Here is a 115343-nt window from a genome sequence, read left to right as displayed (position 1 = left end):
ATCAAGATGGCAGGCCCAAGAGCAGCGCAGAGTTTGAAGCACTTCGCCTGGGGCAGGTAGAGCGGGTTTTCGCCTTCGATGTCACGGCAGGAAAGATCGTTGCCAACGGTGTAGCCGATGATTTCGCCGCGTGAGTTGATGCAGAGAGTGAGTTCCGGCTCGGGCACCATCCATTTCGAGTCGCTGCGCAGATGCATCGCCTGGCCTGGATGCGCAACACGCTGCGGAGTGGCTTTGAAGAAAATCTCAGGACGTTCGGCGGCATAAACGCGGTCGTAAAAACTGCCACCACCGGCGTCTTTCGATTCCTCCATGCGGGCGGTGCGGCTGCGGAAGTAGGTGACGCCTGCGGCCCAGACTTCCTGCGAGACGATGGGGGCCAGGATGCTCTCAGTGACCGGCGCAGCGACGGCGGGAGAAGAAGCCGCTATTTGAGAGAGGTAAGCAGCCAGTCCTGCGATTTCGAGGAGAGCATCCCAGTTGGTTTCCGGTACGGCGTGCCAAGTGCCTGCGTTTTCAATGAAGATGCCGGAAGCGGTGCGGTAAAGGAGCATGATGGCGGCCAGACTAGAGGGACTCGCGCCGCGTGCAACCAGCGTCACTTCTGAATCTTCAGCAGCACCTCATCCAGGCCATGAAGACAGCTCGCCCACTGGATTCCAGCAACGGCCACACAGTCTCGATAACTCTCCGCCGCGCGACCGCCGACGATCAATCCCATCGAGGGCGGCAGCAGGTCGCGCATGCGCCGCAGCTTTTCCTCAATGACCGGGCATTTTTCCGGATAAACCACGCTCAGCGCCACCGCCTTCGCATGACGGGCGATGGCGCAGGCGGAAATCTCCTCCACCGGCAAATTCGGCCCGAGATAGGTCACATGCCAGCCAAGATCCCGTGCCGAGGCCGCCACGATCAACGCGCCCAATTCATGCAACTCCCCCGCCGGAGTAGCGACGACGAGTTCCGGCGCATGCGCGGCAGTCTGGCTTCCAGGCACTGCCGTCAGCAGCAGTTCACGGATCACCGCCGTGGCGATGTGCTCGTGGCTGGGGCGCAGACTGCCATGCTGCCAACTGTCGCCAATCTGGATGATCAGCGGGCAAATCACTTGATGCAGCATCCCGCGCTGGCCGAGTTGCCGACGCGCTTGGAGCAGCACTCGGCGCAAGGTGTCGGAGTCATACTTCTTCGACGCGGCAATGGCGGCCTCCACGAAGTGCTCCGCCGTCTCGAAATTCGCCTCCGGGGCAGCGACCGCGCTTGCAGGTAGCTTTTTCACCAGTTCCTCCAGCTCCACAGTGCCAAGCCTTGCCACACCACCAATGCGGTGGCCGTTTTCCGTGAGCACGCGCAGCAGTTTCAACCGCTTGATGGCTTCTTCGCAGTACATGCGGCGATTCGTGCCGGTGCGGCTGGGACTGAGCGCGTTGTAGCGGCGCTCCCATATGCGGATCACGTGGGAGCTGAGGCCGCTGAGCTGGCTGGCGTGCTGAATGGGACAGGGCATCGGGAGGAGATGTCGAATGGCAGTTGCCATTTGAGGCTGGCACTGGAACGATTACGCATTGCCGCCGCCTCTGGCTACTGTCTTGTCACATTTTCCGCCACATGCTGAATTACATCTGGGCCTTCCTCCTTCTCACCGGCATGTGCGCCGCCGCGCTGCTGGGCAATGTCTCCGGTGACGGCGGCATCGTCGCATCCATTCTCTCCAAATCGAAAGCTGCGGTCATGGACATCGCGCTGCCGCTGGCCGGATTGATGATTTTCTGGCTCGGTGTCATGCGCGTCATGGAAAAAGCCGGGCTGCTGGAACTGGCCGCCCGCGCCCTTTCGCCCATCATGCGCCGCCTCTTTCCCGATGTTCCGCGCGATCATCCAGCAATGAGCGCCATGATCATGAATCTGGCCGCCAACATGCTTGGCCTCGGCAACAGCGCCACGCCACTTGGCCTCAAGGCCATGACGCACCTCCAGGAGCTCAATCCGTACAAGCACACTGCCAGCAACGCCATGGTGACCTTCCTCGCGATGAACACCGCCGCGTTCACGCTCGTGCCCATGACGGCCATCAACTACCTCAACGCCGCCGGGGTCAAAGGCGCTCATCAAATCATCGTTCCCACCATCCTCGCCACGGCTTGCACCGTCGTCACCGCCGTGGTCACAGCCAAACTTTACGGCAAGCTGCCCATGTTTGCCATTCAACCGGATGACAGCGTGGAATCAACGGCCGCAGCCGATCAAACCGCGCCCGTGTCCGAAAAGATCACGCCGAAACGCCGCTTCTGGCTCATCGCCCTGTTCGTCATCTTTGGTGCCTGTGCCGTGCTCGAATTCATGCCTGCCACCGCTCGTGAGAGCGTCTTGCATGCCACCGGACTCAGCCAAGTTGTCGAAAAGGCGAAGCAGAAGGCCGCACCCGCAGCCAAAGCCACGCCAAACTCGGCTGCCGCTGAAGCGCCGCAAATCGAACCCGCGTGGAAGCGCTTCATGAACGGCGGTTCCGGCCTCGCCATTCCCATCGTGCTCGTCATCACCCTCGGCGTCGGCATGGCGAAGGGCGTGAAAGTTTACGAGGAGTTCGTCGAAGGCGCGAAGGAGGGCTTTGCCGTCGCCACGCGCATCATGCCCTTCCTCGTGGCGATGCTGGCCGCGCTGGCCGTTTTCAACAGCTCCGGCATGCTCCTGCTGCTCGAATACATGCTGCGACCCGTGCTTGGCTTCATCGGCTTCCCAGTGGAACTGCTGCCGATGGCGCTGATGCGACCGCTGACCGGCTCCGGCTCGCTCGGCGTGCTCAATGACATCCTGCTGCGGCCTGAGAGCAGCGATCTGCTCAAATACACCGCCGCCATCATGTACGGTTCCACCGAGACCACGTTCTACGTCCTCGCCGTCTATTTCGGCAGCGTCGGCATCCGCCGCATCCGCCACGCCCTCGCAGCCGGACTCACCGCCGATGTCGTCGGCATGGGAATGGCTGTGATCATTGGTCGAATGCTTTTCTCATGAAATTCCTTCTCCCATGGCTGCTCGTCTGCGCCGTTCACGCCGCAGATCTCATCGAGCATGCAAAAGCACATCCCGATGGCAAAGCGGCGTTCAGCTTCGATGCCACCGCTTGGAGCGATGTCGAAGCCACCCGCCACCTGCCCATCGGCGTGTTCGACTCTGGCATCGGCGGACTCACGGTGCTCGAAGCACTGCTCACACTCGATGCCTTCCACAACGACACGCTGCAACCTGGAGCCGATGGCGCGGCCGATTTTGCGCAGGAACGTTTCATCTATTTCGGCGATCAGGCCAACATGCCCTACGGCAACTACTCCGCCGTCAACCGCACCGACTACCTGCGTGAATTGATCGTGAAGGACACGATTTTTCTCCTCGGCAAGCGATTCTGGCCTGCGAAGGGCAACGTCCCCTCATTCACCAAGCCGCCGGTCAAAGCCATCGTCATCGCCTGCAACACCGCCACCGCCTACGGCCTCGAAGGCATCCGCAAGGCCGTGGCCGCATGGAAAATTCCTGTGATCGTCGTCGGTGTCGTTGAAGCCGGAGCACGCGGTGTCCTCGAATCCAAAACTACCGGCGGCATCGGTGTCCTCGCCACAGTGGGCACCTGCGCCAGCGGCGTTTACCCGCGCACCATCACCCAAACCCTCGGCCTTGCTGGTCAAAGCGTCCCCGTCATCGCCCAGCAGGGCAGCGCCACACTCGCCGGAGCCATCGAAGGCGATGCGGCGTTTCCTGAATCCGTGTCAGCGTATGCGTTGAAGGAAGCTCGTGCCCTGATGGAGGCCTATCGCGATGCCAAACCGACCAAACCGCTGCAAACCATCGTCCTCGGCTGCACGCACTACCCGCTCGCCAAGGATGAGATCGACACCGCCTTCGATTCACTGCGCCAGGAGCCAGCGTTTCGCGATTTGATCGCCGAACAGCGCCTCTTCGTGAATCCCGCTGAAGCGACAGCCAAAGAGCTGTTCCGTGAGCTTGCCAAGGCAAAGCTGCGTTTGAAGCCCGGCGAACACTGCATCCTCGAACACGGCCAGTTCTACCTCTCCGTGCCCCGCGTCGATGAAGTCGGCATTCAACTCTCCGCTGACGGCAACTTGGACCGCGACTATAAGTATTCGCGGTCACCCGGCCAGTTCGACTACGAAGACACGAAGAACGTGCCTCTCTCTCCGGCCCTGATTCCGGCCAACAGCGCCAAGCTGGTGCGTGAACGCCTGCCCACAGTATGGCAAAGCCTAAGCCATTGAGGCAACGGCTCCATTCCTGCAGGCAGCCAATGGATGGCCTTCACACCATTGAACAACCAGACTCTGACAAAGAAAGTCGGCAAAATGGAGAGACTCATCGTGGATGGCTGAGATCCTTGCGTGTCTTGTGAAAAAGCTGATGCGTGATCCTCTCACGCCCTCAGTGGCACCACTTTGCGGTCCAGATCATGCACGGCATGGATGCGGCGCACGGTGCCGCTTCGCGAACGCATCAGGATGGAGTGCGTTTCGACGCGATGGCCGAACAAACGGCAACCGGGCAGCAGCGGGCTGTCGCTGATGCCGGTGGCGCAGAACAAGGCGCTCTCACCGACGATGAGTTCGTTCACCCGAAACACTTGATTCAATTCTGATGCGGAGACCTGGGTGGCAACTTCGGCCTTATGCGCGTCGTTGTGAAACCACATGCGCAATTGCATGTCGCCACCGAGGCATTTCAACGCCGCAGCGGCCAGAATGCCTTCGGGCGAGCCGCCCATACCAACGTAGAGGTCACAGGTCGGTTCCGGCATCGACGGGGCAACTGCGGCGGCGATGTCACCATCGGTAACCATGCGCAACGCAGCCCCGGTGCGGCGAACCTCATCGACAATCTCGTGATGACGGGGACGATCCATGGTGACCACGACGAGATCGCGTTCGCGTTTGCCCAATGCTTCGGCCACGAAGCTGATTACTTCTGTGAGCGGCATGTCGAGGAAGCAACGGTCCCCCCTGCCCTCCAGCGCTTTCTTCACCGCCGGACCATAAGCGATCTTATGGCTGTAGAAGCTGGGGAGACTTTTCATCGCGCACGGAGCACCATCGGGAATCTGCGCTGCTGCGATGACTGAAATGCTGTTGGGCAGCCCCTTGGCGATGTTGCTGGTACCATCAATGGGATCAAGGGCGATGTTGAATCGCGGCGTGCCATCACGCCATGTGCCAAGATGCTCGCCAACGAAGATGCCGGGCGCGTTGTCTTTGATGCCTTCACCGATGACGACTTCACCACGGATGTCGAGGATGTCGAACACGCCGTAGATCGCGCTGCATGCGGCACCGTCAGCGAGTTCCTTCTCGCCACGTCCCAGCCAATGAATGGCCTGCAAGGCCGCGTTTTCAGTGGCACGAACGAATTCAAATTCGAGAACGCGTTCGAGGTCGTGAGCACTGCGGAGAGGGGGAAGGCTGGTGGACATGGCTCATCAATGTTGAATGACGAATGGCGGAATGACGAATGAAAGAATCACGACTTCTGACATTTGGGGCAGTAGAAGGTGGAACGCTGGCCGAGGACGATGCGTTTGATCTTCGCGCCGCAGACGCGGCAGGGTTCGCCCTCGCGATCATAGACACGGAGGGTCTGGGCGAAGTAACCGGGCTCGCCACTCTCGTTCACAAAGTCGCGCAATGTCGTCCCGCCCATCTTGATCGAGGCTGCGAGCACATCGCGGATGGCTTTGACCAGCTTTTCAAGACGCGGACGCGTGACTTTGCCCGCAGGCTTGCGCGGATCGATGCCAGCCATGAACAAGGCCTCGCTGGCGTAGATGTTGCCAACACCAACGACGACGTGCGCGTCCATGATGACAAGCTTGATCGCGGCAGTTTTGCCTTGGCAGGCGGCATGGAGGTGCATGGCTGTGAATTCATCCCCCAACGGCTCGGGTCCGAGGTCTTTGAGCAGTGCATGCTGCATGGGATCGCCCTCAATCCACAGCGCGGCTCCGAAACGACGCGGATCATGCAAGCGGAGTTGCTTGCCGCTGTCCAGCGTGATCGCCAGGTGGTCGTGCTTCTTGAACGGCACGTCCGGTGAGAGCACCCGCAGATTGCCGGACATGCCGAGATGAATCATGAGCGTGCCTTTGGCGGTGCCAAAGAGCATGTATTTGGCCCGGCGGATACCCGAATCGATGCGGCAGCCTTCGAGTTCATGAATTGCGTCCGGCACCGGCCAGCGCAGGCGTTTGTCGCGGATGATCACCTCACGCACACGTTTGCCGATCACATGCGGCGAAACACCGCGCAGCGTGGTTTCGACCTCGGGAAGTTCTGGCATGGGCTATTGGCCTTCGAGTGCCTGTTCCACGGCCCGCCAAGCCAGCATGGCGCATTTCACGCGCTGTGGGAACTTTTGCACGCCTTCCAACAGAACCAATTCACCGAGGGCGTCTTCATCCTGCGGTATTCCATCCCCCATGACGACACGGCGGAAGTCCTCGCGCATGGCGGCGGCCTGCTCCTTGGACTTGCCTTTGATCTTCTGCGTCATCATGGAGGCGCTGGCCTGGCTGATGGCGCAGCCCTGGCCGGTGAACTTGAGGTCGTCGATGTTCTGGCCGTCGTCGGACAGGCGGAGCCAGACGTCGATCTCGTCGCCGCAGGAGGGGTTGTCACCATGCGCATGCAGGCAGGGAGGCGGGATTTCGCCGTGATTACGCGGATTGCGCGAGTGATCGAGGATCACCTGCTGGTAGAGATCGCGGAGGTCGTCGGAGAGAGGCATCAGGTGAAGAATTTGCGCGCGGCGAGCAGTACTTCGACGAGCCGGTTGATTTCTTCGATCGTGTTGTAGAAATAGAAACTGGCGCGGGTAGTGCCGGGCACTTTGAAACGCTTCATCAGCGGCTGCGTGCAGTGATGACCGCCACGCATGGCGACGCCGTGGCTGTTGGCAAACTCGACAAGGTCATGTGGATGAGCGCAGTCGAGATGGAAGGCGACGAGTGCCCCGCGATGGCCGGACTGCGGCCCCAGGATGCGAATACCTGGCACCTCACGCATCTGCTGCACGGCATAATTGGAGAGGTTGTGGTCGTGGCGCTGGATGTTTTCGAGGCCGATCGCCTGGAGGTAGTCGATGGCGGCGGCGAGTCCGATCACCCCGGCGATGTCAGGTGTACCGGCCTCAAAACGATGCGGTGGCGGTTTGTAGGTGCTGGCTTCGAGCGAGACGGAGAGGATCATCTCACCGCCGCCATGCCAGGGCGGCATGGTTTCGAGCCGTTCCATGCGGCCATAGAGCACGCCAATCCCGGTGGGCCCGCACATCTTGTGGCCGGAGAAGACAAAGAAATCGCAGCCGAGATCACGCACGTCGATGGGCATGTGCCCGGCGCTTTGCGCGCCATCGAGCAGCGTGACCGCACCAACCGCCTTCGCTTTGGCACAGAGTTCACGGGCGGGGTTGATGGTGCCGAGCGAGTTCGAGATGTGAACGAAGGCGAAGAGTTTCACCTGCTCGTTGAGCAATGCCTCAATGGCGGCCGAGTCGAGCGTGCCGTCGTCGAGCACGGGGATGTGCTTCAGCGTCGCGCCAGTGCGCTGGGCGAGAAGCTGCCAGGGCACAAGATTGCTGTGATGTTCCATGCCTGTGACGAGAATGACATCGCCCGGACGGAGGTTTTGCGTGCCCCAGGTGTTGGCGACGAGGTTGATGCCTTCTGTCGTGCCCCGGGTGAAAATGATCTCGTCATCCGTCGCAGCCCCGATGAAGCGGGCCACCTTTTTCCGCGCCGTTTCAAAGGCGTCGGTGGCACGGACACTCAGTTCATGCAGCGCCCGATGGACGTTGGCGTTGTCCCGTTCGTAGTAGTGCGACAGCGTCTGAATGACCGCACGCGGCTTCTGGCTGCTGGCCGCACTGTCCAGATAGACCAGCGGATGCCCATGAACCTGCTGGTCAAGAATGGGGAAATCAGAGCGGATGCGATGCCAGTCCATGATTTCGGACCTCGGCAACTAGCGTGCCGCCATGCTCTGACGCGGCGATCCGGCGGCAGGAAGGTGACCAGCGTAGATGCCACGATTTTCGACCTGACGGGCACGATCCTGAATGGACGCCGGTTTGCCATTGGCAGGAAGCTCGTTTTCCGCCAGATAACCCAACAGTGCGGTCGCAGTCTGATCCATCATCCTCACCGGATAGCTGTTCATCAAGCCATTAAGAGTTCCACAACTGGTCAGGCAAACGGGAAGCAGCACAAGTGTGGCGAGTCGAAAATATTTCATTAGCAGCGTGTTTATCATGCCGGTTTGAATCTGTAAACAACAAGATGCTCAGCGTTTGAAAGCCAGCCCGGAGTTGGTGCTGCGATCTGCCGGCAGGATTCCATGCATCCCCCTGTCTTCCACCTGCCGTCCTCGCATCTCCATTGATTTGCCACCACCCGCCTCCTTGCTCTCCTCTACCAGCATCAGCAGAGGGGCCAGCCGTAACGCCGTGTTGATGAGACTACAACTGCTCAGCAGCAGGCAGGCGGCGATGGCAAAAATCAGACGAATTAAAGACATTCATCGTGTTTAACACAGTCGCCCCAAAGAGTAAACAGTTTTGCTACCGCAGGTCACGCAGGACAAAGAGGGAACTTGCAGATTCGGGGGCAAACATTCAGCCTGCGCCTCCGTATTGCCCTGCTCTCTCCCAAAACCATGAAGAAACTGCTCTGCTTCCTCCTTGCCGCCGCCTCACTGCACGCGCAGCTCGAACTCAAAAAGGGCGACAGCATCGCCATCCTCGGCAACGCGTTGCCGGACCGCTCGCAGCACTTCGGCTGGCTGGAAACACTGCTCACACAGGCGAATGCCGACAAAGACCTCACCTTCCGCAATCTTGCGTTCTCCGGGGACGAAGTGCAGACCTGGCACCGCATCGACAACTTCGGCACGCGCGACGAATGGCTCGCCAAGGTGAAGGCAGACGTGATTTTCGCCTTCTACGGCTACAACGAGTCCTTCAAGGGCTACGAGGGCATTGAGGAGTTTAAGAAGAACCTCGCCAAGTTCATCGACGACGCCAAGGCGCAGAACTACAGCGGCAAAGGAGCGCCGCGCATCGTGCTATTCTCACCCATCGCGCTGCAAAAGCTCGCGAACCCGAGCCTGCCGAAGGTCGAGGACACGAACACCAATCTGCAAAACTACACCGCCGCCATGCTCGACGTGGCGAAGGCCCAAGGAGTGGCTGTGGTCGATCTGTATCAGCCCACGGCGAAGGGATTGCCGGAGGGCAGCACGCTGGATGGTCTCTATGTGACCACCACGGGCGACAAAGCGATCGCCGAGGCTGCTTTCAAAGCCCTGACGGGCAAAGACGCGCCGCAGGTGAATGAAAAGCTGCGCCAGGCCATCGTGGCGAAGAACTGGGAGTGGCATCAACGCTACCGCACCGTGGACGGCTACAATGTCTATGGCGGTCGCAGCGGCCTCGCCTACACGGCTGGCGTCGGCGGCTTCAAGCAGAACGAGCGCACTCCTGAGAAGCCCTACATCTCCAATTATCAAACCATGATGCAGGAGATGGCGCAGCGCGATGTGAAGACCGCGAACCGCGACAAACGTGTCCACGCCATTGCCAAAGGCGGCGATATTGAGGTGAAGGACGACAATCTGCCGCCCGTCGAGTCCGTGCCGACGAACATGCCGAATCCGAAAGAGGGCAAGGAGTTCAACAAAGTGCCGATGACCGGCATGACCTTCACGCCTGAGGGCTTGGTCGCGTTTCCCGACGCGAAGGAGTACCTGAAGCACATCCAGCCTGAGAAGGGCCTCAAACTCACGCTCTTTGCCGATGAGAAGATGTTTCCCGAGCTGGTGAATCCTGTGCAGATGGCCTGGGACACGAAAGGCCGCCTGTGGGTGGCCGCGTGGCTGAACTACCCCGAGCGCACGCCGACGAGCAAGAAAGGTGACAGCCTCCTCATCTTCGAGGACACGAACGGCGACGGCACGGCGGACAAGATGACCGAGTTCGTCGATGATCTGAACTGCCCCACCGGCTTCAACTTCTACAAAGACGGCGTCATCGTCATGCAGTCGCCCAACCTCGTCTATATCGAGGACACAGATGGCGATGGCAAAGGCGACAAGCGCACGATCCTGCTCATGGGCCTCTGTGCCGCCGATTCGCATCATGAAACCAACGCGCTGAGCTACGACTGCGGCGGCGCGCTTTATCCGAGCGACGGCGTCTTCCACCGCACGCAGGTCGAGACGCTCTACGGCCCGGTGCGCAACACCAACGGCTGCATCTACCGCTTTGACCTCAACCGCCGCAGCCTGGAGCGCTTCACCACCGACGCCACGGTGAATCCGCATGGCAAAATCTGGGATCGCTGGGGCAACGCCTACTTCACCGATGCCACGGGCAATGTGAACACGTTTGCGGAAGCCTCCTCGTGCTACTTGCCGCGTGAAGGCGGCGGCAGCGCGAAGCTGAAGGAGTTCTGGAAGCGTCCAGCGCGCCCCAGCCCTGGGAACAACATCATCTCCAGCCGCCATTTCCCCGAAGACTGGCAGAACAACTTCCTCAACACCAACGTCATCAGCTACCAGGGCATCTGGCGTGTGCCGCTTGAGCAGGATGGCGCGGGCATGAAGGGTGAGATCAGCAACGAGCTCGTCAAAGCCGATCCCGCCGTGTATCCGACCTTCCGCCCCAGCGCCGTCAGCGTCGGCCCGGATGGCGCGTTGTATTTCTGCGATTGGGCCAATGCCATCATCGGCCACATGCAGCACCACCTGCGCGACCCAAACCGCGACCACGGCCACGGTCGTATCTACAAGCTCACCTATGAAGGACGCGAACTGCTGAAGCCCGCCAAAATCCAGGGCGAGAGCATCGAGTCCCTCCTCGAAAACCTCAAAGCCTGGGAAGACAACGTGCGCATGCGCTCGAAAATCGAACTCGCGAAGCACGATCCCGCCAAAGTCGCCGCCGCAGCCAAAGCGTGGGCTGCGAAGCTCAACAAGAGCGACAAGGAATTCGAACATCATCGCCTGGAGGCGCTGTGGACGCACCAGTGGGTCGATGTCGTCGATGTGGACCTCTTGAAGCAAGTTCTCGCCTCATCCGAGCCCCGTGCCCGCGCTGCTGCAACTCGTGTTCTCTGCTACTGGCGTGATCGCGTGCCAGGAGCGCTCGATCTGCTCAAAGTCGCCGTCAACGACGCCGACATGCGCGTGCGCATGCACGCCGTCCGCGCTCTCAGTTTCTACCAGCCAACGCCCGATGCGGAGAAGGCTCTCGAAATCGCCTACGACGTGCTCAAGCAGCCCACGGACGATTACATCGACCACGTCTTCAGCGAATGCCGCAAAGGCCTGCAATCAGTGGTGAAGTCCAAAGTCCTGCCCAAAGACCCCGCCGCGCTGGCCGAGTTCATCGCCAAGACCACCGATGCCGATCTCAAAGGCTTGCCCGATGTCGAGCCCGTGCTCATCGAGAAGCTCACACGCCCAAAAATCACCGCCGACATCCGCGTGAAAGCGCTGGAGGAAATGGTGAAGCTCAGCGGCAGCGAACGTCCGCTCGTCATTCACAACATGCTCAAGCTCATCGACGCCCGCGAAGGCGCTGGCAGCACCGCCGAGGAGCTGGCGAAGCTCGTTTACACCGACAATCCCGGCGTCGTCACCCGTTACGCCATTCAACTCAAAGCCCTCGCCAAGGATGCCAAAACCGCGCCCGTGAAGCGCTCCACCTTTGCTATGCTCATCTTCGCCGCTCGCAGTCCCGACACTATCTGGGCTGAAAACGTCAGCGACGGTGGCCAGCTCAATTACTTGGTCGAATCCATCGCCCTCATTCCCGCCAACGAGGCAGCGCTGCGCGCCAAATTTCAGCCGCACCTTGCCGCGCTGCTCGCCGATGGCAAAATCAACGGCGGACGCCTCCGTGCTGTGCTCACCGCTTTGCCTTTGACCGGTGCTGACAATGCCTCTGCGAACTTCAAACTCGTCGCCCAACACCTCATCGACGGCAAAGAGCGCAACACCGCCGCCAAGGCCTTGATGAAGTTCCCCAAAACCAGTTGGGATGCCACGCTCGCCAAACCCATCACCGACTCCGTCCTCGCCTACGGCAAGACCGTCAAGCCACAGGACCGCAGCAAGCCCGAGTACGTTGAAGTCATCGCCGCCGCCAAAGAAATGGCCGCGTTGCAAAGCGAGGCCGGAAAAGCCATCCTCGCCGAGCTGAAAACCATCAGCGTCGATGTCTTCATTGTTCACACCGTGCACGAGCAGCTCCGCTTCGACACCACGCGCATCGAAGTCCAGGCTGGCAAGAACTTCGAGATCATCTTTGAAAACGACGACGTCATGCCGCACAACCTCGTCATCGTCCCGCCCGGCAAGCACATGGACATCGGCATGGCCGCCATGACCATGACTCCCGACAAACTCGACAAGCAAGGCCGCGCCTTCCTTCCCACCACCTTCGAAAAAGAAATCCTCGCCGCCACCAAGCTCCTCGAACCCGGCCAGAAAGAAACCATCAAGCTGAAGGCTCCTTCACAGCCCGGTGAATACGAGTTCGTCTGCACCTTCCCCGGCCACGCCGTGCTGATGTGGGGGACGTTGAGTGTGGCCAAATAGACCGAGTCTTTTTTAACAATCACAGGCAGGTTGGCTTCATCGTCAGACTGTTTTGTTTCCATTAAAACTGACGTTACCCGTCGGTCCTACCCAGCATAAGACACGGCTTTACTCGTCCCACCAGCCCATGAATAATCGCGGCATGAATGCTGACAGCCACGAGTTCTCCACCACCGCTGAATCCATCACGATCACGGAGATTCCGCCTTCGATTTTCATTTCGGAGGCCGTGTTCCTGTCGGTGGCGTTCGTGCTGGCAGTGGTCTTGTTTGTTCGTTCTCGATCGATGGCAAATGGCATTCTCATTGCTTCGATCTGCTGCATCATGCTGGACCAAGTGCCATATGCGCTGGGCGAAATTCCGTTGTTTCAATCCTCGCATGCGTACTTCTCGTTCGTTTCCGTCCTGCAGAACTGGGCTGGTCGTTTCAAATGCATCGGGGCGTTTCTCCTGATGGTCTATCTGGCCTTCAAGCTGCTTGCCGTTAAGAACGCCCGAACTTAGCCCGCTCGGTCTTGCGAATGAACGTGTCTGCCTCGGGAATGCCGGGGACTTTCATCGCAGCACCGTCCCAGGCGATGCTCTTCTGCAATCGCAACGCCACGATGCCTGCGAGGCCGATCTCGGTGAGGTGACCGCCGAGATCGAAGTCGGCAAAGACCTTCGGGCCGCCGTGAATGGCGTCGATCCATTCGTCGAGATGGCCTTTCACGCGCGGAAGAGACTGCGGAACGGTTTTTGCGGCGGCGTGATTGCCTTCGCCCACAAACTTCGCGTCCTCGTTGAGCTTGATGTAGCAGTCGCTGTTCCACAGTCCGCTCTGGAGCTGGCCTTTGTCGCCGACGAGCAGACAACCTGTGCGCGGCAGTGTGCCGAAGGTGCTGTGCAATGCCGAGGTGACGTCCTCGGGCGGCAAATGGCCGCCAGTGTAGAAATGCAGGCGAACCGGGGCGCGGTCGCCACGTTTGGGAAAGTGATAGGTCACGGTGCAGGCGGCGGCGAAGCTCTCCTTGCCGAGTCCTTCGCCACGAATGTCGATCTTGTCCGGGTAATCGAGATTCAGCGCACGCACGGGCATGTTGAAGCCGTGGCAGCAGAAGTCGCCGAGTGAGCCGCTGCCGAAATCATACCAGCCGCGCCATTTCGCCGGATGGTAGATGCCGGCCTTGTAGGGACGCTCCGGCGCTGTGCCAAGCCAGAAGTCCCAATCGAGGCCCGCCGGCACCGGATCGCTCTCTTTGGGCAGCTCCTCGCCACTGGGCCAACTGTGCGTGGGATGCCACACATGAATGTCGGAGATCGTGCCGAAAAATCCGGCAGCGATGAGCTCCATGCTGCGACGCAGGTTCGGTGAGGCGCTGCCTTGATTACCGGTCTGCGTGATGACCTTGGCTCCGCGTGCCATTTCCCGCAACTCGCGTGCCTCGGCGATGGTGTGGGTGAGCGGTTTCTCGCAATAGACATGCTTCCCTGCCTGCATGGCCGCGCGGCAGATCGGCGCATGCCAGTGATCCGGTGTGGCGATCACGACGGCATCGAGCGAGGTCTCCTTGGCGAAGAGTTCTCGGTAATCACGATACACAGCGGCCTTTGCGACGCCTTCGCCGTGTTTCTTCTGCGAGTTGGCGATCTGCGCGGCATCGACATCGCACAACGCACCGACGTGGTGGCCGAGTTGAATGATTTTGCCCACGTGACCCTGAATCTGCCCGCCCATGCCGATGAAGCCGACATTCAGTTTCTTCGCCGCCTGCCCGCGCAGCAGGCCAGAGGGCAAAATGAGCATGGAACCGGCGGTTTGGAGGAAGGTGCGGCGGGAGGATGTCATGACGGGCAATGCCAGACGAAACGCACCCTGCCACCGAGATTGTTCAGGAGACGCAGTCTGCGCAGCAGTCTCGCAGACACCGATGTGAAACGAAAAAAGCGGCGCAAAGCGTAACGAATGCCGTATTTGAAAGCATTGAGTGTGGTCGGCATTGTGGCCAAAACCACCAACCTATTGATCCTGCGCACCATGTCCTCTTTCCTTCAATTCGATCATACCGGCAATCCGGCGAACGTCCTTCAACTCAAGGAACGCGTGCTTGCACCACCCGAAGGCCACGAAGTCCGCGTGCGCATGCGCTATGCTCCCGTCAATCCGGCGGACCTGAATTTCATCGAGGGCACCTACGGCCGGGCCGCGCATCCGCCCTGCATTCCCGGTCATGAAGGGTGTGGTGAGGTCGAGGAGGTCGGCAGCGCTGTGGTCTCGCTGGCGAAAGGCGATGTGGTCATCCCGCTGCTCGGCACGGGCTGCTGGACGCAGCATCTCACCGCCCCGGAGCATCACTTCGCCAAACTGCCGCCGCAGATCGATGCCGTGCAGGCCAGCATGCTGCGCGTCAACCCTGTCACCGCTTGGGCGCTGCTCAATCACCACATTCGTCTCGCCAAAGGCTCCTGGGTGGCGCAAAACGCCGCCAACTCCGGCGTGGGCCGCGCCTTGATCCAGCTCGCCCATCACTTCGGGCTGCGGACGATCAATTTCGTCCGTCGCGCCGAACTGGTCGATGAATTGAAGACCCTCGGGGCCGACGCGGTGGTGCTTGATACCGCCGAAGGTGTGGCCGAGGCCAAAAAGATCGTCGGCAGCGAACCTGTGCAGCTTGCCGCGAACGCCGTTGGTGGCGACAGCGCCATTCACCTCATGGATCTGCTCAGTTCGGAAGGAATCATGGTGACTTACGGAGCGATGAGCCGCCGCAGCCTCAAGGTGCCGAACAAATTCCTCATCTTCAAAAATCTCCAGCTTCACGGACTGTGGATCACGAAATGGCTCGAAAAAGCCAGCACGCCCGAACTTTACGAAGTGCTCGATCCTCTCACGGCTCTCATCGAAAAGGGCGAACTTGTCACAGCCATCGATCAAATCGTGCCGTTGGCCGATTTCAAGCAGGCCATCCTCCGTGCGCAGGAGGGCTCTCGTCACGGCAAAGTCATTCTCGATCTCGCCTGAACTGATGCGCGTCCTCCTCACGAATGACGACGGCATCACCGCGCCTGGTTTGCAGGCTTTGGAAGAAGCGGTGAAACAGCTTGGCTGGCAGCCGGTCATCGTGGCACCCGCTCACGAGCAAAGCCAGTGCGGCCACCGTGTCACCACGCATCAACACCTCAAAGTGGAACCGCGCGGCGACCAGCGCTTCGCCGTCCACGGCACACCGGCAGACTGCGTGCGGCTGGCGCTGTTCGCTCTTGATGTGAAGCCGGACCTCGTGATCTCCGGCATCAACGCCGGTGGCAACATGGGCCAGGACATCGTCATCTCCGGCACCGTCGCCGCGGCACGCGAGGCTGCGTATCATGGCATTCGTTCGTTTGCACTGTCGCACTACATGATTCGCGAACTCGCCGTCGATTGGCGGCGCACCTCGGCCTGGGTCGCGGACATTTTGCGTGAAACACATCTCCAGGATCATCCGCTCAATTCTTTTTGGAACATCAATCTGCCGCATCTGGCTCCCGGCCAGCATGCTCTCCCTCCCCGCATCGCGTGCCAGCCCGCTCATTCGCCTTTGAACGTCTCCTACACCCAGAACGAGCATGGCTACGCTTACAGCGCCTCCTATGCCTCACGCCCCCGCGATCCCGGCTCGGATGTGGATGTCTGTTTCGGCGGCAACGTCGCCGTTTCGCTGCTGCACGTATAACTGAACGCACGGGTGGTTTTGCTGCCTAAAACGCGCCCGCCTTGACATCCGGGCGGAAAGCATGCCCTAAGTAGCCCCCTTTTTCCGACCAATCCCTGTTCATACGCACATGCCCAAAGCCCTGATTATTGCCGAAAAGCCCAGTGTTGCCGCCGATCTCGCCCGAGCACTCGCCAAAGCCCCCGGCATGAAACCCTTCGCCAAAGAAAAGGACTGGTACGAGAACGAAACGCACGTCATCTCATCCGCCGTCGGCCATCTGCTGGAACTCGGCATGCCCACGGTCGATGGCAAAAAAGTCGGCTGGGGCTTCACCAGCCTGCCGATCATGCCGGAGAAGTTTGAGCTGAACCCCATCGAACAGAGCGCAGACCGCTACAAGCTCCTCGCCAAACTGATGAAGCGCAAGGATGTCGATTCTCTCATCAATGCCTGCGATGCTGGCCGCGAGGGAGAACTGATTTTCCGTTACATCGTCGATGCCACCGGCACCAAGAAGCCCATCAAGCGCCTCTGGATGCAATCCATGACGCAGGGAGCCATCCTGGACGCCTATAAGAAGCTGCGCACCGACGAAGAGATGCAGCCGCTGGCCGACGCGGCCAAGTGCCGCAGCGAGAGCGACTGGCTTGTCGGCATCAACGGCACCCGCGCTCTGACCGCGCTGAATTCACGCCACGGCGGCTTCCGCCTCACACCCGTGGGCCGCGTGCAAACGCCAACCCTTTCCATCATGGCCGGTCGCGAGCGCGAGATCGCCGCCTTCGTGCCGCGCACCTATTTTGAAGCCATCGCGCTGTTTGAAGTGCCTGCGGGTCGTTACCAAGGCCGCTGGATCGACGAATCATTCAAAAAGGACGAGAACGACGAGCACAAGAAACAGGAGCGTCTTTGGAATCAAGGCACGGCACAGGCCATCGCAGATCGTTGCAACGGCAAGCCGGGTGTCATTGAGCAAGTGACCAAACCCGCGCGTCAAGCACCGCCGCTGCTCTATGACCTTACCAGCCTTCAACGTGAGGCCAGCAACCGCTTTGGTTTCTCCGCGCGCCGCACGCTCCAGATCGCGCAGGCGCTGTATGAGAAGTTCAAGGTGCTCACCTATCCGCGTACTGACTCCCGCCACCTGCCGGAGGATTATATCCCGACGGTGACGGAGACAATGCAGACCTTTGCCAGCCACGACAGCCGCAAGCACGACGCGTTGCCGCACGAACTCGGCACGCACGCTGCCACCGTCATCGACAACAAATGGGTGCGCCCCAACAAGCGCATCTTCGACACCACCAAAGTCAGCGATCACTTCGCCATCATCCCCACCGGCCAGATCCCGCCCAAGGAACTGCCGGAGGCCGAGCAGAAGCTCTTCGACATGGTCGCACGCCGCTTTGTGGCCGTGTTTTTCCCTGCTGCCGAGTTCGAAGTGACGACCCGCATCACTCGTGTGGACAAGGATGCCTTCAAGAGCGACGGCAAGGTGCTCAAGGAGCCCGGCTGGCTCGCTGTTTATGGCAAAAAGGCTGCCGAAGAGGCCGCGGAAGGCGGTGAGGACGCCGCCAAGCTCCTCGTGCAGGCCAATCCTGGTGACAAGGCCAGCGCGCTCAATGTCGAGGTCAACGAGCATCAAACCAAGCCGCCGCCACGCTTCACGGAAGCGACGCTGCTCTCCACCATGGAAGGCGCGGGCAAGTACGTCGAAGACGAAGAACTCGCCGAAGCCATGAGCGAGCGTGGCCTCGGCACGCCTGCGACGCGCGCCGCGATCATCGAAGGTTTGATCATGGACCGCTATGTCGAGCGCGTGCAGCGTGACTTCCACGTCACCGCCAAGGGTCTCGCCCTCATTGATCAAATCAGCGCCATCGGCATTGAGGCCCTCAGTTCGCCTGAAATGACCGGCCAGTGGGAGTACAAGCTGCGCCAGATGGAGCACCGTGAACTCGACCGTGACAGCTTCATGCGCGACATCCGTCGCGTCACCAGCCAGGTCGTCGAAAAAACCAAGGCCTATTCCAAGGCCGCCAAGGACAAGGTTTACCCTGAATTCAAGGCCACCTGCGGCGTCTGTGGCAGCACGGAAGGTTACAAGCAGACTGAGGAGTTTTACGGCTGCAAAAACCCCAAGTGCAAAGTTCGCGTTTTCAAGGCCGTCGCCAGCCGTCCGCTTAGCGAGGATGAAATCCGCACGCTGATCGAAAAACGTTTCATCGGTCCGCTGGAAGGCTTCCGCAGCAAGAAGGGCAAGGATTTCAGCGCCGCGCTGCAGATCAAGGACGACATGAAAGTTGCCTTCGTCTTTGGCGACGGCACCGATCCTGACAGCATCAACTGGGATGAATGCCCGGTCATCTGCGACTGCCCGGTCTGTGCCAAGAAGGGCCGCGCGGGTGAAAAAATCCACGAAACGGCGGATGGGTATCAGTGCAAAATCAACGCCACGGACTCCTCCAAGTGCAACGCCCGCCTGCCGAAGAAGCTCTGCCAGAAAGACATCACGCCAGAGAACGCCCGCGAATTTTTCGCTGATGGCAAGACCTCGCTGATCGCCGGCATGATCTCCAAACGTGGCCGCCCCTTCAGCACCTTCCTCGTCTGCACGCCGGGTGAGAAGCGCATCATGAGCTGGGAGTTCCCGCCGCGTGAGGCGAAGCCCAAGGCAGAAAAGAAGCCCAAGAAACCAGCGGGCGTCAGCGGACGGAGTTAAACCGGCTCCTGCTTCGATTTGAGCAGATGCGCATACTTCACCTTCCAGTCTTCTGGAAGACGTGAAGGCCTGCCTTCGGGCATCTGCACGAGGGCCAAGGACTGGCGGCAGGTGATGAGCAGAGCGTTGTCCTCAGCTCGACGCATTTCAAACGAGCACCAGAAACGCACTCGCTCGACGGTTTCGAGCTTGCCGTGGATGATCAATTCATCACCGAGCTTCGCTGGCTTCTTGTAGTCGATCTCCGTGCGCACCACGACGGGATACAAATGAGTCTGCGCCATTTCACGCAACTTCATGCCCATCAAGCCGGCAAGACGTGTGCGCGCGGTCTCGATCATGCGCAGGTAGGCAATGTTGTGGACGACGCCACCGCAGTCAGTGTCGAAAAACATCACTTCCTCGCGAGTTTCGATGGTCGGCGTGAGATGCATGTCAATTCAAGGCGGCGCGCACGGTGGCTTCATCAACACCGCGCAGTTTGAACACGCGAAGCACGGTGTCTTCGATGAGATTGTTCGGGCACGAGGCCCCGGCGGTGATGCCGACGGTCACAGGGCCGTCGCTGGCGAGTTTGGTGGAATAACTTTCCTTCTCCGCCTTGAGGTGGAGATCGAAATGCACGATCTGCTCCAGTGATTTGAGGCAGTCGGCGGTGCGGATGAAGAACGTGGGCAGTTGCTGCTCGCCGATTTCAACGAGGTGTGTAGTGTTGGAGCTGTTGTAGCCACCGACGACGAGCAAAACATCGAGCGGCTGGCGCAGCAGACCGAAGAGCGAGTCCTGCCGTTCCTGCGTGGCTCCGCAAATCGTGTCGAAGACCTGAAAATTGACGACTCCAGCCTCAGGGCCATGCCTGTCCAGCACAGCCTGCTTCAAACGCCGCTGAACCTCCTCGGTCTCCGATTTGAGCATCGTGGTCTGATTCGCCACACCGATGCGGGTGAGATGCAGATCAGGATCAAAGTCGTCCGAGTGAGCCCCGGCCGGAAAACGCTTCAAGAAAGCCTCACGATCACCACCGTGGCGGATGTAATCGCAGACGTAATCGACATCGGCCAGCGTGAGCACCACGAGATAATTGCCCATGCCATCATCACCCATCGCACGCGAGGAAGTGGCGCGGGTTTCCTCGTGGCTGGCCTTGCCGTGGATTATGGAGGTGAAGCCGGTCTTGGCATACTGCCTCACGCGCTTCCACACGCTCATCACATCGCCACAGGTCGTATCGACCACCATGCAACCTCGATCACCGATCAGCTTCATCAGCCGCGTTTCAGCACCGAAAGCGGGCACGATGACGACATCCTCGTTCGTCATGGTGGCGACCATCGCCTCATGTTCGCTGTTCGGGATGCTGACCACGCCCATTTCGGTGAGCTGGCGGTTCACCTCCTGATTGTGGATGATCTCTCCCAGCAGGAACACCCGTCGGTCGGCAAACACCTTCCGCGCCGCATAGGCGAGGTCGATGGCACGCTCCACGCCGTAGCAGAAACCGAAATCACGAGCGAGACGAATCGTGGTGTTGCCCACGGTCAGCATGCTGCCACGCGCCCGGATTTTTTCGACGATGTGGCTGCGGTAATGCGTCTCCACCTCCGCCTGCACACGCTCCATGACCTCCGGCGTGCGGACATTCACACGGCGGGCGGCTGGAGAGGGTGCTGGAGCAGACATTGATGAGAAAAAAACTGGCCGGCGAATCAATAGTACATTTTGCCCTTCGCGGCGTCTTCGAAGACCTTGTTACTCATCATGTAGGAATCGGGTGGGTCGGCCAGCGTGGAGTCATCCAGCACAGGAAGCGACTTGCCATGGGTGGCGTCTTCCGGGTGAGAGGTGGCGATGATGAGCGGCGTGCCACTTTTCACCATGCTGAAGATCTTCTGCGCGGATTTGATCGGCAGACGCACGCAGCCGTGGGTGCAGGGATAAGGCTTCACCCAGCCCCAGTGCATGCCGTAGGCGGACTTGAACTCCATCCAGAACGTCATCGGATAACCGGCGCCAGGGCTGCTGGCACGACGGCGGTTGGCCGTCTTGCTGTAAATCGAATACGTGCCGAGCGGCGTCGGGCTGCTGGCGGTACCGACTGAGCATGGCGTGGCAAGCAGCACTTCATTGCCTTCCATCACATACACGCGCTGGGCGCCGGTGCTGAGCTTCACCTTCACGGCCGAGGGGTTTTTCACCGGCTTCGTGGGTGGATCAAAATTGAGCGAGTAGTTGCCTTTTTTCACGACAGCACATTGGCTCAAGGCGAGGGCAAGCCCGGCGAAGGCGAGCGCCTTCAGGGAACGACGGCAGATGGGGAGGAGGATATTCATGCAGGTTGCGATGTAGCACACGATTCCCATGGCTCCACAGATTTTCTTTCCCCAACAAACCTCTTGTAGCTAGATCGAAACTTTGCCCCTGTCCCTGCGTTGTATCGCCCCACATGCCCGCCACCACCTTGATCGACGTTCTTGTCCGCACCGCCACCAGCGCCGGATGCGAGGAGCCCACCCGCCTGCGCCACGCCCTCGAACTCGCCGCAGACAAGCGCCAGCCACTCCTGGATGCCGTCGTGGACAGCAGCATGGTCGATGAAGATCGCTTTTTCGCCCAGCTTGCGACCGGATTGGGCATGCCCTTCTCCGAAAATGGCATCGCCGATGCCGCTGAAGGCCTTCACAGCCGTTTTCCGGCCAAGCTGGCCCTGCGCCACCGCATTTGCCCTTCAGAGGTCGCCAACGGTGAAGTCACCATTCTTACCTACAATCCCTTCGACCTCAGTGCCCGTCAGGCCGTCGGCCAGGAGCTGCGCAAACGCGTCCACTGGCAGATCGCGCCGCGTCATCGCATCCTCGAAGCGCTGCATCAGGGCTACGGCGTCGGTGCTGAAAATTTCGAAGAACTTCTCGAAGGACGTGAAAGCGGGGATGACCACGACGACCTCAAGCAGGAGGTCAACGTCCTCGATGAAGCAGACGAAGAGGCCACGGTGATGAACTTCGTGAACCAGGTTTTCCGCGAAGCGCTCAAGGAACGCGCCACCGACATCCACGTCGAGCCGCTGGAGCGCGACCTGCGCATCCGCTACCGCGTCGATGGCAAGCTGCTCGAAGTCCCCGTGCCACCGAACATGCGCCTGCTGCAATCCTCGCTCATCTCGCGCCTCAAAATCATGGCGAACCTCGACATCGCCGAACGCCGCATGCCGCAGGACGGCCGCATCAACCTCGAACTCGATGGCGAACCCATCGACGTGCGTGTGGCAACGATCCCGAGCGTCAACGGCGAATCCGTCGCGCTCCGTCTGCTCACGCGCAAAAAATTCGACATCATGTCCCTCGGCCTTGATCCCGCCACCGAGGCGACGATTCGCAAGCTGCTCGCCGCGCCGAACGGCATCATCCTCGTCACCGGCCCCACTGGTTCCGGCAAGTCGTCCACTCTTTATACCTTCCTCAAGGAACTCAACACCAAGGAGCGGCGCATCGTCACCATCGAGGATCCGGTCGAAAACAAGCTCGATGGCATCATCCAGATCGCCGTGAAGCCGGAGATCGACCTCACCTTCGCCGCTGGTCTGCGCAGCATCCTGCGTGGCGACCCGAACGTCATCATGGTCGGTGAAATGCGCGACCAGGAGACGGTCGAAATCGCCATCCGCGGTGCCTTGACCGGTCACTTGGTCTTCTCCACGCTGCACACCAACGATGCCGTCGGCGGCATCTCCCGTCTGCTCGACATGGGCATCGAGCCGTTCATGATTTCATCCTCTGTGCGTGCCTTCCAGGCCCAGCGCCTCGTCCGCACCCTGTGCAATCTCTGCAAGCAGCCCGCGCACCACGAAGACAGCCACCTGCGCACCATCGGCTTCCCGCTGGAGTGGAAAAACAAGCTCTTCAAACCCGTCGGCTGCCGTGCCTGCCGCAACACCGGCTTCACTGGCCGTCTCGCCATCATGGAGATCTGCCTCATGTCCGAAGCTTTGCAGGACAAGATCAACAATCGCGCCAACAGCATGGAACTCAAAGCCCAGGCTCTCAAAGACGGCATGGTCCCGATGCGCCAATACGGCTTCCGCAAGGCATCCGAAGGCGTCACCACGCTGGAGGAAGTCATGACCGTGACGGCTGCCAGTGAGTAAGATTGAAATCCACACTCGCTGAATTAACAGAGCGCCATGCCCGCATTTACCTACACAGCTCTCACTGCAACCGGACAAACAATCACCGGATCGGTTACGGTAGGATCCAGAGCTGAGGCGTTTCGGAATATCGAGGCACAGGCGCTGACGCCGGTGAAGGTCACGCAGGAGGAGAAATCCGAAACGGCGAAGGCGAAAGCGGACGCGGCGGAAGGTCCGGTGAAGTTGAAGCGGGCGCAGTTGATCTTGTTCACGGAAGAACTCGCCGATCTGCTCGATGGCGGCCTGCAAATTGATCAGGCGTTTCGCATCATGCAGGAGCGGCAGGAAGCCTCTGCCCTGCGGCGCATCTCGACCACGATGCGCAATGAACTGCGCGAAGGCTCGACTGTGGCGAAGGCTCTGAGAAAAGCATCGCCAAGCTTCGATGATCTTTACTGCAATCTCGCCGCCGCCGGTGAGGTCAGCGGCTCTCTGCCGAGCATTTTGCGTCGTCTCGCGACCAATCTGGCCGTCATGGCCGATCTTCAGGCCAAGGTGACCCAGGCGATGATCTACCCCGCCTTTCTCATCGGTGCCTGCGTGGTTCTCATGGTCGTGTTCATGACCTTCATGGTGCCGCAGATCATGGATTTGATGGGGAAAAACGGCCAGCAGCTTCCTGCGGCCACGCAGTTGCTCATCAGCTTCAATCATTTCTTCGGCCAGTGGTGGTGGGCCATTCTTGCTGCCATCACCGCCATCGTTCTGACCTTCCGTGGTTACATTTCCAGCCCCGCAGGCCGCCTGTGGTGGGACGCCACCAAACTCAAGCTCCCGCTGTTCGGAGCGATCATGTCCATGCGCTTCTACGCGCAGTTTGCGCACTCCTTGGGCAACCTGATCACCAATGGCGTGCCGCTGCTCAACAGCATCCGCCTCGTCTCGAAGATTTCCGCCAACGTCTTCATCCAATCGCTGCTCGCCAAAGTCACCAACCTCGTTTCCGAAGGTGCTCCGCTGTCTTCGGCCTTGCGCAAGGTCGGCAGTTTCCCGCTGTTGCTGGCCGACATGATCGGTGTGGGCGAGCAAACCGGCCAGCTTGGCAAGTCGATGGAGAAATGTGCCATCCGTTACGACAAGGAGCTCGACAAGCGTATCAAGCGCATGACGGCGATGATCACGCCCGTCATCCTCATCTTCATGGCCATCATGGTCGGCACCGTGGCCTACTCCATCGTCGCCGCCATCGCCCAAAGCGTCACCGGCATCCGAGGTCAGTGAAACCTTCGGCCAAAAAATCTGTTAATCCCTCTCAAATCCTGTTAAAAACCTCCCGCAGCCACCCCTTCCCCATCTCCATGAAAATCCGCCCATCGCACACCTCTCTCCGCGCCGGTTTCACCCTGATCGAAATCGTCATCACGCTCACGATCATTGCCATCCTGGCCTCCGGCTCGATTTACCTGCTCAAAGGCCAGATCGACTCCGCCAAGGACACCCGCGTGGACAGCGACATCCAAGCCATCGGTCTCGCCCTTCAATCCTACGAATCCCGCGCCCTGCGCATGCCCACGACCGAGCAAGGCCTCAAAGCCCTCGTCGAAAAACCCACCATGGAGCCAATTCCTGAAAACTACCGCGCTTTCATGGAAGAGATGCCCAAAGACCCATGGGGCGCCGAATACAAGTACCGCTTCCCCGCCCAGAAATCGAAGAAGCCCTATGACGTCTGGACCATGGGTGCCGACGGCCAGGACGGCACCGAGGACGACATGGGGAACTGGAAGAAGACCGCGACGAAGTAAATGAATGCCGAATGCCGAAGCACGAAGACCAGCCATGACGCGAGTGATACCCTCACCCTTCGTCATTCTGCCTTCATTGATTCGCTTCGCTCCCCTCTGGGCTCCCTTCGGTCGTCTGTCTCGCTTCGCTCGGCTCGTCGTTCCACCGGCTTCACTCTCGTTGAGATCGTCATCGCCCTGACCATCGTCGCCGTTCTCGCGGCGGCGACGGTACCCATGTTGAAAGGCTTCCGGGAGGAGCGTCTCGCACGCGAACCAGTCACCGCGCTGGTCAAACTGGCCCGTGAAGCACGCATGCGGGCGATGACGGAGAAGCGCCCCTACCAGGTGGCGTTTCATGGCGGCGGCTTCACAGCATCGCGCTACTTCAATCCGTATCTCCAGCTCGCGGAACTGCAGGAGTTCCTCGAAACCGGCGAGAACCCACCGGCGGAGCAGGAAACTTTCGACAAGAACGATCTCGACAGCGGCGGCAGCGTCACCAAAACGACCGAACTGCCTCTCGCCCCGCCCGCGCCGAAGTATGACGAGCACTGGACGGAGAAGTACGAGATGCCGGAAGACATGCAGTACTCGTTGCAGTTCTGGTATGACACCGAACCGCTCTTTCTCGAAGGCGATGCCGTTAAACTATGGGTGTTCCAGCCCAGCGGCATCTGCCAGCCGCTGAAGGTCCACATCGACCGTGAATCCGCCACGTTCGATGTCGAGTTCGGAGCCCTGACAGCAGACATCGTGAAAGAGAGCGTCGATCTACGATGAAAACATCAGCCCACAGACGCCGGAGCGGCTACATTCTGTTTGAATTGGTGATCGCGCTGACCATCTTCGCCATCGCTGCGCTGGGACTGGCAAGGGCTTTAAACCAAGCTGCTGAGACGGCGAACTTGCTCAAGCGCGACCAGATCATCCGCATCGGCATGCGCAATTTTTTGGAGGAAATCCGCCGCAAGCCGATCACCGAGATGAGCACCTCGCAGATGGACACCACGTATGGCGTCACCTACACGAGCAACACGGAGCCGGTGGCGCTGCGCACGACCCGTGGCGACACCCTGAGCGACATTTACAACCTCACCATCACGGCGACCTCGTCTTTCGATGGCGTGCCCGAGGAAGCCACACTGAACGTCTATGTGTACAAATCCGCGCAACAATAGACGGCGCTCTGCCTTCACTCTGATCGAGGTCGTGATCGGCATCACGATCTTGGCCATGATCACAACAACATTGTTCGCGCTTATCCGCGGCTCGGTGCAGACGGCGGCGGAGATCGAGCACGGCAAGAGGGAAAGCGATGCCGTGAACCGCTTCATCGAATTGAGCCGCAAGGCCTTCACCACGCTGCCGAGCACGGCCACGGTCACGCTGAAGATGGTGCAGAACACGGAGCCTATCATTCAAGAAATCACCATCGCTGGCGCACCTGATTGTTTTCCCTTCGGACTCAGTCCCATCAGCCTGAAGGACACCACGCTGCGCATCCGTCCTCATCCCGATGGCCTGGCCGATTCCAATGAGATGCCGCTGCATTACCTCAGCCTCTCACGCGAGGACGTCATTCCACAAACCGATGACCGCCAGACAGGCATCCGCGAAGCCACCACCGGGCTGTATGCACCCGATGAAGAAGGCCGCTACTGGATGCCGCTGCTGCCGGATGTCGTCTCGCTGAAATGGCGCTTCTACGTCGAGAAAGAGGAGACGTGGTATGAGGAATGGAGCAAATCGCAGTGGCCGGATTTGATCGAAGCGCAGCTTGTGCTGAAGGATCGTACCCTGCCCATCCGCATGGTTTACAGCGTTCCTGTTCTTACCATCACCGCAGGCAGAACTCCCGCGCCAAGCAGCAGTTCCAGCAGCAACTCCACCTCCAGCGCCACTCAAACAGGTGGCGGTGGTGGCGCTCCCACGGGTGGAGGAGGTGGCGGCGGCGGCGGTCCAGGAGGAGGCCGTGGTGGTGATGGCGGCGGACGCGGCGGACAAGGTGGCGGTGGTCCGCCTGGAGGAGGCGGTGGCACGCCCGGAGGTGGTGGCAACTCTAATGGTGGCGGCGGAGGAGGCGGCCCTCCACGATGAAAACGTTGATGCTTTCTCGCACCCGCGAATCGGGCTCGGCCCTCATGCTCATGATCTGGGCCATCCTGCTCATGTCCGTCACGGTCATGGGCGTCGTCGAATACATCACCTACAGCGCCGAAGAGTCGAAAATGGCCGCGTATCAATTCCGTGCGCTGCATCTGGCGGAAAGTGGCCTTGCCGTCGGCCTGCACCCGAACATACGGCGTGGTGATCTTGTGTTGAAACAGAAAATCGGCCCGGAGAGCGGTTTCGACGTGGTCATCAATTACGAAGGTGCCCGCCTCCCGATCAACTACGCCACCGACGAGCGCCTGCGCGAGGCAATCTACAATCTCTTCATCTACTGGCAGCTCAATGCCGAGGACGCCGGCATCGCCGCCGATTCGCTGGCCGACTGGGTGGATAATGACAGCAACCAGCGCGCAAACGGCGCTGAGGCGGAGTATTACAAGCAGCTCGGCACCTACGACGCGCCGCGCAACCAAGGCTTCTCCCGCGTGGACGAAATGCTGCTCGTGCGCGGCATGGATGCCGTGGACCGCCGCAAACCCGACTGGCGTGAGTACTTCAGCATCTACGGCGAAGGCCAGATCGACCTGCGCACGGTCTTCAAAGACGTGCTGCTGGCCGTCACCGGTGCCTCCGAGGGCGATGTGACACGCTTCATCTCCGAACGTGACGGGGCCGATGGCATCCCCGGCACCGAAGATGACCGCCGCATCCGCGACGAGGAGGCCTACCAGATTCTCGGACTCAGCGGCGACCGCCTCACCGCAATCAGCGGCATCGTCAATGACGACGACACCAGCCTGCGCCGCATCACCAGCATCGGCTGGGTGGGTGACAAACGCTCCAAAATCATCCTCGTCGTCCGCCGCAATCAGGAAACCGGAGCGGTGACATATCTGGGCAGGATGGAGGAATGACCGCGTTCGCGGAATGACTAATTCCCGAATGAGCGAATGACGAAAAACCATTCGCCATCACATTCGTCATTCGTCATTACTCATTCGTCATTTCCCTGCGCAACTTCCCCCGTCCCCCTACGTTGTAAATGTCCCGCCCAACGATGTCACTCACCGCCGCCACCCTGCTCCTCCCCGCCCCCGATGCCGCCTGGCGTGTGTGGAAACCACGTGCGAGTACCAGCGCTGAGGCAGTGGACAGTCCTTCACAGGCCTCGCATCTCTCCAAACCACTCGTCATCGGCTTGCCTGCCGCTGCCTGCCGCACGATCGGTCTGATCCTGCCGCAAACCGAAAGCGATCTGCTGGAGCAGATCATCGTCACCCAGCTCGAACGTCGTGGTTTCAAACTCGAACAGGACAAAGCGGGCAAAAACTACCGCTGGCACCTCCTCGGCAACCTCGGTGGACAGGCCGTCGTCAGCGTCGATGTCCTTGCCGAGCCTTTCCCCGAATCTCTCGCTGCCGCCCAGGCGAGCGATTACACCGCCGCGCTGCGCCTCGCCCAGCTTCCAGCCGGTCACATCGTCATCATTGAGGAGCAGGGCGATCTCGTTCTGGCCGCCAGCCATCAGGGCAAGCTCTACCACAGCCACATCTTCGCCCAAACGCCTGCTGCCGAAGACAATCTGGCCTTGGAGATCACGCTCGCGCGTCTCAGCATCGAGTCCGATCTCGGCATGGGCAGCATCACCGGTGTCGCACTCATCGGCGCGAGCTTTGAACGCGCGCTGACGACCCGGCTCAGCTCCGTGCTAGACATTCCCGTGCGAATCGTGGCCGATCTGCCGCCGAACACCGCGCTCGACACCCGCACCTGGGGTAGAATGCTTCCGTCGGACATCCGCAGCGCACAGACCGCCAGCGTGCGGCGCGGCAAACTCACACGTGCGCTCGTTCTCGGCGGCATGCTGTATCTTTCGCTCGCCTTCCTCGCCTTCGCCTACCTGCACTTCCAGGAAACCCGTGTCACCAAACTCGCGGAGGAAGTGGAGGCCACCAGCGAGCCTGCCGCCATCGTGCGCAAGGCCAACGAGCAATGGAAAGCCCTCGCACCCGCCATCGAGCCCAAGCGCTACCCGCTCTTCCTGCTGGCGGAGATCAACCGCATCATGCCCGGCAGCGGCATCGTGATCCGCGAATTCGAGGTCAAGGGCAACGAGATCGACATCAGAGGCGAGGCGCGCGATGCCCAGCTCGCCTTCCAGTTCATCGAAGACTTCAAGAAGAACCGCATCCTCAGCCGCTATGTGTGGACGAACCCGCGCCCCGAAGTCAAAGGCACCACCGCCTCCTTCCGCGCCCAAGGCAAGCTGCCTTGAGTTTGTTTCAGCTTTCCACTTTCCCATTTTTTCAGTCCATGGCCCTCGCCCTCACCCAACGTGAAAAAAAGCTCCTCGCTGCCTGCATCAGCGCGCTGGTGCTCATGGCCACGTTCATCATTCTCAAGCAGTTCCTCGACCGTCGCACCGCCGTGCTGGCGAAAATTGCCGCGCTGGAGAGTGAGAAGCGTGAAAACGAAGGCTACCTAGCCGACCGCGACTTTTGGGAAAAACGCTCTGTCTGGTTGACCCAGAACATGCCTGTGACCGAAAGCCTCGGCACCGCACAGGCCCAGCTCCTGGAGGAAATCCAGAACGTCGCGCTCGATTATCAGCTCCAGGTGCAGAAGCAGCAGCTCCTGCCCGATTCAGCCGATGCCAAGGCCAACGCCGCCGTGTATCGCGAAGTTGCTGTCGAAGTGCGCATTCGGGGGGATCAAACCACCGTGCTCGGCTGGCTTGCTTCGCTGCAATCGCCCGAAAAATTCCAAGCCATCAAGCAGCTCGAACTCGAGATCGACGCCAAAGCCAAGGAAAAGACCCCGCAGGTGCTCTGCAACCTCGTCCTCGCACGTTGGTTCAAACCTGAAAACGGACTCTAGCCATGAAAACGCTGCTTTGCCTTCTTTTACCCTGCCTCCTGGCCGTCAGCTCATTGACTGCCCAGTTACCAGCCGATGCGCCGCTGACCACGGCCGATTTGATTCCCCTGCCCTCCGACGAGTTTGATCCCACCCTTCCCGCAGCGCAGGTCACCCCCGATCCCGTTGCCAATGGCGATCCCGATCTGCCCCAGCCCTTCGATCCAGCCAGTCTCACCGCCATCGTCGAAAACTCGCCCTTCACCCGCATCGTCAGCATCTCCGATTCGCTCGTGCTCACCGGCATGGCCTATGTGGATGGCAAGCCTGTCGTCACCATCTTCGACAAGACCGCCAAACAGTCCATCGTCGTCTCAGACGAGCCAAATTTGAAGGGCTGGAAGCTCGTCGGTGCCAAGCCCTCGGAAAAAATCGATTACGCGCAGGCCCAGATCGCCATCGGCGGTGAAACCTTCAGCATCCGCCACAGCTCCCTCACCAAGGACGACATGCGCAAAGACAAAAGCGAACGCCGCGAGGGCGGCCCTGGTGGCCCGCCTCCGCCCGGAGGTGGGGACCGCTTCAGCCGTGGCAGTCGCGGCCCGAGTGAGGAGGACCGCAAAAGATACGAATCACTCTCCGAATCAGGCAAGGAAAAGCTCCGCAATGTGTTCCGGGAAAAGTTCAGCGATGAAAAATTCCGCAACGCGCCCGAGGAAGAACGTCGCAACATCATCAAAAGCGCCGTCGAAAAAATCGAGAAGGATGAAAAGGGCAAACGTTGATCCGCTCCTGCGCCTCCTCCTTCCGGCCCACCACGCTCCCAACCATCTTCATGCATCGCCGTCTCCCCGTTATCACCCTCTCGCTCGTTGCCGTCAGCACCATCGCCTTTGGTCAGACCCCCCCCACTCCGGCTCCCGCCACCCCCACAGCCCCGGCAGCACAGCCTGCTACTCCCGCTGCTGATGGCACCACTCCAGCCGCCCCGCCTCCCGGTACTGTTGCACCCGGCGCTCCAGGCACGGGTTTCGGCCCTGGCGGTGGGTTTCCTGGCGCAGGCCGTGGTGGCTTCGGCACCCGACGCGGCGGCTTCGGTGAAGGTGGCACTCCAGGGATGACCCAAGGCGAAGGCGAAACCTTCACCATCACCGGTGACCTGGTCATGATGCAGTTCGCCGCGAACCCGGTGGCCGACATCCTCGCCATCTACGAAAAGCTCACCGGCCTCACGCTCATCAAGGACACGAACATCTTCGAAGGTGCGCAGATCAGTCTCATCACACCGAAGCCGGTGGCCAAGGACGAGGCCATCAAGCTCATCGAGGCCTCGCTCCTCACCAACGGCTACGCCATCGTCACCGACCCAGGCGGCAAGAGTGCCAAAATCCTTCCTGCGCGCAATCAAAGTGCCAATGCCGTGCAGTTCTCACACGGCGTAAGGTTTTACACCAGCGCGAAGGACATCCCGGACAACGAAAGCATCGTGGCCTACTTCATGAAGCTGGACTTCCTCACGCCTGAGGACGCCGCCACCATGTTCTCCGGCCATGTCGGCCTCGGTGCTTATGGCCGCATCACCGCCGTCACCACGCCGCCCGGCCTGCTCATCACCGAAAGCGCCACCGTCGTGAAGCAGCTCATCAGCATCCGTGAGGCCATTGATGTGGGCGACACCGGCTCCTCCCTCGTCACCAAGTTCATTCCCATCACTTACGGCGATGCTGCCACCATCGCCCAGATCATCCAGGCCACGCTCACCGCCCAGGCCCAGGAAAAGGAAACCAAGGGCGTGAACACCATCCGCGGCAGTGCCGCCAGCGATGGACGTGAAAATCGCGGTGGCGACAACAACCAGCAGCAACAACAGCAGCGGCAGCAGACACCGACGCAACCCATCTTCATCAACGGCGTCCAGGTCAATCCCAACGCCCAGATGCCGCAGCCCAGCGCCCAGGTCGTCGCCGACACGCGTCTGAATCAAATCCTCGTCGTCTCCTCTCCCGGCGACTACACCTACATCGCCAGCCTGATCTCCGAATTCGACAAGCCGCTCGAAGTTGCTGAGCCCTACGAGCGTCGTCTCAAATACGCCGCCGCCCTCGACGTACTCAGTGCCGTCGCCGATCTCCTTCAGGAGGTCAGCACCGGCACCACCCAGCTCCCCGGCGGCGGCACCGTGCAGCAGCAGCAGCAGCGGGCGCTCGCCAGCAACAGCAGCCAGCTCCTCGGTGGCCGCACCACCACCGGCACCCGTGGCGGCACCGTCGGCAGCACCGCAGGGGCCGCCGCCTCCGACACCGCCACCACCGCCACCACCGGCATCGGCTCCCGTGCCGATGTCATCTCCGGCCCCACGGAAAATAACGCCCCTGTCTCCGTCCTCGTCGGCAAGACCCGCATCGTCGCCGACCCCATGTCGAACTCCATCCTCGTTATGGGCCGCAAGGAGGACATCGACAAGACCAACAGCCTTCTCGACAAGCTCGACCGCAAGCCCGCCCAGGTCTATCTCGCCACTGTCATCGGCCAGCTCACCCTCACCGACGGCATGATGTCCGGCATCGACTACATCTCCGGCCTCAGCCGGGCTGGAGACGGCACCAACTTCACCGCCGGTGGCTTCACCAACCGCACTGACACTCTCGGCGGGGCCAACGGCGTCGGCCGGGCCATCAACGACATCCGCAACAATTTCATCACCACGCCTTTCGGCCCCACGACCGGCCTCAATCTCTACGGTGCCATCGGCGACAGCCTCGAAGTCTTCGTCACCGCCCTCGAAACCAACAACAACTTCAAGATTCTCTCCAGGCCCTCCATCTTCGCCCTCAACAACAAAAAGGCCACCATCACCTCCGGCCGCCAGATCCCCGTCCCCTCCCAGCAGACCACCATTGCCAACAACAACGCCGCAGGCTCCACCACCACCACCATTGAATACCGCGATGTCGTGCTGAAGCTCGAGATCGTTCCTCTCATCAATGAGGATGGCGAAGTCACTCTCACCATCGCCCAGGTCAATGACACCGTCGTCGGCACCCAGCTCGTCGTGCCCAATGAAGTGCCCATCATCGGCACCGAGCAGCTTGTCACCACCGTCACCATCCCCGACCGCAACACCATCGTCCTCGGCGGCCTCATCTCCGAGGAAAACACCATCGACAAGCAAGGCCTGCCCATCCTCGGCAGAATCCCCGGCCTCGGCAAACTCTTCCGCACTGACACCAAGAACAAAGTCCGCAAGGAACTCGTCGTCTTCATCCAGCCCCAAGTCGTCGTCGACAACCACAGCGTGCGTCAGACCTCGCTCAATGAAGATTACCGCACCCAGATCGGTTCCGAGGCCGCCCAGCGCTTCCCGCAAGTCGCTCCCATTCCCGCCGCCGAACCTGTGGAGGTCGAGAAGAAGAAAAACTTCTTCCAGCGCCTCTTCAGCCGCGACAAGAAACCGTAGTGAGAGTGGGAGCAGGTCAAGCCGCCAACGGTCAAGGTGGTCAAGCGTCGTATCTTGACGATTCCTTGACCTCTTGACCTCTTGATCGTTCACTGCGCCGCTTGCACGCCACGCTCCACACCCTCCACCTCGTCGAACCCTTCCGCATCGCCCACGGCACCTCCGCCACGCGGCAGGTGCTCCGCGTCTCGGAAGGTGATCGCATCGCCGAGGCTCCCTTCGTTCCCTACTACGGCGAAGATCCGCAACAAACACTGGCCGTGTTGAATCAAGCCGTGCTGCCAGCGCAACTTCCGCGCACCGCCGCCCTCGCTCTCAATCTCCTCCGTCACGACATCGTCGGCCACGCCACAAGCCAGAACCTGGCTGCTTCGGCCAGACTCAAATTGGGACCACCCACCCGTCCCGCGCCTCCTGGCTGCCGCTCCTTCAGCATCCCCGACGATCTCGCCGTCTTCGCCGACAAAGTCAGCGCCATTGCCAAACAATTCCGCGTACTCAAACTCAAGCTCGGCTCCGGCGATCTCGGACTCGACATCGCCACCGTCTCCGTCGCACGCTACGCCGCGCCTGAGGCCGACTTGATTCTCGACGTCAACGGCGGCTGGGATCTCCACGAGGCCGCGCTCATGATTGAAAAGCTGGCCCACTACTCGCCCGTCCTCATCGAGCAGCCGATTCACCATCGCCATGGCATCGACGCCTGGGAAGAACTCCGCGCCAGTCTCCCCGGCAACCCGCCGCCCATCTTTGCCGACGAAAGCGTGCAAACCGCCGCCGATATTCCCGCACTCGCCGATTTCATCGATGGCGTGAACATCAAGCTGCTGAAATGCGGCAGCTTCGACGCCGCCATCGCCATGATCGAAACTGCACGTGCGCATAGCCTGCAAATCCTCCTCGGCTGCATGATCGAAACCAGCCTCGGCACCACCGCTGCGGCCCACCTCGCCCCCTGGGCCGACTGGATCGACCTCGACGGCCACTTCTACGTCGCCAATGACGACTTCACCGGCATCGAGTATGATGCGCACGGCACTCTCCTCATGCCGGACCGACCCGGCATCGGAGCCATCCCACGATGAACGCATCTCTTCTTCAAACCGTCGCAGAACGCCACCTTCCCGCCGCGTTCGACCTCCTGCGTCGCCTCGTTGCCATCAACAGCTTCACCGCAAATCCTGCGGGCGTCGATGCGGTCGCACAACTCACTGCCGAAGCCTTCGCTCCACTCGGCTTCGATGCCGAACTCGTCCCCTGCTCCATTCCCGGCACCGGCCACCATCTCTTCCTCACCCATCGCGGCGCTGGCGGTGATCCCATCGTGCTCGTCACGCATTCAGATACCGTGTTTCCCCCTGAGGAAGAACAGCGCAACGATTTCAAATGGGACAAGCGTCCCGATGAAGGCCGCATCTACGGGCCCGGCACCGTCGATATCAAAGGCGGCACCGCCTTGATCTGGCTGATGCTGCAGATCCTCCGTGACTGCGCGCCCGAGGTCTTCGAGAGTGCTCACTGGCTCATCGCCGCCAACGCCGCTGAGGAAGTCATCGGTGACGATTTCGCCCTCACCACCATGCGACGCTGCGGCGGCAGAGCGCGTGCCGTGCTCGTCTTTGAAAGCGGTCCGGTCGATGCCCAAGGCTGGCACATCGTCACCTCGCGCAAAGGCCGCAGCACCTGGCAGCTCACGGCGGAAGGCAAAGCCGCGCACGCCGGCAGCAAGCACCACGAAGGCATCAACGCCATCGACGCCATCGCCCGTGTGCTGCCCGACATCGCCGCACAGACCAGCGCCGCCGACGAACGCACCGTGAACCTCGGCATGATCCACGGCGGCACCGTCGTCAATCGCGTCCCGCATGAGGCCGTCACCGAATGGGAATGCCGCGCCACCGCGCCCGCCGCGCTGCAGCAGGCCGATGATTTCTTCGCAACCCTCAGCGGCACCGCCGCGAATGGCGCGAAGCTCATCGCCGAACGCACCGGCCACACTTCCGCCTGGCCCGGCAGCGTGGAATCCGAAGCACTGTTTCATCTCTGGCACGAAGCCGCCGCCATGATGAATCTCACCGCCGTCTCCGTCCCACGCGGTGGCTTGAGCGATGCCAACCACCTCTGGCACCTCGCCCCCACCCTCGACGGCCTCGGCCCCCACGGCGGCAACGCCCACTGCTCCGAGCGCACCGCCGACGGCTCCAAGCTGCCCGAATACGTCGAGCTGAGTTCCTTCATCCCCAAGGCCGTCATGAACGCCCTCGCGCTCCTCAAAGTAGTTTCGAGCTTTAGCTCGTGAGTTCCCTCAAGCCCAACCCGGCTTGCGTCATGCAGCCCAGGAGTGCCGAGCGCCAGCGAGTGCTCTCCTGGGACTTCACGTCAAACACGATCCCACACGGATCACGAACCCCACCGGGGTTCCGTCACTCGAATGTCCCTACGTCGCCGCCATCGCTCCTGACGGGACCGCGTTGCAGTCCGGGAACATCACGGGTGAATAGGACCGTGTGCCCAAGGGAGCCTCGCCAAAGATCGACCCCCTTGGGCTGCATGACGGAAGACCGTTGGTTTTCAAAGACCCAACGAGCTGCTGCGAAGCCGCGAAGCGAACCTCATGACTACATTCACAGCCCCTTCGCCAGCGTCTTCACACGCAGCAGAAACATGTCCGCCGTGATGTAGAGCGTGCTGCGATCCTCGCCGCCAAAGGCGCAGTTCGCCGTCGCCTGGCCGGTGAGGATGCTGCCGAGGTGCTTGCCGCTCTTGTCGATGATCAACACGCCGCCGGGACCAGTGGTCCAGATGTTGCCGTTCGTGTCCACCTTCATCCCATCGCAGCCGCCCTTGCGTGCCGCGCTCTTGAGAGGGTGCGCGTTGAAGAAGACACGGCCATTCTTCACACTGCCGTCGTCTTGTAGATCATAGGCACTCACGCGCGTGTGCTGTGGGTCCGAAATGGCGATGTAGAGCGTCTTTTCGTCCGGGCTCAGGGCAATGCCATTCGGAAAATCAATGTCGCTGATCAGCAGCGACACCTTGCCCGCCGATGTGAGCGCGTAGATGCCATGAAAAGCCAGCTCCGCCGCCGCTCCGCCTTTCTTCAAGCCGTAGGGCGGATCGGTGAAGTAGATCGTGCCGTCCTTCGCAATGACGAGATCGTTCGGGCTGTTGAAGCGCTTGCCCTCATACTTGCCCGCCAGCGGCGTGAAGCGGCCGTCTTTCTCCAGTCGCGCGATGCGGCGCTCGCCGTGCTGGCAGAGAATCAGATTCCCCTGCGCATCCACCGCCAGCCCGTTCGAGCCTTGCCCGGTGGGATCGATCAGGCTGCCACTCGGCTTCAGCACCACCTTCGCCGCCGTGTCGCCTTCCTTCCAGCCAAACACCGTGTTCTCCGGCACATCCGAGAAAACGATGCCCCCATCCCGCCACACCGGCCCCTCCGACCAGTTGAACCCCGACGCCAGCACCTCGATCTTCGCCTCCGGCGCAATCAACGCATCCAGGGCCGGGTCCAGTCGTTCGATGGAGCCTTGAAACGTGGGAACGGGATCAGCAGCTAAGGCCGCGAAGGAAAAGACGACGAACAAACCGAGCGTGCGAGGAATCATGGTGAGGTGGTTGAGTTGAGTGCGCAGTAAACGAACTGCCTGCGTCATCTCTCCAATGAAAATGCCTGCGTTGAAGCGTCCGGTTGCATTCGCCGTCGTGATTGCCACTTGAAACCATTGGCGGCCCCCGCCTATCTGGCCGTCAGTCAAACCGCATGAGCGATTCGCCCGCCGCACCGAAAACTTGCCCGCAATGCGGCAAAGCCCTGCCTGCCGAAGGTCCAGACGGTCGCTGTGCGCAGTGCCTCTCGTCCGCAGCCCTCCAGCCTTCGCAGCTCGACACCGCTCCTCTCGATCCAGACGCCGCCACCCTGCCATTATCCGGGCCACATCCGACACTTTCGGAAGACAACAACAACAGCGACATCCCGCTGCCGGAGGAACTCACCGCACTGCTGCCGAAGGACAACTACTCGGTGGAAAGTTTCCTCGGTCAGGGTGGCATGGGCGCGGTTTACAAAGGCACGCAAGTGCGCCTGCAACGCCCCGTGGCCATCAAGATCATGCGGCGTGATCAAGCCAAGGACCGCGGCTATGAGGAACGCTTCCGCCGCGAGGCACTGGCGCTGGCGAAGCTGAACCATCCAAACATTGTCAGTGTCATCGACTACGGTGAAGCGGGGCCGGACTACCTCTACATCGTCATGGAGCTTGTCGATGGCGCGGATTTGGTGGGCGTCATCCGCAGCGGCCAGATGACGCAGGAGATGGCGATGAAGCTGCTGCCGCAGATTTGTGACGCGCTTCAGTTCGCGCACGACCACGGCATCATCCACCGTGACATCAAACCCAGCAACATCATGCTCACGCGCGATGGCCGGGTGAAGATGTGCGACTTCGGACTGGCCAAACGCTATGACGTGGACAGTGACTTCCGCACCAAGGCTGGCACCGGCATGGGCACACCCGACTACGCGGCGCCGGAGCAGTTCAATGCCGCCGGAGTGGTGGACCACCGTGCGGACATCTATGCGCTAGGCGTCATGATCTACCAGATGATCACCGGTGACCTCCCGCGCGGCGCGTGGAAGCCACCGTCGCAACGTCCTGGAGTGGTTCCGCAATGGGACGCCATCGTGTCCCATGCGATGGAACCCAATCCGAATGACCGCTACGCGCGGGCCGATGAGGTGAAAACGGAGGTATCCCGGATCATGCTCACGGACGCTGTGGAGCAAGCGCCCCGCCTGCCTGCCAAAAGCCCAACAGGCGCAACGCCCGCCCTACAGTCGAAATCAAAAACACTGCGCCTTGTCAGCATCCTCAGCGCAGCGGTCGTGATCACGGCGGGAGTGTTCTTCGTGTTCGACAAGCCCTCCGCATGGTTTGCAAAGCCCCGCTCCTCACCTCCACCACTCCCCGTCTCCCAGTCTTCAGCAACTCCCGGCACCATTCCTTTCATCCTCACTTCTGCCGACTACCAGTGGTCAGCGCCCATGAACCTCGGGCCGATGGTGAACAGCGCCAAGGATGAACAGGGCGTGGCGATCACCGCTGACGGATTGGTCCTCACCGTGCAGTCCGCACGCTTTCATCCCGAGGATTTGGTTGAATGCACGCGTCGCACTCCGAGCGAGCCATTTGGTGAAGCCCGGCCGCTCGACGAGGTGAACACAGACAGAGCCGAGACCAATCCTTGGATGAGCGCGGACGGCCTCACCTTGCTCTACAGCGCTTCGCAGGGACCGGACCACCAAGGCGGGCCATCCCTGGACATCTACCAAAGACAGCGCCGTGATCGAAGCTCGCCTTGGGGAGAACAGACCCATTTGGGCACGCTGGTGAACGTTCTCGGCCTCGATCTCGCCCCCAGCCTCTCTGTTGATGGCCTCACACTGCTGTTCATCTCCGACCGGCCCGGAGGACATGGTTGGTGGGACGTCTGGCGCAGCAGCCGCCAATCACTCACTTCACCTTTCGAGCAGCCCGAGAACTTGGGCACCGGAGTCAACAGCACCGGCACCGAGCGGCAGGTCTTCCTGGCCTCTGACAATCGCACGATTCTCTTCATGCGGAATGCTGCCAATTCCGCTGACCTGTCCCCATCGGTTCTATTCATGGGCGTCCAAGATGAACACGGCAGTTTCAGTGCCAGTCCCCTCGACTGGCCGATCAAAGGCAAGGTCGCCACCCCCTGGCTGTCACCCGATGGCCGCACCCTCTGGTTCGCCTGGGATGGACCCGGCGGTCAGGGCGGCATGGACATCTGGCAGATCCAGCGCGTGCCGAAGCGTTGAACGCTCCGTGATGAGCTGCGGGCAAAGTGCTTGCTGCTTGAGGGACAGCCGCCATTTCGCCCTGACATTCCAAACGCGGCACTGCAAGGAGGCTTGCGGAAACGTCGCCAGCCAGCTCCACCGCTTGAACTCCAGCAAACCCGACCGCGCAGATGCTGTTATGCCCAGCGTCATCAGGTTTTGTGATTTCCCACAGATTCAGACAGTCCGCAGATTTCTTTCCTGACTCATACAATCTGTGGGTTGTCTGAATCTGCGGGACCAAACGGCTTTTCACAAATCATGCTGATCGGAAATATGACAGGCGGCTAGAGCCGGGCGATCATGCGTCATCTCCATTGGCAGCGATCTCGCGCTCCATCTCCTCCCGGTGCGTGCGCGCATAGTTCCACGCATTGGCGAGATCCTCGGCGGTGAGCGAGGGGTAGGCGGCCAGCAGTTCCGCATCCGTCCTGCCACCGCGTCGCAGCGCTTCGAGCAGCCAGACGGCGATGCGTGTGCGGCTGATGCGCGCCGAACCTCCGCAGATGTTGTCCTGAAAGTCGATGCCTGGGTGCGCATCCGCCACCTCCTTCGCCACGAGCGAGAGGATGCGCACTTGGTCCAATTTGCGCAGGTGGAGCACCGCGTCGCGGACATCATCGAAGCTCGTCGTCATGCTGAGCCTTATCGGCGGCCACTCAAACTTTCCGGCGAGAAAAGCTTCTGTCCCGCCAAGAGCTTGAAACTTTGCCCATTCCGAATCCTCCAACCAGTCCATTTCCGTGTCCATGTCCAGGTAGCACTCGATTTGGTGACAGACCAGCCGGTCGCCGCGCAGGACGATCGTGCCCACATGCCAGTAAGTTTCGCAGCGTGCCCACCGGTCGCCTAGCTTTGTGCGGGGCTGGTGCTCACAAAAGGGCCGTCTGCTACGGGCCGCATTAATCTGTTCGTTTGTCATCCAACTGAGCAATGCTTCCCAACGGAAGGCATAATCCGCCCGCAATGCCTCCAGCGGGTCTTTCCCTCGCTGATGCAGGCCATAGGCCCAGGTCAGAGCCGTGGCCATGTCCGTTTCGTGAAAAAGGTGGAACTCCTCCAGAAATTGGCATACGGGCGAGCAGCCATTCATGAGTTGAAAGGTATCCATCAGGATCCGCTGCGTCTTGCCGGTGAATGATTCGTAAACCAGAAAGCCGGGCTGATCCTTATTGATCTCTGTTGTGGCGAAAGCCTCGCGTGTCTCTGGCGGAAGCACGGTGTCCAGAAAGGCAAACACTCCGCGTAATGGGAGTGGCAGGTCGGTGAGCGTGATCATGATCGTTGTGAGACGGAATTAGAACGGCATCCTCGGCGGGGCGGTGGCCCACATCAGCTTCACTTCTTCGGGGGTGAGGGCGTAGGCTTGGTTGATGAGGTCGCTGAGAGTGCGCTCGATGGTCAGCGTTTCGGCGGCGAGGGTGCGGGCGGGGTCGATGCTGCGGGTGTGCTCGGCACGCAACGCGGCGAGGCTGGCGGCGGTGAGGGGCTGGCTTTTGCCGCGCAGTTTCTTCACTTCGGCGATGAAGGCGTCGGAATCGAGGTCGGTGAGGGCCGCCAGTTTCTGGCTGGGCTTCTCGATGGCGTATTCCACGCGCAACCAGTCGAGCACGGTGTGCTGCGTCTGCTGCTGGCTCGCGGTGATGTCGATGAGGCGGCGTGCGGCAGTTTCGACGGCGGCACGGATCGCCGCGGTGGGTTCGGCGATGGGCAACGCTTCCATGAGGAATCCAAGCGGTGAAAGCGCTTCGTCCTTCATGTGTGGGAGGTAACGCCAGTTGTGCCACCACATCAGCGGCGAGTTCAGCACGGCGAGAAGGTAAAGATCGTCGCAGGTGATGAAGAAGGTCTTGTTGTTCCCATAGAAGCCCTTGGTGTCCAAGGCATAGCACGGATGAAACTGAATCTCTTGGTAGCTGATCTTCGGCTTCTCGAACTCACGCCAGTAGTCGATCGAGTCTTGAATCTCGAACCACTTGTAGGTGCCTGCTTTGCGGCCTGGCCATTCGCCTCCAGTCCAATCATTGGGCTTGGGTTCAAGCTGTTGCTTGAACTGCTCCAAGTGGCACTTCACTCCGGGATAGGCGTCGATGTCGATACCTCGGCGCGTGAAGATGATCCACGTTTCGGCCCACTCCGATTGCCAGCGGTTCACGTCCTGCCCGCGCAGGTAGGGATGAATGATCTCACTGCTCTTGGGATCGGCTTTGACGATGTCGTTCCTTGTCTTGGAGTCGATGAGGAATGCTTCATTACATCCCGTGACGATGCCGCGAAGCGGCTTCACGCCTGCGAAGCTTTTGAGCGGCTTGCCGGTGCTGCGTATCTTTTGAATCAAACCGGAAACCGCCTGCGGTTCCAATTGCCAGCTTTCCACGCCGAGCTGTTCGACATCCATCTCCGCGCCTTCCTTCTCGATCTGCACGCTGAGGTCGTCGATGCGGAGCTGCTCGCGGGGGATGGTGCAGAGGCGGGCGGTCTTGGGCTTGTCTTCGCTGGTGGGTTTCTCGGCGACGATGATGCAGGGGAAGACATCGGCCTCCTCGAAGATTTGCTTGGCGTGGCCGAAGTCCACGACGCTGCGCACCCAGGCCTGATCACGGAAGAAACGGCGCAGCGGCTCGCCGTAGCCGGCCTTCATCCATTTGTTGGTGACGATGTAGGACATGAGGCCGCCGGGCTTCAACACGCGCAGGCCCAGCTCATAAAAGTAAACGTAGAGGTCGGCCATGCCGTGGTAGCTGGCGTAGTGCGCTTCGAGCCAGGGCTTGAAGGGCGTGAGGAGTTCCTGCCGCACATAGGGCGGATTGCCGACGACGACATCGAAGCCGCCCTGCGCGAAGACTTCGGGGAAGGCGGTCTGCCAATCGAAGGCTTTGGGATGCACGGCGGGGTCGCTGATGATGCTGTTGCCCTCGCGGATGCTGTGATCAAGACTGGTGAGCAGCTTGCCATGCGCGGCGGTTTTGATCCACAGGCTGAGCTGGCAGATTTGGATGGCCTCGGCGTTGAGATCGACGCCGTAGAGGTTGTGCTGGAGGATCTGGCGGTCGAGATCAAAGAGCGTGCGGTGGCCGCGCAGCTCCTCCAAGCGGGCGTTGGAGATTTCGTAGAGCGCGTGGAGCTGATCGAACGCCTCGATGAGGTAAGCGCCGCTGCCGCAGGCGGGATCGAGGATGCGGAGGGTCTTGAGCACTTCCTGCCAGGCTTCCCAGAAGCGGATGAGCGCCTTGCGCTGCGGCTCATTGAGCGCGGCGAGGTCGTAGGCATTGGGATCGGTCAGCGTCTTCCGCGCCGTGGCGACGGCTTCCGCCGCATGTTTCACACGCAAAGCCTCGAAGCGGACTTTCACCACGCCGCCCAGCGCTTGCTCGACGTTGTAGCGCGTGATGAACGCCGGTGTGTAGAACGCGCCTTCCTTTTTGCGGCGAGTCTTCGCCTGCTTTTCATCCACGGTGCCGTAGGTCATTCCCAATTCCTGCCGCAGACGCTCCAGTTCGGTGATGGACTGCTCGAAGATGTGGCCCAGGATGTCCACGTCGATGACGGGATGGATTTCCTGCGTGTCGTCGGCCTCGGCCATCTCACGCGCGGGGCGGTAATCGTATTCGGCGAGGTCGCGGAACAGGGCGCAGACATCATCGGGCACGGCGAGCGTGTCGAGGCCCGCGTCATGCGCAAAGAGGCCGCCGTTGTAGGCGGGAATCTTCAGCCCGGCATTGCCAACATCAACGGAGCGGAACAGGCCGCGAAAGTTTTCCCAGATGGGCCGGGGATGGTAGGGATCGTGGTGCTCGAAGGCGCAGCGGACGGTGTTCGGCGGCAGCAGGACGCGATCCTCGCAGAAAGAGCAGAACAGGATGCGGTCGAGCAGCTTCTGGGTGCAGCGCAGGATTTCCTCCGGCGGCACCGTGGCATTGGCGCTGCGGAGCTGGACGAAGACCTGCTGGCGGATGTCGGCGTAGAGCGCGTAGAACTGATTCGTCAGTTCACGTCCGGCGGACTCGGACGAACGCAGCAAGGCGTCGAGGTGACAAGCTCCCGACTCCGGCACGACGCGCGCCGCACCGAGCAGGAAGACGAAGCGCATCAACAACGCCGCATCGCTGGCGAGTCGCGTGGTCTCGAAGCGCTCGTAGGTCTGCTGGTTCGAGCCTTTGTGATACAGCCGCGTCTCCCGCATGGAGGTGACGATGATCCAGTCACACGGTAGATTGATCGCATACCGATACGCCTGATCGACCGCGGACATGCGGCGTCCGGCGAAGGGGCGTTCCAGCGGATCGCGTGTCCCCTTCCCCTCAACGGCGACAGTGAACTTCTTCGACTCGCTGGTGAAGCGCCCGAGCGCGGCATCGGCGAACTGACCGTCCACCTCGACATGCGTCTCGCGCAGCAGCGTGAAGCTGTCGCCGGGGCCCGCGGGGCCGGTGTAACCAAGAAGCTGGCCGAAGATGTCCGTGAGGAACTCGGGCAGCAGCGCGGTTTCTTTGAAGGTGTCTGCTTTACCCGAAGCGATGAGGTCCGCCCAATGCTGGAGGCGGGGGCGCGCTGTCTCCACAGCATCCGGCAGCGTGAAGGCATGCACCTGCTGACGGATGAGCTCGGGATTGAACAGGGGCTTGGTTTCGACGGCCATGAGGAGAAGCGGCGATGATGGCAGGCTGTGCCGAGAGCGCACGGGCAAAGTTGCTTTTCGCGATCAACAGGCGCGGAGCCCGAGCGCTCGAAGTCGCAAAGGAAACTGGCGTTCAGCAAGCTCGGGAGCCTCGCCAGCCAAAGCGTCCTGGCACCCAGCAAAGTCGGGAGCCTCACCGGCCAAAGCGGCGTGGCATCCTGAAATCTCCCAGATGTTGGCAGCTAAAGAGCGGTGATGCTCCCCACTCTCCGAGGTGTCGCCAGCCAATAGGCGGCGACATCCCCCATGCTCCCAAGTGTCGCCAGCCAATGGGCGGTGACATTCCCCATGCTCCAGGGTGCCGCCAGCCATTGGGCGGTGACGTTCTCCACTCTCCGAGGTGCCGCCAGCCGATGGGTGGTGATGTTCCCCACTCTCCAAGGTGCTGCCAGCCAATGGGCGGTGACGTTCCCGACCTTCATGCCTGCCAGCAGCCAAAGGCTGGTGAGGAACCGGACCGAGCTACCCCCTCAGAAAATGAAGGTGTTAGCGCTGCCCTCCGAATGACCGGGTAAAAACGCGCTTGAAGCGCGGGCCGCTTTCTGATGGGATGCAGCCGTCGAACACCCAACCCATCCTTCATCACCATGAAAACTCTGCTCGCCTCCTTCGCCCTGCTGCTTGCCTCCGCCGCGCTTGCGGGCGGCCCCGACAAGATTACCAATTTGAAATCGGCGCTGGAGACGGCGCAGGGCCAGGGGAAGATGCTGTTCGTGCAGTATGGCCGTGAGGCCTGCGGCAACTGCCAGGCGCTCAAGGGCATGATCGAGAAGCGGCAGGTGCGGCTCTCGGAGAGCAAGTTCGTCTATGCCGACGTGAACTGCGATGATGCGACCACGAGCGCCCTGTTCCGTGAGAAGTTCAAGGTGGAAGGCTCCACGCTGCCCTTCGTCGTCGTGGCCGCCGCCGACGGCACCCAACTGGCCGGCCGCACCGGCTATGGCAGCGCCAAAGACTTCGAAGATCTCCTCCGCGACGCGCAGAAGGCCGCGAAGAAGCTGGAGGATGCCAAGGCGAAGAAAAAGTAGTCGAGGTTCATCAGAGAAGGGACACCCGGTGAACTGGGCAGCTTACCACCACCATCGCAATCTGGTGTGTAATCGCACGCAGTTCACTATCTTGTGACGCAGGTGTGAGGTGTGAAAAATGATTCTTATGATCAGGGAAAAATTCATTCGCCTCATCAAAGCCCCTCTCTTCATCGTCTGCGCCCTTGGTTTTGCGCTTTTGGCGGTGCCTGTCGTTTTAGTCTATGACGCATTTACGCCCACCACCAGTTTGTGGCGCTACGACAAGATCGTCGGTGATCCTAAACGAAAGGAAGCTGGGAACGACAGAAACCACTGTTACTTCGATCACTTTCCTGAACGCATCCCATCATCGGCAAGTGATGCCATGTTTTATAGATTTGGATTCCGAGGTGCGCAGATCCTTCTTCTACTAACCCTGTCCTCTGCCGAAACGTCCAAGATCGAGCAACGCTTGCGGGCGGAGCATCAGGCCTTGTCTGCCGACATGGCGATTTCTCGTCCGTATGTCATTCCAAAGGAGTGGTGCCCGAGATCCTGGTTTGGGAAGGAACCCAGCTATGAATCGCGCAAATTCGGGGATGATTTTATCTGGTTTGATTTATCACCTGCACGTGACCCCAAAGAACCTAATGGCAATTTTTTCGCCAAAGGAGTCGCTGTATCGCAGAGCAAGCATCAGGTTCTTTACTGGCTTATTGACTGAAGTGGAGCCGCTTCCTACCTGCCAGCTCAGCTTTGACAGGCTGCGGCTTGACCTCAGGGGGCAAGTCGAGACACTGGGCCGATGCAGAGCCTCACCACGAAATCCGCCCTTATGATCAAAGCCGTCCAAGTCATCCTTCCATCACTGCTGCTTCTGAGTTGCAGCCAAACGCCCAAGACCAAGCCTCAAAGGGCCCCGATCACCTCACCGATTGCCGATGTCAGCGTGGGCAGCGGCATGCATACCACCCTGACAGGGTTGCAGTATGAGGTCTTGAGGCGCGGCACCGGCACGGTTTCACCGGTATCCACCGACACCGTCAGGGTCCACTATCACGGCACCTTGCTTAACGGAACGGTCTTCGACAGCTCGGTGGAGCGTGGCGAGCCGATCAGCTTCCCGTTGAACGCCGTGATCCGCGGCTGGACGGAAGGCGTGCATTTGATGAAGGTGGGCGACAAGTTCAGGTTCGTGATTCCATCCCACCTGGCCTATGGCGCGAACAGCCCTACGCCCAAAATCCCGCCATACAGCACGCTGGTCTTTGAGATCGAGCTGCTCGGCATCAACCCGTCGTGACTGGGAGCGCAGAAGGCGAGAAGACCCACGCATGACGTCATGATCCAGAAGCGACAGGCACCGGCCCGTGCCCGATTCATTTCAAGGATGGCTGCTTTCATGGCTACACTTTGAATGCCCACCGGGTGAGCCGCTTGACGCCATGACCGCGCTCTGAGAAAGCGCGACTACAACCGCCGCTCGCGCACCTCCGCCGTGATCTCCGTGAGGAAATCGGCGATGGGTTTGACGCCGAGGTCACCCCTCTTGCTGTGGCGGACGGCGACGGATTGCACGGCGGCTTCCTTCTCGCCGACGACGAGCATGTAGGGGATCTTGTCGAGCTGGGCGTTGCGGATCTTGGCGCCGATCTTGTCGGCATCGTTGTTCAGCGTGACGCGCAGGCCGGCGGCCTTGAGCTGGGCGAAGGTTTCCTCGGCGAAGGCATCGGCCTTTTCGCTGATGGTGAGCACGCGCACCTGCTCGGGCGCGAGCCAGGTCGGGAAGTGACCGGCGAAGTGCTCGATAAGCACGCCGCAGAAGCGCTCCATGCTGCCGAAGGGCGCACGATGAATCATCACCGGGCGATGCGGCTTGTTGTCGGGGCCGTTGTAGGTCAGGTCAAAGCGCACGGGCAGGACGTAATCGACCTGCACGGTGCCGAGCTGCCATTCGCGGCCGATGACGTCCTTGATGACGAAGTCGATCTTCGGGCCGTAGAACGCGGCTTCGCCCGGCTCTTCGGTGAACGGCACTCCGAGTGTGGCGGCGGCTTTGCGGCAGGCGTCTTCGGCCTTGTCCCACTGCTCGGGATTGCCGGTGAATTTGCTGCTGTCAGGATCACGCAAGCCCACGCGCACGCGGTAATCCGTCATGCCTAGCGTGCTGAGCACGATCTTCACGAGGCTCAGGCAGCCGAGGACTTCGGCGGCGACTTGGTCTTCGGTGCAGAAGAGATGCGCGTCGTCCTGCGTGAAGCCACGCACGCGGGTCATGCCGTTCAACTCACCGCTCTGCTCCCAGCGATACACCGTGCCGAACTCGGCGAGGCGCACGGGCAGGTCGCGATAGCTGTGCGGCTGACTGTCGTAGATCTTGATGTGATGCGGGCAGTTCATCGGCTTCAGCAGGAAGCCGTCGAGGAGCTGGTCATCGGGCAGCACGCGATCTTCAGGCACGATTTCCTTGCCAGCACGCTCGTTGAGTCCCTGGCGCATCTTGGCAGACACAGCACCGAGGCGTTCCATGACTTCACAGCAGCCGCAGCCTTCTTTGATGACCTTCGCGAGGTCGTCGTTCTCGATGACGGGCGCGAACTGGCTCTCCTTGTAATAAGGGAAGTGGCCGCTGGTCTTGTAGAGGCCGACTTTGCCGATGTGCGGCGTGAAGACCTGGCTGTAGCCCTGCTTGCGCAGTTCCTCGCTGATGAAGTTTTGCAGTTCCTGGCGCAGGATCGCGCCGTTCGGTGTCCACAGGATCAAACCTTGCCCGACTTCTTCGTCGATGTGGAAGAGCTTCAATTCTTTGCCCAGCTTGCGGTGATCGCGCTTCTTTGCCTCTTCGAGCTGTTCGAGATGCTTGGCGAGTTCCTCGCTGGTCGGGAACGCGGTGCCGTAGAGACGCTGGAGCTGCGGTTTCGTCTCGTCGCCCATGTAGAAGGACGAGCTGACCGACATGAGCTTCACGTGTTTGCACTTGCCGCTGTAACCGACGTGCGGTCCGGCACAAAGGTCGATAAAATCGCCGTTCTGGAAGCAGGAGATCTGCTCGCCTTCAGGAATCTTGTCGATGAGGTCGAGCTTGAACACGCTCGGGTTCCCTGGGCGCTCGGTCAAACCGCCGAGGCGGCCGCTTTGCGCCATCGCCTTCGCTTCGTCGCGGCTGATGCCCTTCCATTCGAACTTCTGGTTCTCCTTCGAGATTTTCTTCATCTCCGCCTCGATCTTCTCGAAGTCGTCCGGCGTGATACGGTGGTCCGGCAGGTCGAAGTCGTAGTAGAAGCCGTTCTCCACGGGCGGACCGTAGGCGAACTGGGCGTTCGGCCACAGGCGCAGGATGGCAGTGGCCATCACATGGGCACAGGAGTGGCGCAGGCGGTCGATGTCGGACATCTGAGCGCGTTCTTCGAGAGTTTTTCGTTCGGCGGACATGGTTGTGAGAGGGGCCGTGTCCATGCCGCAGGACGCCGAAGGTTTCAAGATGATTGCGGCCCGATCCCCCACCCTGCTCGTTTACCGGCTGAAATAGGTGTCACCCTATTTTGCCATTTTGCTTTTTTACGATCTCCGTGGCTCCAGAGAAGATCAAAGCATTCATTTTGAGAAAGAAAGGAGCGGTGACAGCACCGAACACGCTCGGCGAACATCTGCGCAATCGGAGGCTGACTCTTGGACTCAGACAGGAGAATGTAGCCACCCAACTTGGCACACTACGAGAGGTTTATGAGCGCTGGGAGCGCGACGAACGACAGCCTGTCGTGTCTGAGTGGCCGGGCATCCTTCGATTTCTTGGCTACTACCCTGCTGGCGTGGAGACCGCTGCGAATCTTGTGCTGAAAGCACGGCGGTGCCAAGGCCTGGATCAGAAGGGCTTGGCACAGGTAGTCGGCGTCATTCACCAGAGGCTCCGCCGCTGGGAACATGGAGAGGAGATCCCCACATCCGACAAGTTGGAATGTCTTCACTCTCTCGCATGCCCGTAACCTCTGCATCCGGTAGGTGTCATGAATTGAACGTCCACTCTTTGGCTCTGCGAATCCCTAGCGTAAAGGATTATTCAGACCATCCCTACCACCTTGATTTTCAATGTTGACTCCAATGAATACTAATCACCTATCTTATATAATTATTATAAATTTTGACACTGATTGATCCGAATTGTTATTTTTGAAATTAATTAAATGATGCTCCCGGATCTTATCGCCATCGTCACCCTCCTGGCCTCCATCAGCCTCGCCTCCGAGCGTCTGGTGGAAATCCTCAAGGCCTATCTTCCACAGCATTTGTTTCAGGAAGTTCCTGCTCCGGCCGGTTCTCCTCCCGAGGTTGTTGCGGCGGCGGCTCGTGCTGAAGCCAAGCGCAAAGCTCGCGTGCATATGCTGGCTGTCTTATGCGGCATTGTCACCGCGGCGCTGGCCAGTCCCGCGATCACGAATTACACCAATCTGTTCACTGACAAAAGCCACTTTCCCCAGCCTTTGTCCACCATCTTGATCATCCTTGCACTCGGCCTTTTTTCAAGTGGCGGCTCTGGACTGTGGAACTCTGTGCTTGAGTATCTCTTGAAGGTGAAGGGCATCAAGGATGCGGAAGAGAAGCTCGCTGCCTCGAAGGCGGAAAAGCTCAAGGCTGAAACAGACAAGGCCGAGGCCGAGAAAGCACAAGCCGAAGCGGCAAAGGCAAGAGCCGAAACAAAACCCGGCTGATCCCGGAGCCGGTTCTCTCACGCCATGGCATTCCCCTAAATTCACTCTCGCAGCGCTCACTCTTATGACACCCAACCCATCGCTCCCGAATCCTACTCCTCCGCCGCCGTACGCCTCCGTTCTGTCTGGCCTTGCCCGCGTCTGCCTCGTTGGTCTCGCCCTGACACTCGCCGCTTGTGCAGGGTTGAGCGGCAGAACTTTGACCGAGGATGAGGACTGGTCCGCCAGCGGCTTCCGTTACTACGACTCATCTCCCTATCTCCTCGTTTACACCGACAACAAGGGATCCTTGAACTCCGAGCTCAAGTACATGCCGGACCTCACCAAGAAACGGCAGGTGAAGCCCTATCAATTCCTCGCGTCCACGGATGGCAAGTTAGACTTCGAGGACGGCATCCTGACCGGCGCAGAGTCCAATGGCGACGGCACCGCCGTGCCCAAGGCCGTGATTTCAGCTCTCGAAAAAGCGGCCAAGATCGCCATCGCGGCGGACACCAGTCCTGCTCGGGAAGTCGCGGACGCCAACGGCATGGCCCCACGGGTTTACCTCTTCAAGATCATCAAGACCATCGACGCTAAAGGCCAGTGTGTCTGGGAACTCCGCGGCAGCGGCGGCAGCCCGGTCAAGTCTTAACCCCTCATCGTTCCACCCATGCATCTCATCCAACAGCTTCCGCGTCTCCTCCTCCCTCTCGTGCTGGGTTCCTGCATCGCACGCATTGACGTCAAGAAAGTCGACAACGCCTGTGGCACCGTTCCAAGCAAGGCCAGAGGCGTGCGCTATTCCCTGCCTCAGCCTTTTATCGTCGGCAAACCCCAAGGAAACGGCAAGATCAGCTACAGCGTCGAGTACCTTCCCGACCCCGACAATGAATACGCGGTGAGTGCCTGGAGCTTCATGGCCAAGCACAAGATGAACCTGCAGCGCACCTCGCGCGGCTTCCTCAAGTCCGTCTCATACACCAAGGATGACACCGCTGTCGCAACCTCCATGGTGGACACGGCCGGCAACTTGCTGGAGACCCATCTCAAGGCCTTGAACACCGCCAAAAAGCCTTCAGGGGGAGACGGGGCCGATGATGGCAACGCGGACGGGGCTGGTGCAAGGAGCGCAGGCGTGGACACGATGGCGAATGGCCCTGTTATCTACCGCGTGGTGGAGGATCCGTCCTATGGCGTCCGTTTGCAGCCCGTGACGTTCAGGGCGACTCTCAATGGCCAGGGGCTCACCCCCAGTCAGCAGAAATCCTTCGAGACCACCGGCACCCCCGACGGCGGTGGCACAGCCACTCCCGCCGGGCCCAAGCTGGTTTCCGAAAAACAAATGGTGCTCAAAAAGAATGCGGAGCCGGGTCCGCATCTCATCCTGACTCCCCAGTTTGACATGAAGGTCAAGCAGGATGGCTATACTCTGAAAAACCTCGAGAATCAGGACCGCACTCCTTTGTGCAATGTGGTGCTCGATAACGCGGATAAAGCCGTGATCAAAATCGACAAGGCGGCAATTGCAACGGACACCTACATCCTGACCCTCAAGGTCAAGAGCCAGAAAACGCCCGTCACCACAGCTGACATCAGCATCACCATCAAGGTGGACAACTGAGTTCGTCGGCCGGCCATACTTTGCGGAGTCATGCCCAACACCCTCGATGTCACATGCCATCTGGCTGCGTTAGGCGACCTGCCTGACGGCTTGGTGCCGTCCGATGGTCCCGATGTATTGTGCAGCAACGGAGTTGCCTACACGCTACCAGAACTCTTTCTGGCGACGTCCAATCATCGATTGCGCCTGGCGCTCGATACCACGCGCATGACCGCGGCCCAGAATCCCGATCCCACCCGGCAGGCCGTCACCGTGGCGGACCTGCACCATTTTGCCTCGCAGGTGACCGGGAACTCCACGGCCACTCCTGCTGGTCCGCTGGAAAACATCGCCGTCATTTACGCGCCCGCTTTGGATGGTCACCCTGGACTCCGCGGCCTCATGTTTGACACCGGTTTTCACACCGATTTCGACGACGAAACCCACAATCCAAGCTACGACTGGACCCAGTGGAAGCACTGCTGCCGTGAAGCCTGCGCGGTCTTCCTCCAGACCATTCATAACACCCGCCCGGCAAACGAGCGGGTGGATCAGGCGGCTTACACGAGCGTGCATGAGCTTGCCCATGTGTTCAACCTCCTGCATGTCGAGGATCAACAGTGCTTCCTCCGTCAGAGCCCGGCTGCAAGCGCGCCGCCGCGCACCTGGTATCGCTTCAATGCCGAAAACGAGGCCTACCTGACCGACTGCCGCCAGCCATCCGTGTACCCGGGCGGTCATGAGTTTGGCGACCACTCCTATGTCGGCGGCGGGGACGAACGAGTGACAAAAGCTCTCGGCATCGCGCCTCTCAAACTCAAAATCAAAGCCATCTGTGACGAGTTTCTTCCTTTTGAGCCTGTGGAGCTCGACATGAAGCTCTCGGTCGTTCCCGGTTGCAGGGTGCCCCGAGGCCTGCGCAATGAGATGGATCCATCTTATTCCAGCTTCGCCGTATGGATTGAAAATCCGCTGGGTGAGCGACGTCGCTACAAGTCCATCAACCACTGTTGTGAAAACGCGGCTCCGTGCCCGGTCACGCCGGAACAACCGTTCGAACGTGATCTGACCCTCTTCGGCCAGTCAGGAGGCTATACCTTCCGCCACGCCGGCGTGCATCGTGTGTGGATCACCTGGCGTCTCTCCAAGAGAGTGGTGATTTCTTCCAACACGATCGAGATCAGCGTCCGTCCTTGGCTCAGGCTTTCTTCCAAAGATCGCGATCTTTGCAAGGCGCTGCGCCTCGCTGGCCGCCCGCTATTCTATCGCCGTCGTCAATGGAGTCGCAGAGAAACTGCGGCTCTCGCGAGCCTTTGCACCGACTTCAAAGGAAAGGCTCATCGTTATCCTCATGCGATGGCAAAATACGCGCACTGGCAAATTCTGGCCAACATGTCCAGCCGAAGTTCCTCGCATTGGAGAAGGATCACAAAGAGTCTCTCCGAGTCGGGAAAATGGCTAAAAGACCAACCACTGCTCGGGCCTCATCGGCGAGAGAAAGTGACTCGCGCGATAGACAGCTTTTGAAGCCGCAGCTCGCATGGATGCGCGGCATAGAAACAGAATTGGAAGACGACCTTCAAGAGGCTGAAATTAGGCAACGTGGTGACATGGATTCATTGCGACGATGAACATGAACTGCGCAGGAAATCTGCTGTCAACCTCACTTGAAATGTACGTCGTCCTATTTTGCCATTTTGCTTTTTTTACGATTCGAGTCGGCAAACAAACGTTTAAAACATTCATTCTGAGAAAGAAAGGCATGATCGCTCAGCCAAAAAGCCTTGGCGAACATCTTCGCAATCGAAGGCTGGTTCTAGGGTTACGGCAAGAGGACGTGGCCAAACAATTGAGCACTCTGCGCGAGGTTTATGAGCGTTGGGAGCGTGACGAACGACAGCCTGTCGTGTCGGAGTGGCCGGGCATTCTTTCGTTCCTTGGCCATTACCCTGAGTCTGAAAAGACCGCTGCGGACCTCGTGCTGAAGGCACGGCGGTATCAGGGTATGGACCAAAAGGGATTCGCGCAGGTAGTCGGGGTCATTCATCAGAGGCTCCGCCGCTGGGAACATGGGGAGGAGATCCCCACGTCCAATGATCTCAAACATCTTCAATCTCTCGCGTGCCTTTAGTCCCTTCCCCCGGCTTGTTTCGCGATACGATGCTGCTGGATCAGAAGGGCGGTGTCGACGCACTGACGACTGGCTTGCGAACACTACCGCCATCCTGTGTGGCAAGCGCCTTGTAATTGAAGGGTGGGGGTCTCGTCTTGAAGACCAATGCGACCAAGAAACGGAGTTCTGATGCGTTGGATGAACCGGCGGTCAGCAGCGACATTCGCGCTTTAGATCACTATAGTCGCCGCAAGGATGTAATCCACCGCGACAATCAGACATGGCGGCTTTGCAGCTTTTTTTCACGAAAACTCACTCCATGAGCGCACCTCATCACAGCATCTTCATCCGCTTTCGCCGCCGCGAGGAGGAGGCACAATGAGCACGTTATCCGGCTCCAGAGGCGGTGCCATCGCCATCCGCGGCTTTGTGGTCCAGACACTTGTTGCCCTGCTGGATGTTGCCAAGCCGGGATCCACCTTCACCGAGATCACGCTGGAGCCACTTGAGGCTGGAAACGACAAGTTCGACTACATCTGGAAAGACCGCGACGGCACCCATGCTGTGCAGGTGAAGTCCACCGAAGGAACCTTCATGCCCGCTCAGGTCAAAGAATGGGCCGCCGAGATGGAAAAGGCGCGAACGGAGGAGGATTGCACGCTCCTGCTAATCGGCTGCGTGAATGGCAAGATTCCCGGTGACCGCATCGGTAAAGTCGCGCTGAATCTGAAGAATCTTGATACAAATGGTCTTCTGAATGAGGCTGCGCACGGCGTAGGCACGCTCCGTGAAACCGCAGGCCTGCCGCCGCTGCCAGCTTCTGAAAACCGCGAGGCCGCCAAAGCCCTTGTGCTGGAACTCGAGCTTTTCTCCATCGAGCAGAGGACGCTTGACCGCGCGGACCTCATCGCCCTGCTGAGCCAGTGGGTAAGCAAGGCTCCCACCCAGGAGTTGAAGGTGGACATCTCTCGCATCATCAAATGCGCCCCCGCCGACCTCATCGGACGCGAGACCGAGACCGCCCTCCTCAACGACGCCTGGGGCAAAGTCCAAGCGCATGAAACCAAACGTCCGCACGTCCTCACTCTCGTCGCCCTCGGCGGCGAGGGGAAGACCTCGCTCATCGCCAAATGGGCCGCCGACCTCGCGGCGCAGGACTGGCCCGGCTGCGACGCCGCCTTTGCGTGGTCCTTTTACAGTCAAGGCACGCGCGAGCAGGTGGCCGCTTCCTCCGACCTGTTCCTCAAGGAAGCCCTCACCTTCTTCGGAGACGATGCGGACAAAGCCTTCGCCGCCAGCCCCGCCGGCGCGTTTGAAAAAGGACAGCGCCTCGCCCGCATCGTTGGCCAGCGGCGCAGCCTTCTCATCCTCGACGGCCTCGAGCCGCTGCAATACGCGCCCACCGTGCCCACGCCGGGCGAACTCAAGGACCAAGGCGTCGGCGCGCTGTTAAAGGGCCTGGCCGCCGCCAGCTACGGCCTGTGCGTCGTCACCACCCGGTATTCGCTCCCGGACTTGCGGGCGTTCTGGCAGACCACCGCGTCGGAGGTGAAGCTGTTGCGCCTCTCCCGCGCCGCCGGCGTGCATCTGCTCCAGTCCTTCGGCGTGAAGGGCAGCCTGTTCCGCAACATTCCGTTCCACCGGGAGCAGGTGAACGAGTTCGAGAAACTGGTGGAAGACGTGCAAGGCCACGCGCTCACCTTGAACCTGCTCGGCACCTACCTGCGCGACGCCCACGCCGGCGACATCCGCAAACGCGACCTCGTGAAGCTAGAGGAAGCCGACGCCGAGGAACAGGGCGGCCACGCCTTCCGCGTCATGGAGGCCTACGAACGCGAGTTCGAGCGTGAAGGCGACAAAGGCCGGCGTGCCCTCGCTGTGCTCCGGCTGCTCGGCCTGTTCGACCGGCCGCTCACATCCGACTGCCTCGGCCCGCTGCTCCAAGCCCCCGCCATTGCTGGACTCACCGAGCCACTGATCAATCTGACCGAAGCGCAACGAAACATGGCGTTCAAGAGGCTGGAAGATGCCAGACTGCTCACTGTGAATCGCGACGCCTCGGGCGCACTCGATACGCTCGATGAGCACCCGCTGCTCCGGGAATACTTCGCCCGGCAACTGCGCGAGCAACAACCCGACGCTTGGCGCGCAGCTCACCGGCGGCTCTACGAACACCTTTGCGCGAGTACGCATGAAGGCGACCAGCCCACGCTCGAAGATCTCCAACCGCTTTACCAAGCCGTGGCCCACGGCTGCCAGGCGGGTATGCAACGACAGGCACTTGAGAGGGTTTATTTCCCCCGGATTCGCCGCCAGAGCGAAGATTACGCATCGAGAAAGTTAGGTGCTTTCGGTTCTGAGTTGGGAGCCGTCGCTTGTTTCTTCGAGCATCCGCTGAGTCAGCCTGCAATATCGCTTCCGCCACCATACCACGCTTGGTTATACTCCGTCGCAGCTTTCGATCTGCGCGCACTAGGCCGACTAACTGAGGCCCTCGAGCCGATGCGGGCCGCGAATCAGGCCACAACTCGACTTGGCGACTGGAAAAATGCGGCGATCGAAGCTAGCAATCTGAGTGAGCTAGAACTGTCGCTCGGCCTAGTTAGCCGAGCGCTTATCGACGGGGAGGAGTCCGTGACCTATGCAGATCGAACTGGCGATGCGTTTTCGCGGATGGGTTTTCGCACGACCCACGCCAACGCCCAACATCAATCAGGCCGCCGAGCCGAAGCGGATGCACTCTTCCGCGAGGCTGAAGATATCCAAGCCGAGGAACATCCGGACTCCCCCCTGCTATACTCTCTACAAGGACACCGCTATTGCGACCTTCTCCTTCGAGCCCCAGAGCAAACTGCGTGGCAAGCTACACTGAAGGTTCCCATGCGGGCTGTGATTGCCCCCTTGCTCGAATGCTGCGGCACAGTCTCACAGCGTGCGACACAAACTCTCCAATACTACGAACGAGGTAACTGGGCGTCGCTCCTCGACTATGCCCTCGATCACCTCACTCTAGGACGCGCTGCGCTCTACGAGTCCGTATTGGAGAAGTCCGAAAGGGGGACGCAGAAAGCCGCCAGGGAGAGGGCAATAGCCGAACTGAATGTCGCCGTGAACGGTCTTCGCCACGCGAACTCTCAGGACCAGATTCCTAGCGGCCTCCTGACCCGCGCCTGGCTCCGGTTTCTCACCGGAGCGCTTAGCGGCCCAGAGGGCGCGCAGGCCGACCTCGACGAAGCCTGGGAAATTGCCGAGCGCGGCCCGATGCGGCTCGACATGGCCGACATCCACCTCCACCGCGCCCGGCTTTTCTTTCGCGAAACGCAGTATCCGTGGGAGTCGCCGCAGGCCGATCTCGCTGCCGCCGAGAAACTCATCAACGAGTGCGGCTATCACCGTCGCGACGAGGAACTCGCCGATGCGAAGAAAGCAATCCTTCCGTAACTACGCTGTGGGTACTTACAGCCTCAGATTCCACGGGCATACGGCCACGCGACTGAAGCCGATGCTAGGGGGCCTGGACTGTGGCTGGCGAGTGCCACGGCAGTGGTGACGTAGCCAAGATTGATGAGTCCTTCTTGCCATGAATCATCCATGGCCTTGAGCCGGGTGGGTGTGGCAGCCAAGGCGGCTGCGCGTGCGGGATCAAAGCCCAAGGCGGCCACCGATGCGACTGCTGGATAGTCGGCGGGGACATTCCGGATGGACCAGTATGCGCCCTTGTGCTCCGTGCCAGCCTTGAACGCAGCGATGAGTTCGCGCTTTCTCAGACTGCGCACCTGATTGTCGACAATGTTGAGCACACGAATAGAATGGCGGGCCCAGTCGGAGGCAGGCTCTTCCTCCGCCGGGAGCGCCGCGCCGGCATCGCTGACCAGCACCGTGCGGCAACGCTTCCAGACTGTTTCCATGCCCATGTTGTCATAGACCCCGCCGTCGCTGAGCATGACTTTCTCGATGAATGGCGTTCGCTGGAGCGAGCTGCCCGTGCCGGGCTCAAAGGTGAAGTGACTGGCGTCGAGCCGAACTGGCGAGAGGATGGGAGGAAAGGCGGATGAGGCAGCCACGGCGACGGCAAGTGGCACCGTTGGATCTTTGACCAGCCCCACTTTGTAGTCACCCATGTAGGGTCGCGAGAAGCGCCACAGGACACCGCTCTGAATGTTGGTGGCATTGATGATAAAGCGCGGGCCTTCGCCCTTGCTGTCATTCGGCAGAGCTTGGAGAGTGGCACCGGAAAAGAGCGCCTTGTTGTAGGCGGAGGCGACCTTGTCGCCGACGGAGTGAAACGGATCGAACAATCCCCCGATGACGGCACCCTCGTCGATAGTGGTGCGGGCCAGCGCCCTGACTGGATCAACGACCTTTTCGATAAGGTTCTCAGCGCGCCCTTGGGAATCCCACTTCAGATCCTTCCAATGGAGGCCAAGCACTGCGGATGTGATAGATCCGCCTGAGACGCTGGAGACTCGCGCAAGCTGACGGAGATGGCCGGTTTCATTAAGGCGGATAAGTGTGCCCAGATGGAAGATCGTGGCGCGGTAGCCTCCGCCGGACAGGCAAAGGCCAGTGGTTTCTTCGATTTGGGATTCTTTTTCGAGAGGATCAAGGTTAGCGGGCATATCGGTGTGGGATGAGGGAGTTGGTTGCGAATCAAACGAGGAAATAGTCCACTCAGAGATCGGTCTCCTGAATGCGACCGCCGAGGCGAGCGGCGAGAATACCCGGCGGATTATCCATGGTTCTAATCAGTGGTGGGTCCGTCACACGGCAGTGACGAAGTCCTTCGACAACACCTTCATCTTGTCGGCCTTTTTCTTGCCGCGTTCGAGTTGCGTCGTGCTGAAGTAGTCGCTGTTCTTTGACAAGGCCTCCACGAGGGGCCGGCGAGGCACTTCGGTGCCTGCGGTCGTGCTGCCGTGCTTGCCCGGCATGGTGGAGACCACGGTCTTCAGGCGTCCGGCGGCGCCGGCCTTGCCCTTCTTGGTGAACAATCCCCACAAGGTTTTCGGCGTAGCATTGAGGCTGCCGTGGTGCCCTACCTTGTAGAAATCCACCTTCTCCAGCATCTTGCGGATGGCCTCGTGCTTCTTCGTCGTGCCCTTAAGCACGTAGTTCCAGTTCTCGATCTGAGCATCGCCCGGGAAGAGGAACCGCTTCCCACCCACCTCGAACAGGAGAATGAGGCTGGTATTGTTCATCGCGTCATCGAGGATGCGCACCAGTTCCAGCAGCCCGCTCGCGCGATTGCGCAGCATCTTGGGAACCAGCCATCGGGCCCACGGCGGCATGGCACCATTGTTCGCATGCCTGTCTCCGAAGGGACTCGCGCTGCCACCCTGGAAACTGTGGCTGGACAGGCCCATAAGATGCCAGAATTCATCCGGGTCCTTGGAGCGCTGCTTCTTGATCGTGTCCGACTGCTTGATCGTGGGAGGACCAATCACCAGCACCTTCACGCCCGGCAGAAGTTTCTGCAGCTTCGTGGAGTCGCCGAATGCAAGATACTCCTGCTTCCCTTTTTTTCCGCCCATGGTCATGAGATTCTCGACAGCCGCCAAGTTGGCTAAGTTGTCATCGCCGATGAAAGCCAGCTCCTTGCGCAAGCGCGAGCGCGGCCCCAGGCGCAGGCCTTTCATTTCACGCAGCGAAGTATCTGAGAAGCTCTGCATGGCGGACAGCGCTCCGACAAAACTCACATTGCCGGCGAGCTTCTTGGCGCCGGTGAGCGGCTTGTTGCTTGCGAGTGCCTTCGTGGCCTCTTCGGCATCCTTCTTGGCACGCGGATCTTCTGTCCAGGGCTGCATGACCACATCAGGCTTCAGCTTGCGAATGACATCACCGGGCCCCTTCGCTTTCGCCGCCGTAGCGAAACCACTGATGTGGTCCTTGTGGCGGTGGGTCGCGACCACGGCGGTGAGCTTTCCTCCGGTCGTCGTGGCGATGTCCTCGGCGATTAGCCGCATCAGATTGGGGGGGGAGCCCGCAGGCGCGCCCGTGCTGCCGAAGTCGATCAGCACATGCTTGTTCGCCTCCTTCTTGGTGCCCGACTTCGGGTAGTGGAAGGTGAGCAGGAAGCAGTCTCCGAAACCGACCTGGTAGGTCCGGATGGTGAGTTTGTCAGGCTTAGTCATGGTTATGCTTGTGCTTGGATCCGGGAGTATGAAAACAGTGGGCGGGCGCGGTGACCCAGCCCTCCACCTTCTGCAAAGGCACATCCAGCGCGCGGCTCAGGTGCATCCTCGCGAAGAGTCTCGACCGGTTCGTGGTGGGCAGGTAGTAACCGGCCTCGGCGAGGTGCTTGAGGCGCCGGCCCTGCTCCTTCCAGTTGTCGAGGTGGTTGTGGATGTGAAACTTCAGCCGTCCGAATTCGTCGAACACCAGCACGCCTCCACCAAAGAGACGCACATCCACGTCACCGGAGGCATTGCCCTCGTCGTCCACGACTTCCTTCCGCGGCAGCCATTCCGCATCCGGCAGCCTGCTGATGCCCAACTCCTTGAGCTCTGATGCCTTTACCGTGAGGATCTGCATGTATTCCGCGACGGTTTCACGCAGCGAGAAACCATCCTCGCTGATCCGCTGGCAGGGCCGCACGGACAGCACCTGCGTGAAGGTTCCCTCATAGAGGCCGAGCGCCTCCCGGTTTTCCCATATGAAGTGGAACACTTCGTCAGGGTCACGCTGCATGGGCTCAAAGTGCGTCCGCTCGTAGCGGATCGCTACCCCGGCTTCGCTATCCGCGGTCCGCCAGATTCCCGGTTCCTTCACCGTGCCCTTGGACCGGGGCTTGATTCCGTAGGATGCGAAGCTGTCGAGCAGGTGCTTGCGGAAGCAGTATTTGGAATCGTCCGGATGGAGTTCGTGGTCTGCCGTGAGCAGGGCGCTAAGGTAGTCGCCGAAGACCAGGTGGACCGGCGGGCAGTAGTCCAGCGCGCGAATGCTCATGGTCAGCAGGCGGTCCGCCGCCTCACGACCTTCCTCGGCCACGCGTGAGGTGTCCAGTTGCCCGTCCGAGTTCTCATAGAGTCCCTCCACCCGCGTCGACCAGATACCGATGAAGGCGTTCATCATCGCCGCAACGAGCAGCTCGCCGCGCCGGTGGGCCTCGCTGTATTCCTCCGAGTCGTAAAGGTCCGGCGATGGCGGGATCTCCGCCGACCGCCGCAACGCCTCTCCCCGGATGCCACTCAGCTCGGAGCCCATTTCCTCCGCCAGCGTTACCAGCATCGACTTCTTGAGGGCCTCCACTGACAGGGATTTTTTGTCCACCTTTCCTATTGAGCCCGGAGTTCGCTGACCAGACCTTTTGAGTTCAAGGATCACGTCCACTATCTTCGGCAGGGAGAACACCGAAAGCAGGGCCACCACGTCTGAAAAGCCTTCATGGAAGGCCGCCTGGTCAGGCGAGGAAGGGTCGGTATAGCGCTCGCGCAGCCCATCCAAAAGTGCGTGAGTGGTCTCGTGAGCCACGACATCATGCGACAGGCAGCTGAAGACCGGCTTGTTGCTGCTCCCGGTGAAATAGCCGAAGAATAGCCCCTCATCGTCCTTCGAGTAGTAGGCGTTGGCCTCCGCAAATGCATGGGGCGCAACCTTCAACTGGTGGCGCCGGAAGCTCCAGCTCACACGCCTTCCCAACGCCATTTCGAAGCGCGCCAGCACACGCATAACGATGGCATACACATTCTGGGCGTGGACCTGAGGGTTCGCCAGAATCTCTGCGTCCGTCTTGCCATCAAACGCATCCTTGATGTTTCCCTCCGCGTCCTGTTTGCACTCCAGCGGATGGTAGAGCACTTTCGATGTGGCGTCGTAGTCCACCACCTGCACCCGATGTCCCCACGGACCGGCACCCAGCTGCTCCGCGGCCACTGGCACCTTCACGGTGAGGATGCGCTCCTTGCCTTTCGGCCCGGTGCGCACAAAGGGATCCTGGGCAATGATCGTCATCCAGGTCTGTCGGGGCAAGACTCTTGATTTCATGGGGCAGGAGAAAGGTGGGAAGCCGTTGATTGAATTCGTTCGCGAATTTCGCTCCAAATTACCGCATATCTTTCCAAATTCGGAATCTGACGTCAATTCTTATGGTGGCGGGACGGGTGCTCGAACTTAGGTAACTGTTGATAAAAGCCTGATTCTGCGGCCATTCCAGCCGGACGAAAAAAGTTTTGGCATAGGGAAGAAAGAAACGCGCAGACGCCGTTCACATGTCGTTGCTGAAGCTCAGCTCACATGAGTTTCCTCCTCCGCACGCAAAACAAAAATCCTCGCGAAGAAATTCTTTGCGAGGATTGTGATGTCATGAGTTTGGAGGGTTCGTAAACGCCGGCTGCTTGATGCCGAGGACGAAGTCCGCAACTCTCGCGCCTAGTTGCTTGCCTTCACCAGCCAGCGTTGGTGATCCGGTTCGCGGAGAACATCGAGCCAGCTCTGGATGTAGGCGGCGGCCTGCTCGTGATGAGCCAGTACGATGTCGGCTTCGAGACCCAGGAACGTGGAGCCCATTTCGACGACGAGTTCTTCCTGCGAATACACCTTCCCGCCGAACTCATCGTGCTCGACAAGAGTCTTGCGGTTAAGCCGTGACTCGTGCCCTGTCGCATGAATCAGTCCATGGAACAGCGTGAGGTAGTAAGTCTCGCTGCTCTCGAACCGCCGCCCGCCCTGACGGCGCATCCATGGCAATTTCTAAGATTCAAAAGTTAAGGGCCAGCGCACCCTTTCTCAGATCGCTTTCATTTCATTGGCGGCCAACTACTGGGCGCATCTTATGCATGGTACCACACTGTCGCATCTGGGCGCTTGGCTCAAAGTTCTCCTGCTGCGCAAGCTCGCCGCCACCTTCCAAGGTCCCTGTGCCGCAGAACCCCCGGATAAGAACACCTTAACGCCCTAGCCTTCTTGAGGAGGTGCGAATGGCTGGGAACAATCCTCAATAATAGAGCGGAAGTTCCTTTCGGTGGTAACGGGCGAAATGGCTCATCATGACACCTTCAGGACGTGAATTTCCCTGGGGTGGTCTGAGCTTGGAAAGGTCCGGCAGGTCCGGTGGATAACCAAACTTCAAGGGCAGGGCCTTCCGTATTCTCGGGTCGATGCTTTGAAAGATGAGAAGATGGAAGCAACGGTCATCGACTCGATCCTGCGCGTTTAGTCTAAGGTACTCGATCAGTTGTTCTCCTTGGCCTGTTAGAGCCAGGAAACGCCCTGAGCGCAGGTTCAGTTTCAAGTGGGAGGCAAGGCTGACCTTGCAGGGATCTGGCAGCCCCAGCATGGTTGACTTGAGCGTGTTGCATCGGATGCAGGCGTAAATCAGGTTGTCGTAGTCACAGGTCAGGTCCTGGTGCAGGCTCTTGGGCTTCACATGATCGATGCTGAACCGGTTGTGGGCTTCCGGACCCCATCGTTCGCGCGTCAGGCAGTACACGCAGCGGAACTCAAATTCATCCCGCAGCCACGGCTTGTACGCAACGTAGTCACTGTGGCCCTGGGGCCCGTGGATCCGGCGGTAAGGCTTCGCGGGAAAGCTGAAAGGATGCGGAGTCTTGGACTTCGGTTTTGCTTTGGCCTTCGCACCGGCCTTGCCGATCTTGGGCCGGGGACGCTTCGCGGTTTTGGGCATAGGCCTATCCCTTTCTTTGGCTCTTGGTATCCTCGACAGTCTGCCGCAGTTCCGCCAGCAGGCCGAAGCCGGTGGGGGCAGTCATGCTGAGATATTCATCCATCAATTGTTCGAGCTCACGCAGTTCAGCCTCCTCTTCAGGCTTGATGACTTTGGCCAGTTTCTTGTCCACCAGATAAATGCGCCTTTCATTGGCGGCCGTCCAGTTCTTCGCTGAGCTCTGCTTCTCCTGAGCCGTCAATTGCGGGATCTCAACAAAGTAGTCGATGTATAGCGCGCTCACAGTGACCGCCTTCTCGAACTCCTGCCACCGGGCATCCGACGATGCCTTTGCACCGCCAGGCGGAATCATGATGCCTTGGTCTGAGCGCAGAATTCTGCCGTGGGTCTTGTGCTGGAGCGCGGCCATGACCCCTGGATGCGGCAGCTTCCACATCTTCCGTCTGGCCGCTGCCTCATCGATGGAGACCATCGCAACTAAATCCGGACTGGTCATCATTTCCAATCCGTAACGCCTCGGTGTACCCTGACGGCTGCCGTGATGGGACGCATTGTAAAGCACCGTCCGCTCCAGAAGCTGCCGACAGGTGACCGCCTTAGGATCGTCCAGTCCCACATCCGTCGGCCATCGATATTCATGCCAGGAAAGCCAGCTCTGCAGTTGCGCATCGCCAGGGAACAGCAGCACCTTGCTCACGCTGCGCGGTCCGCTGAGTTCAATGGCCGTGGCGAGGCTCGTATCATTCCGTCTCGAATCATAGTCCAGCTTCACTCTCGAGGGGGGTCGGTCAGTTCTTTTGTCGATCCGCCGCCAGCCCGAGTTGTCGGCGCTGAAATAGCCATCAAACGCGGGATTTTCTCTCGCCACGCTGAAACTGATTTGATCGCGGTCATCAAAGGGACATGCCATGCTCTCTTCCGCGGCTGCGTTCCTGGCCACGATGGCCTTCAAGTCCGCGCCCAGCTTGGGAGGACCCAGGACAAAGACCCGCACGCCGGCAACTCCCGGGAGCGCGACCGGACCATCCCCGCCCCGGAAGTAGCGCACGCGTGAGGCCCGACCTTGGAGGTAGTCCACAGCCTCCTCGGAGGATGACCTCCTCTTCGAGCCGTCACCTTTCACCAGGGGACGAAAGAATGTGGTCTCCCGCATTCGACGGGCATTCTCATCCATGGGATCCTCCGTCCATCCAAGCCAAAGCTGGTCAATTTCAATTTTGTCGAAGGTAGCGCGAGCTTGTTTGAAGCCGGAAACGCAATCCCAATGCGAGTGCGTCACCACCACCACGTCCAGATGGCCCTCTGTTGCCTTGTGAATGTCTTTGACAACTGTCTTCATTGCCTGAAGCGCGCCCTCTCCAAGAACAACCCCGCAGTCAATCAGCATGTAAAACGGCCGTCCCAGCCTGGGAAAGCTCAGCAGGGTGCAGTGGCCCAAACCGTGGCGATACATGCGGACTCGCACGGACGTCGTGAGTTCGGGATCGACCCTGGTCTTCCTTGTCGCTGCCTTTGAGTCCGGCTTTCTGCGCTTACGTGGCGCAGCGGGAAGTTTAGATGTCTTCTTCATAAATCCAGCTCCTCGCGTCAAGAGTGGTTCGGAGGGATGCATCGATGCGCAAAGCGGAAAAAGGCTCTTCATCCGTGAGGGTTGCCCGCTCGCGGAATGTCGGGTCTGGAGATGCGAATTCCAGGTTGAAGCTGCGGGCTCGAACGAGGCGCTCCTCAGAAAGGATGTCCTTCGCGACACACAGTTTTGCTTTCCGCGTCGCTGGATCAACCAGAAGGGTGCATCCACCCAAAAAATAAAAATCTGGATCCCCCCTTTCGGCACCTCGATCTTGCGCGGCCTGGACTGCTGGATCGAAATAACCACGCCTCCTCTGCGACACGGTGATGATCCAGTGGACTGCCTGCTCTCCGTCAGTCCCTGTTTTCCGCGACAGACGCGCCGATGTCACCTCAATCAGAGCCATTTCATCGGCTCCACCTTCAAGGGTCTTCGTTGCATGTGGTCTAATGGCGAGTCCCATCTCCCGAACGACATTCTCGGGCAGTTTGTTCGCCCCTTGAGAGAACCACTGAGACAACCTGAGGCACCACTTTTTACCCTGATCATACTCTTCTTGCCTGGTCCTGGCAGGTCTCCAGTTGAGCATTCCAGGAAACGCGATCTCTGTCGTTGGCATCCGCCACAGCAGGCTCTCGGCGGACAGCGAACTTAAGTCCATAGGATAGACTCCATATCGCCGAAAAGATTCCACGATTGCGATCCGGTAGTTTCTTTCATCGTCCGGCACCACGTCCTTGTCCGCTGTCACCATGGCCCTGAGAAAGTCACCGAAATTCACATCGACCGGCGGGCAATAGTCGATCGCCCGGATGCACATGCGCAGCACATGGGATGCACTTTTGGCGGCCACTGATGAAAGGGCGTCAATCAGGTGGGGGGGCAGCTTTTCCCCTGGCATCGATTCGTGCCTCGTCAGCCCCAGCAGCTCCATACTGCGCTGCCTCAACAAAGTCAGAAACACATCAAACACGGCTGCCACCAGGATTGCCGCTCTCCGAGGCATGCCGGACGTCTGCAAATCGACTGGCAGTTCCGGCTTGCCGATGCAGTCTCTCAACTCCGCATAGCGTCCGGAGGATTTTGCCAGATTCCTGGCCAGTTCCATCAACCGGTTCTCATTCGCTTGCGGATCAGAGCTGAAGTTTGCCTGCGAACGCAAAATACCCGGCAGTGAAAAATGCAGAAGAAGACCGGCCAGATCGCAGAGCGCCTCATGAGTCGCCATCGTGTGCGGACTGCTGTCACCCGCACCGGCACCACGGCACAGCCCATCCAAGATCGCATGGCTGGTTTCATGGATCACCATGTCATGGGAGAGACAGGTAAAGGCGGTCCTCTGTCGCCGCAAGTCCATGAGTCCTGTCGCGCCGATTGAGTAGTACCCCAACAGCAGGGCTTTTTTGGCAGGACTGTAATAGGCATTGGGTTCGCGCAGTGCATGAGGATGGATGCGCAACCGTTGCACAAAGGTTTCCCCGCTCTCCTCGTCCCGATGCGGAGACCATAGGATGGACCGGCCCAATCCCTGCTCAAACACGCGGATCGTAACCATCGCCAGCGCGTAGACTGATTGCTGGTGAAACTGGGGGATACCTTGCGCGGGTGTGAGGCCATCCTGCGCCAGAATCCCGCACGCATTGAGATTCACAGGTTCATAGCAACATTCGCTTCCGGGGTCGATATCAATCACCTCGATGCATTCTCCGACGGGCCCAGGTTGCAAATCTTCCCAAGGCACCTTCATGGCGATCTGGTTCACCCCACTGCCGAGCACCAGTCCCAAATCCGGGTTGATTGAATAGATGCGCAAGCGCCGAAATGAAGGTTTTGGTGAATGCCCATTCATGGCTATTAATCATTAGCGGTGTGCTTCTACAACGTATCGCTCCACAGCTAGCTGTAACATTGGATTTGGCAAGGCCAGTCATCACGTCGGCACAAGGGATCAATCGCAAGAAATTTTGGCCGCGCGACGAAGCTGATATAATGGCAATGGGAGCATGGTACGCGAGGCTATCGCAAGCGGAACAATAATAAGTTGTCAGATACAGCGGGACGTGGCCGAACTGTCAGAGTGTTTGAGCTGGAATCTCGCTAGCCTCGGACCTCGCAGGCCGCGCCATGTGGCCGTGATCGTGACGAAGGCTGCGTTCGGCGATCCGCCCGAGGGCTGAAGTTCATACACGAGTTGCTTCGACTTTCTGGGGGCGCTCATGGTTTGATAGGCGGCAATCTTGTCCAGAGCGCACAGATTGTCATGAGGTGTGGAGTCTCGTTGCCATTGAGATGAATTTTAGAAAAAAACGTCCTCGTGTGAGTAAGGTGGCGCGCAGCAGCAGAGGAAGCGCAGCGTTTGGGATGCGGTGATCTGATGCCAGGCATTTGGCGGAATGAGGATCGCATCGCCAGGACTCACGTCGCGGGTTTCACCATCGATCTCCATGCTGCCCCGGCCTTCGAGGATGAAGTAGAACTCCTCGCTGAGCTTGTGGTAGTGGCGCTCCGTCGGCTGGCCGACGGGGACAAGGGCTTCGGCGAGGGATTGATTCCGCACGGGCGCATTCGTCTTGTCGAGAATGCTGCGGATGGTGCTGCCGTCCTTGGTGGTGAAAGGATTCTGTGTGGAAAGCTGATTGATGGTCATGGGCTGCGGCTCAGGCTCAACGATGGCAGCAAGAGTTCCACTCAAAAAACCGCGAGGTGAACACGGACACTGGTTCAAGCTCCGAGGCCGAGGGTGCCTTCGCCCGTTTCAATCTCGGAACCGGAGGTGCTTCTATTATTCGAGAACAGCTCGCCGATGGCGGTCAGAATTTCACCTGCCGTGTAGGGCTTGTGCAAAAACGTGTTGATCTGCAGGGAATGGAGCGCGGCGGCCTTGTCCTGCCGGCCCTTCGCACTGCCCATGCCGCTGGAGGCGATGATGGGGATGGTCGGATCCATCTTTTTCAAGGTGCGGGAGAGGGTGACGCCATCCATGAACGGCATCATGATGTCGGTGAGCACGGCTTTGATCTCGCCACGATGCACGGAGAACTGGGCGATGGCCTCGGTGCCGTCTCCTGCGGTGAGCACCCGATAACCATGACCCATGAGCGTTTTCTGAACGACATCACGGATGGCTACCTCGTCATCGACAATGAGGATCATCTCCCCCTGCCCTCGCGGTGCTTCCGGGGCGGGAGCGGCGATGGTGGCCACCACGGCATCCGGCGCGGCAGGCAGGTAAATCTCGAAGGTGCTGCCCACACCCACGCGGCTGCGCAGATTGACGAAACCCTGGTGGCTTTTGACGATGCCCATGACGGTGGAGAGCCCCAGGCCGGTGCCTTTGCCGGTCTCCTTCGTGGTGAAGAAAGGATCGAAGATCTTGTCGATGACTTCGGGCGGAATGCCTTCTCCGGTGTCGGTGACGCGCAGCAGCACGTAGGGACCCGGCGCAGCGTCCACATTCATGGCGGCGAAATTTTCATCCAGCCGGATGTTTTCCGTGGTGAGGGCGAGCGCTCCGCCGAGAGGCATGGCGTCACGTGCGTTGACGCACAGGTTGAGCAGCACCTGATGGAGCTGGGTGGCATCGCCGAGGACAGGCCAGACTTCGTCGGAAGTCCGGGAGGACATGTTGATGCTCTTGGGGAAGGTTCCCGTCATGATCTTCATCATGTCACTGACGAGGCGGTTCGTCTGTACGACCTGCCGCTGACCACCGGCGTCACAGCCGAAGGTGAGCAACTGCTTGATGAGGTCCGCCCCGCGCTGGGCGTTGGTCTCGATGTTGCCGAGCATTTTTTCATAATCTTCCGGGGACAGCTCGCGGCGTAACATGAAGGCAGAGAGGAAGATGGGAGTGAGGATGTTGTTCATGTCATGCGCGATGCCGCTGGAGAGCCGCCCCACGCTTTCCATGCGCTGGGAGCGCAGGAACTGCGCCTCCATGCTTTTCTTCTCCGTGATGTCCTCGACCACGGCGACAAAGGATCTGACGCCCGCGATTTCCAGCACGCTGATGCGTGAACGCGTGACGAATGCAGTGCCGTCTTTTTTGCGGCTGCTCATCTCGCCCATCCAGGCCCCCTTCTCCCTCAAGTAGCTGAACAGCTCGTCCATGGCGAGGTGGCTTTCCTCGGGCGGGGTGTTTTTGATGATGGAGAAGTGCTGGGCAATCAGCTCGCCGCTGTCATAACCGAACATGGCATTGCATGCGGCATTGCTGAAAACAATGAGCCCGTTCTCATCGCATACAGCGACGCCTTCCGCCATGCTTTCGAGCACACGCCCCTGCATCCTGAGGGCTTCATCCGTCTTTCTGCGTCCGGTGATGTCGGTGTTGATGGCGAGGACAGACTTGGGCTGCCCCGCAGCGTCGCGCACCAGGGTCCAGTGGCCCTCGATCATCAAATGCCGCCCGTCCTTGCTGATCTGATGCAGCTCCCCTACCCACTCACCAGTCAGAATGACCTGTTCGTTTGCATGTTGGAAGGCGGCCTCATCTTTGTAGAGAACCTGCGCCACCGAACGGCCGACCGCCTCCGCCGAACTCCAGCCGTACAATCTTTCCGCGCCCTTGTTCCAGTAAGTGACGTGGTGCTGCAGGTCATGCACGAGGATGGCGTCCTGTGCTTTGTCGAGGAGGGAGGCCTGCTCGCGAAATTTTTCCTCCAGCATGCGGCGCTCGCTCATCTCGCGCTTGAGATCCTCGTAGGCCTGCTCTGCTTTTTCGCGATTGCGCACGGCATCCGCCATCATGCTCACGGCGGCGGCCTGGGACGCCTCCAGTTCCCGCGTCCTCTCCCCCACCATCTGCTGCAGATCGCCAAGCGCACTTTTCGATTCCCGCAGCAGGAGCCATTTCTGCGTCAGCGCATTGGCCATCTGGAGAATCTCGATGGTGTCAAAGGGCTTCTTCAGGATCAGCAGCCGGTCCAGCGGATCGATTTGCTCCCGCATTTCGTTCCAAGAACAGTCTGCAAACGCCGTGCAGATCACCACTTGAAGATCGGGGCAGATTTTCCAGATCCGCTGCGTCGTTTCGATGCCGTCCCAGCCTGGAGGCATGCGAACATCCACAAAGGCCATGGCGTAAGGCCGGCCTTCCGCCAGTGCCTGCTCCACCATTTTCAATCCTTCCTCACCTTGGGAGGCGGTGTCGATCTCAAAGAGCATCTCATGCCGGGTGCCGAAGATGCGCGCCTCGGCCGCCTGCAGCGCCGCGTCTTCAGCGTCGGGCTCACCGAGAATTTTCCGAAAATCTTCATGAATCGCGTGATTGTCATCAATGACAAGGATGCGGCGGTTGAGGTTGTCGATTGCGTTGTTCATGAGCTTGGTTGTGTGGTCTGCAATGGAAGTTCCAGGGTAAAGACAGCGCCCCGGCCCACGCCGTCGCTCTCCGCAATGAGCTTTCCGCCCATTTCACGCGCTGCCAGGGCGCCGCTGTGAAGGCCGAAGCCGTGGCCGTCTTTCTTGGTCGTGAAGCCGTGTTGGAAAACCCGGGTCAAATTTTCCGGCGCAATGCCGGCACCGTTGTCGATGACCTTGATCTGAACACTGTCCTTGCCACCCATGGCAACCCGCACCGTCAGCCGCTTGTCTTCACCGGCCTGGTCGAGCGCATGCTTGGCATTGCTGAGCAAGTTCACCAAAATCGGCAGCACCTTGTGCCGGTCCACCAGAACCGGCGGCACTTTCTCGAACTCACGCACCAATGTCACGCCATGGCGGGTGAGGCTGGCACTATTGATGTTGATGGCCCCTTCGACAATCTCGACGACGGGAAGGGTTTCCAGCACACTCGAGGTGCGGGCGTGCCCCTGCTGCATGGCCACGATCTGCTTGATGTGTTCGATGTTGTTCTGAAGAGACTTCATCTCCTGCAAAATCACCTTCTGAGGTTCCGCGAGGCTTTCCGCCAACTGCACCATGTAGGCTGGCAGTTCTTTGCCTCGGGAGTCCTGCGTAAAGAACTCAGACAGATGGTGTTCGTGTTCGCGGAGCAATTGGGCCACGTTTTTCAGGCTGGCGATCCTGAAGTGGCGGATTTTGCCAGCCACGGTCTCCGCCGACACGTTCACGCTGTTGAGCACGTTGCCCACATTGTGCAGGACATTCGTGGCCACTTCCGCCATGCCGGCCTGCCGCGATGTCACCAGCAATTGTTGGTGTGCCTCCGTCAATTCAGCCGTGCGTTCGATGACCTGGCTTTCGATTTCCGCATTGATGCTTTCAAGCCGGCTGCGGCGTTTGGCGACCTCCAGCGTTTCCGTCAGGTTTTGCTGAATCGAAATCGTCAGGAAGACATTTTCAATCAGCACCCAACCGACGTGTTCCATCCACCTCCATTGACCGGCTGCAAGCTCTCCAAAGATGGACTGCGGCCAAAAGACCCCGCGTACAAAGTGATCCACCACCACCACCACCGTGGCCGTCACGAGCACACGCCAATCCCGATAAAACGCGAGGAAAGTCAACGAGCCGAAGATATGGAAATGCGTTTCAAAGCGGCCGCCGGTCAGATGGATCAAGAGCGCGGATGTCAGAATCTGCGCCACAGCTATGACATGGCGGGTCACCACACGCCCAGGCCGTCTCCACGCCAGCAGGACCGGAGCAGCGCTGATCACCCCTCCGAGGCATGTCGCCGCCCATATGTGCCACAGAGGTTGGATGGAAGAACCGCTCCAAGCCATGGGCGATAGCCACACGGCGATGACGATCCCGCCCAACCACTGCATGACCATCAATTTGGCAAACAGCCGGTCCGTCTGGATGTGATTGCGCCGCTGCGAGATGCGATAAAGCCGCGCTGTCCGTTCACTTTCCTCTAAACCAGGCATGATCGCGCCTTTTGGGGAAGCAGAGGAACACATGCGAACTCCCCCTTGACGGCTTTTCTCCGTAAAGGACACATCTTGAGTCACGTAGCCAGCCGAGATCATCATGGTACGTCACTAATTTTGCACCCGTTATAACAACTGTAAATTCAATAAACATCTATCTATTCCCCTTCGCTGACCGGAAACACCCTCATTCGCCCTCTTTTGCTCCCCCGCCCACGTCGAACTGACTTGGAAAGCTAGTTGCTGGCCAAGCGCGCGTTGGCTACTGCTGGCACATGTCTAAAGGATTTGCCCTCGGCCAATGTCGCGCAGTGATCACCGGTGCGTCATCGGGCCTCGGGGCCGAGTTTGCACGACAACTGGCCCCGCTGGCTGACACACTGGTGTTGGTCGCCAGACGTGCCGACGCGCTGGAGGCGGTGAAACGCGAACTTTCGGCCTCTAGCGCGAAGATTTTCTGCTGTGTGGCCGATCTGGCGACAGATGAGGGCCGCAAGGAGGTGGTAGCGTTCTTGGAAGAGAATGGCGTGCAGCCCAACCTGCTCATTAATAACGCCGGGCTGGGCGATTACGGCAGTTTTGCGAGTTCTTCGACGGAAAAGACCCGCACGCAGATCGAACTGAACATCACGGCGCTGACGATGCTGACGCACTCGCTGCTGCCAAAGCTGGGCAGGCCTGCGGGTATTCTGAACGTGAGTTCGCTCGCCAGCACACTGCCGATGCCGGATCTGGCAGTGTATGCGGCGTCGAAAGCCTATGTGACGAGCTTTTCCGAGGCGCTGGCGGTGGAGCTGGCTCCGCAGAACATTACGGTGAGTTGCGTGTGCCCGGGTCCGACACCGACGAATTTCAGCAAAACAGCGAAGCGTGAGGACGGGACGGACACGAACCGCGAAGGCCAGTCGCTGCTGCGCATTCCACCGGAACAGGTGGTAAGCCGGGCGTTGCGAGCACTCAGGCAGGCCGAGGCGTGTGTATTTCCAGGACTGGGCGTATCGGTGGCGGGAAAGCTGTTCCGGCTGATGCCGCGGAGGCTGATGAGGGTTCTTCTCAAAAGAAGAATGGAAACAAGCTAAGCTTTTGGAACAGCTTTTCGAACAGGCGGGACGTAAAAGATGTCCGTCAGCACGCCTGATAAATCACACACCCATCATGAAAACACTTCGTCTCCTCTCCCTGTTTGTTTTCTCCCTCACGGTTCTTCACGGTGAAGAGCTGGAAAAAATCACCCAGCCCGGCGCGGTGTCCGGCACGGTGAACATCGCCTTCAACACCCGCACACGCCTAAACGACCAAGGCAAGCCTGAGAAAGGCGCGAAGGACATCTATGAGGTCGCGCTCAACGTGGGCAAGACCACGGAGTTTAAGGGCAAGGTCGAACGCCAGCCGCTGCTCACGAGCAAGATTCTCGGCAGCGTGGAGCAGCCGGGCCAGCTTTTTTACTCGCTGGATCTCGCCGTGCTCAATCCGGTGAACATGACGCAGAAAAAGACCGTGGGCAAATGGGTCGGCACCGTGCCGATCGACAACCAGGGCATGTATGAGCTGGCAGGCGCGGGTGAGAGTAAGCACCGCGTGAGCATTGATGCCATCGGTCGCGCCCCTGCCTTCACCGACAATTTTGGCGGCCGGCTCTACGGTAAAGGCAAGAAGACCGACGGCGTGATGTCCTACGTGCGCAAGCTCCAGGGCAAGGAAGTGAAGCTCGAGGTGAAGAACGTGGACCCAATGCGCTTTGAAAACGTCCAGCTCGCGATGGGCCCGGCGCAGAGCTACCCGAAATGCACGGTGACGGGCAATCTCGACTTCGACTATGAAACAGGCAACTGGCTGACCAACGGCGTACGCTTTCACTACGCGCTCAACGGCAAGGAATATGACGACGTGGTGACTGGCTCCATCAAGTGGGTGGAGGATCCAAACCGCGCCTCCAATGGCAAAGGCCAGTATGAGTTCAACCTGCGCTGGAACGAGGACAAGAACAAGCCGTCCAGCACCGAGGCGGATGCGTTCAAGAGCGCGAATGACGAAGAAGCGTTCTTCGCCGTGGATAATAGCGTGCCCTCGCTCACTGGTGTGGTGACGTATCAGGATACGATGGCGAAAGTCGGCGGCGAGGACTCCTGCACCGCGAGCAAGATCACCTATCAGCTCGATGCGAATCAGCTCACAAAGCAGCAGATCATGAACTTCATCAAGCTGTGGCTCATCGGCATCGGCCCGACGAACGACGAGTAATTTGAATGTGCCAATTTTGCGGCGTGGTCCACACCGGGCCACGCCCTTCTTGTTGAACTCCACACCCACTCAAAGCCATGAATCCAGGCCGCACTCCTCTGTTCCGCTCCGTCATGCGCGCGATGCGCGAAGCCTCCATGCCCTACCGCACGCGGCGTGACTTCATTCGTCTCACCGGTGCTGCCGGTATCTCCGCCGCCCTCGGCCTGCGTGCCCAGGATGTGGAGAAAAAACCCTCAAAGAAAATCGAAGGGCCGGTGGCAGTGGTCGGTGGTGGCATCGGCGGGCTGACTGCGGCCTACCGCCTGATGCAGGCGGGCGTGGAAGTGCATCTCTACGAGGCGCAGGAGCGCTTCGGCGGACGCATGTGGACGAAGCGCGATTTCAACAAGGATGGCATGTTCGTTGAGTTGGGAGGTGAACTGGTGGACTCGAACCACACAGATCTCATCGACCTGGCGAAAGAACTCGGCGTTGACCTGCAAAACTTGAAGGAGGGCGATGAGGGCGTGGATTTCTACCACTTCGGCGGGAAGTTTTACACGGACAAGGATGTCATCGCCGCCTTCGAGCCGCTGGCGAAGAAGATCGCCGCAGATGCGGAGGGGCTTTACGACGACAAGGAGGAATACACCGCGAAGGCGAGGCAGCTCGATAACGTGAGCCTGAAGGACTATCTCAAGCAGATCGGCGCGGGCGCCGACCGCTGGATTGTGCAGATGCTCGAGGTGGCCTATGTGCCTGAGTATGGCATCGACGCGGAGAAGCAGTCCGCGCTGAACCTCATCGACTTCATCAATCCGGACACCAGCGACGGCTTCCAGGTCTTCGGCGACAGTGATGAAGCCTGGCGCGTGCGCGGCGGCAACGACACACTGCCCACGGCGGTGCAGCGCGCCATCCAGAGCAAGGTGAAGCTCAACAGCGGTCACCGGCTCGTGCGCATTCAGGAGGAGCGCGAAAAAATCAAGCTCAGCTTCACCACCGGCTCGAAATTGCTCACGCCAAGCTATGCCAACGTCATCATGGCGCTGCCATTCACCATTTTGCGCAACATCGACGGCGTGAAGGAACTCAAGCTCAGCGAGGAGAAGCAGCGCTGCATTCAAGAGATGGGCTACGGCACCAACCTCAAAGTCATGTACGGCTTCACCGAGAGGCTCTGGCGCAAGCCCTTCGGCGGGCGCACGGAGTTCTGCAACGGTGCTGTGTATGCCGACAAGAGCTTCCAGTCCGTGTGGGAAACCAGCCGCGGACAGGCTGGCGAAAGCGGGATCATCACCAACTTCATGGGCGGCAGCATCGGCGCGCAGTACGGCCCGGAGAACATCGAGAAATACATCGCCGAGCTCGACACCATCTTCCCCGGCCTCAAAGCCAAGGCTGATGGCAACAAGACGATGCTCAACTGGCCGAGCATGAAGACGATGCGCGGCAGCTATTCCAGCCCGCTAGTGGGCCAGTACTGCTGGGTTTACGGAGCAGCAGCAACGCCAGAGCTTGAGGGACGCCTCATCTTCGCGGGTGAGCACACCAGCGGCGAATCGCCCGGCTTCATGAACGGCGGTGTCGAGAGCGGCAACCGAGCCTCAAAGGAACTGCTGGGGGAAGAAGCGTAAGACTTGCATGCCGGGTGCGGCAGGCTGTACAATCGCCCTGTGCGTTGTCCTGCCTGCCGAACTCCCGCGATTGAAAACGATGCTGCCTGCCGGCAGTGCGGCTTTTCATTGGAGGTGGCGGACCGCACCTTCGGCATCGCCCCGGCGCTCCAGCGCCCGGTTGCCGACACCACCGGCCAGTTGGGTGCGTTTGCGCAAAAGCGCGCGGCGCACGTGATCACGCAGGTGGAACGGCGGTTTCCGCAGCTTGCGATCGCCGCGGTGCTCATGGAAGTGCCGCAGCAAGCACCGCTGACGGCGTATGCATTCTGGATCTTCAACCGGGGGCGTCTGTCCAGTGCGGTGGAGAAAGGTGGCGAAAACCGGCTGGTGATGCTGCTCATCGACACGAACACCGACCGGGCCATCGCGATGGTGGGCTACGGGCTGGAACCATTCATCCAGGAAATACATTTGCAAACCTGCCTGCAGGCGGCGCAGCAACCGTTGCAGCGCGGGCATTTCGCACAGGCCATTGAGTCGTTCACACGCGAGCTGGACCGTCAGCTCCGCGAGCTGTGCCGGCTGGTGCCCAAACAATTTGGGCTGGCGCAGGAAACCCAGTGGCTGGATGCCAGCGCTCCCGGGGACGAAGCCGTGGGAATGGCGGAAAGCCTGTATTGAACACGCTCATGATGAACCGCCGCCATTTTCTTCACCTGGGTCTGTTGAGCGGAAGTTCTACACTGCTTCGTGCGGCGGAGTTTTTGCCGCAAAACGTGACTTTCATTGGCGTGGCGAAGTTCCAGCAGGTTGTGGCACGTGCGGTGGCAGAAAACTGGGCGGCGCTGCCGATGGGTGCACGCGTGGCGCAGTTCGGGCAGGCGCTGCGTGGCACGAAGTATGTCGCATGGACGCTGGAGATTGACGACCGCATCGAATCGCCCTCGGCGAACTTCAACGGGCTGGACTGCTGGACGTTTTTTGAGATCGCGCTCGGCCTGGCGCGCATGATCGCAAAACGGCAGCGCGACTACTCGACTTCGGATTTGCTACGTCAGATCGAATGGACGCGCTATCGCGGTGGTGTTTGTCACGGACACTATCTGGACCGCATTCATTACTTGGACGAATGGTTCACAGACAACGTAGCACGAGGCACCATCCGCAACGTCACGCGTCAAGCAGGGCCGGTGGTGCGGCTCACAGGACGTGGCAACGACGAGATGTCGCTGAATCCGAAATTATACCGCTACCTGCGTGCGAATCCTGCGTTGGTTCCGGCGATGCGGCAAATCGAATCACGGCTGGAACAGGTGCCGTTCGATTTCATCCCGAAGCAGCACGTCGCGACCTGTGAACCACGCCTTCAAAGTGGTGACATCATCGGCATTGTGACGAACCGCCCGCATGTTTTCTGCTCCCATGTCGGCTTGGCGTTGCGAACCGGCGACGGGGCATGCCGCTTCATGCACGCTTCGGCGACCTACAAGAAGGTCGTGGTGGACAAAACCATCCATGAGTACCTGGACGCGATCAAAAGCCACGCAGGCATCATCGTGGGCAGGCCGCGCGAAGTTTGAACTGCTCAGCGATCAATCGACTCACTTGTCGAAGAACGAGTCTTCCTCACGATCGCCGACCTTGAGGTAGCGGTAGAACACTTCGAGTTGCAGCGTGCAGAGGCACTGGCGATAGATTTCATCCGCAGCATCTCCAGCGGGCCAGTTCGGCCGGCCGCGCTTGAACGAACCATCGGACTGCTGGGCACTGAGGATCTGGGGGAGGAATTGCTGATTGTAGAACTTCCAGTCGTCGCCGCCCTGTTGGAAGAACGCCTGGGTGTAGTAGTACCAGCAGTAGAGATTGCAGTTCTTGTTCCAGTCCAGCGGCTCAGCGGTGAGGAAATCACGCAGGAAGGCGATGCCTTTCTTGATCGGGGTGGTCTTGTTGCCTTTCGCCATGGTTTGCAGGCCGAGAATTCCCACGCCGGAGAGACTCCACTGATTGTAGTGAGCGTCACGGCTGGTGCCACCGAAGCCACCGTCCTTTGTCTGCTTGTCTTCGAGATACTTGGTCATCTTTGTAATGGAGCTGTGCAGGCCATCGATTTTCAAACTGGTGTTCTTGGCCGCCTTGAGAGCCTGAAACTGCCAGCCGGCCACGGAAAGGTCTTCGCGGCTCTTTTTGCCCGCGTAGAAGCCCGTTTCGCCATCATACACCCAGCTTCCGCTGTCCTGCTGGTTGTCGATGATGATCTTCACGCCCTGTTCGAAAGCTTCACGCATGCCAGGCAGGGATTTGCTGCCCAGTCGTGCCAGTGTGTACATCTCGCCGAGGGCGTAAGTCGCGATGCCGTGCTCATAGACTGGCGCGTTTCCCTTGAGTCCTTGGCTGAAGAGTTTGTTCTTGTTCGCTTTTTGGGTCTCGATGAGGAACATGATGCCCTTCATCACATTGTCGCCGTAGAACGGCGATTCCGGCGTCTCACAGCGGCCCAGATAGCACAGCAAGGCCAAGCCGGTCATCGCACACTTGTTGGTGCGGCCCCAGGAGCCGTCGGGGTTCTGCTTGCCCTTGAGCCATTCCAGCGACGCGCTCACCGCCGCCTCGCACTCCGGCGTCCCGCCGTTCTGCCGCAGCTTCTCCAAGCGCTCCTGCGTCGAACAACGCGCACGCATCGACGGCGGCAGCGTCACAAAGCCTGCCGCGCCGCCCATCCCCATCCCTTTGCCAAAGCCGCCGCCCGCTCCGCCCGTGCCAAATCCACCGCTCGCTCCCAGCGCTCCTCCGCCCATCATCGCGCTCACGTCGGGCATGTCCAACGCGTCCGGCGGCGCCTCCGGCAGGGTGATCGCCGAGTTCATGCTGGTGCTCACCAGCTTCTTCATCGGCATCGTCTTGTTGATCGAGCTGCGCTTCTTCTGCTGCACCTTGTGCTGCAAGTCCGCGCTGGCCTGCGCCCCCTGCTGCGTGCCGCCACCGGGCAGGAAATCGACCTGCTTGTCCATCACCCCGGTGCTGAACACGATGAACAGCGCCAGCACACCGAGCCCCGCGTGCACCAGGATGCTCATCATCAAGGCGCTGCCGCCCGCCTTGCGCCACATCTGCACGAACCTGTTGGGCGGCGGCCCCACTTCAATGTGGGTGAGCGCCGGCGGATGAAACACCTCGCCCTCGTGATGTTCGGCCACCAAGACAGGCTCGCCATCATCCGTCGGTGTCGCCATGGCCATCGGCGTGCTCGGCGCGGGCATCGACGGTGCCACCGCAGCAGGCGCGGGCATCGCCACGGGCACTGCGGCGCTGGCTGGTCTGGGCACGGCTGGAGCCACCGTGCCGGTGGAAGGGGAGGGCGCGGGCGGCGGCATCATCGCCGGCATCGGCATGGTGGGCATGTACCCGGGCGGGTAGCCCGGCATCTGAGGAGGATAGCCCTGCGGCATCGGATAACCCTGCGGATAACCCGGCATCTGCGGCGGATAGCCCTGCGGCATCGGATAACCCTGCGGATAACCCGGCATCTGCGGCGGATAGCCCTGTGGCATCGGATAACCCTGCGGATAGCCCGGCATCTGCGGCGGGTAGCCAGGAGGCGGCGCGTAGCCCGGTGGCAGCGGCTGCGTGGCCCCAGGATGCGGTGGATTGGCGGGATTGCCGGGCTGCTGCGGATTCATGGCGAGGGGGCTTTTTGGGATGAACGGATCAAAAGAAAAGAATGATCCAATTAACAGGACGTCCCGCCGCCCCTTTTCTTGGGGGCAGCGGTCAAAAATTGAAAAATGCAGGCATCAGAAGCCCACGTCGCTGCCAACGGTAAAGGTCACGTTCGCCACCTTGGCAACCGCGAGGGCGTTGAGCACGTCGATCACGCGCTCATAGGTGGCCTGTTCCTCAGCTTGAATGGTGACGATGACCTTGGCGTTGCGATTGTCGGCCTCCTGCTTGAGACGCATGAGCGTGGAAGTGAAATTGGGCAGTTTTTTGTCCGTAGGGCCGTCGAATTCTTCCTCGTTGAGCGTCACCGCACCGGTTTCCTCAACACCCACAATGATTTCATCCGGCATTTCCTGCGGCGCATCCGCAGAAGGCGGCGCGAGGCCGGGGAGCTGGCTCTTGAGCTCACGCTCGACCTTCACGGAACCGACCATGACCATGAAGAAGAGCATGATGACGAACACCACGTCGATCATGGGAGCGATCTGGAAGCCGACCTGCATCTGTTCGGTCTCGATTTCGCGGTGCTTTTTTTTGCCTGGGGCTGACATGAGGTGGAACGGTTATTCTTTGTTCAAAGCCGAGAAGGAGATGTCATCAATGCCCGCCTGGGCCACGACACTCATCACCCTTTGGATTTCGATGGCGGGAAGGCGCTTGTCGCCACGAATGACGACGCGGTACTTGGTGTTGCTCTCCTTGCGCTGGCGCAGCAGTTCCACCAAGGGCTCCACGATCTCGTATTTCGTGTCCTCGAAGGTGATGAGCGACTTGCCGTTGGTCCAGCGCACATTGAGCGCGGCCTCGTTCATCATGTTCTTTTCCTTTTTTTTAGCATCGCCAGCGACAGGGAGTTGAATCTCCTTGTCGATGCGCAACACCTGCGCCGAGGTGATGCTCATGAAGAAAATGAGCAGCACCAACAGCACGTCAATCATCGGAGCGATTTGAAACTCCGGTTCACCATCACCGCCACCGCCGCCGCCCATAGTGTTAGAAGGTCAAGGGTTGATATTTGAAAGGAATCATGAGCAAACCGGGGCAGTTACGCCGCATGGGCCGCATCACCAGCCACCCAGTTCGGAATGGCGGCGTAAAACTCTTCCTCGCCGACATGCGCGTCCTTGAGGTGCTGGTAGGGCATCTTGCGGAACAATCCCATGACGACCTCCTGAAGATCGGTGATGGAAACCTGCAAACGGTTGCGCAGGAAGTAAAAGAACATGAAGGCCGGCACGGCGATGAACAGACCGGAAGCCGTCGCGATGAGCACTTCGCCGATGGCGCCGGAAAGCTTGGCAGGATCGCCAGCACCGCTGGTCTTCAGGGTGGAGAAGGCGCTCATCATCCCGGTCACCGTGCCGGTCAGACCGATCATCGGCGTGCAGACCCCGATCACGGAAAGGTAATTGATGCGCGTCTGGATGGCGGAGTTCGCCTTGTTGAGTTCGGTGAACAGGGCCGCCTCCGTGGCTTCGTGCCCGTCACCGAGGAAACTGAGGGCGACGCGGCTGGTATTGGTGAAGGGGGACGGATTGCCTTTGCAGAACTGGTAGGCCCCGACGTAGTCGCCAGCGCGGAACAGATCCTGCACCTGGGCGACTTGGGCTGGAGGAGCCAGCCTCTTGATGCTGGTGCGCATCCAGAGATCGACCGTGAGCCAGACGAGGGCGATGGAACAGGCGGTGATGGGATACATCACCCAGCCGCCTTCGATGAAGCGGTCAATCATAGTGTGATGTTCTTCCACGGCAGGTGCACCTTCCGCTGGAGCAGGCTCTTGAGCGAAAAGATTGACGGAAGCGAATAGGCCGAACGCCAGCAGGACGCAGAGGAACGCGCGGGCGGGGCCGTTGGGGAGATGGCGGGTCATGGTGGTGGCGGTGTTGGTTTGCATGGAGTTGGGGGAATTTAGGCTTTCGGTTTGGAATCGGTGGGTGGGGCGGTTTCGCCTTCCTTCGGCTTCTGTTCGCCATCCGTGGCAGCAGTTTCTTCCTCGGCGACATTTTTCATTCCGGCAATCGCCGCTTTTTCCTTCGTGGCGGTATCAGCGACCTGCGACCCGGGATAAGAATCGACGATGCGCGCCAGGAAGGCGCTGGCGTCCTCGTAGCGCTTCATTTTGATGAGCGTCTTCGCCGCATTCAGTTCCGCCTCCGGCACGCGCTGCATTTGGGTACCATAAAAGACCGGAATGCGCAGGTAGGCCAGCAGCGCCTTCTCCCACTCCTTCTTCCGAGTGTGCACATCGGCGATGATGGCCCACAGTGAGGCGCCAATGGCGGAATCATCCGTCTCCTTCAGGATGCCCTGAGCCTCAGCAATGATGGCCGCATAGTCCGAAGTCGTCTGTCGCTCGATGTCGAGCTGGATGATGCGCAGGCGCATCTTCTGGGCTTCGGTAAGCTTCAGGGCACGCAGGGCGGGGAGCGATTTTACCACGTCATCGAATTTGCCGCCCTGGTTCAGGGCTTCGATATAGGCGAAGTAGATGTCCACATACCAGTTGCCTTCAATGCCTTCAAAATTCTCGAAGAAGTCACGGCCTTTCTTCAGGACGACGATGGCCTCCTCCGTCTTGCCTTTGGCAAGCAGATCGGCCGACTCGGTCAGTTCGGCGGGATAGGGCCACTCCAGCGAGTCGATGTTCTTTTTGTCCACCACGCTGGTGGCCTTCTGCTCGCCGATCTGGATGGTGCGGACGATCTTGCCGTCCTGGAGCGAAAATTCGGAGGAGAAGATGCGATTGCCGTCTTTGAGCACAATGGCCTGCCCAAAAGCAGAGCCTGCGATGGCGGCGAAGAAGGAGAGAAGCAGAGCGAACGTGCGCATGAAATAGGAGAGTTCGAGATTAGGGCAGTGTGGCACGAAGAGCCTTGGCGTCTTTCATCTCGGGCTGAGTTTCGAGGTCTTTGCGGGCGATCATCTCATCCAGCGTCTTCTTGGCCTCATCACGTTTGCCGAGGGCGATGAAGGACTTCGCGCACTGAAGATAGGCCTTGGCCATTTCATCCTTCCATTTTTGATGGGCGATAAACACACGCTGGAAGTAGGCGATGGCCGCCTCGTGCTTGCCGTTGCTGGCTTCGATCTCGCCGAGCATGCGCAATGCATTCGCGGTAGCCTGACCGCGCCATTCCTTGGTGTTGGCGATCTGCTCGAAAATTTTCTTTGCCTCATCAGGTTTTTTGAGTTTGGCAAGCGTCTTGGCCTCACCCTGCGTGGATTCGAGCACACGGGAACTGCCAGGGAAGGTTTGTGCCTCGCGGAACAGCTCCAGCGCCTTGTCGAACTCGCCCTTTTCATAAGCGATCTCGGCCAGGCCGACCGGTGCGCCATCGGCATACTCGCTGTCTTTGAAGAGATCCTTCAGGCGCATATAACAGGCGTTTGCCTTGTCCAGATCACCCTTCTTGCGAGCGCTGTCGCCCACGGTGGCCAGCAGCATCGGGCTGAGGTCGTCAGGTTTGGCCACCTCGATGATGATGTTGAAGAACTTCTCGGCCTTGTCAGCGATCTTCATCGTTTTGGCCAGCCAAGTCTTCGCAAAGAGAATGCGCATCTGCGCCGTGCCGTTCATCGCCTCCTGGGGCGGCGTGAGCAATGTTTCGAGCTGTTTTTCGACATCTTCGAAGGTGAGTTCCGGGGCTGGAGCCGGTGCAGGCGCAGGGGTAGCGGCTCCATCGGCAGGCTTCGTCGCATCTGCCGAGGGTGCGGGAGCTGCTGCGGTGCTGACACGACGACGTTTCGGGGCGCTGATGCTCACAAGCTGCTGGATCAAGCCTTCCACCTGCTGGTTCGCCGGGTTGGCGATGCGCGTCTTGATGTGTTCAGAGAGCAGCTTCTTGGCCTCTTCAAGTTTGCCGTCCTTGATGCTGGCACGGCTGATCCAGAGAATGGCCTTGAGCGCGAGGTCGTCATTGTCCTTGTGCGTGTTGTAGTACTTCTGCCACATCTCGGCCAGCTCCTTCCACTTGTTGCCACCCACATAGAGATCGGTGACCTGGTCCATGGCGTAATTGAGCACATCGTCGGTCTTGGCCTTGTCCACGGCGGCGGCGAAATTGATCGTCGCATTCTCATAATCCGCCTTTTGATTGTAAATGTCCCCCAGCAAAGCATGCACCTGGCCGATGTTTTGGTCATTCGGCGCATCCTTCACGATGCCCATCAATTCTTCCTGAGCGTCCTCCTTGTCACCCCCTTGGAAGTTGATGAAGGCCATGCGGTAGCGCGCATCGACAACATACTGCCCCTTCGGGTTCTCCTTGATGTAGGTCTTGAGGGCCTTCATCACGCTCTTGTAATCGTTCTGGTAGAAGTAGCTTAGCGCGATGCGGTAAAGGGCGTCGTCCTTGTAGGCCTCCTCATTGGGGAATTCCGAAATGAGCAGCTCAAAAGCCGTGCGTGCCTCGTCAAACTTCTGCATTTCAAACAGCACGCTGCCACGCAGGAAGCGCAGACGCGGCTTGTCGGCTTTCGGGAAGCTTTCGGCTTTCGCGAACGCGTCCACCGCCTCCTTCAACTGCTTGTTCTGGTAGGCCAGCATGCCATACATCTCGGAGACCTGGCCGATCTGCTCACTATCAGGGAAGTTGTCGATGAATTCCTGGCACAGCTCGCGGGCCTCCTTGATGCGCTTCAGGGCGGCATTCACCATGATCAGGCCAAACATGCACTTGTCCCGCTGCGGGAACTCCTTGAAGCCATCGACGATGACGTCAAACGCCAGGGTTGCCTGCCACAGCCGTGAGGCATCGCCCACGGTGCCGTCCTCCTTCGGCGCTCCCATCTCATAATAGCAGCGGCCCAGGCGGTAGTAGAGCGAGGCGTCGTAATCCGTGCGCTTCTCGATCTCCGCCATGATTTCCGTGTTCGCCTTGAGCTTGGTTTCGATTTCGTCCTTGCGCACGCCCTTGGCGGTTTTGAGCTGGCCCTCCAGCTTGGCCACCTGCTCCTTCTGGATGCGGGAGATTTCGGTCTTCTTGCGCACGAGCTGGTAGGCGCCGAGAGCTTCCTTGAAAGCCTTCTTCTCCATCATCTCATCGCCCAGCTTCAGGTAGATGTTGTTCATCTGAGCGATGCTGTCGCCACCGGAGGCAAAGTTGCGCACCTTGTCCATCAGCGCGCCGGCCTCGTCGAGCTTGCCGCTGCTGACATAAAGATTGGCCGCCATCATCGCCGCCTGAATGGACTCAGCGCTACGGATGCCGTCCGTGAGCACCGAAGACAGAATGGCAAGAGCCTCGTCTTTTTTATCCTGCTTGCTCAGAGCGTCTGCGATGATCAATCCTGCCTCGGCCTTCTTGTCTGGCGAGCTTGTCACCACCTCCTTCAGCACCGTAATCCCCTTGTCCTCCTGCTTGCTGGCGATGTACGAGCGGCCCAGCGCCATGCGCACATCGATGATCGCCGCGCCTTGAGGAAACTCCTTGATGAAGGCCTCCAGCGTCTCGATCGCCTTCGGATAGTTGCTCATGTTGTAATGGCAGGCGCCTTCAATGAACATGATGCCTTCGAAGGGCTTGTTGTTCAGGTTCTTCTTGGCCTGCTCAAGTTTGGACAGCGCCTCCTGATACTTCGCCTCGGCAAAAAGGCCGCCGGCGGCATTGACCAGCGCCTCAGTTTCCTGCTGAATATTTAACGCCGCCGGAGAGGCAGGTGCGGCAGGTGCTCCGGGAGCTGCGGGGGCACCCGGTGCGGCAGGCGGTGTCCCCGGCGCAGGAGGCGGAGCTTGGGAAAAAACAGGCGTGCTGGCGGCCAGGGCCAGAGCGGCGCAGAAAATCGGTCTCATGAGTTGCAGGGTGCGTTCCACTTCATGGCAGCATACGAAAAAAGAATGGCGGCGTGCAAGCTTGGAATTGCGCGCTGCATCGCGAATTATTGTGCAGGGTGGCTGGGCTGCTTGAGTGACTGACATTTTTTTCGGGAAAGAGTGCCGAGACTAGCAGGATGGTCATTTTTGTCACGGGAGAAAAAACAAAAGGACAAATTCCATCCGCGAAGACGGACCTTCGGCTTGAAAAGCTCGTCAGGCATCCGTCTGCCAGTCAAATCCATGCCCAATTTCTGATGTCCGGTGTTCAGCCGCCACTCCCCATTCGCCACTCCCCATTCGACATTCCACCTTCGTCATTCGACAGTCGCCCTCCATGCTCCCTCCCGTCCTCGAAGTCACTGATCTCACCTTCCGCCGCGGCCGTCCCATTCTCAAGGGCATCACCTGGCGTGTCGATCCCGGCCAGCACTGGTGCATCCTCGGCCCGAACGGCTGTGGCAAGACCTCCCTCATCAACCTCATCACCGGTTACGACAGCGCCACCAGCGGCACCCTGCGCATCGGCCGCAGCGTCTTTGGCGACGACGACTGGCGCGAGGTCCGCCGCCGGGTCGGTCTCGTCACGAACACCCTCGCCACTTATCTCGAAAGCAGCGAGCCCGTGCTTGATGTCATCGCCAGCGGACGCGAGGCCAAGCTCAACCTCATCGAACTCCCCTCCCCCGCCGTCCGCCGCGACGCTGCCCGCCTCCTCAAGCAAGTCGGCTGCGCTTATCTTCGCGACGCCCTCTGGGGTCCGCTTTCGCAGGGTGAAAAGCAAAAGGTGCTCATCTGCCGCGCCCTCATGGCGAAATTCAAAGTCCTCATCCTCGATGAACCCTGCGCCGGTCTCGATCCCGTCGCCCGCGAGCACTTTCTGCAATGGATGCAAAACCTCGCCGTCAAGCCGCGCGCCCCTTCCCTCGTCATGGTCACGCATCATGTGGAGGAAATCCTCCCCTGCATCACCCACGTCCTCATGCTGCGCGATGGACGTGTTCACGCCGCAGGCCCCAAGATGGAAATGCTTCACAGCAGCCATCTCAGCCAGATTTATGGCGCTTCCGTGAAGCTCTCACGCCATGGAGACCGTTATTCCCTCCGTCTTGTCTGATGATGACTCCTGAATCCAACCCACACCACACCGGCCATGAAAAGATTTTTGATCATTCTCCTGCTGCCGATCTTCGCCTCCGGCACCGATGTTCTCCTTGAACGCGTCCCTGAATCCGGTGTGCAGCCCCAGATCGTCACCACGAGCGATGGCACCCTGCATCTCGTCTATCTCAAGGGCGAGCCTCGTGGCTGCAATGTCCGCCACGTCACGAAGAAACCCGGTGCCACAGCCTGGAGCACCCCGCACACCGTCAACAGCACCCTCGGCTCAGCCGTCGCCGCCGGCACGATCCGCGGCGCCCAGATCGCCGTCGGCAAAGACGACTCGCTGCACATCGTCTGGAACGGCCCCGGCGGTAAACAGCAGCCTGCTCCGTTGCTCTACTCGCGCTCGCTCACTCATGGTGTCACCTTCGAGCCCCAGCGCGATTTACGAGCCGACACACAAGCCCTCGACGGCGGCGCCTCCGTCGCCGCCAGCGCGAAAGGCGAGGTCTTCGTCGTCTGGCATGGCGCTCCTGCCGATTCTGGTCCCGGCGAAATCAATCGCCGCGTCTTCATCCTCAAGTCCACCAACAACGGCCAAACCTTCGCCGCCCCGAAGATCGCCAACGCCGACGATCCCGGTGTCTGCGCCTGCTGCTCGCTCAAAGCCTTCGTCACGCCATCTGGCGAACTGCTCACGCTCTACCGTGCCGCCCGCAGCATGACCCAGCGCGACATCACCCTCATGACCTCCCGCGACGGCGGAGAAACCTTCCAGCATCGCGACGTCGGTCTCTGGGTCGTCAACATGTGCCCCATGAGCAGCGCCAGCGTCATCACCACCGGTAAGAACACCCGCGCCGCCTGGGAATCCGAAGGCAGGGTCTTCACCTCGCTGCTCGACACCACTTCCGACGCCGTCGCGGTTTCTCCTGACAAGGCACGTCATCCGGCGCTCGCCATCAATTCACGCGGCGAAACCCTCGTCTCGTGGAGCGTCGGCACCGGCTGGCAGAAAGGCGGCCAGCTCGCCTGGCTCGTGCTCGATTCCGGCGGCAAACCCACCTCCAATCGCGGCCTCAAACCCGGCGTCCCCGTCTGGGGCTTCACCGCCGCGTATGCCGAAGGTGATCGCTTCGTGATTCTCTATTGAATGGAACTCACCATCTGCCGCGTCATGCCTTTCTTGAAAGCCGCAACACTCGTCATTCTCACCCTCGCAGTCCCACTGCATGCGCAGCAGCCTTCACCGTTCACCCCCGGCTGGTTTCAATCCTCCGGCCTCATGTCCCTGCGAGATCGGCCACCCTTCAGCGCCAAAGTCACCGAGAAAAAAGGCACGCCCGGCAGCTTCACCCTCGCCCTTCAACATGCGGACGGCACCAAGACCTCCTTCACCTTGGTCGGTGGCGGCGAGGCCGAGCGCAAAATGTTCGCCCACTTCACTCTCGGCTCCGAATACAAGTTCCCCCAGGTCTTTGACGACGTACTCGGCAAGGACGCCCCCGTTTCTTCCCCCCGCATTTCCCCGATCTCCTCTACTTCAATCTCAACCTCCCCTCACTTTTTCACCCAGCAGGATTTCTCCTTTTCCACTCAGAAGCTCTCCCTGCTCGATCTCAACCGCTGCCCGCCCTTCCGCGCCAAAATCACCGGCAAAAAAATCACCCCCGACTCGATTTCGCTCACCATCGCCTGCACCGATGGCCGCACGCTCACCTTGCAGCACAGCGGCAATGCCAACCTCGACGAAGCACTCCGCATCGCCAAGCCGCTGGAGGAAGGACGCTTTTACGAATTCCCCATGAGCGTCCTCCCGCCCCATCAGGACGAGCCAACTCCGCCCACACCTGCGATGAAGGCCCTCGAACCGTTCATTGGCGAATGGGACGTCTCCAGCCTCGACAAGCCCGATCAAAAAATCCGCGTGCGCTACCACTGGAAGATCAATGGTTCCGGCCTCTGGCGCGAACACTCTGCCAAACAGGAAGGCAACGATGACTACCGCATGGCCAACGCGGCGTTGATCACTCACGACAGTACCACCGGGCGCTATGTGGAAACCCTGACCCGCAGCACATCGCTGCCGCCGCTGGAAAAGACCTGGGACGCCGCCACCCGCACCCTCAGCAGCATCAACTACATCAAATATCCCGGCAGTGAGCGCAAACACACCACCATCACTACCTTCAAAACTGACGACCGCATCGACTGGAAAACCACCGTCACCAGCAAGGAAGGCAAGTTCATCGAAGAATACCAAGGCCGCTACACCCGCATCAAACCTTGACCTCCCCATGACCTCGCGCAGCGGAATTTTGGCCGGCGGCAATTTCATCATCGACCACGTCAAGCTCATCGACGCTTGGCCGGAGCAGGACATGCTCACCTTCATCCGCAGTGAGACCTCTTCCAATGGCGGCGGTCCTTATAATGTACTCAAAGACCTCGCCGCCATGCGCGTCAGCTACCCGCTCGCCGCCGCCGGACTCGTCGGTAAAGACGCCAATGGCGACTGGATTCTGCGCGACTGCCAGTCCACCGGCATCGACATCACCCAACTCCGCCAAACCAACCAAGCACCGACAAGTTACACCGATGCCATGACTGTCTCCGGCACCGGACGCCGCACGTTTTTTCACCAACTCGGCGCCAACGCCCTCCTCGGTGAATCGCACTTCGATTTCACCCGCACGCAGGCCAAAATCTTCCACCTCGGCTACCTCATGCTCCTCAGCGAGATGGATCAGTTGCTTGATGATGGCCGCACCATCGCCAGCCGCGTGCTGGAGGCCGCGCAAACCGCTGGACTCCTCACCAGCGTCGATCTCGTCAGCGCCGACAATCCTCAATTCAGCCAGATCACCGCCGCCGCCCTGCCCTTCACCGATTTTCTCATCCTCAACGAAATCGAAGCCGGCAAAGCCGCCGGACTCGACATTAAGTCAACGCCGGTAGATCTCGCAAAAATCAAAACCGCCGCTCAGAAACTGCTCAGCCAGGGCGTCCGTCGCGAAGTCATCATTCACTTTGAAGCCGGGGCCATCGTGGCCGAAAAAAACGGCGCTGTTCATCACCAGTCCTCGCTCAAACTCCCCGCAGGTTTCATCGCCGGTGCCACCGGTGCTGGCGATGCCTTCGCCGCCGGTTATCTCCACGGCACCCACGAAAACGGGTCCATCCCCGACCGCCTCAAGCTCGCCGTCTGCACCGCCGCCATGTGCCTCACGCATCCGACTCCATCGCTGGGGCTCAAACCCGTCGCCGAATGTCTGGAACTCGCCACCGAGCTTGGTTTTCGCTGAAGCCATCGACTGACAGCCTCCTTTTCTACTAGCAGCCCATCTCCCGGCGCAGCCGTGCGCGTGTGATGGTGCTGTTCTGGTGAAACCACGCCTCCTTTTCAAAGCCCGCCAGGCTGTGGTCGGATTGCGCCGCGAACCATTCCACAAACTCGTGCCGCGTGGTGAAGACGCACCCACCGCGGCTGTTTGGCTTGAGCATGTCCGCAAGCGGCGGCGGCTGTCCGTCCCATGATTCATCATAGCAGTAATGCCCGTCGATGAACCACAGACCCATCCCGCAGAAGTCGCGATGATGATCAGTCACGCAGCGGCCCCGTTCGAGCTTGCCGGCCACGCATTCCGCCAGCGCGATGCCGTAGGGTGTCGTGTCAGGGGGCGGAAGATGCGAGACCATGACAAAAGATGTCGTGAAGCTGCCATGCCGTCAATGAAGCGTGCGTTGAGCCCGCAGCACCTCCGCCTCCCACGTCTGAAACTCCAGCCCGTCGAGCCGGCTTCCTCTGCCGTGCAGGCCAGCGGTCCGTCCTTTTCCCAGCTTCGATCTCCTGGCTGCTTGTCCGCCAACGACTGCCTCAAACTAGAGCCTGTTATTAACTTTTGCCGAATAGAGAAGAGAGCATGAGGGTCGCGAAGGCCAGCCAGTGCATGCCAGTCAGAGTCGAAGCCAGACGCTCGTAGTCCCTTGAGAGGCGCTTGAAGCGCGCCGCCCAGCCAAAACTGCGTTCCACCACCCAACGCTTTGGCAGCAGAACAAAACCCTTCTTGGCCTCCGAGAGTTTAACCACCTCCAGCTTGATGCCGTGCTGTTGCGCTTGGCGTGCAGGTTCCTCACCGGTGTAACCTTGATCCACATAGGCCAGTTGCACATTCTCTCCGGTGGCCTGCTGGATCTGTTCTGCAAGCTCACCGACCTGCGCGCGCTCCTGCTCGTCAGCCGCCGTCACTTTCACCGCCAGCAGATGCCCCAGAGTGTCCACAGCAATGTGCACCTTGCTGCCTTTGCGGCGCTTGTAGCCATCATAGCCCGCCCGGCCGCCGCTCTCTGGCGAGGACTGCAAGGTGCGGCCGTCCATGATGGCCGCCGTGGGCTGGGCCTTGCGTCCTTTGGCCAGACGTGAGAGTTCGCGCAGATCATGGGCCATGGCCTCAAAGCAGCACGCCTTCATCCAGCGCTGCGCCTGCTGATAAACGTTCTGCCAGGGCGGCAGGTCATGGGGCATCATGCGCCACTGGCAGCCGCAACGCACGATGTAGCGCAGCGCGTTGAAAAGCTCGCGCAGCGGATAGTCCCGCTGGGGCGCATCTTCCTTCATCAGCACCAAGTAGGGACGGCAAAAGTCCCATTCTGCATCGCTGACGTCACTGGTGTAGGCGGTTCTTGGCTTGTTGCTCGAAGGTTCCATCCCAAGCTTGTTGCTTGGACCCTCACCGGTGTACAGCACTTTTTAAAGTTAATAACAGGCTCTAACCGCCGACCTTGGTTTCCGCAGATGAGCCGCTTTCCTGCTCGCGCAGTTCATGCACGCATGCTAAACCGCGCGCATGTCCTCCCCACTCTTCAATCTCTCCGGCAAAGCAGCACTCGTCACTGGTGGCAGCAAAGGTCTTGGCAAGGCCATGGCACGCGGCTTCGCTGAAGCAGGTGCTGATGTCTTCATCTCCAGCCGCAACGCCGAGGAACTGAAAGCCGCCGCCGCTGAAATCGGCGAGGGCTTGAAGGTGCGCGTCGAATGGATGGTCGCCGACATGGCGGATCGTGCCGCCGTCAAAGCATTGGCCGCTGAAGCCGAGCAGCGCCTCGGCAAGATCGACATCCTCGTCAACAACGCTGGCATCAACAACCCACAAGCCATCGACGAGATCACCGACGAAGTCTGGGACCGCAACGTCGAGGTCGATCTCACCGCCGTCATGTCTTTGACCCGCGCCATCGTGCCCGGCATGAAGGCGCGCAAGTGGGGCCGCGTCATCCACATCTCCAGCGTGCTCGGTGTCGGCGGTCGCTTGAAGCGCAACGTGTATTGCGCCTGCAAAGCCGCGCTCATCGGCCTCGCCCGTGCCAGTGCTCTCGATCTCGGCCCCTACGGCATCACCGTGAACTGCCTCTGCCCCGGCCCCTTCCTCACCGACATGCCCGGCAAGCTGCTCAACGACGAGGAAAAGAAATACTTCGCCGACCGCACCGCTGTGAAACGCTGGGCCGCTCCCCGCGAACTCGCAGGCCCCGCCTTGATGCTCGCCAGCGAAGCCGGCAGTTACATCACCGGCCAGGGCATCGTCGTCGATGGCGGCGCTGCGGTGAACGTGCTGTGATCCGGCACGCTATTTTTTCTCCGCTTTGCCGAAGAACATCAGGTGCTGCCACGGCAGGCCGTCAAACTCGCGTTTCATCTCGAAGCCATTCGCGTTCATCTCCTTGTGGATCTGCGCCTTGCTCATCTTGTGCTCGGGTTTGATCGGCACCGTGTCGTCCTCGGCGCGGAATTCAACCAGTACGAGCAGCCCGTCCGGCTTCAAGGCAGCGCGCATTCCCGCGAGCATCTGCACGGGATGCGAGAACTCGTGATACACATCCACGAGCAGGATCATGTCGCAGGTGTTCGGCGGCAGCTTCGGGTCGTAGTAAAGGCCGACGATCGGCTCGATATTTTTCAATTCCTTCCTCGTGATGTTCTGGCGCAGCATCTCGATCATCTCCGGCTGCACATCCACCGCGAAGACCTTGCCCTTCGCCCCGACCATTTCGGCCAGCGGCAGCGTGTGGTAGCCGTTGCCGCAGCCCATGTCACACACGACCATGCCCGGCTTCACCTCAAGCTCCTCGCGCATTTTCGTCGTGGCCTCTTCGCGTTCACGCACGCGGCGCATCAGCCACTCCGCGCCTTTCCAGTGCATCGTCTGCGCGATCTGGCGGCCCATGTATTCCGTCAGCGCTGGCGGTGCCTCCTGGGCTGGCAGGTGGAGGGCGGCGATGAAGAGCAAACAGGTGGGCAGGCGCATGATGGTGAGCATCAAACGCCAGAATCCGTGGAAATGTAGCGAATTGGCCGCTCGAAAGACTTTTCCAGACTCGCGCTGGAAATCCCGGGGGGGCACCGTATCATCGCCGCCATGATTCGCCGTTTCATCGCCCGCCTGCTGCTGCCCCTGCTCGGAGCCGCAGGCATCGCCGCGCTCAATGCCCAGGATGCGCCTGAGCGCACCCCGCAGAAAAACCCCATCCCTGAGGATGTCATCGGGGATGAGCACGTACGCGAGGAGTTCGGCGTGAACGAGTTCACCACGCCCTCGATCCGCAAGCTCTTCGACATGCTCAACAAGGTGGGCAAGCTCCGCTACGACGACCTCAAGCGTCCGTTCACCGAGAAAACCCCCGCCGATCGTGTTTTGGTCTCCATGGGGCTTGGCACACTCATCGCGGATGGTTTCCTCATCGTGCAATGCGAGAAGGTCGAGGAGATGGAGAACGTGGGCCGCGCCATGATCAAATACGGCAAGGCGCTCGGTGCAGGCGGCCGCCTTTCCAAGCACCAGCAGAGTCTGTTTGAATACAGCCTCAAGGGCAACTGGCAGGACCTGCGCGTCGAACTCGCCAAAACCCAGGCCGATGTCGAGGCGGAGATGGTCCAGCTCCGCGATGTCGATATCGCGCACCTCATCAGCCTCGGCGGCTGGCTGCGCGCGCTCGAGATCGCCACCAAGAGCATCAACGACAACTACGCCGAGGAAAAAACGCGCCAGCTCACCCGTCGAGACATCGCCGAGTATTACCTGATGAGCCTCGACAGCCTGCATCCCAGCATCATGAAGAATCCCTCGCTGCAGACCCTGCGCAAAGGCCTGGAGGAAATGATCCCGCTCGTGGATGTCCCTGAAGGCAAGGCGCTGAGCCAGGAAGAAGTGAAGGTGCTCTATCAAAAGGCCTCTTCCTTGGCTCATGTCATCACCGACAAGATGAACGGCTGATCTCATTTCAGCTTCGCAACCCCACCTCATGGCAAACCTCTCCCCGCAACAGCGTCAACTCGTCGAACAATGGGCCGCTGAAGGCGCCACTCTCAATCAAATCCAGGACCGCCTCCGCAGCGAATGCAGCACCACGCTCACCTATATGGAGACGCGTCTTCTGCTCATGGAGCTGGGCGTCAAGATTCAAGACAAGCCGCGTGAAGTTCCGCCGGCGGAAAAGCCCGTCCCTCCAGCGCCCGCTCCCGGTGCAGACGGCGAACTCCCCGACGGAGAACCGTCCGCCGTAGCCCCGGCAGGCGGAGTCGATCTGAACATCATCGTCGATGAAGTCCCGCCGCCCGGCGCTCTCATCAGCGGCAAAGCCACCTTCAGCGACGGCACCACCATCATGTGGTTCTTGGACCAGATGGGCCGCTTCGGCATGCGCGGACCCACTGAGGACTACAAGCCGCCCGCCGCAGACATCCCCGTCTTCCAGCGCGAGCTCGACACCCTCCTCCAGCTTCGCGGCTTCTAGCGCGGCTCTTGACGCCTTGACTGTTGACCTCTTGACGTTCCCCCATGCTCCTCATCATCGACAACTACGACTCCTTCACCTACAACCTCGTCCAATACTTCGGCGAGATGGGAGCCGTCATGGAAATCCGCCGCAACGACCAGATCACGCTCGATGAGATCGAAAAGCTCAAGCCCGACCACATCTGCATCTCCCCCGGCCCCTGCACGCCCAAGGAAGCCGGCATCAGTTGCGCGGTGATCGAGCGCTTCGGTAAAACCACCCCGCTCCTCGGTGTCTGTCTCGGCCATCAGGCCATCGGCCACGTCTTCGGCGGCGATGTCGTCCGCGCCGGACGCCTCATGCACGGCAAGACCTCCATGATTCATCACACGGGCAAATCGGTCTTCAAAAACATGCCGGAACCCTTCGAGGCCACGCGCTACCATTCCCTCCTCGTCAAACGCGACACCTTGCCCGCCTGCCTCGAAATCACCGCCACCGCCAGCGATGACGACTCCGAGATCATGGGCCTCCGCCACAAAGAACTCCCCATCCACGGCGTCCAGTTCCATCCCGAGTCCATCCTCACCCAGGACGGCAAGCATCTGCTGAAGAACTTCCTGGAGATGTGATTCCTAGCAACCAAGGCCATGCCCTCTGCATCAAACCTCCTCCTCGCTTTAATGGTTGCTGTGCTGGGCATTTCCACAGCTCATGCAGAAGAGAGTGGTCCAGTCGCCAGAGCCAAGGAACGGGCTCAAGATGAATTCAACACCGGCTTGGAAGTTCTCCATGGGATGTATCGAAGGCGCATGGCCCAACTGATTACCAGCGCCACACGCGTGGAAGTGCTGCTGCTGGATTTTTCGTTTGGTGAAGAAAAGCGCGCCAAGCCAGCCCTCCAAGTGTTCGAGATCAAACCCTACTCGAAGAACACTCCCGTTCTCGCCAGTCATTTTTGCACCCCCAAAGAACGTGAAGAATTGCTTCCAGTGCTCTCGAATGCCATCGGTGGTCAGCCGCACATAGGTGGTGCCGCATGTCATTTCCCGATCCACGGCCTCCGCGTCTGGATCGGCCCAGAGATCGCCTTTGAGACGAGCATCTGTTGGTATTGCAGCAATTTCATAATGGAATACGGCAGAGGAGCTGCTTGGGAGAACCACACCGATGGTTTTCGTGATTTGAAGACACTTCTCATGCGCCTCATGCCTATTCCTGAAGATGAGGTGGCACGTTTCAAAAAGGGCCATGATGCTGGACCAGACGGGCACTAAATCGGCTCCATGACTGACGCAGAACACCTCCGCCGCTTCGAAGATCACTCCTTCCCGCACGAGCAGTGGAATCACCGCGCCCACCTCAAGGTCGCCTATCTCTACCTGAACCGTTTTTCTCATGCTGAGGCGCTGGAGCGACTGAGCAGCGGCATCAAGGCCTACAATGCCACGCATGGCATCCAGGACACGCCCACCGGCGGTTATCACGAGACGATGACGCAGGCCTGGCTCCATCTCGTCCACACCACCCTCCGCCAGTTCGGCCCGGCGGCATCCGCCGACGCCTTCTTCGACGCCCAGACCCAGCTCCGCGACAAGCGCACCCTGCTCCTCTTCTACTCCCGCGACCGCATCATGTCGCCCGAGGCCAAGACCACCTTCCTCCCGCCCGATCTCGCCCCGCTCCCGCAGCCTGTTGGGGCCGCATAACCCTCAAAAGGAGGGCCGATTCCAGCCTGAGGCCGCTCCGGCAGCCCAATTGCGGAGCCGTCCCGCTTGTCGGGAGACTCGGACGCGTCGATTGCGGAGCCATCCTGCTTGTTGGGAGCCTCGGGCACGCCGATTGCGGAGCCGTGGGGCTTGTCAACAGGCTCGGAGCGGGCAGAATCTCACCATGAGCACGCCAGCCGCGCCTCCCACCCTGCCCGCGCCGCCACCTCAGGTGATTCCGGCGGATACCGTCTATGCCGCATCTCGGCGATCCCACCCGTCGGCGGCTTCTCCAGATCCTCGCCCCCGGCCAAGGCCTCACCACCACCGCTTTGGCAGGCAGCGTGAGCAAGCGCTTGGACGCCACGCTCAAGCACCTTGTCAATTTGCGCGGTGCCGGTCTGGTGGTGACGGCGGAGAACCCGCAAGACGGCCGCCGTCTCCTCTACCGCCTCGCTCCCGCCATCCCCGTGACCAAGACCGCCACCGGCTGGGAGATGGACTTCGGGTATTGTTTGGTGCGCTGCTGAGCTGAGGCGTCCTCTTGTGGATATTTTTCGCCCTTCAATATCCGCCCACAGCGCGTAAACCGACATTTTTGTTGCCCAGCAACGGCATAGGAGTGTAAAACGACACCCATGGGTGCCACAGCCCGTACTTTTCCGACAAAACCGTTGGCTATAAAGCTGCTGACAAACCTCACGATCTGTTAACCATCTTCACTGTTCGGCCACTTATACGCTCTCATGCTAGAGAAGCTCAACTTTTCCGACCTCCTTCGCTACGGATTTAGCGGCGGCGCGCTCTTGCTCGCATTGGCGCTGACTCGCACTGGTTTCGACGCTGCACTTTCTGGCGGCGTCGGGTTGTCTGAGGGTACCGGCCTCGCTCTCGTCGCCATGGTAGCTGGCAGCTTCATTTATACTCTACACCGCGCTCTTCTTCATCGTCCTATCGTACAGTTTATCAGGTGGTGTCTCGACCATCAGTATCCAACGCCCGCCTTGCCCAAGTCGGATTCGTTCCTCATCAATACTTACAAGCGGGATTACGTGCGTTGGGTCCGCCGCTCTAAACATCCGAACTTCCAACGGAACATGGATCTGTGGTCATCACAGATTCATTTCCTTTACGGGTGTGCCTGGGCCATCGGCGCAGGTGCCGTCATCGGGCGCCTTCTGTCTCCGGCCATTCGCGGTCACGACTGGCATTATTTGCTTTTTGCAGTCGAGGGCCGAGCGACCTTCTACCTCTTGGTTCTTGTTTCGCTTCTGTCTCTGCTAGGCGCGTTATTTCAGGATTACATCGCCCAATATTACGACCGCACACTCTTGACCACCGATGTCAGCAAAGACCTTCATGAACCAAAACCGACGGACGAACCGGCCTAAAAAAACGGATGCAGGCAACGGCTCGTATGGCATCTGTCGTGTCATCGAATCTTTCCGCTCGCCGTCGCCTGATCCGAGACGCCCAAGAACCCAATCCTCCAGAGACATGCAATCCATCTCTTGGCTCTCAGTCCTTTTCTACTGCCTGTTCGGTATGTTTGTTTTTTACCAGCAGCTTCATGTGCGTTCCTTCCGTGGGTCGAGCAAGGGATTCGAGGCTATTTTGACGCTCTCGGCCATTGCTGGCATGATTACGGGACTAGCATATCTGATCTATTACGGCTGGACGGTTGTGTGGTGGGCACCGATCCTGATCTTCGTTGTTGGTATATTGTTCACGATTGTGGGCGTTTTCGTTGAGCGCCTACTCGGATTGTTTGCCCTGAGTTTGCTCGGCTTTATTGGCTGGCCGCTCTGCGCTCTTGCCATGTTTAAGCATATTCCTAACTAGCTTGGCACGTTCGACGACACTTTATGACTGAGGCTACATATAGCGAGCAACCGAAGACAGCAGTCGCATGGCCAAACGAGGGCGAACCAAACGGATGCAGGCAACGGCTCGTATGGCATCTGTCGTGTCATCGACGCTTCCCGCTCGTCGTCGCCTGATCCGAAGCGTTAAATCGACTCAAGACACCAGCGGCAGCAACTTGCCCAGCAACTCGCTGATCTTCACGCGCTCCTGTTCGTTGCTGTCGCGATGGCGCAAGGTCACCGTATCGAGCAACTCCGGGCCTTTTTCGCCGAGGGAGTCGAAGTCGATGGTGACGCCGAAGGGCGTGCCGACTTCGTCCTGACGGGCGTAGCGGCGACCGATGGACGCGGTCTCGTCGTAGAAGCAGTTCATGTGCTTCTTGAGCAGCGCATAGACCTCGCGGGCCTTGGCGACGAGCTCGGGCTTGTTCTTGAGCAGCGGGAAGACGCCGACTTTGATCGGGGCGACACGTGGATGCAGGCGCAGGACGGTGATGACTTCCTTCTTGCCCTTCTCATCGACCTTTTCGGTCTCGCTGAAGGCCTTGGCGATGACGGCGAGCGCCATGCGGTCGAGACCGGCGGAGGGTTCGATGACGTGCGGGACGTAGCTGCCTTTGAAGAGACGCTCGAACCACGCACGCACGGCGGCCTCGGGCATGGGCTCGCCCTTGGTTTTCGCGGCTTCGGCGGCGAGGCGTTTCTGGATGAGAGCTTCCTTCTGCTCGTCAGTGAGCTTGGCGGCGGCGGTTTTGAGTTCCTCGTCGAAGATCTCCTGCGACTTCGTGCTGGCGGTCTGGTGCGCGGACAAATCGAAGTCGCCACGCGCGGCGATGCCTTCGAGCTCCTCGGTGCCGAAGGGGAACTCGCAGAGGATGTCCACGCAGGCGCGGGCGTAGTGGGCGAGGTCGGCGGGCGTCTGCCAGTAGTACTCGAGCACGTCGCCAAGGCCGATGCCTTGGTAGAACTTCGTGCGCTGATCGACCCAGTAGCGGTGCCACAGCTCCCAGCCCCAATTTGGCTGCGGTTCGCTCAAATCAGCGCCTTCATGCCACTTCGCGACTTCGCCGCTGATGATCTCGACGGCTTCGTCGGGCTTGATGAAGAACTCGAGCTCCATCTGCTCGAACTCGCGGCTGCGGAAGGTGAAATTCTTGGGCGTGACCTCGTTGCGGAAGGCCTTGCCGATCTGGCCGATGCCAAATGGCACCTTCACGCGGCTGGAGTCGAAGACGTTCTTGAACTGCGCAAAGATGGCCTGCGCGGTTTCCGGGCGCAGGTAGGTCACGTCGTCCTCGGTCGCGGTGGGGCCGAGGTAGGTCTTGAGCATGAGATTGAAGGGGCGGGCCTCGCCGAGCATGCCGCCGGTTTCGGGATGGAAATCGACGCTGCCATTCACGGCGTCGATTTTCTCCTCGCCGACCAATTCGATCTCCTCGGGCTTGCCGGCGGCTTCACCGGCATTTTGCGCGATGAGGGCACGGATGCGTTTGCGGAAGCTCTCGATGTGCTCGCCATTTTTCAGCAAGGCGGAGATGGCGCGGTCCCAGCGCCAGCCGTTCGGGGCCTTGGCACCGCTGTATTTCATGACGACGCCGTCCTGAGGATCGACGTGATCAGCGCGGACGCGTTTGTTCGTCAGCGAGCACTCGCGCATGAGGTCGGCGAAGGTATCCACATGGCCGCTGGCCTTCCAGATGGCGGGATTCATCAAAATGCTCGCATCGAGGCCGAGCACGTCCTCGCGTTCGCGGGTCATGGTGTTCCACCAGGCGGTGCGCAGGTTGCGCTTCAGCTCCGCGCCGAGCGGGCCGTAGTCCCACACGCCGCCGCAGCCGCCGTAGATCTCGCTGCTTTGATAGATGAAGCCGCGGCGCTTGCAGAGAGAGACGATTTTCTCCATTTGCGCTTGGGATGCTTTGGGGTCGGAGGACATGGCGGTTGGAATGACGAATGAGTGAATGCGGAATGCCGAATGACTGGAGTGCCACCGGCGAGAGGGGGCGCGAAGGGAGCACTGCGCAGGCGTGCGGGCAAGCGCGATTCACGAACATGGAAGAACTGAGAATGGAGGAACTGCAAATGGCAGAATGGCGCTGCCTCATCCCGTCAGGCCATTCTCAGTTCTTCCATCCTCTACCCCGCCGCCCAGAGCTTCCCGTCCCGCAGCCATTCCCTCACCAGCTCGCGAAACGCCACCACCGCCGGGTCATCGCCTTCCTTGGCCCAGACCATGACGAGCGGGATCGTCTGCTGCGGTTTCAGCGGGATGAGCGCGATGTTCTTGCTCATCGTGCTCTCCGGCACCACGCCGATGCCCGCGCCTGCCTCGACGTATTGCAAAATGGTGCCGATCAAACTCGGCGTATGCACCAGTCGCGGCGCAAAGCCGGCTTCAGAGCATGCCGCCTGGATCGCATCGTGCGAGCCCGCGCCTTCACGCCGTGCCAGCACGATCAGCGGCTCACCCGCGAGCTTCTTCCATGGCAGCGAGGTCAGTTTGGCCCACGCATGATCCTTTGGCACCGCCGCGCAGAACTTCTCCTCGCGCAGCAGCAGCGTCTGCAGACCCAACGCCTGATGGGCGAGCACCGGACGTGTCAAACCGACCGAGAGGCGGCCTTTGGAAACCATTTCCCACACGCGCTCCGGCGTGCGCTCTTCGAGGATCACCGTCACGCGTGGGAAGCGCTTGCCGTATTCCTTCAGCAAGCGGGCCATGAACATCCGTGTCGGCGGCCCGATATAGCCAAGGCGCAGCTCTCCCTCCTCACCGCTGGCCGTGCGCTTCACGCGCCGCAGCGATTCATCGAGCCGTTCGAGGATAAGACCCGTCTCATGCAGCAGCACCGCACCTGCGGGTGTGAGCCGTGGCGAGCGCCGCTCACGCTCGATCAATTGCGTGCCGAGTTCCCGCTCCATCTCCTGCACCGCGCGACTTAATGCTGGTTGGGCAATGCGCAGACGACGCGCGGCCCGCGAGAAGCTCAACTCCTCGGCCACGGCTTGAAAATAACGCAGATGACGCAGTTCCATGATCGGCGGCATTCTGTCGATGACCTCTGTCGATGCAAACTCTTAGCCAGCGGTGTGATTTTCTTGACGAACCGGTGGTGTTTTGTTGATGATGCAGGCCATGCTCATCCCCAACTCGCGAAACAGCTTTCACACGCTTTGCCTGCTCGGGGTTGTGCTCATGCAGGCCGGGCTGTGCGAAGGACTCGAACCCGCGCAGTTCGTCTCCCTGGATGATTTGAACACCGCCCAGATTTCAAAACAAGCCGTGGGACCCGGGGCCAGTGTGTCGAGCATCGCCTACTTTGCCTCGTCAGACTCCGAGCACGGCACGGAAGTTTGGCGCTACTCAGGCTCTTCCGCGACTCTGTTTCGGGATGCGCGTCCTGGACCGGAATCCGGGAATCCCTCGCAGCTCACCACGGTCGGCAACAATGTTGTTTATGTGGCGGATGACGGTGTGCATGGCCCCGAACTGTTCACCACGGCCAATATCAGCGCCTCGGGACTACTTGGCGACGTCCAGCCCGGCTCCACCCATGCCGCGCCGACCATTCTCGGTGCCAGCAACGGCTGGCTGTGGTTCACCACGCCATCGACCAGCACCAGTCTCTCACAGCGCCCTGCCACCGAGCTATGGGTGACCAACGGCACCTCCCCACCGGTGAAAAAAGGCTTCTTCGCCGAGAACTCGATCTCGAATGTCACCGTCCTACCCACCAGCGCCTCGACCACCCGGCCAGCGCTGTTTTTCCTGGCACGTCCGCATGGTGCGCCCGCCGGATACCTCGACCTGTTCTGGGCGCAGGGCAGCGGCAATGCCACCGGCATCGACCGGCTGCGCACCAACAATACCGTGCCGCTGCCAACCTCACCCGTGTATGCCGTCACGACCGATTTTGTCTGCTACCACAGCATCGACAACAACACGGAGCCATGGATACGCAACCTTTCCGGCGGCAGCCCGAGTGTTTTGGCAACGATCATGGGCGGCTCCAGCCAGCCGACTCACTTCGTCTCCAACGCCATCGACACCGTATGCTTTGCCGCGACTTCGGCAGCAGGCGGGCGCGAGGTCTGGACCACTCATGGCCCTGGCACAACCACACAGCTCGCCGATGTGGTGCCCGGCACCTCCAGCAGCAATCCCACGGCCCTCATGATGAGTCCGGGCAATCCGGGGGTGTTCTTTCAGGTGGAGAGCGGCGGGGGCCATCGCGATCTCTACTTTGCCGATCAGGGTGCCAACCCTGTCTTCAAAAAGTACGACTCATGGGTGGAGAACACCGAACAGCACACGATTGTCAGCCCACGCGAAATCGCCTATTTGCGGCCTGAGGCTTCATGGTGGCAGATCAAACTCGCGGATGGAGTGAACGATTTTGCGGTGAACCTCGGTTCCTTGTTCAACTCCGTCGCCAGGATGTGGAACAGCAGCACCACGATCTCAATGGGCAGTTCCCTTTATGTCATTGGTACGACCAGCACAAATGGCGAGGAGCTTTACCGACGTAACGGGAGCAGTTTGAACCCGATTTTCCTCGCCACCTCACCCGCCAGCGATTCGGCCCGGCCACGTCATTTTTTTCCATACGGCAGCAGCGAGCAATTGTTCGTGGCCGACACCTCTAGCACCCAGGGGCGGCTTTACCGCCTGGACAGCGGCAGTGCCAACTCCGTCACGCTTGCCACGCCCAACGACGTGTTCTCCAACAATGCCTCCAGCCTGCCGGAAGAATTCACCGAAGCGGATGGAGGCCTGTTTTTCACCGCGCACGACGGCCAGAACCGCCGGCTGTTCCTGACCACCACGGGGCAGGCGCACAGCGTGAGTGTCATCGGCAACCTCTACGACCCCGAGCAGTTGGTGGCGTTCCAGGACCGGCTGTTCCTTCTCGCACGAGCCACAGCGGGTGGCACGGGGGTGAAGCAGCTCTTCCAGGTCGAGATCGACAACGGCAACGCCAGCGCCTCGCTGGTGAACGCAGGTTACAATGCCACGGCGCTCAAGGCGGCGGCGGGCCGGTTGTTCTTCGTCGAGCAGCACGACGGCACCATTGAGCGGCTGAACTGCCTCGATTCCGGCTTCTCCGTGACGACCCTCAAGGTTTATTACAAGGACACAGCTGGCATCGGCATCACCCAGCTCACCGCCAGCAGCGCGCACCTGTATTTCACCGCGCTTCAGGGCAGCCACCCCACAAACAAGCGCGTCGTCTGGGCCACCGATGGAACAGGCACTCCTGCTGAGCCGCCCTTTCTCATCGACTCACCGCAATTGCTCGGCGCGTTGGGGGACGCCTGTGTCCTGTGGAATGATCCGGGCAACAACAACGACTACGACGCCTGGGTTTGGGAGGTGGATTCCGCTGCCCCTGCGAAGTTTTACACCGGTCCCATTTACGACACGCCGGAGAAGCATCGCCTCATCGCCAAGCCAGCGGGCATTGAGGTGGCTGGGCGCTTCTATTTCACCACCCAGTCGGGCAGAGTCATGGAGACAGACGGCATCGGACTCCAGGTGATCTTCAACAACTCCAGCCTCAAGGTGCGCCCAGAATCCCTCAGCACACTGTCAGGCAAGCTGTTGTTCATGGCCACGAGCAGCAACTATGACTGCCTCTTGTTATCCCACACGTTCGCCGAAGGCCCGACCAATATTTGGACAACCTCAGACGGCAGCCTGCCCTGCCCCATGGTTCCAGTCGGTGGCCGGCTGTATTTCACCGCCAGCCATCTGAATGACAATATCGGGTGGACCGAGCTGTGGCGCACCGACGGCACCAATGCAGGCACGGAATTGATCCGCCATGACCTCGCACGGCGTGAGCTGTCCAATGTCGCCATGGGGCTCTATCGCGATCATCTGGTTTTGGCGGAAGAGCCAAAGTATAACGCCTATGGCCTGGAGCCGGCCGTGCTGAATCATGAGCCGGTGATTCACCCACCGCCCCCGCTGACTGGAGCGCTGCGCAACCAGCCTTTCGCCTTCACTTACGCGCAGATCGTGCAAGGTCTGGCCACCGATGAAGATGGCGACACTCTCACTCCTCTGCGTCTCATCAAGTCTGCCGGCACTCTCACGCGCAATGGAATCGAAGTCGAATCCAGCACCGACCTTGTTCCCGGTGATGCCTTCGTCTGGACGCCGCCGTCCGGCCAAAGCGGATTTCTCTACTCCTTGTTTCTCGACACGAGTGATGGTTGGAAACAAAAGCAGGAGCCGGTCATCATCGAGGTCAAATCCCCCCACAACCTGTGGAGCGAGGCGCGGTTCACTCCCACCGAACTTGCTGATTCTGCCATCAGCGCGCCGGATGCCGACCCGAATGGCAATGGCGTGCCGAATGCCTTCGAGTTCATCTTTGGGCGCGATCCGAAAGCGCCGGATGCAAGTCCCGGCTGGGCACCGTCTGTCGCCACACCGGCTGGTGGCGGCGGTCTGGTCATGCGCTTCTCCTTCACCCGCGCCACCGTACTGGCCGAGGGCACGGTGCTGGTCGTCGAAGGCTCTCCCGATCTCACACCCGATTCCTGGGAACCCATCGCCACCAAGACTGAAAACACTCCCTGGAGCAGCACCGCCACCGTCACGGAAGAACTGCGACCAGATGGTCGCACCGAGGTCCATGTGGATGTCCCGCTGGGAACCGAGCCTGCGTTTTTCCGACTGAAGGCGGACCTCTGAGCATGCCGCAGCGGCATTGAAGCCATAGCGAAAGTCTATTTTCGTTACCAGTGGTCCTGCGGAGTAATCAATACTCGCATGCGCCATTTCATCGCCCTCCTCAGTCTTCTCGCCGTTCCCGCCATGGGAGCGGGCCTCGCCGAACAGCTCAAATGGAACTTCCAGGCCCGTGTGCGCGGCGAGATGCGCCAGAACGCCTATGATTTCGACTCCAGCCGCAGCGCTGTGACCGATGACTCCTGGCTGCTGCATCGCATCCGTCTCGGTGTCGAATGGCAGCCGGTCGAATGGCTCAAGTTCACCCTGCAGGGCCAGGATGTGCGCGAGTCTTTCTCCAAACGTGCCGACATCCCGCTGCAAAACGGCGCGGAAGGCGATGACGCCTTTGATCTGCGCCTCGCCAGCATCGAAGTCGGTGATCCGAAGCATCTCAGCCTCAAACTTGGCCGTCAGGTGCTTAGCTATGGCGATGAACGGCTCGTCGGGCCGCTGGAGTGGCTGAACTTCAGCCGCACCTTCGACGCGGTGAAGCTGCACTATCAGGCGCCTTCGTGGTGGATCGACGCCTTCACCTCCAGCGTCGTGCGCCTTCACGAGTCCGAGTTCAACCGCTCCGACTGGCTCGGCAACAGCGACGTGCGCCAGCAGTTCTTCAGCGGCCTTTACTTCAGCAGTCAGTTCCTCCCGTTTCAGGCCACCGACCTCTACGCCTTCCATCTGCATGAGGAATCCTTCGCCGGCGGCACGGATTTCATCACGCTGGGCACACGCTTCAAAGGCGATCCGCTGAAACTCGCCGGCTGGGACTACACCGTCGAGCTCACCGGCCAGACGGGTCAGATCAATGGCCGCCCGCTGAGCGCCTATGCCTACCATCTCGAAGGCGGCTACAACTGGCTCAAAAGCGCGTGGAAACCGCGCCTAGCGCTCGAATACAGCGCGGGCAGCGGCGACAGCGATCCGAATGACGGACGCGTTCACACCTTCCAGAACCTCTTTCCCACGAATCACCCGCCCTATGGCTTCATGGACACCTTCGCGTGGCAGAACATGCACAACGTCGTCTTGCGCCTCGCCGCGCAGCCGCATGCCAAGGTGAAGACCTCGCTCGACTTTCACTCCTTCTGGCTCACCACCACCGGCGACGCTTGGTATCGCGCCAATGGCACCACGCGTGTGCGAAACATCAATCCCAGCGCCAACAGCCACGCGGGCTGCGAACTCGACTTCACGATCAACGCCAAGCTCACGCCGCATCTCGACATGCTGTTTGGCTACTCCCACTTCTTCGCCGGAGCCTACCTCGCCGACACCGGAGCCAGCGATGACGCGGACTTCGCCTATCTGATGCTTACCCTCAATTACTGACCCCTTTATGAACAACGTCTCCCTTGCTGTCCAATTTTTCCTCCAAATCGCCGTCATCCTGCTCGCCTGTCGCGTCGTCGGAGCCATTGCCGTGCGCTTCGGCCAGCCGCAGGTCGTGGCGGAGATGATCACGGGCGTTCTGCTCGGGCCATCGCTGTTTGGCCTGCTCGCGCCCGAGTGGCAGCAGTGGCTGTTCCCCTGGGACAAGACGCAGAAGCTTCGTGACACGTCCTGCTATCTGTTTCCAGCCTCACAACTCGGCCTCGCACTCTACATGTTCATCGTCGGCATGGAATTCCGCGTGGACATCGTCAGCAAGCGTCTGAAGAGCAGCGTCGCTGTCTCCATAGCCGGCATGGCGACGCCGTTTGTGCTCGGCGTCGGACTCGCGTGGGTGTTTTATCACTACACCGAGCTGTTCCCGGAAAAAACCTCGCTCATGGAGGCCATGCTGTTCCTCGGTGCCTCCATGTGCATCACCGCCTTCCCGATGCTCGCCCGCATCATCCACTTCAAAGGACTTACCGGCACCACCATGGGGACCGTGGCCATTGGCGCGGGTGCCATTGACGATGCCACGGCCTGGATTCTGCTCGCCGTCGTGCTCGCCAGCTTTGATGACAACGTCGGCGGCGCGCTTTACAACATCGGCGGCGCGCTGGGTTATGTGGCATTGACGCTGCTCATCATTCGTCCGCTGCTCGCGAGATTCTCAACGCTTCTCATCAAAGACGAAAAGCTCACGGATGCCGGATTCGTCATCGGCATCGCCATGATGTCCCTCGGTGCCTGGTTCACCGATTTGATCGGTCTGCACGCCGTCTTCGGCGCTTTCGTCATGGGCGCAGCGATGCCGCGCGGCATCATGGTGCGCGATCTCGTTGCCCGCATCCAACCGCTCGCCGTTGCGCTGCTGCTGCCGCTGTTCTTCACCTACTCCGGCCTCAACACCAAGATCGGCCTGCTCAACACCTGGTTCCTCTGGGGCATGTGCCTCGCTGTGCTAGCCGCAGCGGTGTTGGGCAAATGGCTGGCCTGCACTCTCGCTGCGAAGGCCACCGGCATCTCCGGGCGTGAGGCGATGGGCATCGGCATCCTGATGAACGCCCGCGGTCTCATGGAACTCATCATCATCAACATCGGCCTCCAGCGCGGCATCATCTCGGAAGGCCTCTTCGCCACCCTCGTCATCATGGCCGTCGTCACCACGCTGATGGCCTCCCCCATCTTCGAGCGCCTAGTCGGCTCCGGCACCTACAAGCCGGAACCGGATCAACCATTGGGGATTTGAAACCCGTTCTGGCTCTCAAATCGTCGCAGTCTCTGCTGCCGGGGTGACTTTCGCCTACGTAGAGAGGTGTGATGCCTCGACATCCGCCGCCGACTCGCCCCAACTGCGCCAGCCTTCGGTGATCTCCAGCCAGGCCCATTCTGCCAACATGCCAAACAGACGAATCGCATCGCTACCATGAAGCTTGAAGCCCGAGATCAGGCTGCGGTGGTTGCGGTTTTTTTTGCCCAGCGCCTTCATGCGGCGGCGGCGGCGGGCGATCTGCGCAAACCGCCGGTTGTAGGTGCTCATCAGCGTGAAGACCACCCGGCCATCGGGCGGAGCAAACGGCGGCTTGAGCAGGGCTTTGGCGCCATCGCGAAACGGATGCACCACCACGCCCCAGTAGTAGAGGCCGAGATCGAGACGGTAGGCCAGGTCCATCAAATCAAACTCGCCCATATATTCATACTTGTCCTTGTACAGGGCTTCAAACCACGAACGATGACTGATGGCGAAGGTGTGATTGTAGCGTTCCAGACGCTCCTTCAGCATGGGGTCGCCGCGCCGCTGCTCCGTGATGAGGTTTGCCGCGCTGCTGGTAGTGTAGGAAATCCAGTCCATGCCAGGACTGTAGAACGGGTCCATGAACGCAGCCGCATCTCCTACCAGCACAAAACCATCGCCCGCAAAGGTGGTGCTGTAATACGCGAGGTTTTTCCGCCAATGCACATCGCTCTCATCGTACTGCGCGTCGGCCAGCAGATCGCGACCGACCGGGTGTTTCATCAGGAAGTCCTTCAGGCGATCACCGATTTTGCCGTCCTGCGGCCATTCGACGATGCGCTGATCGAAGACAACACCCACGCTCATGTCGCCGCCTTTCAGCGGAATCCACCAGCTCCACCAGCCATCACCGATGACGTGATTGGTGGCCGTGCCACGCACGCAGTAGAGCGCGGCTGCCCATTCTGGGTACTTCGTTGCAAGTTCGATGCCATCCCAGTCCTTCACGCCTTTCCAGCGTGACCATGCAGCGGCGGTGGGATGCTCAAAGTTCGACTTCCACCAGCCTTGCTTCCGCGCGATCAGTGCAGCAACGCCCGAAGCATCCACGATCCAGCGTGCATGCACCGTTTCCGTCGCATCGCCATTGCGGTAAACCACCGTCTGCTGCCCGCCCTCTTCAAGCTGCACGCTGGTGATCGTGACGGGACGCACGAGCGTGGCTCCCGCAACGCAGGCACGGCGCAACACCTCCTCATCAAACGTCGAACGATCGAGCTGATAGGAAGGCAGCTTGACCTGATACTTGGAACCCAGCTCGCTCGCCTCGGCGATCGACTTCACTTCGTCGTTGGCAAACCAGAAGCGCAGGCCCTGCTTCACGATGTGCGATTCGTTCAAGTACTGCGTCAGCCCCAGCACCTTCCCCATGAAGTAGGCGCTGACCTCGACCGTCGCTTCCCCCACGCGCCGTCCCAGCCGGGCCGATTTTTCCAGGATCAGCACTCGAATGCCCGGATTGTGCCGCAGCAGCAGTGTCGCAGTGGCGGCACCAGAAAGAGCACCGCCCATGACGATGACATCCCATGTTGCTGGATTGTCAGAAGCAGTCGTTTTCATACATTCAGGCTGTTCAAGGACAGGCACTCACGCCGCCAGCGGCACGCCATATGGCAGTTCGTCGGGCAGCGGCACAAACTCACGAATCTGGCTCCACAGCGTGCTGAAATCCTTGTTCACGTCGCCGGACAAGCAATCGGTGATGGCGCCAGCGGCATCGGGGTGGCGTTTGATCACTTCGCGGAAGGAAAACGCAGGATTGTAGAAGGCATACACCAGCTTGCGCATGTTCTCCACGCCCTCGCGAATGGTGGCTCCATAGGTCGCGAAGTGCTCGGGCGAGAGATCACCCGACACAATGCCGCGATGAATCTCCTCACCCGCCATCACGCCGCTCTTGAGCGCCAGCATCACGCCGCTGCTGAAGACAGGATCGAGGAAGGCAAAAGCGTCACCGACCAATAACAACCCCGGAGCCGAGCAATGCTTGGAGTGATGCGAGTACTCGCTGAGGATGCGATACTCTCCATTGGAGGCGCCGGTGCTCAGGTGCTGCTTGATCCACTGATTCTGCTCCACCTCACGATCAAAGATTTGCTTCAGGTCCTTCACTCCATCGCGGGTCAGGTATTTGCCCTCCGCCACCACGCCCACGCTCACCATGTCGTTATGTTGCGGGATGTGCCAGAACCAGCCTTTGTCAGGGATGTAGGCCACCATCGTCTGTCCTTCGTCGATGCCCGGCTCACGCATGGAGCCTTTGTAATACGTCCACACCGCCACCTTGTTCAGGTAAGGATCACGAATGCGCCAGCCGCTGCGTGTGGCGGTGAAGGCTTCCTTGCCCGTGCAGTCTAGGGTGATGCGGGCGCGGTATTCAGTCACCTTGCCCGCCTTGTCCACCGCACGCGCTCCCACGACATGACCGTCTTCCTTGATGAGTTCCTGCACGGAAATTTCCTCCAGGACCTCGGCCCCCTTCTCTCGCGCATTGTCCAGCATCATCAGATCGAACTCCGAACGCAGCACCTGCCAGGTTTGCGCCACGCTTTCGCGGTCGTAGCGGTTGTAGAAGTAGAACGGTTGCGAGGCACGCCCATCAGGCTGCACGAAAGCCACGCTGTACTTTTTCACGAAATGGGACCGCTTCATCTTCGGGATCATGCCCAGCCGCTCCAGCGGTCCATAGGTGAATGGAATGAGCGACTCGCCAATGTGGAAGCGGGGGAACTTCTCCCGCTCAAGGATGAGCACCTTGTGCCCGTATTCAGCCAGAATGGCCGCGGCGCTGGAACCCGCAGGTCCGGCACCGATGATAAGCGCGTCGTAGTTCATAGTCTGGTCATGATGACCAACTCTCAGTTAAACATGGCGCCGGTTCAGGGGAAATCTCATTTCGGCATCGTCACCATGCCACGGACGCATACAGCCTTCGGAATCAAGCACCTTGGCTGTCCGACGATTTGGAACAGGCTGGCACCGTGCTGAATGACGAAATCCGAATGACGAATGCGGAATGACGGGCCATTGATCGCGCCCCATTCGCATGTCCGCTCCGCTTCCGATCTTTGAACTCCGCCAGACCTTCACCGCCGCTCTGCTCGATCCGGCGCTGCCGAATCTGCTGATCAAAGCGCCGACGGGATCAGGCAAATCGACGCAGATCCCGCAGTTCGTGCTCGATTCGGGATTTCTGGCCGAAGGCAAGCGCTGCATCGTGCTCCAGCCACGCCGCATCGCCGCCCGCATGCTGGCGCAACGGGTCGCGCGTGAGCGCAATGCACGCCTCGGCGGCGAAGTCGGTTATCAGGTGCGCTTTGACAATGTCACGAGCCGCGAGACGCGGCTTAGCTATGTGACGGAGGGCGTGATGCTGCGGCAGATGCTCGAAGATCCAAACCTCGACCGCGTGGGCTGCATCTGCATCGACGAATTCCATGAGCGGCATCTCGATGGCGATCTGGTGCTGGCCTTTGCGCGGCAGCTTCAGCGCACGCGGCGGCCGGATTTGAAGATCATCGTCATGTCCGCCACGCTGGTGCCGGGTCCGCTCGTCGAGTTTATGCAGCCGTCCAAGCTGCTCGAATCCGAAGGCCGCACGTTTCCAGTCGAGGTGCGCTATCAAGCGGCGGAGAAGCTCAAGACGGGTTTTCCAGAGCCGATCTGGGATCAAGCGGCTCGCGCTTGCGAAGAACTCGCTCTCTCGCCCGGCTTCAGCGGCGACATGCTCGTCTTCATGCCCGGCGGGCACGAAATCCGCAAGACCATTGCCGCCATCCAAGGCCGTGCTTTTGCGCGTGGTCGTCGCGTGGTGCCGCTGCATGGCGAATTGACGCCGCAGGATCAGGACGCCGCCGTCACGCCCGGCGAGCAGCCCAAGATCATCGTCAGCACGAACGTCGCCGAGACTTCGCTCACCATCGAAGGCGTGCGTGCCGTGGTGGATGGCGGATTGGCGCGCACGGCGGCTTATGATGCCCGGCGCGGCATCAACACGCTCACCGTGCAGAAAATCAGCCGCGCTTCGGCGGAACAACGTGCCGGACGTGCCGGACGGCTTGGCCCCGGCATCGCCGTGCGGTTGTGGACGCAGCGCGAGCACCTGCTGCGGCCTGAATGTGAGCTGCCGGAGGTTCAGCGTCTCGATTTGAGTGAGGCGCTGCTCGCACTGCGCGTGTTGTCGCGTGAGCCGTTCGATTGGTTTGAAGCGCCGACACCGGCCTCGATGACGCGGGCGGAAAATCTGCTGCATGATCTAGGCGCACTCGATCACCACGGTCATATCACCGCTCTAGGCCGCCAGATGAGCCGCTTCCCGCTGCATCCGCGTTTTGCGCGCATGCTGCTCGCGGCGGCGCAGTTTGGTTGCCTGCGTGAGGCCACGCTGTGTGCGGCGGCATCGCAGGGGCGTGACATTCTGCTCGTCGGCAAGAACAACGCCTCGCACAAGAACGAAGACCTGTGGGAGCACGGCGACGTGACCGAGTTCCAGGCCATCCTGCGCGCCTTTGCGCGGGCGGAAGGCATGAACTTCGATCCTGATGCCTGCGCGCGTTACGGCATCCATGCGATGGCCTCACGTGAAGCCGCGCGGAGTGCGGATCAATTTCTCCAGCTCGCCAAACGCGCCGGTTTGAGCATCAACGACGAAGTCGCCGATCCCGAAGCGCTCGCGAAGATGCTGCTCGCCGCGTTCAGCGATCACCTCGGCGTCGAAACCAGTACTGGCAGCCGGATCTATCGGCTCGCAGGCGGTTACAGCGGTCATCTGGGCAAAGACGCGCATATCAAGCCGCCTCGTCTCATCGTCGCCTCCGAGATCATCGAGGTGCAGGGCAAGGCGCTGACCGTGCAGCTCAACAACTGCACCCGCATTGAGGAAGACTGGCTGCGCGAGCTGTTCCCTGACGATTTCACCACTGCACAGCGCGCGACTTACGACGCCGTGAACCGCCGCGTGATGAATCTCGAAGAAGTCCGCTTCCGCAGCCTCGTGCTGACCAGCAAGGAACGCGGCGAGCCCGATGAATCCACCGCCGCGAGTCTGCTCGCCGCCGAAGTCATCGCCGGACGACTGCAACTTACGAACTGGAACGAGAAGGTGGAGCAGTGGATCACGCGCGTGAACTGCCTTTCCAAGTGGATGCCTGATCTGGAAATCCCCGCCATCGGCGAGGAGGATCGCCATTTGATCATCGAGCAAGTCTGCACCGGCTGCATCGCCTACCGCCAGCTCAAGGACAAAGACATCTTCCCCGCCCTGCACCAATGGCTCAGCCACTCGCAGCGCGACCTGCTCGACAAATACGCCCCCGAACGCTACGCCCTCAAAAACGGCAAAACCGCCCGCATCGTTTATGACGAAAAGCAGCCCCCCAGCGTCAGCGCCGTGCTGCAGCACATGTACGACGTGAACGAAAACCCCAAAGTCGCCGCCGGTCGCATCAGCGTGACGGTACATTTGCTGTCACCCGCCCAGCGCCCGATTCAGACGACGGGAGACATTGGCAGGTTTTGGCGCGAGGGTTATCCGGGCGTGAAAGCGCAGCTCCGCGGGAGGTATCCGAAGCATGAGTGGCGGTAGGAGGCCCGCGCCGGAAGGCCGGGGGCGGGTGGCGCGAACAGGCAGAGCGATTGGGACGTGGCTGCAAGGAGATTCTAGCGGCCGGCTTGCGTTTTAAGTGCTTCATATTCCACGCTTGGCATTCCAAGCACGATCCGTTACCATCCGTCATCATGGTCACCCAAGAACTCTTTGCTCAAGCCGCCCGCCTTCCTGCCGAGGAGCGACGTTTCCTGGCTGAAATCATCTGGGAGACCGTTGATGCGGATTTGCCGGCGCAGTGGGAAAACGATTCGACCATTGCTGCCGAGGTGGAGCGGCGCTTTGAGGCGTTCAAAGCCGGGCGTGAGCGCGGATTGAGTCACGACGACGTGTTTGCGGCTGCCAAGGCGCTCGTGGCATGAAGGTGGTGTATTCGGAGCACTTCCAAGCGGAGCTGTGCTGCGTCACCGGACGCTACACTGCCGAAAGCAAAGAACTAGGCCGCCGGTTCGTGCAGACCGTGGAAAGCGCCTGCTTGGAAATTGCCGCTGATCCGTTGCGCTGGCGGGTGTTGGAGGGGCGAGTGCGCCGTTGCCTCGTCCACCGCTTCCCCTACATCATCTATTACCTGGTGGAGGACGATCTGCTCTACTTCGGAGCCTTGCTGCACAGCGCCCGCCACCCGGAGACGTATCGCGCCGCGTTTGAGGATTTATGAGCAGCATGAACCGCAACGCGGTTCCGCCATGCAGCCCAGGAGTGGACGCGCAGCGGCCTCTCCTGGGAAACATGCCTCCCACCCTCAATGCTCCCGGACCGCAACGCGGTCCCGTCACAGGGCAGCAACGAGTGTCAGGGGTACGCTCGGGTGACGGAACCGCGTTGCGGTTCATGATCCGGCATGGGGTTCGGGGACACGGTTCCCAGGGGAGCGCTCTCCCGCTGCGCGGGATCGGCACCCCTGGGCTGCATGACGCAAGTCCGTCGGACTTGGGATTCCCCCGAGGCCGGAACGAGCGCACCGGGAGGTCGGGAGCGGGTGGCGCGAACAGGCGGAGCGATTGGGACGTGGCTGAGAGGAGATGGCCGGGCGCTTGTCAACGGGTTGCACCCTCACGACGCCTCTGCTTTGTAATGGTTAGCTGTGGGCCACCGGCTGCTTTGGTATCCAGTAGCAGGTGTTTGTGGCAGTCTACGCGCACCTGGCTGGATTGGATTAAAAACAACTTTCGGCTCTAGGAGTAACTCAATTAGTGGCTCTGTAATCGGGGAGCCTAGGGACCGCCTAATATTCCAAAGAACATTCCCAAATGGTTTCATCAGATTTAGCCATTGAGCTACATCTTCAATGCTAAAACAGAAACAAGGTGGATCAAAGTGTTGAAGGTGATTTCGCAATTCACGGAAGGTGTCAAATGCCGCTTTTTCGTGAGGACTCAAATCCAAAGGGCGACCAGTAATCTTGAAAATCCATCCCAGCTTATCCATTAATCGTTGCCCATGCCTTGAGCCAAGTCGGTCCACATCGAATTTCCAACCTGGTAGAGGATCGTATTCAGCTTTTAGATAGGTTTGATGTAGCGTCGCGTCGAGCAGTGATACTGCCTCGGAAACATAAGTGCGGAATTCATGAATCCATTCTGGAGTTTGAAAGCTGTCACTGTTCTCTACAAGCCAACGGCGAGCTCTAAGCACACGCTGTTGAAGAATTAATTGAAAAGACGTGTAAAGAGCTCCCTCTCTGTCGATTGCGGGAACAATGGGAAACTTAGCTCCCAGATTGAGCGGAGACTTCATCGTTAGAGCCTCTCCTTTTGCATCAGCAAAGTGAAAATTGGGCGCAATTGAAACCGAAGAATCTAGCCACGGACAAAGTAATGGGCGCAGATTCCAAGCGTTGCAGTCAAAACGGCCATGAGCGCCGAGGTACTCTTCGATTTTTTTCAGAGTGACTGGGAGTGATGTGAAATCGGTGCGCTTAGAATCATTCCCACGCCACCAACTGTGAGTCATTGCTGGTTGTTTGAGCCACTTCTTCCTGGAAAGAGCTTTGTTGAACTCAAAGTTGAGAATTGCAACAGCACACTCTCTGAGAGTCGGAGAATTGAGGTCTCGTGCAGATAACATCAAGAATTTGTGTTTTCCGCTCATGGTTTGTGCGCCGTTGCATGTTTGTCACTTCTGTCATCATCCCACCGCCTCGACACACCGTCCGCAGAGCGTTGGATGCGCGTCATGCGTTCCGATATCCGACAGATGCTTCCAGCAGCGGGCGCATTTGTGATGGCTGGATTCCGTCACGGCGGCGGTGAGGTCGGTGCCGCGGGTGATTTGGAGGTCGCTGAGGATGAGGAATTCGTGGAGGGTGGCGGGATCGCTGAAGACGGAGTGGGTGAAGCCCTCGGCAGGAAGCGTCAAAGCAACGGTGGTTTCCAAGTTGGAGCCGATCTTCTTTTTCTGACGGGCTTTTGCCTTCACCACGCCGCCGACCTTGACCTGATCCTCGTGGATGACATCGCGATAGGCTTCGGCATAGCCCTGCTTGTTGTTCATGTCCCAGCCGAGGGCTTCGAACAAGGGGTCGATGTAGTCGGTGCGGAGCTGCTTTTCGTGGTAGCTGCCGGACTTGTAGGCGTCGATGTGCTCCCCGAAACGGGCGACAAGGTCGAGGATGGCGGCGGGAGCTGGCATGGCGCGGCTGATGTAAGCGGCTGGCGGCGGAACTGGCAAGGAGTAGTGACAAATCCGGGTGGCCAAGAGACAGAACCCGAAGCTGGGCCACCTGCGGCAAGCCCTGTGAGCTTCATGCCGAATTCCGGCGTTGCGGGCCTGAAGGTGAGGTGCCGGAATTGGGATTGGGAATCGGCGGACAGCAAGATCGGGAGCCTCAGTTCGGAATCCGAACTGGCGGGTGCCATGCTCCGTCCTCTCAATTCTGATTCCGAAATGGTGACTCCCAAGCTCGGTGGTGTCAGTTCGGATTGCGAATTGCCATGTCCGAACCTCCGAGGTGCCGTTTCGGAATCCGAATTGGCGTCTCCCACCTTCGGACCTCTCAATCCTGATTCCGAACTGGCGTGGGGGAGGCTCCGAGGTCTCAGTTCGGAATCCGAACTGACGTGCCGGAGCCTCCGGGGTGCCAATTCGGATTCCGAATTCACGAAGGGGAGCGAGGTTGGGCTTTGAAGATGA

At 60.0% G+C, this 115343-nt stretch carries 95 protein-coding genes (1 of these 95 running past the window's edge); 54 read left to right on the top strand and 41 right to left on the bottom strand.

Going from position 1 to position 115343, the window contains the following annotated elements:
• Together U1A53_RS26890 and U1A53_RS26885 are read right to left on the bottom strand one after the other, a co-directional pair.
• Positions 1 to 554, bottom strand: the 5' portion of a protein-coding gene (locus tag U1A53_RS26890) for a fumarylacetoacetate hydrolase family protein (RefSeq protein WP_322285023.1). 274 nt of this gene lie to the left of the window's left edge; 554 of the gene's 828 nt are visible here — the first part of the coding sequence; the start codon lies at positions 552 to 554; the stop codon falls past the left edge of the window.
• Between the two features lie 44 nt (positions 555 to 598).
• Positions 599 to 1507 carry a MerR family transcriptional regulator gene (locus tag U1A53_RS26885; protein WP_322285022.1) on the bottom strand — a complete coding sequence of 303 codons (909 nt, stop codon included), beginning with the start codon at positions 1505 to 1507 and terminating at the stop codon, positions 599 to 601.
• Positions 1508 to 1608: 101 nt separating this feature from the next.
• Here U1A53_RS26885 and U1A53_RS26880 point away from each other — a divergent pair, with 101 nt between their 5' ends.
• A complete protein-coding gene (locus U1A53_RS26880) occupies positions 1609 to 3015 on the top strand; it encodes a nucleoside recognition domain-containing protein (protein WP_322285021.1) in 1407 nt (468 codons plus the stop codon).
• Positions 3012 to 4271 (top strand): aspartate/glutamate racemase family protein, encoded by a 1260-nt coding sequence (locus tag U1A53_RS26875; protein WP_322285020.1) that lies wholly within the window; start codon positions 3012 to 3014, stop codon positions 4269 to 4271. Before U1A53_RS26880 ends, U1A53_RS26875 begins: the two co-directional genes overlap by 4 nt.
• A 152-nt stretch (positions 4272 to 4423) precedes the next feature.
• Here the strand turns inward: U1A53_RS26875 and U1A53_RS26870 are convergent, their stop codons facing one another.
• From U1A53_RS26870 to U1A53_RS26845, 6 genes are read right to left on the bottom strand one after another with little or no spacing between them, the layout of a single operon-like run.
• Positions 4424 to 5473, bottom strand: a complete 1050-nt coding sequence (locus tag U1A53_RS26870; RefSeq protein WP_322285019.1) for a fructose-bisphosphatase class II family protein — start codon at positions 5471 to 5473, stop codon at positions 4424 to 4426.
• Positions 5474 to 5520: 47 nt separating this feature from the next.
• A complete protein-coding gene (gene mutM, locus U1A53_RS26865; RefSeq protein WP_322285018.1) occupies positions 5521 to 6336 on the bottom strand; it encodes a bifunctional DNA-formamidopyrimidine glycosylase/DNA-(apurinic or apyrimidinic site) lyase in 816 nt (271 codons plus the stop codon).
• Positions 6337 to 6339: 3 nt separating this feature from the next.
• Positions 6340 to 6783 (bottom strand): Fe-S cluster assembly sulfur transfer protein SufU, encoded by a 444-nt coding sequence (gene sufU / locus U1A53_RS26860; protein ID WP_322285016.1) that lies wholly within the window; start codon positions 6781 to 6783, stop codon positions 6340 to 6342.
• Positions 6783 to 8000 carry a cysteine desulfurase gene (locus tag U1A53_RS26855; protein ID WP_322285015.1) on the bottom strand — a complete coding sequence of 406 codons (1218 nt, stop codon included), beginning with the start codon at positions 7998 to 8000 and terminating at the stop codon, positions 6783 to 6785. Before U1A53_RS26855 ends, sufU begins: the two co-directional genes overlap by 1 nt.
• Before the next feature lie 18 nt (positions 8001 to 8018).
• Entirely contained in the window at positions 8019 to 8306 is a 288-nt protein-coding gene (locus U1A53_RS26850) for a hypothetical protein (protein WP_322285013.1), read from the bottom strand.
• Between the two features lie 30 nt (positions 8307 to 8336).
• Positions 8337 to 8570 carry a hypothetical protein gene (locus U1A53_RS26845; protein WP_322285012.1) on the bottom strand — a complete coding sequence of 78 codons (234 nt, stop codon included), beginning with the start codon at positions 8568 to 8570 and terminating at the stop codon, positions 8337 to 8339.
• A gap of 138 nt (positions 8571 to 8708) precedes the next feature.
• On the opposite strand from U1A53_RS26845, the gene U1A53_RS26840 reads away from it, so the two are divergent.
• Both U1A53_RS26840 and U1A53_RS26835 read left to right on the top strand, forming a co-directional pair.
• Positions 8709 to 12653 (top strand): PVC-type heme-binding CxxCH protein, encoded by a 3945-nt coding sequence (locus tag U1A53_RS26840; protein ID WP_322285010.1) that lies wholly within the window; start codon positions 8709 to 8711, stop codon positions 12651 to 12653.
• A gap of 127 nt (positions 12654 to 12780) precedes the next feature.
• Positions 12781 to 13158, top strand: coding sequence for a hypothetical protein (locus U1A53_RS26835; protein ID WP_322285009.1), 378 nt, complete (start codon positions 12781 to 12783; stop codon positions 13156 to 13158).
• Here U1A53_RS26835 and U1A53_RS26830 read toward each other — a convergent pair.
• Complete coding sequence (locus U1A53_RS26830; protein ID WP_322285008.1) at positions 13139 to 14482, bottom strand: Gfo/Idh/MocA family oxidoreductase; 1344 nt, start codon at positions 14480 to 14482, stop codon at positions 13139 to 13141. The genes U1A53_RS26835 and U1A53_RS26830 overlap by 20 nt on opposite strands.
• 189 nt (positions 14483 to 14671) lie before the next feature.
• On the opposite strand from U1A53_RS26830, the gene U1A53_RS26825 reads away from it, so the two are divergent.
• From U1A53_RS26825 to U1A53_RS26815, 3 genes are all read left to right on the top strand, one after another.
• Positions 14672 to 15655 carry a 2-enoyl thioester reductase domain-containing protein gene (locus U1A53_RS26825; RefSeq protein ID WP_322285007.1) on the top strand — a complete coding sequence of 328 codons (984 nt, stop codon included), beginning with the start codon at positions 14672 to 14674 and terminating at the stop codon, positions 15653 to 15655.
• 4 nt (positions 15656 to 15659) lie between these two features.
• Positions 15660 to 16349, top strand: coding sequence for a 5'/3'-nucleotidase SurE (gene surE / locus U1A53_RS26820; RefSeq protein ID WP_322285006.1), 690 nt, complete (start codon positions 15660 to 15662; stop codon positions 16347 to 16349).
• Between the two features lie 109 nt (positions 16350 to 16458).
• On the top strand, positions 16459 to 19053 hold the full coding sequence (locus U1A53_RS26815) for a DNA topoisomerase III (protein ID WP_322285005.1): 2595 nt from the start codon (positions 16459 to 16461) through the stop codon (positions 19051 to 19053).
• Here U1A53_RS26815 and U1A53_RS26810 read toward each other — a convergent pair.
• Genes U1A53_RS26810 through U1A53_RS26800 form a run of 3 tightly spaced genes read right to left on the bottom strand, consistent with a single transcriptional unit; the run spans position 19050 to position 21383 of the window.
• Positions 19050 to 19487 (bottom strand): thioesterase family protein, encoded by a 438-nt coding sequence (locus U1A53_RS26810; protein ID WP_322285004.1) that lies wholly within the window; start codon positions 19485 to 19487, stop codon positions 19050 to 19052. The genes U1A53_RS26815 and U1A53_RS26810 overlap by 4 nt on opposite strands.
• A gap of 1 nt (position 19488) precedes the next feature.
• Complete coding sequence (locus tag U1A53_RS26805) at positions 19489 to 20733, bottom strand: 4-hydroxy-3-methylbut-2-enyl diphosphate reductase (RefSeq protein ID WP_322285003.1); 1245 nt, start codon at positions 20731 to 20733, stop codon at positions 19489 to 19491.
• A 26-nt stretch (positions 20734 to 20759) separates the two neighbouring features.
• On the bottom strand, positions 20760 to 21383 hold the full coding sequence (locus U1A53_RS26800; RefSeq protein ID WP_322285002.1) for a L,D-transpeptidase: 624 nt from the start codon (positions 21381 to 21383) through the stop codon (positions 20760 to 20762).
• Between the two features lie 113 nt (positions 21384 to 21496).
• Between U1A53_RS26800 and U1A53_RS26795 the strand changes: the two genes are divergently transcribed.
• The 13 genes from U1A53_RS26795 (at position 21497) to U1A53_RS26735 (ending at position 35687) form a co-directional block, all read left to right on the top strand.
• Positions 21497 to 23194 (top strand): GspE/PulE family protein, encoded by a 1698-nt coding sequence (locus U1A53_RS26795; RefSeq protein ID WP_322285001.1) that lies wholly within the window; start codon positions 21497 to 21499, stop codon positions 23192 to 23194.
• Positions 23195 to 23230: 36 nt separating this feature from the next.
• Complete coding sequence (locus U1A53_RS26790; protein WP_322285000.1) at positions 23231 to 24457, top strand: type II secretion system F family protein; 1227 nt, start codon at positions 23231 to 23233, stop codon at positions 24455 to 24457.
• Between the two features lie 77 nt (positions 24458 to 24534).
• On the top strand, positions 24535 to 24981 hold the full coding sequence (gene gspG / locus U1A53_RS26785) for a type II secretion system major pseudopilin GspG (protein ID WP_322284999.1): 447 nt from the start codon (positions 24535 to 24537) through the stop codon (positions 24979 to 24981).
• The gene (locus tag U1A53_RS26780; RefSeq protein ID WP_322284998.1) at positions 24982 to 25743 is read left to right on the top strand and encodes a type II secretion system protein; all 762 of its coding nucleotides are present in this window, start codon (positions 24982 to 24984) and stop codon (positions 25741 to 25743) included. It abuts the gene before it with no gap.
• Entirely contained in the window at positions 25740 to 26141 is a 402-nt protein-coding gene (locus U1A53_RS26775) for a prepilin-type N-terminal cleavage/methylation domain-containing protein (protein ID WP_322284997.1), read from the top strand. The genes U1A53_RS26780 and U1A53_RS26775 overlap by 4 nt, the downstream gene beginning before the upstream one ends.
• A 55-nt stretch (positions 26142 to 26196) precedes the next feature.
• On the top strand, positions 26197 to 27060 hold the full coding sequence (locus U1A53_RS26770; RefSeq protein WP_322284996.1) for a hypothetical protein: 864 nt from the start codon (positions 26197 to 26199) through the stop codon (positions 27058 to 27060).
• Between the two features lie 50 nt (positions 27061 to 27110).
• On the top strand, positions 27111 to 27989 hold the full coding sequence (locus U1A53_RS26765) for a type II secretion system protein GspK (protein WP_322284995.1): 879 nt from the start codon (positions 27111 to 27113) through the stop codon (positions 27987 to 27989).
• A 143-nt stretch (positions 27990 to 28132) separates the two neighbouring features.
• Complete coding sequence (locus tag U1A53_RS26760; protein ID WP_322284994.1) at positions 28133 to 29350, top strand: hypothetical protein; 1218 nt, start codon at positions 28133 to 28135, stop codon at positions 29348 to 29350.
• A 38-nt stretch (positions 29351 to 29388) separates the two neighbouring features.
• Complete coding sequence (locus U1A53_RS26755; protein WP_322284993.1) at positions 29389 to 29952, top strand: GspMb/PilO family protein; 564 nt, start codon at positions 29389 to 29391, stop codon at positions 29950 to 29952.
• Positions 29953 to 29954: 2 nt separating this feature from the next.
• On the top strand, positions 29955 to 30716 hold the full coding sequence (locus tag U1A53_RS26750) for a hypothetical protein (protein WP_322284992.1): 762 nt from the start codon (positions 29955 to 29957) through the stop codon (positions 30714 to 30716).
• A 50-nt stretch (positions 30717 to 30766) separates the two neighbouring features.
• Entirely contained in the window at positions 30767 to 33388 is a 2622-nt protein-coding gene (locus U1A53_RS26745) for a secretin N-terminal domain-containing protein (RefSeq protein ID WP_322284991.1), read from the top strand.
• Positions 33389 to 33489: 101 nt separating this feature from the next.
• A complete protein-coding gene (locus U1A53_RS26740) occupies positions 33490 to 34473 on the top strand; it encodes an enolase C-terminal domain-like protein (protein ID WP_322284990.1) in 984 nt (327 codons plus the stop codon).
• The gene (locus U1A53_RS26735) at positions 34470 to 35687 is read left to right on the top strand and encodes a M20/M25/M40 family metallo-hydrolase (RefSeq protein WP_322284989.1); all 1218 of its coding nucleotides are present in this window, start codon (positions 34470 to 34472) and stop codon (positions 35685 to 35687) included. The genes U1A53_RS26740 and U1A53_RS26735 overlap by 4 nt, the downstream gene beginning before the upstream one ends.
• A gap of 325 nt (positions 35688 to 36012) precedes the next feature.
• On the opposite strand, the gene U1A53_RS26730 is transcribed toward U1A53_RS26735, so the two are convergent.
• Positions 36013 to 36996 (bottom strand): SMP-30/gluconolactonase/LRE family protein, encoded by a 984-nt coding sequence (locus tag U1A53_RS26730; protein ID WP_322284987.1) that lies wholly within the window; start codon positions 36994 to 36996, stop codon positions 36013 to 36015.
• Positions 36997 to 37151: 155 nt separating this feature from the next.
• On the opposite strand from U1A53_RS26730, the gene U1A53_RS26725 reads away from it, so the two are divergent.
• Entirely contained in the window at positions 37152 to 39233 is a 2082-nt protein-coding gene (locus U1A53_RS26725) for a protein kinase (protein WP_322284985.1), read from the top strand.
• A 322-nt stretch (positions 39234 to 39555) separates the two neighbouring features.
• Here U1A53_RS26725 and U1A53_RS26720 read toward each other — a convergent pair whose 3' ends face one another.
• Both U1A53_RS26720 and U1A53_RS26715 read right to left on the bottom strand, forming a co-directional pair.
• Positions 39556 to 40533, bottom strand: coding sequence for a DUF433 domain-containing protein (locus U1A53_RS26720; protein WP_322284984.1), 978 nt, complete (start codon positions 40531 to 40533; stop codon positions 39556 to 39558).
• 18 nt (positions 40534 to 40551) lie between these two features.
• Positions 40552 to 43893, bottom strand: a complete 3342-nt coding sequence (locus U1A53_RS26715) for an N-6 DNA methylase (RefSeq protein ID WP_322284982.1) — start codon at positions 43891 to 43893, stop codon at positions 40552 to 40554.
• Positions 43894 to 44519: 626 nt separating this feature from the next.
• Between U1A53_RS26715 and U1A53_RS26710 the strand changes: the two genes are divergently transcribed.
• From U1A53_RS26710 to U1A53_RS26700, 3 genes are all read left to right on the top strand, one after another.
• Complete coding sequence (locus tag U1A53_RS26710) at positions 44520 to 44960, top strand: thioredoxin fold domain-containing protein (RefSeq protein WP_322284981.1); 441 nt, start codon at positions 44520 to 44522, stop codon at positions 44958 to 44960.
• A gap of 127 nt (positions 44961 to 45087) precedes the next feature.
• Positions 45088 to 45666: a hypothetical protein gene (locus U1A53_RS26705; protein ID WP_322284980.1), complete on the top strand. Its 579-nt coding sequence runs from the start codon at positions 45088 to 45090 to the stop codon at positions 45664 to 45666.
• A 111-nt stretch (positions 45667 to 45777) separates the two neighbouring features.
• The gene (locus U1A53_RS26700) at positions 45778 to 46245 is read left to right on the top strand and encodes an FKBP-type peptidyl-prolyl cis-trans isomerase (protein WP_322284979.1); all 468 of its coding nucleotides are present in this window, start codon (positions 45778 to 45780) and stop codon (positions 46243 to 46245) included.
• 167 nt (positions 46246 to 46412) lie between these two features.
• On the opposite strand, the gene thrS is transcribed toward U1A53_RS26700, so the two are convergent.
• Positions 46413 to 48374, bottom strand: coding sequence for a threonine--tRNA ligase (thrS, locus tag U1A53_RS26695; protein WP_322284978.1), 1962 nt, complete (start codon positions 48372 to 48374; stop codon positions 46413 to 46415).
• An 818-nt stretch (positions 48375 to 49192) separates the two neighbouring features.
• Here thrS and U1A53_RS26690 point away from each other — a divergent pair.
• The 6 genes from U1A53_RS26690 (at position 49193) to U1A53_RS26665 (ending at position 56784) form a co-directional block, all read left to right on the top strand.
• Entirely contained in the window at positions 49193 to 49648 is a 456-nt protein-coding gene (locus U1A53_RS26690; RefSeq protein WP_322284977.1) for a hypothetical protein, read from the top strand.
• Between the two features lie 64 nt (positions 49649 to 49712).
• Entirely contained in the window at positions 49713 to 50282 is a 570-nt protein-coding gene (locus U1A53_RS26685; protein ID WP_322284976.1) for a hypothetical protein, read from the top strand.
• A gap of 60 nt (positions 50283 to 50342) precedes the next feature.
• Complete coding sequence (locus tag U1A53_RS26680) at positions 50343 to 51251, top strand: hypothetical protein (RefSeq protein WP_322284975.1); 909 nt, start codon at positions 50343 to 50345, stop codon at positions 51249 to 51251.
• Positions 51252 to 51281: 30 nt separating this feature from the next.
• Entirely contained in the window at positions 51282 to 52757 is a 1476-nt protein-coding gene (locus U1A53_RS26675; protein WP_322284974.1) for a hypothetical protein, read from the top strand.
• 100 nt (positions 52758 to 52857) lie between these two features.
• The gene (locus U1A53_RS26670; RefSeq protein ID WP_322284973.1) at positions 52858 to 53361 is read left to right on the top strand and encodes a hypothetical protein; all 504 of its coding nucleotides are present in this window, start codon (positions 52858 to 52860) and stop codon (positions 53359 to 53361) included.
• A gap of 360 nt (positions 53362 to 53721) precedes the next feature.
• Entirely contained in the window at positions 53722 to 56784 is a 3063-nt protein-coding gene (locus U1A53_RS26665) for a hypothetical protein (RefSeq protein WP_322284972.1), read from the top strand.
• 23 nt (positions 56785 to 56807) lie between these two features.
• On the opposite strand, the gene U1A53_RS26660 is transcribed toward U1A53_RS26665, so the two are convergent.
• From U1A53_RS26660 to U1A53_RS26615, 10 genes are all read right to left on the bottom strand, one after another.
• Positions 56808 to 57962 (bottom strand): patatin-like phospholipase family protein, encoded by a 1155-nt coding sequence (locus tag U1A53_RS26660; RefSeq protein ID WP_322284971.1) that lies wholly within the window; start codon positions 57960 to 57962, stop codon positions 56808 to 56810.
• 141 nt (positions 57963 to 58103) lie between these two features.
• Positions 58104 to 59474 (bottom strand): hypothetical protein, encoded by a 1371-nt coding sequence (locus tag U1A53_RS26655; protein WP_322284970.1) that lies wholly within the window; start codon positions 59472 to 59474, stop codon positions 58104 to 58106.
• Positions 59467 to 61326, bottom strand: a complete 1860-nt coding sequence (locus U1A53_RS26650) for a hypothetical protein (protein ID WP_322284969.1) — start codon at positions 61324 to 61326, stop codon at positions 59467 to 59469. Before U1A53_RS26650 ends, U1A53_RS26655 begins: the two co-directional genes overlap by 8 nt.
• Positions 61327 to 61710: 384 nt before the next feature.
• Positions 61711 to 62019 carry a zincin-like metallopeptidase domain-containing protein gene (locus tag U1A53_RS26645; RefSeq protein ID WP_322284968.1) on the bottom strand — a complete coding sequence of 103 codons (309 nt, stop codon included), beginning with the start codon at positions 62017 to 62019 and terminating at the stop codon, positions 61711 to 61713.
• 256 nt (positions 62020 to 62275) lie between these two features.
• On the bottom strand, positions 62276 to 62965 hold the full coding sequence (locus tag U1A53_RS26640) for an HNH endonuclease signature motif containing protein (RefSeq protein WP_322284967.1): 690 nt from the start codon (positions 62963 to 62965) through the stop codon (positions 62276 to 62278).
• A 4-nt stretch (positions 62966 to 62969) separates the two neighbouring features.
• A complete protein-coding gene (locus U1A53_RS26635) occupies positions 62970 to 64535 on the bottom strand; it encodes a hypothetical protein (RefSeq protein WP_322284966.1) in 1566 nt (521 codons plus the stop codon).
• Complete coding sequence (locus U1A53_RS26630) at positions 64519 to 66384, bottom strand: hypothetical protein (protein WP_322284965.1); 1866 nt, start codon at positions 66382 to 66384, stop codon at positions 64519 to 64521. Before U1A53_RS26630 ends, U1A53_RS26635 begins: the two co-directional genes overlap by 17 nt.
• Positions 66385 to 66831: 447 nt before the next feature.
• On the bottom strand, positions 66832 to 67182 hold the full coding sequence (locus U1A53_RS26625; RefSeq protein WP_322284964.1) for a cupin domain-containing protein: 351 nt from the start codon (positions 67180 to 67182) through the stop codon (positions 66832 to 66834).
• A 74-nt stretch (positions 67183 to 67256) separates the two neighbouring features.
• Entirely contained in the window at positions 67257 to 69857 is a 2601-nt protein-coding gene (locus tag U1A53_RS26620) for a PAS domain S-box protein (RefSeq protein WP_322284962.1), read from the bottom strand.
• Positions 69854 to 71476, bottom strand: a complete 1623-nt coding sequence (locus tag U1A53_RS26615) for an ATP-binding protein (RefSeq protein WP_322284961.1) — start codon at positions 71474 to 71476, stop codon at positions 69854 to 69856. Before U1A53_RS26615 ends, U1A53_RS26620 begins: the two co-directional genes overlap by 4 nt.
• A gap of 173 nt (positions 71477 to 71649) precedes the next feature.
• Here U1A53_RS26615 and U1A53_RS26610 point away from each other — a divergent pair, with 173 nt between their 5' ends.
• From U1A53_RS26610 to U1A53_RS26590, 5 genes are all read left to right on the top strand, one after another.
• On the top strand, positions 71650 to 72453 hold the full coding sequence (locus U1A53_RS26610) for an SDR family oxidoreductase (RefSeq protein ID WP_322284960.1): 804 nt from the start codon (positions 71650 to 71652) through the stop codon (positions 72451 to 72453).
• 76 nt (positions 72454 to 72529) lie between these two features.
• Positions 72530 to 73615 (top strand): hypothetical protein, encoded by a 1086-nt coding sequence (locus tag U1A53_RS26605; RefSeq protein ID WP_322284959.1) that lies wholly within the window; start codon positions 72530 to 72532, stop codon positions 73613 to 73615.
• A 77-nt stretch (positions 73616 to 73692) separates the two neighbouring features.
• Positions 73693 to 75234 carry an NAD(P)/FAD-dependent oxidoreductase gene (locus U1A53_RS26600; protein WP_322284958.1) on the top strand — a complete coding sequence of 514 codons (1542 nt, stop codon included), beginning with the start codon at positions 73693 to 73695 and terminating at the stop codon, positions 75232 to 75234.
• Positions 75235 to 75348: 114 nt separating this feature from the next.
• Positions 75349 to 75897 carry a TPM domain-containing protein gene (locus U1A53_RS26595; RefSeq protein WP_322284957.1) on the top strand — a complete coding sequence of 183 codons (549 nt, stop codon included), beginning with the start codon at positions 75349 to 75351 and terminating at the stop codon, positions 75895 to 75897.
• A gap of 8 nt (positions 75898 to 75905) precedes the next feature.
• Entirely contained in the window at positions 75906 to 76796 is an 891-nt protein-coding gene (locus tag U1A53_RS26590; protein WP_322284956.1) for an N-acetylmuramoyl-L-alanine amidase-like domain-containing protein, read from the top strand.
• Positions 76797 to 76817: 21 nt separating this feature from the next.
• Here the strand turns inward: U1A53_RS26590 and U1A53_RS26585 are convergent, their stop codons facing one another.
• From U1A53_RS26585 to U1A53_RS26560, 6 genes are all read right to left on the bottom strand, one after another.
• Complete coding sequence (locus U1A53_RS26585) at positions 76818 to 78893, bottom strand: hypothetical protein (RefSeq protein WP_322284955.1); 2076 nt, start codon at positions 78891 to 78893, stop codon at positions 76818 to 76820.
• A 114-nt stretch (positions 78894 to 79007) separates the two neighbouring features.
• The gene (locus U1A53_RS26580) at positions 79008 to 79484 is read right to left on the bottom strand and encodes a biopolymer transporter ExbD (RefSeq protein WP_322284954.1); all 477 of its coding nucleotides are present in this window, start codon (positions 79482 to 79484) and stop codon (positions 79008 to 79010) included.
• Positions 79485 to 79496: 12 nt separating this feature from the next.
• Positions 79497 to 79922 carry a biopolymer transporter ExbD gene (locus tag U1A53_RS26575; protein WP_322284953.1) on the bottom strand — a complete coding sequence of 142 codons (426 nt, stop codon included), beginning with the start codon at positions 79920 to 79922 and terminating at the stop codon, positions 79497 to 79499.
• Positions 79923 to 79978: 56 nt separating this feature from the next.
• Positions 79979 to 80806 carry a MotA/TolQ/ExbB proton channel family protein gene (locus tag U1A53_RS26570; protein ID WP_322284952.1) on the bottom strand — a complete coding sequence of 276 codons (828 nt, stop codon included), beginning with the start codon at positions 80804 to 80806 and terminating at the stop codon, positions 79979 to 79981.
• Between the two features lie 38 nt (positions 80807 to 80844).
• Positions 80845 to 81765, bottom strand: coding sequence for a hypothetical protein (locus tag U1A53_RS26565; RefSeq protein ID WP_322284951.1), 921 nt, complete (start codon positions 81763 to 81765; stop codon positions 80845 to 80847).
• Positions 81766 to 81784: 19 nt separating this feature from the next.
• Positions 81785 to 84727 (bottom strand): tetratricopeptide repeat protein, encoded by a 2943-nt coding sequence (locus tag U1A53_RS26560; protein ID WP_322284950.1) that lies wholly within the window; start codon positions 84725 to 84727, stop codon positions 81785 to 81787.
• 358 nt (positions 84728 to 85085) lie between these two features.
• Between U1A53_RS26560 and U1A53_RS26555 the strand changes: the two genes are divergently transcribed.
• From U1A53_RS26555 to U1A53_RS26540, 4 genes are read left to right on the top strand one after another with little or no spacing between them, the layout of a single operon-like run.
• The gene (locus U1A53_RS26555) at positions 85086 to 85865 is read left to right on the top strand and encodes an ATP-binding cassette domain-containing protein (protein ID WP_322284949.1); all 780 of its coding nucleotides are present in this window, start codon (positions 85086 to 85088) and stop codon (positions 85863 to 85865) included.
• 36 nt (positions 85866 to 85901) lie between these two features.
• Positions 85902 to 87005, top strand: a complete 1104-nt coding sequence (locus tag U1A53_RS26550; RefSeq protein WP_322284948.1) for a hypothetical protein — start codon at positions 85902 to 85904, stop codon at positions 87003 to 87005.
• Entirely contained in the window at positions 87006 to 88142 is a 1137-nt protein-coding gene (locus U1A53_RS26545; RefSeq protein ID WP_322284947.1) for a DUF1579 family protein, read from the top strand. It abuts the gene before it with no gap.
• A 7-nt stretch (positions 88143 to 88149) separates the two neighbouring features.
• A complete protein-coding gene (locus U1A53_RS26540; protein ID WP_322284946.1) occupies positions 88150 to 89157 on the top strand; it encodes a carbohydrate kinase family protein in 1008 nt (335 codons plus the stop codon).
• Between the two features lie 28 nt (positions 89158 to 89185).
• On the opposite strand, the gene U1A53_RS26535 is transcribed toward U1A53_RS26540, so the two are convergent.
• Complete coding sequence (locus tag U1A53_RS26535; protein WP_322284945.1) at positions 89186 to 89551, bottom strand: hypothetical protein; 366 nt, start codon at positions 89549 to 89551, stop codon at positions 89186 to 89188.
• A 196-nt stretch (positions 89552 to 89747) separates the two neighbouring features.
• Complete coding sequence (locus U1A53_RS26530; protein WP_322284944.1) at positions 89748 to 90560, bottom strand: IS5 family transposase; 813 nt, start codon at positions 90558 to 90560, stop codon at positions 89748 to 89750.
• Positions 90561 to 90699: 139 nt separating this feature from the next.
• Here U1A53_RS26530 and U1A53_RS26525 point away from each other — a divergent pair, with 139 nt between their 5' ends.
• Positions 90700 to 91470, top strand: a complete 771-nt coding sequence (locus U1A53_RS26525) for an SDR family oxidoreductase (protein ID WP_322284943.1) — start codon at positions 90700 to 90702, stop codon at positions 91468 to 91470.
• Between the two features lie 9 nt (positions 91471 to 91479).
• On the opposite strand, the gene U1A53_RS26520 is transcribed toward U1A53_RS26525, so the two are convergent.
• Positions 91480 to 92157: a class I SAM-dependent methyltransferase gene (locus tag U1A53_RS26520; protein ID WP_322284942.1), complete on the bottom strand. Its 678-nt coding sequence runs from the start codon at positions 92155 to 92157 to the stop codon at positions 91480 to 91482.
• Between the two features lie 111 nt (positions 92158 to 92268).
• On the opposite strand from U1A53_RS26520, the gene U1A53_RS26515 reads away from it, so the two are divergent.
• The 8 genes from U1A53_RS26515 to U1A53_RS26480 all read left to right on the top strand — a co-directional run bounded on the left by U1A53_RS26515 (position 92269) and on the right by U1A53_RS26480 (position 97176).
• Complete coding sequence (locus U1A53_RS26515; protein ID WP_322284941.1) at positions 92269 to 93123, top strand: hypothetical protein; 855 nt, start codon at positions 92269 to 92271, stop codon at positions 93121 to 93123.
• Between the two features lie 28 nt (positions 93124 to 93151).
• Complete coding sequence (locus U1A53_RS26510) at positions 93152 to 93643, top strand: hypothetical protein (RefSeq protein ID WP_322284939.1); 492 nt, start codon at positions 93152 to 93154, stop codon at positions 93641 to 93643.
• Between the two features lie 44 nt (positions 93644 to 93687).
• Positions 93688 to 94257 (top strand): aminodeoxychorismate/anthranilate synthase component II, encoded by a 570-nt coding sequence (locus tag U1A53_RS26505; protein WP_322284937.1) that lies wholly within the window; start codon positions 93688 to 93690, stop codon positions 94255 to 94257.
• Positions 94258 to 94308: 51 nt separating this feature from the next.
• Positions 94309 to 94902 (top strand): hypothetical protein, encoded by a 594-nt coding sequence (locus tag U1A53_RS26500; RefSeq protein WP_322284935.1) that lies wholly within the window; start codon positions 94309 to 94311, stop codon positions 94900 to 94902.
• Positions 94903 to 94911: 9 nt separating this feature from the next.
• Entirely contained in the window at positions 94912 to 95334 is a 423-nt protein-coding gene (locus U1A53_RS26495; protein WP_322284934.1) for a hypothetical protein, read from the top strand.
• A gap of 254 nt (positions 95335 to 95588) precedes the next feature.
• Entirely contained in the window at positions 95589 to 95864 is a 276-nt protein-coding gene (locus U1A53_RS26490) for a winged helix-turn-helix domain-containing protein (RefSeq protein WP_322284933.1), read from the top strand.
• Between the two features lie 216 nt (positions 95865 to 96080).
• Positions 96081 to 96725, top strand: a complete 645-nt coding sequence (locus U1A53_RS26485; RefSeq protein ID WP_322284932.1) for a hypothetical protein — start codon at positions 96081 to 96083, stop codon at positions 96723 to 96725.
• A gap of 106 nt (positions 96726 to 96831) precedes the next feature.
• Complete coding sequence (locus U1A53_RS26480; RefSeq protein ID WP_322284931.1) at positions 96832 to 97176, top strand: hypothetical protein; 345 nt, start codon at positions 96832 to 96834, stop codon at positions 97174 to 97176.
• A 177-nt stretch (positions 97177 to 97353) separates the two neighbouring features.
• Here the strand turns inward: U1A53_RS26480 and U1A53_RS26475 are convergent, their stop codons facing one another.
• Together U1A53_RS26475 and U1A53_RS26470 are read right to left on the bottom strand one after the other, a co-directional pair.
• Complete coding sequence (locus U1A53_RS26475; protein WP_322284930.1) at positions 97354 to 99135, bottom strand: glycine--tRNA ligase; 1782 nt, start codon at positions 99133 to 99135, stop codon at positions 97354 to 97356.
• A gap of 200 nt (positions 99136 to 99335) precedes the next feature.
• Entirely contained in the window at positions 99336 to 100235 is a 900-nt protein-coding gene (locus U1A53_RS26470; protein ID WP_322284929.1) for a LysR substrate-binding domain-containing protein, read from the bottom strand.
• 100 nt (positions 100236 to 100335) lie between these two features.
• On the opposite strand from U1A53_RS26470, the gene U1A53_RS26465 reads away from it, so the two are divergent.
• From U1A53_RS26465 to U1A53_RS26455, 3 genes are all read left to right on the top strand, one after another.
• The gene (locus tag U1A53_RS26465; RefSeq protein WP_322284928.1) at positions 100336 to 103902 is read left to right on the top strand and encodes a hypothetical protein; all 3567 of its coding nucleotides are present in this window, start codon (positions 100336 to 100338) and stop codon (positions 103900 to 103902) included.
• Positions 103903 to 103980: 78 nt separating this feature from the next.
• A complete protein-coding gene (locus tag U1A53_RS26460; protein WP_322284927.1) occupies positions 103981 to 105270 on the top strand; it encodes an alginate export family protein in 1290 nt (429 codons plus the stop codon).
• 7 nt (positions 105271 to 105277) lie between these two features.
• Positions 105278 to 106561 carry a cation:proton antiporter gene (locus U1A53_RS26455; RefSeq protein WP_322284926.1) on the top strand — a complete coding sequence of 428 codons (1284 nt, stop codon included), beginning with the start codon at positions 105278 to 105280 and terminating at the stop codon, positions 106559 to 106561.
• 54 nt (positions 106562 to 106615) lie between these two features.
• Here U1A53_RS26455 and U1A53_RS26450 read toward each other — a convergent pair whose 3' ends face one another.
• Together U1A53_RS26450 and U1A53_RS26445 are read right to left on the bottom strand one after the other, a co-directional pair.
• Positions 106616 to 108166: an NAD(P)/FAD-dependent oxidoreductase gene (locus U1A53_RS26450; RefSeq protein WP_322284924.1), complete on the bottom strand. Its 1551-nt coding sequence runs from the start codon at positions 108164 to 108166 to the stop codon at positions 106616 to 106618.
• 27 nt (positions 108167 to 108193) lie between these two features.
• On the bottom strand, positions 108194 to 109441 hold the full coding sequence (locus tag U1A53_RS26445; protein WP_322284923.1) for an NAD(P)/FAD-dependent oxidoreductase: 1248 nt from the start codon (positions 109439 to 109441) through the stop codon (positions 108194 to 108196).
• A 211-nt stretch (positions 109442 to 109652) separates the two neighbouring features.
• Here U1A53_RS26445 and hrpB point away from each other — a divergent pair, with 211 nt between their 5' ends.
• The 3 genes from hrpB (at position 109653) to U1A53_RS26430 (ending at position 112869) form a co-directional block, all read left to right on the top strand.
• Positions 109653 to 112190 (top strand): ATP-dependent helicase HrpB, encoded by a 2538-nt coding sequence (gene hrpB, locus U1A53_RS26440; RefSeq protein ID WP_322284922.1) that lies wholly within the window; start codon positions 109653 to 109655, stop codon positions 112188 to 112190.
• A 152-nt stretch (positions 112191 to 112342) separates the two neighbouring features.
• The gene (locus tag U1A53_RS26435) at positions 112343 to 112573 is read left to right on the top strand and encodes an addiction module protein (RefSeq protein ID WP_322284921.1); all 231 of its coding nucleotides are present in this window, start codon (positions 112343 to 112345) and stop codon (positions 112571 to 112573) included.
• On the top strand, positions 112570 to 112869 hold the full coding sequence (locus U1A53_RS26430) for a type II toxin-antitoxin system RelE/ParE family toxin (RefSeq protein ID WP_322284920.1): 300 nt from the start codon (positions 112570 to 112572) through the stop codon (positions 112867 to 112869). The genes U1A53_RS26435 and U1A53_RS26430 overlap by 4 nt, the downstream gene beginning before the upstream one ends.
• 395 nt (positions 112870 to 113264) lie before the next feature.
• Here the strand turns inward: U1A53_RS26430 and U1A53_RS26425 are convergent, their stop codons facing one another.
• A complete protein-coding gene (locus U1A53_RS26425) occupies positions 113265 to 114302 on the bottom strand; it encodes a hypothetical protein (RefSeq protein WP_322284919.1) in 1038 nt (345 codons plus the stop codon).
• Positions 114303 to 114338: 36 nt separating this feature from the next.
• Complete coding sequence (locus tag U1A53_RS26420; RefSeq protein WP_322284918.1) at positions 114339 to 114842, bottom strand: zinc finger domain-containing protein; 504 nt, start codon at positions 114840 to 114842, stop codon at positions 114339 to 114341.
• Positions 114843 to 115343 lie beyond the last annotated feature (501 nt).

The sequence above is a fragment of the Prosthecobacter sp. genome, assembly GCF_034366625.1.
In the GTDB taxonomy this organism is placed as follows: Bacteria; Verrucomicrobiota; Verrucomicrobiia; order Verrucomicrobiales; family Verrucomicrobiaceae; genus Prosthecobacter.
The sequence above is the reverse complement of the archived record's forward strand: the minus strand, read 5'-3'. Positions and strand labels throughout refer to the sequence as shown.

Coding starts and splice junctions, on each gene's coding strand:
- U1A53_RS26540 (WP_322284946.1), top strand. CDS start 88,150: ATGACCTCGCGCAGCGGAATTTTGGCCGGCGGCAATTTCATCATCGAC.
- U1A53_RS26700 (WP_322284979.1), top strand. CDS start 45,778: ATGATCAAAGCCGTCCAAGTCATCCTTCCATCACTGCTGCTTCTGAGT.
- U1A53_RS26600 (WP_322284958.1), top strand. CDS start 73,693: ATGAATCCAGGCCGCACTCCTCTGTTCCGCTCCGTCATGCGCGCGATG.
- U1A53_RS26625 (WP_322284964.1), bottom strand. CDS start 67,182: ATGACCATCAATCAGCTTTCCACACAGAATCCTTTCACCACCAAGGAC.
- U1A53_RS26730 (WP_322284987.1), bottom strand. CDS start 36,996: ATGATTCCTCGCACGCTCGGTTTGTTCGTCGTCTTTTCCTTCGCGGCC.
- U1A53_RS26640 (WP_322284967.1), bottom strand. CDS start 62,965: ATGCCCAAAACCGCGAAGCGTCCCCGGCCCAAGATCGGCAAGGCCGGT.
- U1A53_RS26755 (WP_322284993.1), top strand. CDS start 29,389: ATGGCCCTCGCCCTCACCCAACGTGAAAAAAAGCTCCTCGCTGCCTGC.
- U1A53_RS26795 (WP_322285001.1), top strand. CDS start 21,497: ATGCCCGCCACCACCTTGATCGACGTTCTTGTCCGCACCGCCACCAGC.
- U1A53_RS26615 (WP_322284961.1), bottom strand. CDS start 71,476: ATGATGATCTCGGCTGGCTACGTGACTCAAGATGTGTCCTTTACGGAG.
- U1A53_RS26550 (WP_322284948.1), top strand. CDS start 85,902: ATGAAAAGATTTTTGATCATTCTCCTGCTGCCGATCTTCGCCTCCGGC.
- U1A53_RS26515 (WP_322284941.1), top strand. CDS start 92,269: ATGATTCGCCGTTTCATCGCCCGCCTGCTGCTGCCCCTGCTCGGAGCC.
- U1A53_RS26545 (WP_322284947.1), top strand. CDS start 87,006: ATGGAACTCACCATCTGCCGCGTCATGCCTTTCTTGAAAGCCGCAACA.
- U1A53_RS26665 (WP_322284972.1), top strand. CDS start 53,722: ATGAGCACGTTATCCGGCTCCAGAGGCGGTGCCATCGCCATCCGCGGC.
- U1A53_RS26560 (WP_322284950.1), bottom strand. CDS start 84,727: ATGAGACCGATTTTCTGCGCCGCTCTGGCCCTGGCCGCCAGCACGCCT.
- U1A53_RS26505 (WP_322284937.1), top strand. CDS start 93,688: ATGCTCCTCATCATCGACAACTACGACTCCTTCACCTACAACCTCGTC.
- U1A53_RS26470 (WP_322284929.1), bottom strand. CDS start 100,235: ATGGAACTGCGTCATCTGCGTTATTTTCAAGCCGTGGCCGAGGAGTTG.
- hrpB (WP_322284922.1), top strand. CDS start 109,653: ATGTCCGCTCCGCTTCCGATCTTTGAACTCCGCCAGACCTTCACCGCC.
- thrS (WP_322284978.1), bottom strand. CDS start 48,374: ATGTCCGCCGAACGAAAAACTCTCGAAGAACGCGCTCAGATGTCCGAC.
- U1A53_RS26485 (WP_322284932.1), top strand. CDS start 96,081: ATGCTAGAGAAGCTCAACTTTTCCGACCTCCTTCGCTACGGATTTAGC.
- U1A53_RS26490 (WP_322284933.1), top strand. CDS start 95,589: ATGCCGCATCTCGGCGATCCCACCCGTCGGCGGCTTCTCCAGATCCTC.
- U1A53_RS26825 (WP_322285007.1), top strand. CDS start 14,672: ATGTCCTCTTTCCTTCAATTCGATCATACCGGCAATCCGGCGAACGTC.
- U1A53_RS26780 (WP_322284998.1), top strand. CDS start 24,982: ATGAATGCCGAATGCCGAAGCACGAAGACCAGCCATGACGCGAGTGAT.
- U1A53_RS26735 (WP_322284989.1), top strand. CDS start 34,470: ATGAACGCATCTCTTCTTCAAACCGTCGCAGAACGCCACCTTCCCGCC.
- U1A53_RS26715 (WP_322284982.1), bottom strand. CDS start 43,893: ATGGCCGTCGAAACCAAGCCCCTGTTCAATCCCGAGCTCATCCGTCAG.
- U1A53_RS26840 (WP_322285010.1), top strand. CDS start 8,709: ATGAAGAAACTGCTCTGCTTCCTCCTTGCCGCCGCCTCACTGCACGCG.
- U1A53_RS26725 (WP_322284985.1), top strand. CDS start 37,152: ATGAGCGATTCGCCCGCCGCACCGAAAACTTGCCCGCAATGCGGCAAA.
- U1A53_RS26420 (WP_322284918.1), bottom strand. CDS start 114,842: ATGCCAGCTCCCGCCGCCATCCTCGACCTTGTCGCCCGTTTCGGGGAG.
- U1A53_RS26580 (WP_322284954.1), bottom strand. CDS start 79,484: ATGTCAGCCCCAGGCAAAAAAAAGCACCGCGAAATCGAGACCGAACAG.
- U1A53_RS26500 (WP_322284935.1), top strand. CDS start 94,309: ATGGTTGCTGTGCTGGGCATTTCCACAGCTCATGCAGAAGAGAGTGGT.
- U1A53_RS26765 (WP_322284995.1), top strand. CDS start 27,111: ATGATCTGGGCCATCCTGCTCATGTCCGTCACGGTCATGGGCGTCGTC.
- U1A53_RS26610 (WP_322284960.1), top strand. CDS start 71,650: ATGTCTAAAGGATTTGCCCTCGGCCAATGTCGCGCAGTGATCACCGGT.
- U1A53_RS26520 (WP_322284942.1), bottom strand. CDS start 92,157: ATGCGCCTGCCCACCTGTTTGCTCTTCATCGCCGCCCTCCACCTGCCA.
- U1A53_RS26590 (WP_322284956.1), top strand. CDS start 75,906: ATGATGAACCGCCGCCATTTTCTTCACCTGGGTCTGTTGAGCGGAAGT.
- U1A53_RS26850 (WP_322285013.1), bottom strand. CDS start 8,306: ATGATAAACACGCTGCTAATGAAATATTTTCGACTCGCCACACTTGTG.
- U1A53_RS26635 (WP_322284966.1), bottom strand. CDS start 64,535: ATGAAGAAGACATCTAAACTTCCCGCTGCGCCACGTAAGCGCAGAAAG.
- U1A53_RS26660 (WP_322284971.1), bottom strand. CDS start 57,962: ATGCCCGCTAACCTTGATCCTCTCGAAAAAGAATCCCAAATCGAAGAA.
- U1A53_RS26805 (WP_322285003.1), bottom strand. CDS start 20,733: ATGTCTGCTCCAGCACCCTCTCCAGCCGCCCGCCGTGTGAATGTCCGC.
- U1A53_RS26650 (WP_322284969.1), bottom strand. CDS start 61,326: ATGAAATCAAGAGTCTTGCCCCGACAGACCTGGATGACGATCATTGCC.
- U1A53_RS26535 (WP_322284945.1), bottom strand. CDS start 89,551: ATGGTCTCGCATCTTCCGCCCCCTGACACGACACCCTACGGCATCGCG.
- U1A53_RS26465 (WP_322284928.1), top strand. CDS start 100,336: ATGCTCATCCCCAACTCGCGAAACAGCTTTCACACGCTTTGCCTGCTC.
- U1A53_RS26430 (WP_322284920.1), top strand. CDS start 112,570: ATGAAGGTGGTGTATTCGGAGCACTTCCAAGCGGAGCTGTGCTGCGTC.
- U1A53_RS26870 (WP_322285019.1), bottom strand. CDS start 5,473: ATGTCCACCAGCCTTCCCCCTCTCCGCAGTGCTCACGACCTCGAACGC.
- U1A53_RS26525 (WP_322284943.1), top strand. CDS start 90,700: ATGTCCTCCCCACTCTTCAATCTCTCCGGCAAAGCAGCACTCGTCACT.
- U1A53_RS26775 (WP_322284997.1), top strand. CDS start 25,740: ATGAAAACATCAGCCCACAGACGCCGGAGCGGCTACATTCTGTTTGAA.
- U1A53_RS26570 (WP_322284952.1), bottom strand. CDS start 80,806: ATGACCCGCCATCTCCCCAACGGCCCCGCCCGCGCGTTCCTCTGCGTC.
- U1A53_RS26845 (WP_322285012.1), bottom strand. CDS start 8,570: ATGTCTTTAATTCGTCTGATTTTTGCCATCGCCGCCTGCCTGCTGCTG.
- U1A53_RS26830 (WP_322285008.1), bottom strand. CDS start 14,482: ATGACATCCTCCCGCCGCACCTTCCTCCAAACCGCCGGTTCCATGCTC.
- U1A53_RS26475 (WP_322284930.1), bottom strand. CDS start 99,135: ATGTCCTCCGACCCCAAAGCATCCCAAGCGCAAATGGAGAAAATCGTC.
- U1A53_RS26450 (WP_322284924.1), bottom strand. CDS start 108,166: ATGAAAACGACTGCTTCTGACAATCCAGCAACATGGGATGTCATCGTC.
- sufU (WP_322285016.1), bottom strand. CDS start 6,783: ATGCCTCTCTCCGACGACCTCCGCGATCTCTACCAGCAGGTGATCCTC.
- U1A53_RS26620 (WP_322284962.1), bottom strand. CDS start 69,857: ATGAACAACGCAATCGACAACCTCAACCGCCGCATCCTTGTCATTGAT.
- U1A53_RS26555 (WP_322284949.1), top strand. CDS start 85,086: ATGCTCCCTCCCGTCCTCGAAGTCACTGATCTCACCTTCCGCCGCGGC.
- U1A53_RS26705 (WP_322284980.1), top strand. CDS start 45,088: ATGATCAGGGAAAAATTCATTCGCCTCATCAAAGCCCCTCTCTTCATC.
- U1A53_RS26445 (WP_322284923.1), bottom strand. CDS start 109,441: ATGAACTACGACGCGCTTATCATCGGTGCCGGACCTGCGGGTTCCAGC.
- U1A53_RS26875 (WP_322285020.1), top strand. CDS start 3,012: ATGAAATTCCTTCTCCCATGGCTGCTCGTCTGCGCCGTTCACGCCGCA.
- U1A53_RS26770 (WP_322284996.1), top strand. CDS start 26,197: ATGATCACAACAACATTGTTCGCGCTTATCCGCGGCTCGGTGCAGACG.
- U1A53_RS26880 (WP_322285021.1), top strand. CDS start 1,609: ATGCTGAATTACATCTGGGCCTTCCTCCTTCTCACCGGCATGTGCGCC.
- U1A53_RS26760 (WP_322284994.1), top strand. CDS start 28,133: ATGTCACTCACCGCCGCCACCCTGCTCCTCCCCGCCCCCGATGCCGCC.
- U1A53_RS26530 (WP_322284944.1), bottom strand. CDS start 90,560: ATGGAACCTTCGAGCAACAAGCCAAGAACCGCCTACACCAGTGACGTC.
- U1A53_RS26720 (WP_322284984.1), bottom strand. CDS start 40,533: ATGATCACGCTCACCGACCTGCCACTCCCATTACGCGGAGTGTTTGCC.
- U1A53_RS26460 (WP_322284927.1), top strand. CDS start 103,981: ATGCGCCATTTCATCGCCCTCCTCAGTCTTCTCGCCGTTCCCGCCATG.
- U1A53_RS26745 (WP_322284991.1), top strand. CDS start 30,767: ATGCATCGCCGTCTCCCCGTTATCACCCTCTCGCTCGTTGCCGTCAGC.
- U1A53_RS26670 (WP_322284973.1), top strand. CDS start 52,858: ATGAACATGAACTGCGCAGGAAATCTGCTGTCAACCTCACTTGAAATG.
- U1A53_RS26810 (WP_322285004.1), bottom strand. CDS start 19,487: ATGCATCTCACGCCGACCATCGAAACTCGCGAGGAAGTGATGTTTTTC.
- U1A53_RS26685 (WP_322284976.1), top strand. CDS start 49,713: ATGACACCCAACCCATCGCTCCCGAATCCTACTCCTCCGCCGCCGTAC.
- U1A53_RS26575 (WP_322284953.1), bottom strand. CDS start 79,922: ATGGGCGGCGGCGGTGGCGGTGATGGTGAACCGGAGTTTCAAATCGCT.
- U1A53_RS26605 (WP_322284959.1), top strand. CDS start 72,530: ATGAAAACACTTCGTCTCCTCTCCCTGTTTGTTTTCTCCCTCACGGTT.
- surE (WP_322285006.1), top strand. CDS start 15,660: ATGCGCGTCCTCCTCACGAATGACGACGGCATCACCGCGCCTGGTTTG.
- U1A53_RS26675 (WP_322284974.1), top strand. CDS start 51,282: ATGCCCAACACCCTCGATGTCACATGCCATCTGGCTGCGTTAGGCGAC.
- U1A53_RS26885 (WP_322285022.1), bottom strand. CDS start 1,507: ATGCCCTGTCCCATTCAGCACGCCAGCCAGCTCAGCGGCCTCAGCTCC.
- U1A53_RS26835 (WP_322285009.1), top strand. CDS start 12,781: ATGAATAATCGCGGCATGAATGCTGACAGCCACGAGTTCTCCACCACC.
- U1A53_RS26425 (WP_322284919.1), bottom strand. CDS start 114,302: ATGAGCGGAAAACACAAATTCTTGATGTTATCTGCACGAGACCTCAAT.
- U1A53_RS26455 (WP_322284926.1), top strand. CDS start 105,278: ATGAACAACGTCTCCCTTGCTGTCCAATTTTTCCTCCAAATCGCCGTC.
- mutM (WP_322285018.1), bottom strand. CDS start 6,336: ATGCCAGAACTTCCCGAGGTCGAAACCACGCTGCGCGGTGTTTCGCCG.
- U1A53_RS26655 (WP_322284970.1), bottom strand. CDS start 59,474: ATGACTAAGCCTGACAAACTCACCATCCGGACCTACCAGGTCGGTTTC.
- U1A53_RS26800 (WP_322285002.1), bottom strand. CDS start 21,383: ATGAATATCCTCCTCCCCATCTGCCGTCGTTCCCTGAAGGCGCTCGCC.
- U1A53_RS26435 (WP_322284921.1), top strand. CDS start 112,343: ATGGTCACCCAAGAACTCTTTGCTCAAGCCGCCCGCCTTCCTGCCGAG.
- U1A53_RS26855 (WP_322285015.1), bottom strand. CDS start 8,000: ATGGACTGGCATCGCATCCGCTCTGATTTCCCCATTCTTGACCAGCAG.
- U1A53_RS26710 (WP_322284981.1), top strand. CDS start 44,520: ATGAAAACTCTGCTCGCCTCCTTCGCCCTGCTGCTTGCCTCCGCCGCG.
- U1A53_RS26630 (WP_322284965.1), bottom strand. CDS start 66,384: ATGAATGGGCATTCACCAAAACCTTCATTTCGGCGCTTGCGCATCTAT.
- U1A53_RS26480 (WP_322284931.1), top strand. CDS start 96,832: ATGCAATCCATCTCTTGGCTCTCAGTCCTTTTCTACTGCCTGTTCGGT.
- U1A53_RS26790 (WP_322285000.1), top strand. CDS start 23,231: ATGCCCGCATTTACCTACACAGCTCTCACTGCAACCGGACAAACAATC.
- U1A53_RS26645 (WP_322284968.1), bottom strand. CDS start 62,019: ATGCGCCGTCAGGGCGGGCGGCGGTTCGAGAGCAGCGAGACTTACTAC.
- U1A53_RS26815 (WP_322285005.1), top strand. CDS start 16,459: ATGCCCAAAGCCCTGATTATTGCCGAAAAGCCCAGTGTTGCCGCCGAT.
- U1A53_RS26750 (WP_322284992.1), top strand. CDS start 29,955: ATGAAAACGCTGCTTTGCCTTCTTTTACCCTGCCTCCTGGCCGTCAGC.
- U1A53_RS26510 (WP_322284939.1), top strand. CDS start 93,152: ATGGCAAACCTCTCCCCGCAACAGCGTCAACTCGTCGAACAATGGGCC.
- U1A53_RS26585 (WP_322284955.1), bottom strand. CDS start 78,893: ATGAATCCGCAGCAGCCCGGCAATCCCGCCAATCCACCGCATCCTGGG.
- U1A53_RS26565 (WP_322284951.1), bottom strand. CDS start 81,765: ATGCGCACGTTCGCTCTGCTTCTCTCCTTCTTCGCCGCCATCGCAGGC.
- U1A53_RS26495 (WP_322284934.1), top strand. CDS start 94,912: ATGACTGACGCAGAACACCTCCGCCGCTTCGAAGATCACTCCTTCCCG.
- gspG (WP_322284999.1), top strand. CDS start 24,535: ATGAAAATCCGCCCATCGCACACCTCTCTCCGCGCCGGTTTCACCCTG.